The sequence below is a fragment of the Synechococcus sp. KORDI-52 genome, assembly GCF_000737595.1.
Taxonomy (GTDB): Bacteria; Cyanobacteriota; Cyanobacteriia; order PCC-6307; family Cyanobiaceae; genus Parasynechococcus.
Window position 1 is genome coordinate 1 of record NZ_CP006271.1, and the last position, 107706, is coordinate 107706.

The 107706-nt window shown below is 58.7% G+C and carries 141 protein-coding genes and 5 tRNA genes; 106 read left to right on the top strand and 40 right to left on the bottom strand.

Annotation, left to right across the window (positions count from 1 at the left end; genetic code table 11):
- The first annotated feature begins 78 nt into the window (after nucleotides 1–78).
- Nucleotides 79–1536 (top strand): glycoside hydrolase 100 family protein, encoded by a 1458-nt coding sequence (locus tag KR52_RS00005; protein ID WP_038556598.1) that lies wholly within the window; start codon nucleotides 79–81, stop codon nucleotides 1534–1536.
- A 77-nt stretch (nucleotides 1537–1613) separates the two neighbouring features.
- On the opposite strand, the gene petD is transcribed toward KR52_RS00005, so the two are convergent.
- Together petD and petB are read right to left on the bottom strand one after the other, a co-directional pair.
- Nucleotides 1614–2096 carry a cytochrome b6-f complex subunit IV gene (gene petD / locus KR52_RS00010; RefSeq protein ID WP_006851144.1) on the bottom strand — a complete coding sequence of 161 codons (483 nt, stop codon included), beginning with the start codon at nucleotides 2094–2096 and terminating at the stop codon, nucleotides 1614–1616.
- A 39-nt stretch (nucleotides 2097–2135) separates the two neighbouring features.
- Complete coding sequence (petB, locus tag KR52_RS00015) at nucleotides 2136–2792, bottom strand: cytochrome b6 (RefSeq protein WP_011363493.1); 657 nt, start codon at nucleotides 2790–2792, stop codon at nucleotides 2136–2138.
- A gap of 67 nt (nucleotides 2793–2859) precedes the next feature.
- Here petB and ctpZ point away from each other — a divergent pair, with 67 nt between their 5' ends.
- From ctpZ to KR52_RS00050, 7 genes are all read left to right on the top strand, one after another.
- The gene (gene ctpZ, locus KR52_RS00020; RefSeq protein WP_051834231.1) at nucleotides 2860–4137 is read left to right on the top strand and encodes a carboxyl-terminal processing protease CtpZ; all 1278 of its coding nucleotides are present in this window, start codon (nucleotides 2860–2862) and stop codon (nucleotides 4135–4137) included.
- Nucleotides 4134–5399 (top strand): HD domain-containing protein, encoded by a 1266-nt coding sequence (locus KR52_RS00025; protein ID WP_038550977.1) that lies wholly within the window; start codon nucleotides 4134–4136, stop codon nucleotides 5397–5399. Before ctpZ ends, KR52_RS00025 begins: the two co-directional genes overlap by 4 nt.
- Before the next feature lie 7 nt (nucleotides 5400–5406).
- Entirely contained in the window at nucleotides 5407–6045 is a 639-nt protein-coding gene (gene minC / locus KR52_RS00030) for a septum site-determining protein MinC (RefSeq protein ID WP_038556602.1), read from the top strand.
- Nucleotides 6046–6101: 56 nt separating this feature from the next.
- Nucleotides 6102–6914, top strand: a complete 813-nt coding sequence (minD, locus tag KR52_RS00035) for a septum site-determining protein MinD (RefSeq protein WP_038556604.1) — start codon at nucleotides 6102–6104, stop codon at nucleotides 6912–6914.
- A 4-nt stretch (nucleotides 6915–6918) separates the two neighbouring features.
- The gene (gene minE / locus KR52_RS00040) at nucleotides 6919–7206 is read left to right on the top strand and encodes a cell division topological specificity factor MinE (RefSeq protein ID WP_038550980.1); all 288 of its coding nucleotides are present in this window, start codon (nucleotides 6919–6921) and stop codon (nucleotides 7204–7206) included.
- A 69-nt stretch (nucleotides 7207–7275) separates the two neighbouring features.
- On the top strand, nucleotides 7276–7482 hold the full coding sequence (locus KR52_RS13235) for a response regulator transcription factor (RefSeq protein WP_051834380.1): 207 nt from the start codon (nucleotides 7276–7278) through the stop codon (nucleotides 7480–7482).
- Nucleotides 7473–7544 (top strand) — tRNA-Thr (locus KR52_RS00050). The genes KR52_RS13235 and KR52_RS00050 overlap by 10 nt, the downstream gene beginning before the upstream one ends.
- Before the next feature lie 9 nt (nucleotides 7545–7553).
- Here KR52_RS00050 and KR52_RS14875 read toward each other — a convergent pair.
- The 5 genes from KR52_RS14875 to KR52_RS00070 all read right to left on the bottom strand — a co-directional run bounded on the left by KR52_RS14875 (nucleotide 7554) and on the right by KR52_RS00070 (nucleotide 10760).
- The gene (locus tag KR52_RS14875; protein WP_216725529.1) at nucleotides 7554–7727 is read right to left on the bottom strand and encodes a hypothetical protein; all 174 of its coding nucleotides are present in this window, start codon (nucleotides 7725–7727) and stop codon (nucleotides 7554–7556) included.
- Entirely contained in the window at nucleotides 7724–8338 is a 615-nt protein-coding gene (locus tag KR52_RS00055) for an L-threonylcarbamoyladenylate synthase (protein ID WP_051834381.1), read from the bottom strand. The genes KR52_RS14875 and KR52_RS00055 overlap by 4 nt, the downstream gene beginning before the upstream one ends.
- 13 nt (nucleotides 8339–8351) lie before the next feature.
- A complete protein-coding gene (gene prmC / locus KR52_RS00060; RefSeq protein WP_253912420.1) occupies nucleotides 8352–9239 on the bottom strand; it encodes a peptide chain release factor N(5)-glutamine methyltransferase in 888 nt (295 codons plus the stop codon).
- On the bottom strand, nucleotides 9236–10252 hold the full coding sequence (locus tag KR52_RS00065) for a DNA-processing protein DprA (RefSeq protein WP_051834232.1): 1017 nt from the start codon (nucleotides 10250–10252) through the stop codon (nucleotides 9236–9238). Before KR52_RS00065 ends, prmC begins: the two co-directional genes overlap by 4 nt.
- Nucleotides 10253–10355: 103 nt before the next feature.
- Nucleotides 10356–10760 (bottom strand): acyl-CoA thioesterase, encoded by a 405-nt coding sequence (locus KR52_RS00070; protein WP_038550989.1) that lies wholly within the window; start codon nucleotides 10758–10760, stop codon nucleotides 10356–10358.
- Between the two features lie 82 nt (nucleotides 10761–10842).
- Here KR52_RS00070 and KR52_RS00075 point away from each other — a divergent pair, with 82 nt between their 5' ends.
- Nucleotides 10843–11691: a universal stress protein gene (locus tag KR52_RS00075; protein ID WP_038550991.1), complete on the top strand. Its 849-nt coding sequence runs from the start codon at nucleotides 10843–10845 to the stop codon at nucleotides 11689–11691.
- Between the two features lies 1 nt (nucleotide 11692).
- On the opposite strand, the gene psbM is transcribed toward KR52_RS00075, so the two are convergent.
- Both psbM and KR52_RS00085 read right to left on the bottom strand, forming a co-directional pair.
- On the bottom strand, nucleotides 11693–11797 hold the full coding sequence (psbM, locus tag KR52_RS00080) for a photosystem II reaction center protein PsbM (RefSeq protein WP_025362091.1): 105 nt from the start codon (nucleotides 11795–11797) through the stop codon (nucleotides 11693–11695).
- A 59-nt stretch (nucleotides 11798–11856) separates the two neighbouring features.
- A complete protein-coding gene (locus KR52_RS00085) occupies nucleotides 11857–12333 on the bottom strand; it encodes a 2Fe-2S iron-sulfur cluster-binding protein (protein WP_038550994.1) in 477 nt (158 codons plus the stop codon).
- Between the two features lie 182 nt (nucleotides 12334–12515).
- On the opposite strand from KR52_RS00085, the gene psbB reads away from it, so the two are divergent.
- From psbB to KR52_RS00140, 11 genes are all read left to right on the top strand, one after another.
- Nucleotides 12516–14075, top strand: coding sequence for a photosystem II chlorophyll-binding protein CP47 (psbB, locus tag KR52_RS00090; protein ID WP_038550997.1), 1560 nt, complete (start codon nucleotides 12516–12518; stop codon nucleotides 14073–14075).
- Nucleotides 14076–14096: 21 nt separating this feature from the next.
- Nucleotides 14097–14192 carry a photosystem II reaction center protein T gene (locus KR52_RS00095; protein ID WP_011128841.1) on the top strand — a complete coding sequence of 32 codons (96 nt, stop codon included), beginning with the start codon at nucleotides 14097–14099 and terminating at the stop codon, nucleotides 14190–14192.
- 211 nt (nucleotides 14193–14403) lie between these two features.
- Nucleotides 14404–14886, top strand: a complete 483-nt coding sequence (nrdR, locus tag KR52_RS00100) for a transcriptional regulator NrdR (RefSeq protein WP_038551003.1) — start codon at nucleotides 14404–14406, stop codon at nucleotides 14884–14886.
- 131 nt (nucleotides 14887–15017) lie between these two features.
- Nucleotides 15018–16109 carry a 30S ribosomal protein S1 gene (locus tag KR52_RS00105; RefSeq protein ID WP_038551006.1) on the top strand — a complete coding sequence of 364 codons (1092 nt, stop codon included), beginning with the start codon at nucleotides 15018–15020 and terminating at the stop codon, nucleotides 16107–16109.
- Between the two features lie 5 nt (nucleotides 16110–16114).
- Complete coding sequence (locus KR52_RS00110) at nucleotides 16115–16888, top strand: HAD family hydrolase (protein ID WP_038551009.1); 774 nt, start codon at nucleotides 16115–16117, stop codon at nucleotides 16886–16888.
- Nucleotides 16889–16911: 23 nt separating this feature from the next.
- Nucleotides 16912–18171 carry a methionine adenosyltransferase gene (gene metK / locus KR52_RS00115; RefSeq protein ID WP_038551011.1) on the top strand — a complete coding sequence of 420 codons (1260 nt, stop codon included), beginning with the start codon at nucleotides 16912–16914 and terminating at the stop codon, nucleotides 18169–18171.
- Between the two features lie 4 nt (nucleotides 18172–18175).
- Complete coding sequence (locus KR52_RS00120; RefSeq protein ID WP_038551014.1) at nucleotides 18176–19414, top strand: FGGY-family carbohydrate kinase; 1239 nt, start codon at nucleotides 18176–18178, stop codon at nucleotides 19412–19414.
- A 180-nt stretch (nucleotides 19415–19594) separates the two neighbouring features.
- A complete protein-coding gene (locus KR52_RS00125; protein ID WP_038551015.1) occupies nucleotides 19595–19870 on the top strand; it encodes a DUF2470 domain-containing protein in 276 nt (91 codons plus the stop codon).
- A gap of 54 nt (nucleotides 19871–19924) precedes the next feature.
- Nucleotides 19925–20569, top strand: coding sequence for a ComF family protein (locus tag KR52_RS00130; protein ID WP_084221915.1), 645 nt, complete (start codon nucleotides 19925–19927; stop codon nucleotides 20567–20569).
- Between the two features lie 30 nt (nucleotides 20570–20599).
- Nucleotides 20600–20672: transfer RNA gene (locus KR52_RS00135), tRNA-Phe, on the top strand.
- Between the two features lie 21 nt (nucleotides 20673–20693).
- Entirely contained in the window at nucleotides 20694–20933 is a 240-nt protein-coding gene (locus KR52_RS00140) for a hypothetical protein (protein WP_038551018.1), read from the top strand.
- On the opposite strand, the gene KR52_RS00145 is transcribed toward KR52_RS00140, so the two are convergent.
- Nucleotides 20934–21356 carry a hypothetical protein gene (locus tag KR52_RS00145; RefSeq protein WP_253912421.1) on the bottom strand — a complete coding sequence of 141 codons (423 nt, stop codon included), beginning with the start codon at nucleotides 21354–21356 and terminating at the stop codon, nucleotides 20934–20936. It abuts the gene before it with no gap.
- 119 nt (nucleotides 21357–21475) lie between these two features.
- Here KR52_RS00145 and KR52_RS00150 point away from each other — a divergent pair, with 119 nt between their 5' ends.
- From KR52_RS00150 to KR52_RS00185, 8 genes are all read left to right on the top strand, one after another.
- A complete protein-coding gene (locus KR52_RS00150; protein WP_038551023.1) occupies nucleotides 21476–22132 on the top strand; it encodes a TVP38/TMEM64 family protein in 657 nt (218 codons plus the stop codon).
- Nucleotides 22133–22241: 109 nt separating this feature from the next.
- Nucleotides 22242–22667 (top strand): hypothetical protein, encoded by a 426-nt coding sequence (locus tag KR52_RS00155; RefSeq protein WP_038551026.1) that lies wholly within the window; start codon nucleotides 22242–22244, stop codon nucleotides 22665–22667.
- Nucleotides 22664–23239: a phycobilisome polypeptide gene (locus KR52_RS00160; RefSeq protein WP_038551028.1), complete on the top strand. Its 576-nt coding sequence runs from the start codon at nucleotides 22664–22666 to the stop codon at nucleotides 23237–23239. The genes KR52_RS00155 and KR52_RS00160 overlap by 4 nt, the downstream gene beginning before the upstream one ends.
- 71 nt (nucleotides 23240–23310) lie before the next feature.
- The gene (locus KR52_RS00165) at nucleotides 23311–24069 is read left to right on the top strand and encodes a phycobilisome rod-core linker polypeptide (RefSeq protein ID WP_038551031.1); all 759 of its coding nucleotides are present in this window, start codon (nucleotides 23311–23313) and stop codon (nucleotides 24067–24069) included.
- A 1-nt stretch (nucleotide 24070) separates the two neighbouring features.
- On the top strand, nucleotides 24071–24790 hold the full coding sequence (locus KR52_RS00170; RefSeq protein WP_038551032.1) for a pentapeptide repeat-containing protein: 720 nt from the start codon (nucleotides 24071–24073) through the stop codon (nucleotides 24788–24790).
- A 172-nt stretch (nucleotides 24791–24962) separates the two neighbouring features.
- Nucleotides 24963–25847, top strand: coding sequence for a phycobilisome linker polypeptide (locus tag KR52_RS00175; RefSeq protein WP_038551035.1), 885 nt, complete (start codon nucleotides 24963–24965; stop codon nucleotides 25845–25847).
- Between the two features lie 54 nt (nucleotides 25848–25901).
- Nucleotides 25902–27551, top strand: a complete 1650-nt coding sequence (locus KR52_RS00180; protein ID WP_038551037.1) for a phycobilisome rod-core linker polypeptide — start codon at nucleotides 25902–25904, stop codon at nucleotides 27549–27551.
- A 76-nt stretch (nucleotides 27552–27627) separates the two neighbouring features.
- Nucleotides 27628–28371 (top strand): phycobilisome rod-core linker polypeptide, encoded by a 744-nt coding sequence (locus tag KR52_RS00185; RefSeq protein WP_038551040.1) that lies wholly within the window; start codon nucleotides 27628–27630, stop codon nucleotides 28369–28371.
- A gap of 11 nt (nucleotides 28372–28382) precedes the next feature.
- Here the strand turns inward: KR52_RS00185 and KR52_RS13990 are convergent, their stop codons facing one another.
- Nucleotides 28383–28595, bottom strand: coding sequence for a hypothetical protein (locus KR52_RS13990; RefSeq protein WP_038551044.1), 213 nt, complete (start codon nucleotides 28593–28595; stop codon nucleotides 28383–28385).
- A 59-nt stretch (nucleotides 28596–28654) separates the two neighbouring features.
- On the opposite strand from KR52_RS13990, the gene KR52_RS13390 reads away from it, so the two are divergent.
- Genes KR52_RS13390 through KR52_RS14880 form a run of 3 tightly spaced genes read left to right on the top strand, consistent with a single transcriptional unit; the run spans nucleotide 28655 to nucleotide 30128 of the window.
- Nucleotides 28655–29197: a phycobiliprotein lyase gene (locus KR52_RS13390; RefSeq protein ID WP_071840104.1), complete on the top strand. Its 543-nt coding sequence runs from the start codon at nucleotides 28655–28657 to the stop codon at nucleotides 29195–29197.
- A 9-nt stretch (nucleotides 29198–29206) separates the two neighbouring features.
- Nucleotides 29207–29821: a chromophore lyase CpcT/CpeT gene (locus KR52_RS00195; RefSeq protein WP_038551047.1), complete on the top strand. Its 615-nt coding sequence runs from the start codon at nucleotides 29207–29209 to the stop codon at nucleotides 29819–29821.
- A 1-nt stretch (nucleotide 29822) separates the two neighbouring features.
- Complete coding sequence (locus KR52_RS14880) at nucleotides 29823–30128, top strand: CpeR family transcriptional regulator (protein ID WP_071840106.1); 306 nt, start codon at nucleotides 29823–29825, stop codon at nucleotides 30126–30128.
- 9 nt (nucleotides 30129–30137) lie between these two features.
- Here KR52_RS14880 and KR52_RS00200 read toward each other — a convergent pair whose 3' ends face one another.
- From KR52_RS00200 to KR52_RS00205, 3 genes are all read right to left on the bottom strand, one after another.
- Nucleotides 30138–30371 carry a Nif11-like leader peptide family natural product precursor gene (locus tag KR52_RS00200; RefSeq protein WP_038551050.1) on the bottom strand — a complete coding sequence of 78 codons (234 nt, stop codon included), beginning with the start codon at nucleotides 30369–30371 and terminating at the stop codon, nucleotides 30138–30140.
- Between the two features lie 61 nt (nucleotides 30372–30432).
- Entirely contained in the window at nucleotides 30433–30714 is a 282-nt protein-coding gene (locus KR52_RS13400) for a Nif11-like leader peptide family natural product precursor (protein ID WP_084221916.1), read from the bottom strand.
- Between the two features lie 2 nt (nucleotides 30715–30716).
- Nucleotides 30717–31037, bottom strand: a complete 321-nt coding sequence (locus KR52_RS00205) for a hypothetical protein (RefSeq protein ID WP_038551053.1) — start codon at nucleotides 31035–31037, stop codon at nucleotides 30717–30719.
- A gap of 249 nt (nucleotides 31038–31286) precedes the next feature.
- On the opposite strand from KR52_RS00205, the gene KR52_RS00210 reads away from it, so the two are divergent.
- The 7 genes from KR52_RS00210 (at nucleotide 31287) to KR52_RS13410 (ending at nucleotide 38201) form a co-directional block, all read left to right on the top strand.
- Nucleotides 31287–32483 carry a HEAT repeat domain-containing protein gene (locus tag KR52_RS00210; protein ID WP_038551057.1) on the top strand — a complete coding sequence of 399 codons (1197 nt, stop codon included), beginning with the start codon at nucleotides 31287–31289 and terminating at the stop codon, nucleotides 32481–32483.
- Nucleotides 32484–32663: 180 nt separating this feature from the next.
- Complete coding sequence (locus KR52_RS00215; protein ID WP_006850273.1) at nucleotides 32664–33200, top strand: bleomycin hydrolase; 537 nt, start codon at nucleotides 32664–32666, stop codon at nucleotides 33198–33200.
- Nucleotides 33201–33246: 46 nt separating this feature from the next.
- Nucleotides 33247–33744: a class 2 C-phycoerythrin subunit alpha gene (gene mpeA, locus KR52_RS00220; RefSeq protein WP_006850994.1), complete on the top strand. Its 498-nt coding sequence runs from the start codon at nucleotides 33247–33249 to the stop codon at nucleotides 33742–33744.
- A gap of 336 nt (nucleotides 33745–34080) precedes the next feature.
- Nucleotides 34081–34947: a phycobilisome rod-core linker polypeptide gene (locus KR52_RS00225; protein ID WP_038551059.1), complete on the top strand. Its 867-nt coding sequence runs from the start codon at nucleotides 34081–34083 to the stop codon at nucleotides 34945–34947.
- 139 nt (nucleotides 34948–35086) lie between these two features.
- A complete protein-coding gene (locus KR52_RS00230; RefSeq protein ID WP_051834384.1) occupies nucleotides 35087–36004 on the top strand; it encodes a HEAT repeat domain-containing protein in 918 nt (305 codons plus the stop codon).
- A gap of 19 nt (nucleotides 36005–36023) precedes the next feature.
- On the top strand, nucleotides 36024–37232 hold the full coding sequence (locus KR52_RS13405; protein WP_253912422.1) for a helix-turn-helix domain-containing protein: 1209 nt from the start codon (nucleotides 36024–36026) through the stop codon (nucleotides 37230–37232).
- A 3-nt stretch (nucleotides 37233–37235) separates the two neighbouring features.
- Nucleotides 37236–38201 (top strand): helix-turn-helix transcriptional regulator, encoded by a 966-nt coding sequence (locus tag KR52_RS13410; protein WP_071840110.1) that lies wholly within the window; start codon nucleotides 37236–37238, stop codon nucleotides 38199–38201.
- Nucleotides 38202–38226: 25 nt separating this feature from the next.
- Here the strand turns inward: KR52_RS13410 and KR52_RS13995 are convergent, their stop codons facing one another.
- Nucleotides 38227–39378 carry a HEAT repeat domain-containing protein gene (locus KR52_RS13995; RefSeq protein WP_156957543.1) on the bottom strand — a complete coding sequence of 384 codons (1152 nt, stop codon included), beginning with the start codon at nucleotides 39376–39378 and terminating at the stop codon, nucleotides 38227–38229.
- Nucleotides 39379–39774: 396 nt separating this feature from the next.
- On the opposite strand from KR52_RS13995, the gene KR52_RS13420 reads away from it, so the two are divergent.
- Nucleotides 39775–40119 carry a Nif11-like leader peptide family natural product precursor gene (locus KR52_RS13420; protein ID WP_071840114.1) on the top strand — a complete coding sequence of 115 codons (345 nt, stop codon included), beginning with the start codon at nucleotides 39775–39777 and terminating at the stop codon, nucleotides 40117–40119.
- A gap of 9 nt (nucleotides 40120–40128) precedes the next feature.
- Here the strand turns inward: KR52_RS13420 and KR52_RS00240 are convergent, their stop codons facing one another.
- Together KR52_RS00240 and KR52_RS13425 are read right to left on the bottom strand one after the other, a co-directional pair.
- Nucleotides 40129–40767 carry a HEAT repeat domain-containing protein gene (locus tag KR52_RS00240; protein ID WP_051834233.1) on the bottom strand — a complete coding sequence of 213 codons (639 nt, stop codon included), beginning with the start codon at nucleotides 40765–40767 and terminating at the stop codon, nucleotides 40129–40131.
- A gap of 72 nt (nucleotides 40768–40839) precedes the next feature.
- On the bottom strand, nucleotides 40840–42165 hold the full coding sequence (locus KR52_RS13425) for a HEAT repeat domain-containing protein (RefSeq protein ID WP_071840261.1): 1326 nt from the start codon (nucleotides 42163–42165) through the stop codon (nucleotides 40840–40842).
- A 133-nt stretch (nucleotides 42166–42298) separates the two neighbouring features.
- Here KR52_RS13425 and KR52_RS14000 point away from each other — a divergent pair, with 133 nt between their 5' ends.
- Nucleotides 42299–42655 (top strand): hypothetical protein, encoded by a 357-nt coding sequence (locus KR52_RS14000; RefSeq protein ID WP_216725530.1) that lies wholly within the window; start codon nucleotides 42299–42301, stop codon nucleotides 42653–42655.
- 7 nt (nucleotides 42656–42662) lie between these two features.
- On the opposite strand, the gene KR52_RS13430 is transcribed toward KR52_RS14000, so the two are convergent.
- The 3 genes from KR52_RS13430 to cpeB all read right to left on the bottom strand — a co-directional run bounded on the left by KR52_RS13430 (nucleotide 42663) and on the right by cpeB (nucleotide 44341).
- A complete protein-coding gene (locus KR52_RS13430) occupies nucleotides 42663–43097 on the bottom strand; it encodes a DUF2656 family protein (RefSeq protein ID WP_071840116.1) in 435 nt (144 codons plus the stop codon).
- A gap of 133 nt (nucleotides 43098–43230) precedes the next feature.
- Nucleotides 43231–43725 carry a class 1 C-phycoerythrin subunit alpha gene (gene cpeA, locus KR52_RS00250; protein WP_006851808.1) on the bottom strand — a complete coding sequence of 165 codons (495 nt, stop codon included), beginning with the start codon at nucleotides 43723–43725 and terminating at the stop codon, nucleotides 43231–43233.
- 61 nt (nucleotides 43726–43786) lie between these two features.
- Nucleotides 43787–44341, bottom strand: coding sequence for a class 1 C-phycoerythrin subunit beta (gene cpeB / locus KR52_RS00255; protein WP_006850931.1), 555 nt, complete (start codon nucleotides 44339–44341; stop codon nucleotides 43787–43789).
- 309 nt (nucleotides 44342–44650) lie between these two features.
- On the opposite strand from cpeB, the gene KR52_RS00260 reads away from it, so the two are divergent.
- From KR52_RS00260 to KR52_RS00305, 10 genes are all read left to right on the top strand, one after another.
- The gene (locus KR52_RS00260) at nucleotides 44651–44884 is read left to right on the top strand and encodes a hypothetical protein (protein WP_038551065.1); all 234 of its coding nucleotides are present in this window, start codon (nucleotides 44651–44653) and stop codon (nucleotides 44882–44884) included.
- Nucleotides 44885–44947: 63 nt separating this feature from the next.
- Nucleotides 44948–45559, top strand: a complete 612-nt coding sequence (locus tag KR52_RS00265) for a phycobiliprotein lyase (protein WP_038551066.1) — start codon at nucleotides 44948–44950, stop codon at nucleotides 45557–45559.
- A 5-nt stretch (nucleotides 45560–45564) separates the two neighbouring features.
- Nucleotides 45565–46272, top strand: a complete 708-nt coding sequence (locus KR52_RS00270) for a 15,16-dihydrobiliverdin:ferredoxin oxidoreductase (RefSeq protein ID WP_038551067.1) — start codon at nucleotides 45565–45567, stop codon at nucleotides 46270–46272.
- Nucleotides 46269–47084: a phycoerythrobilin:ferredoxin oxidoreductase gene (locus tag KR52_RS00275; RefSeq protein ID WP_038551070.1), complete on the top strand. Its 816-nt coding sequence runs from the start codon at nucleotides 46269–46271 to the stop codon at nucleotides 47082–47084. Before KR52_RS00270 ends, KR52_RS00275 begins: the two co-directional genes overlap by 4 nt.
- Nucleotides 47085–47220: 136 nt before the next feature.
- Nucleotides 47221–47739 (top strand): phycocyanin subunit beta, encoded by a 519-nt coding sequence (locus KR52_RS00280; RefSeq protein WP_038551074.1) that lies wholly within the window; start codon nucleotides 47221–47223, stop codon nucleotides 47737–47739.
- Nucleotides 47740–47776: 37 nt separating this feature from the next.
- Nucleotides 47777–48265 (top strand): phycocyanin subunit alpha, encoded by a 489-nt coding sequence (cpcA, locus tag KR52_RS00285; RefSeq protein ID WP_038551076.1) that lies wholly within the window; start codon nucleotides 47777–47779, stop codon nucleotides 48263–48265.
- A gap of 74 nt (nucleotides 48266–48339) precedes the next feature.
- The gene (locus KR52_RS00290; RefSeq protein ID WP_084221917.1) at nucleotides 48340–48933 is read left to right on the top strand and encodes a chromophore lyase CpcT/CpeT; all 594 of its coding nucleotides are present in this window, start codon (nucleotides 48340–48342) and stop codon (nucleotides 48931–48933) included.
- Nucleotides 48933–49706 carry a HEAT repeat domain-containing protein gene (locus KR52_RS00295; RefSeq protein ID WP_038551079.1) on the top strand — a complete coding sequence of 258 codons (774 nt, stop codon included), beginning with the start codon at nucleotides 48933–48935 and terminating at the stop codon, nucleotides 49704–49706. Before KR52_RS00290 ends, KR52_RS00295 begins: the two co-directional genes overlap by 1 nt.
- Nucleotides 49706–50338, top strand: a complete 633-nt coding sequence (locus KR52_RS00300; protein ID WP_038551081.1) for a HEAT repeat domain-containing protein — start codon at nucleotides 49706–49708, stop codon at nucleotides 50336–50338. Before KR52_RS00295 ends, KR52_RS00300 begins: the two co-directional genes overlap by 1 nt.
- The gene (locus tag KR52_RS00305) at nucleotides 50335–50814 is read left to right on the top strand and encodes a low molecular weight protein-tyrosine-phosphatase (protein WP_038551083.1); all 480 of its coding nucleotides are present in this window, start codon (nucleotides 50335–50337) and stop codon (nucleotides 50812–50814) included. The genes KR52_RS00300 and KR52_RS00305 overlap by 4 nt, the downstream gene beginning before the upstream one ends.
- On the opposite strand, the gene KR52_RS00310 is transcribed toward KR52_RS00305, so the two are convergent.
- Complete coding sequence (locus KR52_RS00310; protein WP_071840118.1) at nucleotides 50798–52315, bottom strand: bifunctional pantoate--beta-alanine ligase/(d)CMP kinase; 1518 nt, start codon at nucleotides 52313–52315, stop codon at nucleotides 50798–50800. The genes KR52_RS00305 and KR52_RS00310 overlap by 17 nt on opposite strands.
- Entirely contained in the window at nucleotides 52312–52851 is a 540-nt protein-coding gene (locus KR52_RS00315; protein WP_038551089.1) for a septal ring lytic transglycosylase RlpA family protein, read from the bottom strand. The genes KR52_RS00310 and KR52_RS00315 overlap by 4 nt, the downstream gene beginning before the upstream one ends.
- A gap of 318 nt (nucleotides 52852–53169) precedes the next feature.
- On the opposite strand from KR52_RS00315, the gene purM reads away from it, so the two are divergent.
- Both purM and KR52_RS00330 read left to right on the top strand, forming a co-directional pair.
- On the top strand, nucleotides 53170–54207 hold the full coding sequence (gene purM, locus KR52_RS00325) for a phosphoribosylformylglycinamidine cyclo-ligase (protein WP_038551091.1): 1038 nt from the start codon (nucleotides 53170–53172) through the stop codon (nucleotides 54205–54207).
- Between the two features lie 115 nt (nucleotides 54208–54322).
- Nucleotides 54323–54964, top strand: a complete 642-nt coding sequence (locus tag KR52_RS00330) for a hypothetical protein (protein ID WP_038551093.1) — start codon at nucleotides 54323–54325, stop codon at nucleotides 54962–54964.
- Between the two features lie 9 nt (nucleotides 54965–54973).
- Here the strand turns inward: KR52_RS00330 and KR52_RS00335 are convergent, their stop codons facing one another.
- Nucleotides 54974–55990, bottom strand: coding sequence for an aldo/keto reductase (locus KR52_RS00335; protein WP_173402176.1), 1017 nt, complete (start codon nucleotides 55988–55990; stop codon nucleotides 54974–54976).
- Between KR52_RS00335 and KR52_RS14695 the strand changes: the two genes are divergently transcribed.
- On the top strand, nucleotides 55989–56147 hold the full coding sequence (locus KR52_RS14695; RefSeq protein ID WP_173402177.1) for a hypothetical protein: 159 nt from the start codon (nucleotides 55989–55991) through the stop codon (nucleotides 56145–56147). The genes KR52_RS00335 and KR52_RS14695 overlap by 2 nt on opposite strands.
- Entirely contained in the window at nucleotides 56147–56620 is a 474-nt protein-coding gene (locus tag KR52_RS00345; protein ID WP_253912423.1) for a hypothetical protein, read from the top strand. Before KR52_RS14695 ends, KR52_RS00345 begins: the two co-directional genes overlap by 1 nt.
- An 11-nt stretch (nucleotides 56621–56631) precedes the next feature.
- On the opposite strand, the gene KR52_RS00350 is transcribed toward KR52_RS00345, so the two are convergent.
- Both KR52_RS00350 and KR52_RS15035 read right to left on the bottom strand, forming a co-directional pair.
- A tRNA-Cys gene (locus KR52_RS00350) sits at nucleotides 56632–56702 on the bottom strand.
- A 21-nt stretch (nucleotides 56703–56723) separates the two neighbouring features.
- Nucleotides 56724–56876 (bottom strand): hypothetical protein, encoded by a 153-nt coding sequence (locus KR52_RS15035; RefSeq protein WP_253912424.1) that lies wholly within the window; start codon nucleotides 56874–56876, stop codon nucleotides 56724–56726.
- Between KR52_RS15035 and KR52_RS00355 the strand changes: the two genes are divergently transcribed.
- Complete coding sequence (locus tag KR52_RS00355; RefSeq protein WP_253912491.1) at nucleotides 56805–57977, top strand: lipid-A-disaccharide synthase-related protein; 1173 nt, start codon at nucleotides 56805–56807, stop codon at nucleotides 57975–57977. The genes KR52_RS15035 and KR52_RS00355 overlap by 72 nt on opposite strands.
- Nucleotides 57978–57996: 19 nt before the next feature.
- Entirely contained in the window at nucleotides 57997–58254 is a 258-nt protein-coding gene (locus tag KR52_RS00360) for a hypothetical protein (RefSeq protein WP_038556620.1), read from the top strand.
- Nucleotides 58255–58263: 9 nt separating this feature from the next.
- Here the strand turns inward: KR52_RS00360 and KR52_RS00365 are convergent, their stop codons facing one another.
- Nucleotides 58264–58908, bottom strand: coding sequence for a ribonuclease D (locus tag KR52_RS00365; RefSeq protein ID WP_038551098.1), 645 nt, complete (start codon nucleotides 58906–58908; stop codon nucleotides 58264–58266).
- Between the two features lie 115 nt (nucleotides 58909–59023).
- Between KR52_RS00365 and KR52_RS00370 the strand changes: the two genes are divergently transcribed.
- From KR52_RS00370 to KR52_RS00380, 3 genes are read left to right on the top strand one after another with little or no spacing between them, the layout of a single operon-like run.
- Nucleotides 59024–59407: a helix-turn-helix transcriptional regulator gene (locus KR52_RS00370; protein WP_038556622.1), complete on the top strand. Its 384-nt coding sequence runs from the start codon at nucleotides 59024–59026 to the stop codon at nucleotides 59405–59407.
- 50 nt (nucleotides 59408–59457) lie between these two features.
- Complete coding sequence (locus KR52_RS00375; protein ID WP_038551100.1) at nucleotides 59458–60012, top strand: cofactor assembly of complex C subunit B; 555 nt, start codon at nucleotides 59458–59460, stop codon at nucleotides 60010–60012.
- 3 nt (nucleotides 60013–60015) lie between these two features.
- Entirely contained in the window at nucleotides 60016–60861 is an 846-nt protein-coding gene (locus KR52_RS00380) for a hypothetical protein (RefSeq protein ID WP_038551103.1), read from the top strand.
- On the opposite strand, the gene hemF is transcribed toward KR52_RS00380, so the two are convergent.
- Nucleotides 60858–61946 (bottom strand): oxygen-dependent coproporphyrinogen oxidase, encoded by a 1089-nt coding sequence (gene hemF / locus KR52_RS00385; protein WP_038551107.1) that lies wholly within the window; start codon nucleotides 61944–61946, stop codon nucleotides 60858–60860. The two genes, KR52_RS00380 and hemF, sit on opposite strands and share 4 nt — an antisense overlap.
- A 115-nt stretch (nucleotides 61947–62061) precedes the next feature.
- On the opposite strand from hemF, the gene KR52_RS00390 reads away from it, so the two are divergent.
- The 8 genes from KR52_RS00390 (at nucleotide 62062) to KR52_RS00425 (ending at nucleotide 72464) form a co-directional block, all read left to right on the top strand.
- A complete protein-coding gene (locus tag KR52_RS00390) occupies nucleotides 62062–63138 on the top strand; it encodes an Mrp/NBP35 family ATP-binding protein (RefSeq protein ID WP_038551110.1) in 1077 nt (358 codons plus the stop codon).
- Between the two features lie 2 nt (nucleotides 63139–63140).
- Complete coding sequence (gene rodA / locus KR52_RS00395; protein WP_038551113.1) at nucleotides 63141–64379, top strand: rod shape-determining protein RodA; 1239 nt, start codon at nucleotides 63141–63143, stop codon at nucleotides 64377–64379.
- Nucleotides 64376–65725, top strand: a complete 1350-nt coding sequence (locus KR52_RS00400; protein ID WP_156957545.1) for a sensor histidine kinase KdpD — start codon at nucleotides 64376–64378, stop codon at nucleotides 65723–65725. The genes rodA and KR52_RS00400 overlap by 4 nt, the downstream gene beginning before the upstream one ends.
- Nucleotides 65726–65827: 102 nt before the next feature.
- On the top strand, nucleotides 65828–66259 hold the full coding sequence (locus tag KR52_RS00405) for a photosystem I reaction center subunit II PsaD (RefSeq protein WP_011363412.1): 432 nt from the start codon (nucleotides 65828–65830) through the stop codon (nucleotides 66257–66259).
- 60 nt (nucleotides 66260–66319) lie between these two features.
- Nucleotides 66320–67837, top strand: a complete 1518-nt coding sequence (locus tag KR52_RS00410) for an anthranilate synthase component I family protein (RefSeq protein WP_038551117.1) — start codon at nucleotides 66320–66322, stop codon at nucleotides 67835–67837.
- Nucleotides 67834–68976, top strand: coding sequence for a glutamate--cysteine ligase (gene gshA, locus KR52_RS00415; RefSeq protein ID WP_038551119.1), 1143 nt, complete (start codon nucleotides 67834–67836; stop codon nucleotides 68974–68976). Before KR52_RS00410 ends, gshA begins: the two co-directional genes overlap by 4 nt.
- A complete protein-coding gene (gene ppc / locus KR52_RS00420) occupies nucleotides 68973–72002 on the top strand; it encodes a phosphoenolpyruvate carboxylase (protein WP_371257689.1) in 3030 nt (1009 codons plus the stop codon). Before gshA ends, ppc begins: the two co-directional genes overlap by 4 nt.
- Before the next feature lie 6 nt (nucleotides 72003–72008).
- The gene (locus KR52_RS00425; protein WP_038551122.1) at nucleotides 72009–72464 is read left to right on the top strand and encodes a hypothetical protein; all 456 of its coding nucleotides are present in this window, start codon (nucleotides 72009–72011) and stop codon (nucleotides 72462–72464) included.
- Between the two features lie 16 nt (nucleotides 72465–72480).
- Here KR52_RS00425 and KR52_RS00430 read toward each other — a convergent pair.
- Nucleotides 72481–72554 (bottom strand) — tRNA-Arg (locus tag KR52_RS00430).
- Between the two features lie 82 nt (nucleotides 72555–72636).
- Here KR52_RS00430 and recF point away from each other — a divergent pair.
- The gene (gene recF / locus KR52_RS00435; protein ID WP_071840120.1) at nucleotides 72637–73752 is read left to right on the top strand and encodes a DNA replication/repair protein RecF; all 1116 of its coding nucleotides are present in this window, start codon (nucleotides 72637–72639) and stop codon (nucleotides 73750–73752) included.
- A 31-nt stretch (nucleotides 73753–73783) separates the two neighbouring features.
- On the top strand, nucleotides 73784–74251 hold the full coding sequence (speD, locus tag KR52_RS00440) for an adenosylmethionine decarboxylase (RefSeq protein ID WP_038556624.1): 468 nt from the start codon (nucleotides 73784–73786) through the stop codon (nucleotides 74249–74251).
- Between the two features lie 16 nt (nucleotides 74252–74267).
- Here the strand turns inward: speD and larE are convergent, their stop codons facing one another.
- Nucleotides 74268–75095: an ATP-dependent sacrificial sulfur transferase LarE gene (gene larE, locus KR52_RS00445; protein WP_038551126.1), complete on the bottom strand. Its 828-nt coding sequence runs from the start codon at nucleotides 75093–75095 to the stop codon at nucleotides 74268–74270.
- 53 nt (nucleotides 75096–75148) lie between these two features.
- Between larE and KR52_RS00450 the strand changes: the two genes are divergently transcribed.
- Entirely contained in the window at nucleotides 75149–76297 is a 1149-nt protein-coding gene (locus KR52_RS00450) for a cob(I)yrinic acid a,c-diamide adenosyltransferase (RefSeq protein WP_038551129.1), read from the top strand.
- Between the two features lie 9 nt (nucleotides 76298–76306).
- On the opposite strand, the gene moeB is transcribed toward KR52_RS00450, so the two are convergent.
- Nucleotides 76307–77443 carry a molybdopterin-synthase adenylyltransferase MoeB gene (moeB, locus tag KR52_RS00455; protein WP_038551131.1) on the bottom strand — a complete coding sequence of 379 codons (1137 nt, stop codon included), beginning with the start codon at nucleotides 77441–77443 and terminating at the stop codon, nucleotides 76307–76309.
- A complete protein-coding gene (locus KR52_RS00460; protein ID WP_253912425.1) occupies nucleotides 77436–77888 on the bottom strand; it encodes a M67 family metallopeptidase in 453 nt (150 codons plus the stop codon). Before KR52_RS00460 ends, moeB begins: the two co-directional genes overlap by 8 nt.
- Before the next feature lie 64 nt (nucleotides 77889–77952).
- Here KR52_RS00460 and KR52_RS00465 point away from each other — a divergent pair, with 64 nt between their 5' ends.
- The gene (locus tag KR52_RS00465) at nucleotides 77953–78339 is read left to right on the top strand and encodes a CAAD domain-containing protein (protein WP_038551133.1); all 387 of its coding nucleotides are present in this window, start codon (nucleotides 77953–77955) and stop codon (nucleotides 78337–78339) included.
- A gap of 3 nt (nucleotides 78340–78342) precedes the next feature.
- Here KR52_RS00465 and KR52_RS00470 read toward each other — a convergent pair whose 3' ends face one another.
- Entirely contained in the window at nucleotides 78343–79230 is an 888-nt protein-coding gene (locus KR52_RS00470; RefSeq protein WP_038551135.1) for a fructosamine kinase family protein, read from the bottom strand.
- 50 nt (nucleotides 79231–79280) lie between these two features.
- Here KR52_RS00470 and crtD point away from each other — a divergent pair, with 50 nt between their 5' ends.
- Nucleotides 79281–80783 (top strand): C-3',4' desaturase CrtD, encoded by a 1503-nt coding sequence (gene crtD, locus KR52_RS00475; protein ID WP_038551138.1) that lies wholly within the window; start codon nucleotides 79281–79283, stop codon nucleotides 80781–80783.
- On the opposite strand, the gene KR52_RS00480 is transcribed toward crtD, so the two are convergent.
- Nucleotides 80767–81648 (bottom strand): prephenate/arogenate dehydrogenase, encoded by an 882-nt coding sequence (locus tag KR52_RS00480; protein ID WP_038551140.1) that lies wholly within the window; start codon nucleotides 81646–81648, stop codon nucleotides 80767–80769. The two genes, crtD and KR52_RS00480, sit on opposite strands and share 17 nt — an antisense overlap.
- A gap of 83 nt (nucleotides 81649–81731) precedes the next feature.
- Between KR52_RS00480 and KR52_RS00485 the strand changes: the two genes are divergently transcribed.
- The 3 genes from KR52_RS00485 (at nucleotide 81732) to KR52_RS00495 (ending at nucleotide 83874) form a co-directional block, all read left to right on the top strand.
- Nucleotides 81732–83177: a helicase gene (locus KR52_RS00485; protein WP_038551144.1), complete on the top strand. Its 1446-nt coding sequence runs from the start codon at nucleotides 81732–81734 to the stop codon at nucleotides 83175–83177.
- Nucleotides 83178–83212: 35 nt separating this feature from the next.
- A complete protein-coding gene (locus KR52_RS00490) occupies nucleotides 83213–83461 on the top strand; it encodes a DUF2839 domain-containing protein (protein ID WP_038551147.1) in 249 nt (82 codons plus the stop codon).
- Between the two features lie 68 nt (nucleotides 83462–83529).
- Nucleotides 83530–83874, top strand: coding sequence for a DUF1815 family protein (locus KR52_RS00495; protein WP_038551151.1), 345 nt, complete (start codon nucleotides 83530–83532; stop codon nucleotides 83872–83874).
- A gap of 2 nt (nucleotides 83875–83876) precedes the next feature.
- Here KR52_RS00495 and recA read toward each other — a convergent pair whose 3' ends face one another.
- From recA to KR52_RS00525, 6 genes are all read right to left on the bottom strand, one after another.
- Nucleotides 83877–85001, bottom strand: a complete 1125-nt coding sequence (gene recA / locus KR52_RS00500; protein ID WP_038551153.1) for a recombinase RecA — start codon at nucleotides 84999–85001, stop codon at nucleotides 83877–83879.
- A gap of 86 nt (nucleotides 85002–85087) precedes the next feature.
- Nucleotides 85088–85837 (bottom strand): HAD family hydrolase, encoded by a 750-nt coding sequence (locus tag KR52_RS00505; protein ID WP_038556628.1) that lies wholly within the window; start codon nucleotides 85835–85837, stop codon nucleotides 85088–85090.
- A gap of 9 nt (nucleotides 85838–85846) precedes the next feature.
- Nucleotides 85847–85918, bottom strand: a tRNA-Gln gene (locus KR52_RS00510).
- Between the two features lie 102 nt (nucleotides 85919–86020).
- Nucleotides 86021–87661, bottom strand: a complete 1641-nt coding sequence (locus tag KR52_RS00515; RefSeq protein WP_038551155.1) for an AAA family ATPase — start codon at nucleotides 87659–87661, stop codon at nucleotides 86021–86023.
- A gap of 22 nt (nucleotides 87662–87683) precedes the next feature.
- A complete protein-coding gene (locus KR52_RS00520) occupies nucleotides 87684–88715 on the bottom strand; it encodes an LdpA C-terminal domain-containing domain (protein WP_038551158.1) in 1032 nt (343 codons plus the stop codon).
- Complete coding sequence (locus KR52_RS00525) at nucleotides 88682–89143, bottom strand: NAD(P)H-quinone oxidoreductase subunit N (protein WP_038551161.1); 462 nt, start codon at nucleotides 89141–89143, stop codon at nucleotides 88682–88684. Before KR52_RS00525 ends, KR52_RS00520 begins: the two co-directional genes overlap by 34 nt.
- Before the next feature lie 381 nt (nucleotides 89144–89524).
- Between KR52_RS00525 and rplC the strand changes: the two genes are divergently transcribed.
- The 30 genes from rplC (at nucleotide 89525) to prfA (ending at nucleotide 105965) form a co-directional block, all read left to right on the top strand.
- Nucleotides 89525–90181: a 50S ribosomal protein L3 gene (gene rplC, locus KR52_RS00530; protein WP_038551164.1), complete on the top strand. Its 657-nt coding sequence runs from the start codon at nucleotides 89525–89527 to the stop codon at nucleotides 90179–90181.
- A complete protein-coding gene (gene rplD, locus KR52_RS00535; protein WP_038551166.1) occupies nucleotides 90181–90816 on the top strand; it encodes a 50S ribosomal protein L4 in 636 nt (211 codons plus the stop codon). The genes rplC and rplD overlap by 1 nt, the downstream gene beginning before the upstream one ends.
- On the top strand, nucleotides 90809–91111 hold the full coding sequence (locus KR52_RS00540) for a 50S ribosomal protein L23 (RefSeq protein ID WP_006850625.1): 303 nt from the start codon (nucleotides 90809–90811) through the stop codon (nucleotides 91109–91111). Before rplD ends, KR52_RS00540 begins: the two co-directional genes overlap by 8 nt.
- Nucleotides 91112–91126: 15 nt before the next feature.
- Nucleotides 91127–91990 (top strand): 50S ribosomal protein L2, encoded by an 864-nt coding sequence (gene rplB, locus KR52_RS00545; RefSeq protein WP_006851794.1) that lies wholly within the window; start codon nucleotides 91127–91129, stop codon nucleotides 91988–91990.
- 35 nt (nucleotides 91991–92025) lie between these two features.
- Entirely contained in the window at nucleotides 92026–92301 is a 276-nt protein-coding gene (gene rpsS / locus KR52_RS00550) for a 30S ribosomal protein S19 (protein WP_006849645.1), read from the top strand.
- Nucleotides 92302–92304: 3 nt separating this feature from the next.
- Complete coding sequence (gene rplV / locus KR52_RS00555; protein ID WP_011363387.1) at nucleotides 92305–92670, top strand: 50S ribosomal protein L22; 366 nt, start codon at nucleotides 92305–92307, stop codon at nucleotides 92668–92670.
- Nucleotides 92671–92690: 20 nt separating this feature from the next.
- Nucleotides 92691–93419 (top strand): 30S ribosomal protein S3, encoded by a 729-nt coding sequence (rpsC, locus tag KR52_RS00560; RefSeq protein WP_038551196.1) that lies wholly within the window; start codon nucleotides 92691–92693, stop codon nucleotides 93417–93419.
- 16 nt (nucleotides 93420–93435) lie between these two features.
- Entirely contained in the window at nucleotides 93436–93912 is a 477-nt protein-coding gene (gene rplP, locus KR52_RS00565; RefSeq protein ID WP_038551198.1) for a 50S ribosomal protein L16, read from the top strand.
- 2 nt (nucleotides 93913–93914) lie between these two features.
- A complete protein-coding gene (rpmC, locus tag KR52_RS00570; protein WP_038551201.1) occupies nucleotides 93915–94124 on the top strand; it encodes a 50S ribosomal protein L29 in 210 nt (69 codons plus the stop codon).
- Nucleotides 94125–94141: 17 nt separating this feature from the next.
- Nucleotides 94142–94438, top strand: a complete 297-nt coding sequence (gene rpsQ / locus KR52_RS00575) for a 30S ribosomal protein S17 (protein ID WP_038551203.1) — start codon at nucleotides 94142–94144, stop codon at nucleotides 94436–94438.
- Nucleotides 94435–94800, top strand: coding sequence for a 50S ribosomal protein L14 (rplN, locus tag KR52_RS00580; protein ID WP_006851211.1), 366 nt, complete (start codon nucleotides 94435–94437; stop codon nucleotides 94798–94800). The genes rpsQ and rplN overlap by 4 nt, the downstream gene beginning before the upstream one ends.
- Before the next feature lie 2 nt (nucleotides 94801–94802).
- Nucleotides 94803–95159, top strand: coding sequence for a 50S ribosomal protein L24 (gene rplX, locus KR52_RS00585; protein WP_038551206.1), 357 nt, complete (start codon nucleotides 94803–94805; stop codon nucleotides 95157–95159).
- Nucleotides 95160–95199: 40 nt separating this feature from the next.
- A complete protein-coding gene (gene rplE, locus KR52_RS00590; protein WP_006851706.1) occupies nucleotides 95200–95739 on the top strand; it encodes a 50S ribosomal protein L5 in 540 nt (179 codons plus the stop codon).
- Nucleotides 95740–95758: 19 nt separating this feature from the next.
- A complete protein-coding gene (gene rpsH / locus KR52_RS00595; protein WP_038551211.1) occupies nucleotides 95759–96160 on the top strand; it encodes a 30S ribosomal protein S8 in 402 nt (133 codons plus the stop codon).
- 14 nt (nucleotides 96161–96174) lie between these two features.
- Complete coding sequence (gene rplF, locus KR52_RS00600; RefSeq protein WP_038551213.1) at nucleotides 96175–96714, top strand: 50S ribosomal protein L6; 540 nt, start codon at nucleotides 96175–96177, stop codon at nucleotides 96712–96714.
- 33 nt (nucleotides 96715–96747) lie between these two features.
- Nucleotides 96748–97116, top strand: coding sequence for a 50S ribosomal protein L18 (rplR, locus tag KR52_RS00605; protein ID WP_038551216.1), 369 nt, complete (start codon nucleotides 96748–96750; stop codon nucleotides 97114–97116).
- A gap of 14 nt (nucleotides 97117–97130) precedes the next feature.
- Nucleotides 97131–97775, top strand: coding sequence for a 30S ribosomal protein S5 (gene rpsE, locus KR52_RS00610; protein ID WP_011363379.1), 645 nt, complete (start codon nucleotides 97131–97133; stop codon nucleotides 97773–97775).
- A 6-nt stretch (nucleotides 97776–97781) separates the two neighbouring features.
- Nucleotides 97782–98237: a 50S ribosomal protein L15 gene (rplO, locus tag KR52_RS00615; protein WP_038551219.1), complete on the top strand. Its 456-nt coding sequence runs from the start codon at nucleotides 97782–97784 to the stop codon at nucleotides 98235–98237.
- Between the two features lie 105 nt (nucleotides 98238–98342).
- Nucleotides 98343–99662: a preprotein translocase subunit SecY gene (gene secY / locus KR52_RS00620; RefSeq protein WP_038556630.1), complete on the top strand. Its 1320-nt coding sequence runs from the start codon at nucleotides 98343–98345 to the stop codon at nucleotides 99660–99662.
- A gap of 52 nt (nucleotides 99663–99714) precedes the next feature.
- Nucleotides 99715–100266 carry an adenylate kinase gene (locus KR52_RS00625; RefSeq protein ID WP_038551222.1) on the top strand — a complete coding sequence of 184 codons (552 nt, stop codon included), beginning with the start codon at nucleotides 99715–99717 and terminating at the stop codon, nucleotides 100264–100266.
- A 46-nt stretch (nucleotides 100267–100312) separates the two neighbouring features.
- Complete coding sequence (gene rpmJ, locus KR52_RS13435; protein ID WP_071840122.1) at nucleotides 100313–100426, top strand: 50S ribosomal protein L36; 114 nt, start codon at nucleotides 100313–100315, stop codon at nucleotides 100424–100426.
- Between the two features lie 70 nt (nucleotides 100427–100496).
- Nucleotides 100497–100862 (top strand): 30S ribosomal protein S13, encoded by a 366-nt coding sequence (gene rpsM / locus KR52_RS00630; protein WP_038551224.1) that lies wholly within the window; start codon nucleotides 100497–100499, stop codon nucleotides 100860–100862.
- Nucleotides 100863–100897: 35 nt separating this feature from the next.
- Nucleotides 100898–101290 (top strand): 30S ribosomal protein S11, encoded by a 393-nt coding sequence (rpsK, locus tag KR52_RS00635; protein ID WP_038551227.1) that lies wholly within the window; start codon nucleotides 100898–100900, stop codon nucleotides 101288–101290.
- Between the two features lie 47 nt (nucleotides 101291–101337).
- Complete coding sequence (locus KR52_RS00640; protein WP_038551230.1) at nucleotides 101338–102276, top strand: DNA-directed RNA polymerase subunit alpha; 939 nt, start codon at nucleotides 101338–101340, stop codon at nucleotides 102274–102276.
- 49 nt (nucleotides 102277–102325) lie between these two features.
- Nucleotides 102326–102676 (top strand): 50S ribosomal protein L17, encoded by a 351-nt coding sequence (rplQ, locus tag KR52_RS00645; RefSeq protein ID WP_038551232.1) that lies wholly within the window; start codon nucleotides 102326–102328, stop codon nucleotides 102674–102676.
- A 25-nt stretch (nucleotides 102677–102701) separates the two neighbouring features.
- On the top strand, nucleotides 102702–103640 hold the full coding sequence (truA, locus tag KR52_RS00650; protein WP_051834235.1) for a tRNA pseudouridine(38-40) synthase TruA: 939 nt from the start codon (nucleotides 102702–102704) through the stop codon (nucleotides 103638–103640).
- Between the two features lie 100 nt (nucleotides 103641–103740).
- Complete coding sequence (gene rplM, locus KR52_RS00655; RefSeq protein WP_038551234.1) at nucleotides 103741–104193, top strand: 50S ribosomal protein L13; 453 nt, start codon at nucleotides 103741–103743, stop codon at nucleotides 104191–104193.
- Nucleotides 104190–104591, top strand: coding sequence for a 30S ribosomal protein S9 (gene rpsI / locus KR52_RS00660; RefSeq protein WP_038551236.1), 402 nt, complete (start codon nucleotides 104190–104192; stop codon nucleotides 104589–104591). The genes rplM and rpsI overlap by 4 nt, the downstream gene beginning before the upstream one ends.
- A 10-nt stretch (nucleotides 104592–104601) precedes the next feature.
- The gene (rpmE, locus tag KR52_RS00665; RefSeq protein WP_038551237.1) at nucleotides 104602–104853 is read left to right on the top strand and encodes a 50S ribosomal protein L31; all 252 of its coding nucleotides are present in this window, start codon (nucleotides 104602–104604) and stop codon (nucleotides 104851–104853) included.
- 14 nt (nucleotides 104854–104867) lie between these two features.
- A complete protein-coding gene (gene prfA, locus KR52_RS00670; RefSeq protein WP_038551238.1) occupies nucleotides 104868–105965 on the top strand; it encodes a peptide chain release factor 1 in 1098 nt (365 codons plus the stop codon).
- 3 nt (nucleotides 105966–105968) lie between these two features.
- Here prfA and KR52_RS00675 read toward each other — a convergent pair whose 3' ends face one another.
- A complete protein-coding gene (locus tag KR52_RS00675; RefSeq protein WP_038556634.1) occupies nucleotides 105969–106469 on the bottom strand; it encodes an HNH endonuclease in 501 nt (166 codons plus the stop codon).
- Between the two features lie 69 nt (nucleotides 106470–106538).
- On the opposite strand from KR52_RS00675, the gene alr reads away from it, so the two are divergent.
- Nucleotides 106539–107669: an alanine racemase gene (gene alr, locus KR52_RS00680; protein ID WP_173402178.1), complete on the top strand. Its 1131-nt coding sequence runs from the start codon at nucleotides 106539–106541 to the stop codon at nucleotides 107667–107669.
- Nucleotides 107670–107706 lie beyond the last annotated feature (37 nt).

A 107706-nucleotide genomic window follows, 5' to 3' on the forward strand; every position in this document is an offset into this window, starting at 1 on the left:
GATGAATGCAGATCTGCAGGGTTGCTTCCACTGGCGAAACCGACTGGCAGAACTACGTTTCAAATGGAGGTCACCGCGATGCCGACGCGTTTCACCGAACAGAGCCAGCGTTTCCGTCCCAACTCGAACGAAGAGCAGGTGCTGCAAAAAGCACGGGAGCACTTCGAAGCAACACTGATTGGCGTGCAAGGAAAACTCGCCGGCAGCATTGCAGCGATGGAACATCGCCGCACTGACGACGCCCTCAACTACGGCGAAATCTTCCTGCGGGACAACGTTCCGGTGATGATTTACCTGATGCTGCAGGGCCGCTTCGCCATTGTGAAGCAGTTTCTAAGCGTCAGCCTTCACCTCCAGAGCACCAACGTTCAAACCCGCGGCGTCTTTCCCACCAGTTTTGTGGAAGAAGAAGGGCAGCTGGTTGCGGACTACGGCCAACGCTCAATTGGTCGCATCACTTCGGTGGACGCCAGTCTCTGGTGGCCGATTCTCTGCTGGGTCTACGTCAAACGCAGTGGGGACACTGACTTCGGTCGCTGCCCTGAGGTGCAGCGGGGGCTACAACTACTACTCGATCTGGTTCTGCACCCCAGTTTTGAAGGCACGCCGGTGCTGTTCGTGCCTGACTGCGCCTTCATGATTGACCGCCCCATGGATGTCTGGGGCGCTCCATTGGAGGTGGAAGTGCTGCTCTTCGCAGCTCTTCGCAGCTGCATTGGGCTGATGGAACTCTGCCAACGCCACGAGAACAGTGCTCTTCTCGGGGAACGGCTTCGTCTGAGCCGGCAGTGGACCCATGATTTACGGCAGTTTCTTTTGAAGCATTACTGGGTCACCAGCAAAACAATGCAAGTGCTTCGGCGACGGCCGACGGAGCAGTATGGCGACAACCAGCACCAAAACGAGTTCAACGTTCAACCCCAGGTCATCCCGGACTGGTTGCAGGACTGGCTGGAGAACCGAGGCGGTTACATGATCGGGAACATGCGAACCGGACGACCGGATTTTCGCTTCTACTCCTTGGGGAATTCCTTGGCATCCCTGTTCGGGTTGCTGACTGCGCCGCAGCAACGGGCCCTGTTCCGACTGGTGCTGCACAACCGGGATCACCTGATGGCCCAGATGCCGATGCGCATCTGTCATCCCCCCATGGAGGGCGTGGAATGGGAGAACAAAACGGGCTCCGATCCCAAAAACTGGCCCTGGAGCTATCACAACGGTGGCCACTGGCCGAGCCTGCTCTGGTTTTTTGGAGCGTCCATCCTTCTGCACGAAAGGCTGAATCCCCAGGCCGACGTGTTGCTGATGGGACAAATGAAAACGCTGTTGGACGAGTGCTACTGGAGCCATCTCAACCAACTGCCCCGTCAGCAATGGGCTGAATATTTCGATGGCCCCACAGGAACCTGGGTCGGACAGCAATCACGCACGTATCAGACCTGGACCATCGTTGGATTTCTGCTGATGCACCACTTTCTCCACGTCAACCCGGACGACGTGCTGATGCTCAACCTCGACGAATCGATGGGTCACTGAAGAACCATCTCAGCCAATGGCATAAAAAAACCCCGACTCGACGAGTCGGGGTCCATGCACTGCACTCAGGCGAATGATCAGAACAGTCCAAGGGTGAGGGACTTGTCGATCGGAAGTGCTGCACCAATACCGAGGTAGATGGTCACCAGAGTTCCAGTCAGAAACACAGTCATCGCCACGGGACGGCGGAAAGGGTTCTGGAACTTGTTGAAGCTTTCGATGAAAGGAACAAGCATCAGGCCCAGGGGAACCAGGGTTTGCAGAGCAATGCCCAGAAGCTTGTTGGGAACAACCCGCAGAATCTGGAACACTGGGTAGAGGTACCACTCAGGAAGAATTTCCAGAGGGGTGGCGAAGGGATCAGCCTTGTCGGCGAGCATCGCTGGATCAAGGACGGCCAGACCAACCACACAGGCAATGGTGCCGAGGATCACCACCGGGAAGATGTAGAGGAGATCGTTGGGCCAGGCAGGCTCGCCGTAATAGTTGTGGCCCATGCCCTTGGCGAGCTTGGCCCGCATCTTGGGATCGGAGAGATCAGGCTTCTTGAGAATGTGCATCGTTTAGTCCAAGTGTTGAGGGAACAGTAGGAACGCAGATCACAAGGGACCAGAAATGCCCTGCTTCCGAATCATCAGGAAGTGCATGAGCATGAACACCGCCAGCAGCCAGGGCATCACGAAGGTGTGAAGGCTGTAGAAGCGCGTGAGAGTGGCCTGGCCAACGCTTTCGCCACCGCGAAGCAGTTCGACCATGAAATCTCCAACAACAGGAATGGCCGCAGGGACACCGGAAACGATCTTCACGGCCCAGTAACCAACCTGGTCCCAGGGCAGGGAGTAACCAGTCACACCGAAGGACACGGTGATCACGGCCATAGTCACACCGGTGACCCAGGTGAGCTCACGGGGACGTTTGAAGCCGCCTGTGAGGTAAACGCGGAACACGTGAAGGATGAGCATCAACACCATCATTGATGCGCTCCAGCGGTGCACCGAGCGGATCAGCCAACCAAAGCTGACGTCGGTCATCAGATATTCGACCGACTTGTAGGCCTCGGCAACTGTGGGCTTGTAATAGAAGGTCATCGCGAACCCAGTCGCGAACTGGATCAGGAAGCACACCAACGTGATGCCCCCCAGGCAATAGAAGATGTTGACGTGGGGGGGCACGTACTTGGACCCGATGTCGTCAGCAATGTCCTGGATTTCCAGACGTTCTTGGAACCAGTCGTAAACCGGTGATGAGTTCGCCATGCACAAGCGGGCTCGAGTTGCGAAAGTCTACTGAGCACGCTTCTGCCACTGAGGCGAACCCACCGCGATGTATCCAACTGTTAACGATCTTTCAGACTGGCTGCGGCGCAAAGGGTTTCGAGCGCTGCGCCAACTGATCGCAGCTGCTCTTTGCTGCTTTCTAGTGCTGGGCAGCGCCTGCACAGCCGTTGCACTTAGCGACACACAACAGCTCGTGGTGGACAGCTGGCGGCTTGTGAACCAGGGCTTTTGGAATCCCGAGCAACTCGATGCGGTGCGTTGGAAGCGTCAACGGCAGAAGGCCATGGAACGCAACATCGAGAGCAGCAACGATGCCTATGCAGCCATCGAATCGATGCTGGCTCAGCTGGGCGACCCCTACACCCGGCTACTCCGTCCAGAGGACTACAAGGCGCTGAAGAACAGCACCAACGGCAGCCTCAGCGGTGTGGGCTTGCAACTCGGTCCGGATGAAAGCAGCAATGGCGTTGTGGTGATTTCTGCCCTCGAGGGTTCTCCCGCCGGCGAAGCGGAGATCACCAGTGGAACACGGTTGCTGTCTGTTGATGGCCGGGCCGTGGTGGATCTAGGTCTCGAAGGAACCGTGGCAGCGCTGCGGGGAGACGTGGGCTCGCAGGTGGTGCTGACGCTGGACAACGGCAGCGGAGAAACAAATGAGCTGACGCTTGAACGCCGCAGTGTGGACCTACGGCCGGTACGCACAAGGCGCTTGCGCAGCGGCACTCACACCCTTGGCTATCTGCGGATCACCCAGTTCAGCGAAGGCGTTCCCGAACAGGTGAAAGAGGCCCTCACGGAACTGCAGAACAAGGACATCGAAGGATTGGTGCTCGACCTCCGCAACAACTCAGGCGGTTTGGTGAGCGCTGGATTAGCGGTCGCCGACGACTTCCTTTCCGGTGGCGCCATCGTTGAGACCCGCAACCGTGAGGGGATCAATGACACCATCCAGGCCAGCCTCCAGACGGTGTACGACGGACCGATGGTCATCCTCGTGAATGGAGGAACGGCCAGCGCGAGTGAAATCCTGGCTGGCGCCCTCCAGGACAACGAACGCGCCACCCTTCTCGGAGGACAGACGTTTGGCAAAGGGCTGATTCAAACGCTGACCAACCTCAGTGACGGCAGCGGCCTCGCCGTGACCGTCGCCGGCTACGTAACACCGAGTGGACGGGACATCCAAGGAGAAGGCATCGCACCCGATCGTGGGTTGTCAGATCCGGAACCCCTGAACCCCGGCGGTGATGGTGATCGCTGGCTCTCGGAAGCCGAGCAATGGATGGAGGCCTTGCTGGAACAGCCCGCTAACGACACCGAGGCATGAACCAGCGGACCTATCACGACCCTCTGCATCGCGGCATTGGTCTTGACCGCCAAGCCCCAGCCGAGGGGATGGTGATGGATCTGGTGGACACGGCGCCGTTCCAGCGCCTGCGACGCATCCGCCAGCTGGGTCCGGCCTACCTCACCTTTCACAGCGCTGAATCCAGTCGATTCACCCACTCGCTGGGGGTCTTTCATCTGGCACGCCGTGCGTTTGAGCGGATGCTGCCATTGGCACCCGAGTTGGAGAAGTACCGGGGTCTGCTCTACGGGGCTGCTTTGCTCCATGACATCGGCCATGGCCCCCTCAGCCACACCGGCGAAGAGATGTTTGGCCTGCGCCATGAAGCGTGGTCAGCGCGGGTGATCCGGCATCACCCAGAGATCCGTGACTGTCTGGAGAGCCATGCATCCGGCACGGCTGAGGCGGTGGCGAACCTGCTGGAGCATGGACGCAGCCCTCACCCCCTGATCAAACACCTGATCAGCAGTCAACTGGATTGCGACCGGCTGGATTACCTCCTGCGCGACAGCTACAGCACCGGAACGCGCTACGGGCAGCTGGATCTCGACCGCATCCTGGGAGCCCTGACCCTGGCCCCCGATGGGGACATGGCCATTCATCCCAAGGGTCTGATGGCTGTGGAGCACTACCTGGTGGTGAGGAACCTCATGTACAGGAGCGTCTACAACCACCGGCTGAATGTGGTGTGCAACTGGCTTCTGGAAAAACTGATCCTGACCGCACGACAACTGGGCCCTGAGCAGGTGTGGGCTGATGAGGTGATGGCCAGCTGGCTCTGGCAACCGGACCAGATCCGCTTGGAGAACTTCCTCGCCAACGACGACCAACGCACCGGCTACCACCTCCAGCGCTGGCAAGCCGAAGCACCAGCAGCCCTGGCTGAACTGAGTGGGCGTTTTCTGGATCGACGCCTGCTTAAAGCAACGGCCGTCGAGCATCTGTCTCCGGCTGAGCAACTGCAGTTGCTCGCAACAGCCAGGCGACTGGCCGATCGTCATGGCCACGACCCTGAACTCTGCTGCGGATTGCGTCATCAACAGCTGCGTGGATACCACCCCTATCGAGGCGGCTTGCGCCTCTGGGACGGGCAGCAGCTCCAGGCCCTGGAGAAAGCCTCTCCCCTGGTCGCCAGTCTCGCGACCCCGGCGGCAACCTCCTGGTTGATTCACCCCCGTGACATCAGTGCCGAGCTCAGGCAGGAAATGGACGTTGAATGGCCCCGAGCAGCAGCAGCGTGAAGCAGCCATGACATTGAGGCTTCCCGACCAGCGCCTTGATCACTGGAGGGATCGTTTGCCTGATCTGCTGAGCAGGTGTTCCCAACCGATGGTTGATCTCGATTGCGGAGACTGGATCCTGAACTGCAGCGACCTCGCTGATTTGTGCGCCGCCGTCACCGAGGCAGGTCATCAACTCGGACGAATCACCGGCCGGGTGCCCGAGACAATTGTGGCTGCTTCAGCCTTGGGACTGGATGCAAGCCGATCCAACACGCCTTCTAACCGTGAACTCCGGCCCAATCCTGTGACGACGGCCGCTTCCGACCTCTTGTTTCACCACGGCACCCTGCGCTCCGGCAACCATCTCCAAAGTGAGCGCACCATCCTTCTCTACGGCGATGTGAACCCCGGAGCACAGATCAGTTCAACCGCTGATGTTTTGGTGTGGGGTCGCCTGCGGGGCGTGGCCCATGCCGGATGCGAGGGGTCAACGACAGCGAAAATCGTTGCCCTGCAGTTGCGGCCACTGCAACTGAGGATTGCTGACGTTGTCGCCCGAGGCCCCGAGGATCTGCCCCAAGCGGGTTTGGCCGAGCAAGCCGAACTCAAGGATGGCGTGATCGCCATTGAACCCGCCGTCATCCAGAACTTTCAAAAACGCTGACGTCGTTGTCAGGCCCAAAAGCCAGATTATTCTTGCCGCACCAAAGCAGAACCCTGGTGTCGACGACCCGAACCATCCTCATCTGTTCTGGCAAGGGCGGTGTCGGAAAAACAACGACAACGGCGAACCTTGGTATCGCCCTTGCCCGTCAAGGCGCCAAGACCGTGGTTCTTGACGCGGACTTCGGTCTGAGGAACCTTGACCTGCTCCTGGGCCTGGAGAACCGCATCGTCTACACCGCCCAGGAGGTGCTGGCGGAGAGCTGCCGGCTTGAGCAAGCCCTGGTGAAACACAAGCAGGAGCCCAATCTGGCCCTGCTCCCTGCGGGCAACCCTCGGATGCTCGAGTGGCTCAAGCCCAAGGACATGCAAGCGATCGTTGCGCTGCTGGAACGCCAGTTCGATTACGTTTTGATCGATTGCCCTGCAGGCATCGAAGACGGATTCAAAAATGCCGCTGCCGCAGCCCGAGAAGCTGTGGTGATCACCACCCCGGAAGTGGCCGCCGTGAGGGACGCTGATCGGGTGATCGGGCTTCTGAACACCAAGGGTGTGCAGCCTGTGCAGCTTGTGCTCAACAGGGTGCGACCGAAGATGATGTCGAACCAGGAAATGCTCTCGGTGGATGACGTCACCGACATCCTGGCGCTGCCTCTTCTGGGGCTTGTTTTTGAAGACGAACAGGTGATTGTGAGCACTAACCGCGGTGAACCCTTGACCCTGAGTGATTCATCGTCCCCAGCAGCCCAGGCCTACGGCAACATCGCGCAACGGCTTCAAGGTGAAGACATACCGCTGATGGATCCCTCACAGGCCCGCCTCGGCCTCCGCGCCAGGATGCGCAAGCTGATGCAAACCCGAATTTTCTGAGGCGATGACACTCAAGGAATTCATCGACAAACTCCTGCGCCGTCAGCCAGCCAGTGCAGAAACAGCCAAAGAGCGGCTCCAGCTGGTTTTAGCCCATGACCGCAGTGACCTCAATCCTGAGCTGCTCGAACAGATGCGGCGAGAAATCCTCGAAGTGGTGGCCCGCTACGTGGAAATCGACCTCGAAGAAGGTGACGTGAGCCTGGAGACGGAAGACCGCGTCACCGCCCTGGTGGCCAACCTTCCCATCCGTCGTCCGGTCGTTAAACCGGCGAATGGTGGAACGCTCTGAGCAGCAACCTGCTCAAGCTTGAAACCTCAGATCCTGACTCTCATCACCCCCGCTGAACAGCGGGTGGTGATGCTCTTGCTTCAAGGCCTCAACAACAGAGCCATTGCCCAGCGGTTGGTGATCAGTCACCGGACGGTCGAATGCCACATCAGCAGAGCACTCCAAAAAAGCGGCTGCTGCAACCGACTCGAGCTGGCGCTCTGGCTCATCGGTGAAGGTGACACTGCTTTGAATTGCCAGGCAAGCGCCGTTACGATGAAACACATGCCGGCTTAGCTCAGCGGTAGAGCAGCGCTTTTGTAAAGCGAAGGCCATCGGTTCAAATCCGTTAGCCGGCTTGAACTGGATCAGGATGATGGCGTGCTGTCGGTTGCGCCCGCAAACAGCCAGACCAGAACAAGTCCTAAAAGCCAGGGAAGAAGATTCAGCTGAAGCGTCCAGGTGAAAAGGCCTTCAAGGGGCTCAAGCACCCAATGAAGGATCGCCATCACCAGTAGGCAGAGCCCAAGAAGTGGGATCACTCGAACACCTCAACCCCTGCAGGAATCACAGCACCCCGTCGCACGATGCGCCACCGTCCATCCCCAACCCAGACCAATACCGTGCTGGCCTGACCAGAGGCTTGACACCAGGGCTGAGGCCCCAGCTGAGCAACATCTGGGAAACTCAGCGCCGCCTCTGCCGCGGTCATACTGGCCGGCTCTCCGGAGAGATTGGCGCTGGTGGTGGCCAATGGTCCGCTGATCTGTAGCAATCCACGGGTCTGCTCACAGGCTGGAATGCGGCAGCCCAGCGTCGTACCGCCTGGGTTGAGATACCGCCCAGCTCCGCCATCACGGGCAGGCAGCACCAGGGTGAGCGCTCCAGGCCAGTAGCGCTCAGCCAAGGCTTCAAGCTCCCGATGGCACGGAACCGCAACTTCGTGAAGCAAGTCGTTCACTGATGCCCCCATCAAGATGAGGGGCTTATCAGCCGGTCGGCATTTCAGACGCCAGAGGGTCTGGGCTTGATCGGGAAGCACCGCCAGTCCCGGCAGGGTGTCGGTGGGAATGATGGCGGCTTCGCCGGCACGAAGCCGCAGCGCCAAATCGGTGGCGGCCAGAACCGGAGCAGGCACGAATCCTTCCTTCATCAGAGGCGTCACATCAAGTGGTCGCAGAACGGTTGCGAGCAAGAGCAAAGCGGCGTGTCCCTTCAAGATCAGCGGCCGCGCTGACCTCCACCAAACCCGCATCCCTCATCAGCTGCATGACCAGGCCGCTCTGATCGTGGTGGTGTTCGAGCAGAAGCCAGCCCCCAGGCGACAGCCCCGTTGGTGCTCCATCCACCACGGTGCGGATGGCATCCAGCCCGTCCTCTCCCCCACTCAAGGCCAAATGGGGCTCATGGTCACGAACCACAGCGTCGAGACCGTGAACCACAGACCGTGGAATGTAGGGAGGATTACTGATCACAAGATCCAGGGTTCCCCACCAGCGCCTGAGCGGCGTCCACCATGAGCCAAGGTGAAGCGAACAGTTGTTGTGCGGAGCGCAACGCTGGAGATTGCGTTCCGCCAAACGCAAAGCATCTGCACTGAGGTCGACGCCATGCCCGAGTGCCGTCGGCCAGGCACGGACCAAACTCACCGCGATGGCCCCTGAGCCAGTGCCTAGATCAGCCCAGCGCCGGGGTGGGGCAGACTGGAAGTGGTTCAGGGCAAGATCCACCAGCAGTTCGGTTTCCTGACGAGGAATCAGCGCAGCGGGGGAGGATTCGAGCAGCAGATCTCGCCATGGACAAAGGCCAGCCAAATGCTGCAGGGGGACGTTCTCCTCAAGATGGCGCTGCCACAGTTCAGAGAGCACCTCGAGTGACTGCTGGAGTGCAACGGTTCGTGCTGGATCCAGCAGCAACCGCTGCAGGCTTGTCCAGCGAACGCCACCGGCCAGATCGATCAACCAATCGAGATCGGCCGCAGCTCCACCGCGGGCGAGTTGTTGGCGTCTCCACGTCAAAAGATCCGTGCCGGCAAGGGTTGTGGAATTTGTCAAGGCCGACGCTTGCGCCAGTGAAGTCCAGACTCACACAGCAGTTCACCCTTGCACTCGAGAGCCAGAAGCTCGGAGGCCAGCTCAGCAGGGGAACACTGCAAACGAAGCACCAGCTGATCAACAGAAGCCCCGGCCCCAATGGCGCCCATCAGCTGCTGGTTCATGCCATGTGAGTCGTCCGGCTTCAAGGGGCCGTCACCAAGACAACGAACCAGATCCTCGGAATGAATCAAGGCTGTCGCACGATCCCGAAGCAGGGCATTGCTGCCCCGACATGACCAACGGCGGGCATCACCAGGAACAACCCACACCGGGCAATGCATGCGGCTCGCCCAGCGGGCCGAAATCAGTGCTCCGCTGCGTTGCGGACACTCCACCACCACGAGTGCTTTCGCAAACGTGACAAGCCAACGATTCCGGGTTGCGAAGTGGCCTGGATAAACGCGAGAGCCCGACCGGGTTGTGCTCACCAGCAACCCTTGCTCTGCGACCTGCTGCTGCAGTGATCGGTGGTGGGCTGGATAAACGCGATCCAAAGGTGTCCCCAAAATCGCAATGGGTGAACCATTGCTGATCAAACAGCCGTGATGGGCTGCAGCGTCAATCCCTTCAGCAAGCCCACTGAGCACAGGCCAACCCGCTTCAGCAAGAGCGCGACCCAGGTCTTCAGCCATCGCAAGGCCATGGTCCGAGGCAGAGCGTGTGCCCACCACCGCAATGGCTTCTCGGGCATTCAAACGGCGAAGCAGCAATCGATCCCCCTCGACGTACAGCCCGGAAGGAGATGAATCCACGCCATCCAAACAGCTCGGCCAGGCGGGGTCACCCGGCAAAAGAGCACAAGCAGGAACATCAAGATTCGGCTCGATTCCTTGCTCACACCTGTAACGATCGACGGCACGCAAACAGCGGGCCGGCCAACCCAGAGCCTTGCCAAGGCGCTCGATTGGCCAGGCCCAGAGCTGATCTGGCCCGATGGCTTGATCGCGGCAGAACCTGCGCAAATCGGCCATGCGTGCGTTGCCCAAGCCCGGGCAACAGGCCCAGCACCACCACCAACCCCGCAAAAGCCCCCTTGCAAGTACATCTGTACTATCACAGTGCTAGGTGTCTGATTCAAAGGCGTTGGTTCACCAGCAGATCCATCACCTCCTGCAGCTCGAGAGGCACGCTCCTGAGCACGCGCCCCTCACGGACCATCACCAGATTCACTGTTGCCTCCGCGACCACGGTGCCTCTGCAAACAAAGCGAGAGAACCATGGCCAACGCACACCCTGCCGACCCGAGCAATGGCTATCAAGACACACCTCATCACCGTGTCGAAGTGGGCTGATGTACTTCAGCCGCAGAGAAACCACCGGCATATCGACGCCCATCGCGGTCATGGCGGCATAACCAAGGCCCGCAGCCTGAAGGGCCTCAACCCTGGCTTCCTCAAGCCACTGCACATAGGCCCCATGCCACATCACACCGGCGTAATCGGTGTGCTGCGGGAGCACACGCTTGGTCAGGGTGTACATGATCCGCGTAACGCTGTGACATCAGCTTCTCTCCACGGAGGCAACCACCCATAGGCTTCCGCAAAGGCTGCTTCATCTCCCTGTGTTCAGGAACCTTCTGATTGCCGACTCGGGCAAGGGTCACGTCGAGGAAATGATCCGGATGCTCCAGGACATTCCCAGCCTGAAGGCCGCAAAAATCAATTTGCTGCATGTGGTCTCGGAGCAAAGCAAGTCGCAATCCGACGGCCATCGCGACGAAGCAGTAAACCTCTTGAACAGTGCAATCACGCGCATGGGCCTCAGCCCATCAAGCGTGAGCACCTTGATTCGCGAGGGCGACACGAAGCAGACCGTGCTCAAGGTTGCTGATGAGGTTCAGGCCGACCTGATCGTGATGGGATCACGCGGCCTGGGACGCCTTCAATCGATCCTGGCCAACAGCACCAGCCAATACGTCTTTCAACTGTCCACTCGGCCGATGCTGCTGGTGCGGGACGACCTCTACGTCAAGCATGTCAATCGCGTGATGGTGACGATCGACGGAACAGGCGTTGGTGACGACGCGCTGCGCACAGCCTGCGAACTGGTGCGTGAAATTCCCGGCGGAACCCTCACCGGAGTTCATGTCGTTCGCCAGGAATCAGCACCCTCCCGGGGAGGCCGCACCAAAGCGGACGAGGTTCTCGATGCCGCTGTTCAGCGGGCCAGGGGCTTCGGTATAGACATGAAAGCCATACACACCGAAGGGAAGGACATCGGTCGGAGCGTTTGCCTCGCTGCATCGGAGTGCAACGCCGACTTGGTGGTCATCGCCTCACAGGACCGACGTCCTCTTGTCGCCAGAGGACTGGTGGATTTGGACAAGCTTCTGGGCGGATCAGTCAGCGACTACATCCGAGTGCACGCACCAGCCCCTGTGCTGCTGGTGCGTGAGCCTGAACGGGGCTGAATCAGGCCTCGTTGTTCTGCGTGCCGATGTAGAGCACGATCAGGAAGATCGCCGGAACCAGGATGAACAGGAGGCTGGCGACGAATCCGAGATCGTTGGTTTCCATGGCCGTTGGAGGGATCCAGGCGAAGGTATCACCGACAAGAGGCCTGGGGAGCGTCTGCCCTAGGCCTCGTCACCGGCGGTAGCAGCCTTGGCATCTCGGCCGTCGACATCAACCCCATCCTGGTCCTCTTCATCGAGCTCACTGGCTGGAGGCGCTGGCCATGCCGTGGGACCCGCCGGCAGCGGGGCCTGCCTGGCCGCAGCCAATCTCGAATCAGCATTGGCGAGCCTCACCTGAGGCCGGGTTAGAACCATGAGGGACTTCTCCACCAAGGCCTGGCATGCCAGGCGCCACTCCTGGGGCCTGCGGCGCAACTTGCTGTCTTCGACGGCAGTGCGCGCCGTCAGCGCATCGGCGTTGTCTTCATCGACCACGGAAACGAAGCAGGTGATGCACTGACCACACCCTCCGCAATTGCCCAGCTGGCCCTTCAAGCCGTAGAGCTCGATGCCCTCGCGCCGGGCCACCTCACGCAGATTCTCGCCGGGGTAACACTCAACATCACGACCTTCACGAATAAACCTAATAACGGGCATGAGCTCACAAGCAACCAACCCCCATCATGGGCTGAAGCATTGCGTTTTGTGAACAGCAGGGTCACGACTTTCATGTCACTGACCGTTGCGGGCAGGTCACTTTTCTCCCGCCCCATGGACTGAAGCCCTTACGATCGCTCATGTCTGACTGCATAAGCAGTCTTGTCCCCCGAACCTGACCCATGGGATTGCCCTGGTATCGGGTGCACACCGTTGTCATTAATGACCCGGGCCGCCTCCTGGCTGTGCACCTCATGCATACAGCGCTTGTAGCCGGCTGGGCCGGCTCCATGGCGCTCTACGAGCTGGCCATTTTCGATCCGTCTGATCCTGTCCTGAACCCGATGTGGCGTCAGGGCATGTTCGTGATGCCCTTCATGTCCCGCCTTGGCGTGACCGGCAGCTGGGGTGGATGGAGCATCACCGGCGAAACGGGTGTTGATCCCGGTTTCTGGAGTTTTGAGGGCGTCGCTGCCGCTCACATCATTTTCTCCGGCCTGATGATGCTGGCCGCCATCTGGCACTGGACCTACTGGGATCTCGAGATCTGGCAGGACCCACGCACCGGCGAACCCGCTCTCGACCTGCCGAAGATCTTCGGAATTCACCTGCTGCTTGCAGGTCTGGGCTGCTTCGGTTTCGGCGCCTTTCACCTCACTGGGGTCTTCGGCCCGGGCATGTGGATCTCAGACCCCTACGGCCTGACGGGACACCTCGAAGCGGTTCAACCGTCATGGGGACCAGAAGGTTTCAACCCTTTCAATCCCGGCGGAATCGTTGCCCACCACATCGCTGCTGGGATTGTCGGCATCATTGCTGGCATCTTCCACATCACAACCCGACCACCCGAGCGCCTTTACAAGGCTCTCCGTATGGGCAACATCGAGACTGTGCTGGCAAGCGCTATCGCAGCAGTTTTCTTTGCCGCTTTCATCGTGGCCGGAACCATGTGGTACGGCTCCGCAGCCACCCCGGTCGAATTGTTCGGGCCGACCCGTTATCAGTGGGACCAGAGCTACTTCAAGACTGAGATCAACCGTCGCGTTCAAACCGCGATGGATGATGGCGCCACCAGGGAGCAAGCCTTTGAGGCCATCCCTGAGAAGCTGGCCTTCTACGACTACGTCGGCAACAGTCCTGCAAAGGGTGGTCTCTTCCGCGTTGGACCGATGGTGAACGGAGATGGCTTACCAACTTCCTGGCTTGGTCATGTTGTCTTCACCGACAAAAACGGTGATGAACTTCAAGTTCGTCGTCTCCCCAACTTCTTTGAGAACTTCCCTGTAGTCCTCGAAGATGAGCAAGGAATTGTTCGCGCTGACATTCCCTTCCGACGGGCAGAAGCCAAATACTCCTTCGAACAGCAAGGCGTAACCGCCCAGGTGTTCGGTGGTGCACTGGATGGTCAAACCTTCACTGACCCTGCCGACGTGAAGCGCCTTGCCCGCAAGGCCCAGCTGGGTGAAGCGTTCGACTTCAACCGCGAGGTCTACAACTCCGACGGTGTGTTCCGAAGTTCACCCCGTGGCTGGTTCACATTTGGCCACGCAACCTTCGCTCTGTTGTTCTTCTTCGGCCACATCTGGCACGGTGCCCGCACCCTGTATCGCGACGTGTTCGCTGGTATTGATCCTGACCTCGGTGATCAGGTGGAGTTTGGTCTCTTCGCCAAGCTTGGTGACAAAACCAGCCGTCGCCTACCCGAGGGCTACGTTCCTCCAGCTGGAACTCCCCTCAACTGATCGCCCCTTAGGAACAACACGATGGAAAGCTTCGCTTACGTCCTCATCCTTACCCTCGCGATTGCCACGCTCTTCTTCGCGATAGCATTCCGCGATCCGCCGAAAATAGGTAAGTGATTTGAATCCTCAAAACCCCGCTTCGGCGGGGTTTTTTATTTTTCTTTCACCGATCGTCGCAAGATGGTCTCGTCCGCCAGAGCCGACCACAGCAGTCTCAAGTCACTGACAGAGCTCGACGGAATCCTCAAATGAGACTGATGTCCTGCAGGCCCTTCTCAAGTCTCAAATCACTGTCTACAGTTGGTGGAACTTATTGATTCCTTCGGGGATGCAGTGCCCCTCCTGCCAAAACACAGATAGTCGCGTTCTTGAATCCAGGGCAGCGGATGGTGGACGTAGCGTGAGACGACGGCGTGAATGCCTCAATTGTGAATTCCGCTTCACGACCTATGAACGCGTGGAAACCGTTCCAATCACGGTGGTCAAACGCAACGGCAACAGGGAAATCTTCAGTCGCAGCAAGTTGCTGCATGGCTTAAACCGAGCTTGCGAGAAAACGGGCCTCGACGCAACACGTCTGGAATCGCTCGTTGAAGAACTCGAACTCAAACTCCAGCAACGCTCCGGCAAGGAAGTCAGCAGCGCTGAGATCGGCGAATTTGTGCTCCGGGATCTCAAGCAGATCAGCGAAGTGGCCTACATCCGTTTCGCATCCGTTTACCGCCAGTTCCGTGGCATTGATGACTTCGTGTCAACCCTTGAAACACTCAACACTGATCAGGAGCAGAACCATCTCGCCACTGTTCGTTGAACCAGTGCATTGAACCGATGGGTTCTAAGTGTCGGTTCGATCTGTAAACTCATTGATTCTCCGTGAAACGTCGGCGGGCGTTTGACGCGATTTTTTCGAACTACCCACCTGAGGTAGACCGCCAGCCCCCCATGTCTGCGACTCCGACAGAAGAACAGATCCAGGATCAGGTTCAGGACGCGAACGCCACAGAAGGCTCTGCAGAAACCCCCGCCGCCGAACAGGCGTTTGAAGATGAGGATCTGAGCATTCCTGAAGACGTCCCCACCGCGGATGATCCAAGCAGCCGAGCCGCCAGCCGCAGCCTGGACGACGCCGGATTCACCCTGGATGAGTTCGCGGCTCTCCTCAGCAAGTACGACTACAACTTCAAGCCTGGCGACATCGTCAACGGTACGGTCTTCGCCCTGGAATCGAAGGGCGCGATGATCGATATCGGCGCCAAGACTGCTGCCTTCATGCCTCTTCAAGAGGTGTCGATCAACCGGGTCGAGGGTCTGAGCGACGTGCTTCAGCCCGGCGAGATCCGTGAGTTCTTCATCATGAGTGAGGAGAACGAAGATGGTCAGCTGGCGCTCTCGATCCGTCGGATCGAATACCAGCGGGCATGGGAGCGGGTCCGCCAGCTCCAGAAGGAAGACGCCACGATCTACTCCGAGGTGTTTGCCACCAACCGTGGTGGTGCCCTGGTGCGCGTGGAGGGTCTGCGGGGCTTCATCCCCGGATCCCACATCAGCACCCGCAAGCCGAAGGAGGAACTGGTTGCCGACTTCCTGCCTCTGAAATTCCTCGAGGTGGACGAAGAGCGCAACCGCCTGGTGCTCAGTCACCGCCGCGCCCTGGTGGAGCGGAAGATGAATCGCCTGGAAGTGGGCGAAGTTGTGGTGGGTACAGTCCGGGGCATCAAGCCCTACGGCGCCTTCATCGACATCGGTGGCGTCAGCGGTCTGCTGCACATTTCCGAGATCAGCCACGAGCACATCGAGACCCCCCACTCGGTGCTGAACGTGAATGATCAGATGAAAGTGATGATCATCGATCTGGATGCCGAGCGCGGCCGGATTTCGTTGTCCACGAAGGCTCTCGAGCCCGAACCCGGCGACATGCTCACCGACCCCCAGAAGGTGTTCGAAAAGGCCGAGGAAATGGCCGCTCGCTACAAGCAGATGCTGATGGAGCAGGCCGAAGAGGGCGAAGATCCGATCAGCTCCATGATGATCTGAGCCTGATGGCCCAACTGCTGCTGAAGGGACATCCCATCGGCAATGTCCAAGGGGTGCTGTTCGATAAGGACGGCACCCTTTCCCATAGCGAGCCACATCTGCTGGCCTTGGCAGACGCACGTATCAACAAAGCCATCAAGGTTGCTCAGGAACAAGCCCCTGGGCTGAAACTTTCTGAGCTGAACCACACCCTGTACAGAGCATTCGGTGTTGATCACGGCATGCTCGATCCCGGCGGAACCCTGGCGGTTGCCTCCAGGCAGGACAACATCGCCTCGACTGCAACGGTGTTCTGCCTGTTGGGCTGCTCATGGCCCCAGGCTCTGGCCATGGCCCATACCTGCTTCAACGCGGTAGACCAAGACGGCCGGATCGACACCACCCCAAGCCCGCTGATCAACGGTGCTGGACAACTGCTTCAGGACCTGCACCAGCAGGGTATAACCGCTGCTGTAATCAGCAACGACACCCAATCCGGGGTTGAAGGCTTCCTGGCTCACCACCAGCTAAGCGCAGGCGTTGCCGGCATCTGGAGTGCTGACGACCATCCGCGTAAACCCGATCCACAGGCCGTCCTGGAACTGTGCGGCAGGCTTGGCCTGCCACCCCAACGATGTGCCTTGGTTGGGGATGCGGAGACCGACCTTCAAATGGCCATTGAGGCCGGCATCGGCGGCGTGATCGGCTTCACCGGTGGCTGGAGTCGAGCTCCGGAACTGCCATCAGCACAGCATCTGCTCCACTGCTGGACCGATCTCACCCTCAGCACAACCGCGTAAAGTCGCGCGATCTGGAGGCCCGAATGAGCCGCTACGTCTTTACGTCCGAATCCGTCACGGAAGGGCATCCCGACAAGATCTGCGACCAGGTGAGCGACGCCGTTCTCGATGCTCTGCTGGCTCAGGATCCCGCCAGCCGCGTCGCCTGCGAGACCGTGGTGAACACCGGCCTCTGCATGATCACCGGTGAAGTGACCTCCAAGGCGCAGGTGGATTTCATCCACCTGGTGCGCAACGTGATCAAGGAGATCGGTTACAGCGGGGCCCGGGCCGGTGGCTTCGATGCCAACAGCTGTGCGGTGCTGGTGGCTCTCGATCAGCAGTCCCCCGACATCGCCCAGGGCGTTAACGAGGCCGACGACCACGCCGGTGATCCCCTGGATCTGGTGGGCGCCGGTGACCAGGGAATCATGTTCGGCTACGCCTGCAACGAGACGCCTGAGCTGATGCCGTTGCCGATCAGCCTGGCCCACCGGCTGTCGCGCCGCCTGGCCGAAGTGCGCCACAACGGAACCCTGGGTTACCTGCTTCCCGATGGCAAAACCCAGGTGAGCGTCGTTTATGAAAACGACAAGCCCGTCTCGATCGACACGATCCTGATCTCCACCCAGCACACCACTGAAGTGGATGGGATCAGTGATGAGCAGGGCATCCGCGAGCGCATCACCGAAGACCTCTGGACCCATGTGGTGGAGCCGGCGACCGCCGATCTGGCGCTCAAGCCCTCCCGCGAGGCCACCAAGTATCTGGTGAACCCAACCGGCAAGTTCGTGGTGGGCGGCCCTCAGGGCGATGCCGGCCTCACCGGCCGCAAGATCATCGTGGACACCTATGGCGGCTATGCCCGCCACGGCGGTGGTGCTTTCTCCGGCAAGGACCCCACCAAAGTGGACCGCTCGGCCGCCTATGCAGCGCGCTACGTGGCCAAGTGCCTTGTGGCAGCAGGGCTCGCCGAACGGGCCGAAGTGCAGCTGAGCTACGCCATCGGCGTGGCCAGACCCGTATCGATTCTGGTGGAATCCTTCGGCACCAGCGCATTGGCCAACGATGCCCTCACCGCCCTGGTGCAGGAGCATTTCGATCTGCGCCCCGGCGCCATCATCGAGACCTTCGGTCTGCGCAACCTGCCCCAGCAACGGGGCGGCCGTTTCTATCAGAACACTGCTGCTTACGGCCATTTCGGACGCAACGACCTCAACGCCCCCTGGGAAGACGTAACCGCGAAAAGCCAGGAGCTTCGCCAGGCAGAAGCCAGACGGGTCGAACAGGTGGCCACGGCCTGACGCTATGACGGATTCGCCGCTGGTGCTCGGAATCGACCTGGGCACCAGCGGAATTCGCACAGCCGTCATAGCAGCTAACGGCGAACTGCTCGACAGCAGATCCCAGGCCTACGGCGGAGACTTCGCCAACCCCCATAGCTGGCGCGAAGGCTGTATTGACCTCATCAGAGCGATCCCGACCCAGCTGCGATCCCAGCTGAAAGCGCTCGCCGTTGATGGCACCTCAGGCACGTTGCTGGCCTGCGATCGCGAAGGTTCCCCACTGGGGAAAGCACTGGCCTACTCCCAGAGCTGCCCTGAGCTGCAGTCAGCGCTGCAGCCTTTGGTGGATTCCAGCAGTCCGGCCGCCAGCTGCAGCGGCAGCCTGGCCCGGGCCTTGCGACTCATCAACTGCCATGGTGAGGCGATCCTGCTGCGGCATCAGGCCGACTGGATCAGCGGATGGCTGCTAAACGATTGGCGCTGGGGAGAAGAAGGCAACAACCTGCGTCTGGGTTGGGATCTGATCACCCACAGCTGGCCAGCCCGTTTTGCCGAACATCCCTGGCGGCAGGCCCTGCCTGAGATCCGACCCAGCGGCAGCATTCTCGGGACGATCGCAGTGGAGCAGGCCAAGGCCTTGGGCCTGGCGAACGATCTGATCATCGTTGCCGGAACAACGGATTCCAATGCCGCTGTACTCGCCGCCGATCCGGGTCCCGGAGATGGGATCACCGTGCTGGGGACCACGCTGGTGATGAAGTGCTTCACCGAAACGCCCCTGCACGCCCCGGGGGTGACCAGCCATCGCGTGGGTGGACGCTGGCTCAGTGGTGGCGCCTCCAATGCAGGGGCCGGTGTACTGCGGCGTTTTTACAGCGACGACCAACTCAGCGAACTGAGCCGCCAGATCAACCCAGACACCGACAGCGGACTGCGCCTGCGGCCACTCCCCGCTCCAGGGGAACGCTTCCCTGTGGATGATCCAGAGCGGCTACCGGTGCTTGAACCACGGCCGGTAAGTGATGCCCTCTATCTGCATGGACTACTCGAAGGGCTCGCCGAGATCGAAGCGCAGGGTTGGCACCGCCTGAACGAGCTGGGTGCTGACGCACCCCGACGGATCATCAGCATCGGCGGTGGAGCGCGCAATCCCCAATGGCGACGGCTGCGGGAACGCCGCCTGGGCTGCGCTGTAACGAGTTGCCATACACCCCCCGCTGCAGGGGTGGCGCGACTGGCCCAACAGGCCCTGGTCGGGTGAGAATTCCCGCATCACGCCCAACCCCCATGCCCACCAAGCTCCGCGATGGTCTGGCCATCGGCCTTTTCGTCGTGCTGGCCGGATATGTGGGCTTCAGTGGCATTCGCCTCGGTCTTTTGTTGATCGAACGCTTCGCTTGAGCCGATCACTGCAAAAATTGCATTCACCTGTTTGATCCCAATGCCTGCAGACCCCCTTACTGATGCCGTCAGCACACGGATCTGCAAACACATGAACGACGACCATTCCGAAGCGGTGCTCGCCTACGCCAAGCACTACGGCGGCGTCAGCAATCCCGCTGCAGCACGCATGGTGTCTGTGAAAGCAGAAACCATGGAACTGGAGGTAGATGGCGCCAGCGTCAGCATTGCCTTCGATCACACCCTCACCGACAGCGAAGACGCCCACCGCACCTTGGTGGCGATGCTGAGGGCAATGCCCAAAGAAAGCGCCTGATCTCGGACCGATTCGGCCCAGCAGTGGAAGGCTCGTTGCAGTGACCGACCTGCTGTGCATCGCGCGCTCCTGACCTTTGCCCAAGCCCTGCTGATCGAGCCCCGCTGCCCGATCTGTTATGGACCCTGGGACAGCCCACTGCCTCCGACGGCTACCTGCACCACGTGCATGGACGCACTTGCTCTCCCTTCACAGGGACTCAAGGGCTTGCTGCCATTGCCTTGGTGCGCCCTGGGGACTTACGCAGGCCCGCTGCGGCAGCTGCTGCTGAAGCTGCGTGAACGGCGCCAAGGCAAAGCTCTTGCGGCCTTGGTGCAGCTGCTGTCGGACCGCTTCACCCTGCCTGCAACAGCAGTGCTGGTGCCGATTCCAAGCTGGAAGCGGCGACGATCCAACCCCCTGCCACAGCGCATTGCCCTGGGATTGGGCCGGCCAACGGAAGAGCTGCTGCACCGCACCCGTGCCGGGTTAAGCCAACACCATCTGAACAAACGCCAACGCCAAACCAACCTGATGGGTGTGTTCCAGACCTGCCCCCTCCCCCATCATCAGGCGCTCAGCTCGGTCTGGCTCGTGGACGACATCCTCACGACCGGGTCCACCGCATTGGCAGCCCGTCAGGCCCTTGAAGCTGCTGGACACCGCGTGGCTGGATTGATCTGCCTGGGACGAACCCCCTCAAAAGAGCGCAGGCGGTGATTTAAGATTCGCGAGTCGCTTCGGCGGCGCGCCGGGATAGCTCAGTTGGTAGAGCAGGCGACTGAAAATCGCCGTGTCCCCAGTTCAAATCTGGGTCCTGGCATCAATAGATGCCAAAACTGCCGTGTCATTCATCTCACCGGATGCAGGCACAGATCGTGTTTTCGACAACGCCGACAGTTTCGCCATGGTGTTTGACCGCACTTGGAAGCAACTGCGAAGCAGCAGCAAGGCTGAACTCAGCCAAGAGGAACATCTCGAAGCGGTGCTCGAGGCGATGGCCGATCACCCCTTCCTGATCAGTTCACCCGAAATGGCACGCCAGGTGGCCGCCTTCCGGATCAGGCTGCTGGAGCTGGCCTGATCAGGCGGAGAGCAGATCGATCTGGGGATCATCCACATATTCCGTGTCATCGCTGAGGGTCTCATCACTGAAGGCCTCGTCCTCGACTCGGTCGTCGTCCATCTCAGATGTTTCTGAGATCTCGTCATCGTGCGCTGCTGAAGCCTCCTCGGCGTGGGAATCAGCATGGAGCGTCACGACCTCGCCTGGGATTAGACGATCACGAAGCATCCGCACCTTCTCTTCGCTGGCCAGGAGCAGTTCGCCGGCGTCATCACTGACCGCTGAGATTTCCGCATCCGCCAGCTGCTGGCCCTCAATGTCGGCCAACCGCGTTTCCAGTTCCATCAAACGATCCGCCAGCGTTTCCACCACTTCACTGAGACTGAGCAGATGGGTGCACAGCTGTTGCTCGAACGCGGTGCGCGGGGGGGTGGTGGTCACCGAGCTGGCCTCGTGTTGAGAAATTTCGCTGATGGTATCGATGCTGAGCTTCGTGTCCACGGCCCTGGGAAAAACCACGACTCGCCTAAATTTCCCAGGGCTTTCGAGCGATTGAAGAGATGTCCAGGCTGAAGACAGGGCTGAAGGTCACCGCCTGGGTTGCCGTCTTCATTGTTGCTGTGATTTATCTGCATCGTTACGGCATCGCACCGCTGCAAAGCGCCGTGAATGACATGGGCATCTGGGCCCCACTCGGCCTGTTCCTGCTGCGGGGGGTGAGCATCATCCTGCCGGCGTTACCGAGTTCGGTGTATTCCCTGCTGGCCGGCTCGCTGCTGGGCTTCAAAGCGGGCTACCTCACGATCGTCTTCTCAGATCTGGTGTTCTGCAGCGCGGCCTTTTTCATCGCCCGCCGGTGGGGACGCGGCCCGGTGAGCCGTCTGGTGGGAGCCAGCGCAATGAAACGCATCGATGGGTTCAGCAAGAACCAGCTGGAAGGCAACTTCTTTTTGATGACAGGCCTGCTGATGACCGGGCTCTTTGATTTCCTGAGCTATGCCATCGGGATCAGCCGCACCCACTGGCGTCTCTTTGCACCAGCCCTGCTGATCAGCGTGCTGATCAGCGATTCCATCATCGTGGCCGTCGGCTCGGGTGTGGCTCAGGGAGCAAGCCTCACCCTGGGTTTGGCTCTGCTTGCGATGTTTGCCCTCGCCACCATCACAGGCCTTGTGAAAAGGAAATCCTCAGCGATCCCCTCGGACAACGCCTCATGAAACGAAGCGCAAGGGATGACTGCAGATGCATGTCGATTCCCACGAACCGCTGACTGGGTCGAGGAAATTCCTGGACACTGGTTACATTCGAGTTGATCGGCGTTTCTCGATGAGCGCACTGGCAGATCCGAGAATTGCCGTCCTGCAGAACCAGGCCGGCAGCAGCGGTGAGCTGGATCTACCAGTGGGAGACGGTTGTTTTCGGATCAACCTCCGTGATGAAAACATCGCGCTCTGGCAGGAGACATTTGATCAACACACCACGGCAGCCAACCTTCTGCTGGCTTGCGAAGAGAGCAATGGGGATCTCAAGGACACGCGCCTGACCTGGGTGGTGGGATCTGCCATCCGTACAGCGACAGCCTCAAGCCCAGACGCCGTCGGCTGGCTGTTGGCGCAGTTGGGGGTACCAACTGAACTCACGGAAGCAGCCATCAGCCGTTGCCCTGGGTTGGGGGATGACCTGGTCTGGGCCTTTTACCTGGAACGCCACGGCTGGCTGATCGCCACGCCGGTGGCCAGCGTCAACCCTTGAACCTTCAAAACACCGACTTCAAGACCCTGGTGCAAACCGCACAGGTTCAAGGGCTGAGCCTCAACCAAGATTTGCCGCAGACCACGCTCCGCATTCTTGAGCGTGCTGATCAAGCCCAACGCCAACTCACGAACGATGAGCTCGCAACGATCTGCCAGGCCTCCGGCATGGATGTCTCGCTCCCTGACAGCCTGATCCAACGATCAGATCAGCTGGTGAACCAGGCGCGGGGTCATCTGCTTGCAACCCAGCCGCATCTGGTGCAACCGGGCGGGGCTCTCTACCCGCAGGACAGAGCAGATGCCTGCTGGCGCGACTGCTGGAACTTTCTACGAGTGATCACCTACGCGGTGGCCTGCAACCAGAGCTGCTTTACCAACCCGAGCGGCATGGCCGCCATTAGGGAGCTGTACAGACGAATGAACGTGCCCATCGAGGGGATGAACATCGCCCTCGGTCAGCTCAGAGAGAAGACCCTGGAAGGGGTCTCGCGATCGAACAACCGTCAGTTGATCCGCGACTGCTTCCAGCACCTACACGCCGAGCTCAACAAATCTGCAGTTAAGAGCTGATAAGCGCCACCACCAAAATTTTTTGTTCAAGAGAGGATTACACCCAAGTATTTCTACTCACGGAGCACCCCATGGCCATCCCGCTTCTTGGGTACCCGCTCAACACCCAAAACGGTCGCGTTAGCAACCTGGCCGGCGACAACAGCACCATCAAGCCCCAAACGTATGCCTCCTCTGCAGCGGGCGATGACAGCGCCAGAACAGAGATGGACAGCTTGATTGAACAGGCCTATCGCCAAGTCTTCTTTCATGCGATGCGCAGTGATCGCGAACCGTTCCTGGAATCACAGCTCCGGAGCGGCAACATCACGGTTCGGGATTTCATCCGAGGTCTGCTGCTGTCGGAACGCTTCCAGCAGGGCTACTACCAGTGCAACTCGAACTACCGGATGGTGGATCAGGTGGTGGGACGTGTGCTCGGGCGCCCGACCCATGGCGACGCCGAACGCCGGGCCTGGTCGATCGTGATCGGAGAGAAGGGCTTTACCGCCTTCATCGACGCCCTACTCGACAGCCCGGAATATATGAACTGCTTCGGGTACGACTTGGTACCGCAGCAGCGCTCGCGCGTGCTGCCCGGGCGGCCCCTTGGGGAAATCCCGATCTACCAACAATTCCCGCGCTACGGAACCGACTGGCGCGACGCCCTTCAAGATCGGGCGCCTATCCATCAAGGTGCGCTGTCAGAGCGACTGGAGGTTGCTGCCACTTGGGTCAACGAGGAACCCCCTGCTTTCGCTCTCAAGCTCTGGCTCGGCCTGTTTGCCGTCGGTGGATTCGAAATCGCGCGGGTGCTCCTTACCATCGTTGTCGCGATGCTGCGCAACTGAGATGTCGATGCCCAAATCAGGGGCTCTGAATCTGCGTGAGTGGACGGCACCCGAAACGTGCGGAGCAACAAGCTCAGTCACAAATCCAGTCGATGCTCGAGGGGCTGACTGGAGCGGTCAGGACTTGGGAGAACTCGACCTAAGAGACGCCAAGCTCTGTCGCTGTGATCTGCGCGGAACAAACCTCAGCCAGTGCCAACTCGAAGGCGCTGATTTACGCCTGGCGCGTTACGACCAAACCACCCTGGTGCCTGAGGGCTTTGCACTGAACACAAGCGGTGCCGTTGGCCCCGGGGCCAAGCTGAATGGGGCTTTTCTCAACAGCACAGATCTGCGCGGGATGGACCTCAGGGGAAGCGTGTTGATGGGTGCCTATCTGAGTGGTTCAGATCTGAGTGGAGCTTTGCTCGATGGCGTTTCCTTAGCAGGCGCTGACCTGCGATCAGCCACGTTTCGCGGAGCCATGTGCCGGGGAACCCGTTTCGGAACCTGCGAGATGGACATGGCCGATCTTCGCGGCGCCAACCTTGAGGGGGCAGCCCTCGAAACCGTTACATCAATTCGCGGGGCGGACTTTTCTCTCTGCACCGGGCTGGAGGATCAAATTGGTGCTCTGCTCAGTCGATCCGTCCAGGAACTCGACTGCTGGAATCCGATGACCCGCTCCACGACAAGGGCAAGCCTTGAGTCCCTGATCAAGGGGCAAGGGACAGACGCCTAAAGCGAGTCATTGGTATCCGAACTTCTCCGACAGAACCCGCCGAGATCGCGGTCACGGCGGAGGAATCAGTGCGTGACGCAACAGTCGGACACAATTGATTGAGGTTTATAAAGAATGCTCTTCGGGCATGACCTTGTGAAGGACTATTAGTCGAACCACTGCGTGTGAATTCATGCCTTTCGGTCCAGCCTCGCTTCTGGGGGTCGAACGCTTCTCTGAGGAGAGTGAAGCCCCTCTCGAGCTGATCCCAGGCGATGAGGACGCCAGGAAAGAACAGATCATCCGTGCTGTGTACAAGCAAGTGCTTGGCAACGCTTACGTGATGGACAGCGAACGGCAGATCGTCGAAGAGTCGCAGTTCAAGCTCGGTGAAATCAGCGTCCGTGAGCTGGTTGGCCGCATTGCCAAAAGCGATCTGTATCGCAGCCGCTTCTTTGATAACTGTGCGCGGTACCGCTACATCGAGCTGGCCTTCCGCCATCTTCTCGGTCGCGCACCTGCTGACTACGCGGAAATGCGTGAACACGCCGATCGCCTGGACAGCCAAGGGTATGAGGCTGATATCGACAGCTTCTTGAACAGCGCGGAATACCAAAACACCTTTGGCGAATGGACGGTCCCTTATCAGCGGGGCTGGAAGACCGAAAGCTGTGCCACCTTGCAGGAATTCACCTGGAGCTTCCAGTTGCTGCGCGGCAACAGCAGCAGCAGCCTCAAAGGTGATCTTGCAGGCAACAGGAGCAAGCTGGGTGGTTCGGCTTATTTGAACCGAGCCATCGCAGTGGTTCCCCCCTCCTCCAAAGAGACCGCTGGCTGGAGTTTCCGTCCCTCGACCAACCTTCAGGACGCACCCACACGTCTCGGGGTTGGCGCAGGCGATCAAGGCATCACGTATCGGGTCGAAGTCACGGCTTACAAAGCCAACAATCTCCGGCGGATTTCCCGCTACACCCGCAGCAACCGCATCTTCTACGTGCCGTTCGACAAGCTCTCAGAGCAGTTCAAACGCATCCATAACGAAGGCGGCAAAATCGCCAGCATTACGCCGGTGACTTAAGCCACATCCGAATTCCTCTCGACGCTCACGACCACCTATCCCCTCACCAAAACAATGGCCAGCACCCAATCTTCCCTTGGTTTCGGCGCAACCAGCAAGTGGAATGATCCCGTCCGCTTCCAGCGCAAGGGAGGAGCAGAACAAAGCGCTGCCCTCACCAATGGTGAGTTTCTGAAGCAGTCATGTGACCAAATGGCGATTGGGGTAGGTCCCCGCAGTCACGCTGACTGCCCCCATCGCGTCACAAGCGAGTGCTATTCGCCAGAGGATGACGCGTCTCTGGAAACCGTGGTCAATGCGTCGTATCGACAGGTCTTTGGCAACGCCCACGTGATGGATTTCGAGCGTTGCTCGGAATTGGAAGCTCAGCTGCGGGACGGTCGTTTGACCGTGCGTGAATTCGTTCGTGGCCTGGCCAAGTCCAGTTTTTACAAGGACCGTTTCTTTAGAAGCGTTGCCCCACAGCGGGGTGTCGAGCTGACCTTCAAGCACCTGTTGGGCCGAGCGCCTGAAACACAGGCCGAGATCTCAGCGAAAATTGCCCTTCTGGCAGAACACGGTCACGACGGCTTGGTCGACAGCATCGTCGACTCTGCGGAGTACCTCGAAGTCTTCGGCAGTGACGTGGTGCCCTATGCGCGTTCATGGAGTTCGCCCGCTGACCTGTCAACAGCAGCCTTCCCCATGCTGGCCGCTCTTCAAAGGAGTTTTGCCGGCAGTGATAGTGCCCGCGGCGCAGGTCCGGCGCTAACCCGCAGCCTCGCCAATGGTGTGGCTCCTCGCATCAGCCTGCCAAGTCAGCCCATTGGTCTGCGTCCCTCCTCTGGAAGTTTCACGGGCAAGCAGTTCAGCAGCAAAGCACCTGGGATCACCTCAGGAAAAGATTCCGGACCCATGCGCGGCGACGTGTATGTCACCTTCGGTCTTGGCCAGCGGGAGCAAGAGACTTACCAACGTTGCCCAGGTGACGGCCCCGATCAACTCGCTGCACTGATTCGTTCCACCTACAAACAGGTGATGGGCAATCCCCATCTGATGGAATTCGAACGGGTTGTCTCCGCGGAAAGTAAATTCATCGATGGCTACCTGAGCACACGTGAATTCGTTCGTGCCGTTGGCCTCTCAGCTGAATACAAGCGCCGTTTCTTCGAAACCAGTGCCCCGTATCGCTTCATCGAGCTGAACTTCAAGCATTTCCTGGGAAGAGCTCCGCAGTCCCAGGCCGAAATCAGCGAGCACACCAAGATCCTCGCCGAAGGTGGCTATGAGGCTGAAATCTCCAGCTATGTCGATAGCGCTGAATACCAGAACACCTTTGGTGAAGACACAGTTCCGTTCGCTCGAATCCTCACCGAAAGCGGCCGCTCTCAAGTTGACTTCAACCGTCAACTGAGCCTGGCAGAAGGGTATGCCGCAAGCGATACGGTGCTCGGAAGTTCCGCCTTGGTGAGTTCGGTTGCGACAGGCCTAGCGCCCAGTGGCTGGAGCAAAACCACCAGCCGGGCAAACCGCACTGGTACTCAATCTGGCGCACCTGATCCCACCAAGAAGCGTTTCCGCATTGTTGTTGCTTCTCAGGCTGCTCGTTCGCGTCAACGCACGGCTGGTAACAGTTACGTCGTGTCTGGGAAAGACATGAGCAGCCAAATGAAGTACATCCATGCACGCGGGGGCAAGATCGTTTCCATCACTGAGGTGATGTAAGAGCATTCGATTGCTGCACTAGGGAGCCACTTTATGAAGGGGTGGCTCACTCACATCACCTTCTAATCAGAACAAAATGACTGAGCCTACAACTCTTTCCTCAGAAGCCAACGTCGATACGTCACATGCTGCAGATGTGATTCGCCAAGCGTACCGCCAGGTGTTTGGTAATCGACATCTGATGGAACTCGATGTGAACCCCTCCATTGAGGCATTGTTCATCAATGGTGATCTGACAGTTCAAGGATTGGTAACAGCTCTCGCCCAGTCGGAAACCTATAAAAAGCTTTTTCTTGAAAGCAACAGCCCATACCGCTTTGTTGAGCTCAACTTCAAACATCTACTAGGCCGTCCTCCGCGTGACCAAGCTGAGTTGATGAGCCATGTTCGACTGCTGCAGGAAGAGGGATACGAAACAGAAATCGCGAGTTACACCTATAGCGATGAATACCTTTCGGCTTTTGGCATCGACCAAGTTCCATACAATCGTGCAACCCAGTCCGTGGTGGGAGGAAGCACGCTCTACTTCACACGGGCGAAAGCCTTGGATGCCGGATATGCCGGATACGACAACGCAGAAACAAATTCGAAACTCTTGAATAGTCTCTGCACTGATAGTTCACCAGAAGCACATGATCGCAGAAGCGTTGGCAACGCCAAGGCATTGACCATCAACTGGACATCTCGTCGTCAGGTGGGTGCCAACCGCCGAGCAGTTCAAAAGTCGGTGGTGACTCAAACCAGCATGTCAGCCACCATCAAATCAATTCTGTCGCAGGGCGGCCAGATCCTTTCTATTGCGAAGGCTAACTCCTTTTGATCATTCTGAAATTATCGATGGCTCATCAGTGATGATGGGGAGACAATCGAAATCTCAGTCTTGGTGGCCATTCGGCCACCAAGGGCACGTCGAACAAACTCTCTAAACATGCCTATCTTGCGCCCACCCTCCAGCGAGCACCCAAACAGGAACACCACATTCCTCCAGTCAGTTGCATCAACGCCCATGGCAATGTCCATGATGGTCGACTCGATGGTTAACATGATGCAGATCAACCGTCCTTCACTGGATGAGCTCAACGCAGGAAACAGCACAAGTTCGCATGACGATTGAGCAATTTGTTGCTCAAAGTTCAGGCAAGTGGCGCTCAATGCGATCGGGGCATTCTCTAGCCTTCCAACAGTTTGAAGAAGTTCTTAGCGAAGTTGTCATTAAAGAACTCAGCAAAGAGGATCCAGGAGTTAAAAAATTGCTAGAATCATCCTTAGCAAAAGAACAGGATAAATGCACAATTTCATCACCTTTCAAAATGGAATGGTGCGCCGAAAGTGACTGGGAACCCGACGATCCTTCAGAAGTATCATCAGGATCTTGCATTATTGTTCCACTAACCAAAGATAAATCTTCGGGAACATTGATCAGAAGCGTCGGTTATGCAGAATCTGAGGCCGCAATCTCTGAATACCATTTTCTAGATGATGGCACGTTTACCCTCACAACGCAGTACGAACAATCAATTGCGGAAGAAAGAATTTGGTTTGTCTCAGAGAATGTGCGCTGCAGATCATCAGTCTTGAGAACGTCAGCAGGATCAGGAATACTCCAAACTTCATTTGCCTCAGAAGTCCGGCGCATTAATGCATAGATCCAAGAGATGAGCAAGAAATCAGCCTTTGCCGAGTTCGCCAATACTCTCGCTGGCGTCTACGACAACATCGAACAGTCGCAAAAAAATCCCAAGGATTTTGCACGCATCAATATCTTCTTCCGACCATTACCTTGGCATATTTTCAAAGGGCCTGGATTTTATTCTGAACAATGCTACGACTATGCCCCCTGGGATCCTTATCGACAGGGAATTCATCGTTTAACTGCAAATGGAGATACATTTATAGTAGAGAACTATGGTTTCACAAACCCCAGAAGATTAGCGGGAGCTGGTCGGGATCCCGAAATCATGAATGCAATCAATGCAGCAACCCTAAAAGAGCGATGTGGATGTGCGATGCACTTTCACAGCAAAGGAGAAGGAAAGTACATAGGCAAAGTGGAACCTGGGAAAAAATGCCTGGTTCCACGGGATGGAAAACTCACATATCTTGTCAGCGAAGTTGAAGTCGATCAAAACAATTGGATTAGTCGGGATCGAGGGTATGATCCCAAGACAGACGAACAGGTTTGGGGCTCTGAGCATGGGCTCCTAAAATTCAAAAGAATTAAAAGCTTCTCCGAAGAAATCAATGATAAGTGGCTAGATTCGAAAGCCTGAAATGGAAAATATTAAAAAACAAATGAAGGCCTGGATACGTTCACAGCATCTTATATGCGTTGGTACAGACTTTATCTTCGAAACAGTTGATCAAACTCAACTCGATAAATTTGAGGCTTCTATACAAGCAATTGGGGGGAGGATAAGAACAGTCAAAGCAATTGGGAATTGGCCGATGGGACCAAGACGATCGTTCAAAATATTGCAAGCCACAGCAAGCGTACCCAGACCTGGCGGAGAAGATCTAGTTACCTATTGGGCTAAAAAAGGAAGCAAATCAACAAGATATTCGGAAATCAATTCCTGAGAAGAATCCCTACTCTTCAAACCAGCCCATCCAGGTGTCTTGGCTGAAATCGGTATGCTTGCTCCATTTTCTCAAAATAGCGGCGGAATCGATATCGAAACCATTGGCAGCTGCGATCTCAATGACTTGATCCTGATTGAGAGCAGCCTTAATTTGGGCTTTTAGATCTGGCTTTTCACGAACTAAAGTAATAAAAGCCTCTAAGACTTGATCTTGATTTGCGCTAAGAGCAGAACCGGTCATCAAAAGCCATCGAGATCACAGGATCAATTCTAAACGAAACTTCCATCAGCAGACCGTCAAACTAGGCACCATCCATCAACATGGCTCTCCATGGGGCGATCTTACGGAATGCCCATGACCAATGATCATTTGCGATGGCCTGAATCGCCAAAGCTTCAGATTCAGTTAAACAAGCTGAATCTGATTCAACATACTGAAGCCAAGCTGTGATTGAAAAAAAATAATTACGGGAAGCTGCAAAATCAACTATATCTTGATCTGTCTTGCAAGATTTCAATCCAGTTGCAATAGAGTGATCATAAATGACCATCTGCACGAAATGATCAATAACAGAATCAGACATCGTCAGCAGCTTTCAATCCAAAGCGCAAAATTCACCTTCTCACATATCATCTGCAGCACCAAAGGCCCACCGGGGCAACGTAACAACCGCCATGGAATATTTTTTTCTAGAATGCCTGAATCGATGGTAATTTTTGGAGGGCTCGTCGCCTGTTCATAGGGAATCAATGCCGAGCCAGTCAATGAAGGTTCAACATCGTTAACGATTGCTTTTAAATGCTCCAAATCAGCAACCAGGTTCAATTGATCTTGGACATCTGCTGACTTCTGGACAGCTTCAACAAACCTAGGAAGAGCCTGTTCGAGCTCGGGAGAGACTGGCATGATACAAACAACCTTCTTCTTATGATAACAGATGGCGAGAACGTATTCATAAAAAGACAGCGCAAATTAAAGAAGACAATCAGCCAGTCGTAAATCATCACTAATATTCAGACGTGGATGCTATGGTCAAAGACATAAAGGAATTTCAACGTCACTGCAGGTTCAACAGAATCAGGTCAGCTGCTCTAAAACTGCAGCTCAACACCAGCTGACAGAAAATCCTAGTTTTTCATTGATGACTCTTGAAACATGGCCGAGCGATTCGACAACTTGGTTGAAGGCTTGACAGAAGAGCAGGCCATGGCAGTGATTTTGGCTGATCCAGACTCACTCGAGAGGCCCGTTGATAAATACATGGCAGCCACAAGGCTTGGAGCGAGTAACAGCGAAGAGTCACTTGATGTGCTGATTCAGGCTGCAGAGCTGGATCCAGAGCAACTTTTTAATCGAATCACGCGACGCAAGGCGATTGACGCCCTTGGCAGACGAAAAAGTCCAAAGGCCCTACCCTCTCTGTTTCGAGCTTTAAAGTGCAGCGATGAAGCTGCGGTGATTAATTCTGTTGAAGCGATCACAAAAATTGGAGCACCGTTATCAGAAGCAGATCATGAAAAATTATTGGGAGCGCTTGAGGGCGAGGATATTCAAAAGCGAGCTGTCATACAAGCATTTTGTCGTTTAGGGGTCCCCTCTGTCATCAACAGCATCAGCCCCCTCCAGGGTGATTCAAATCCCTTGGTGGCTGGTGCGGCAAGGGCATACATGTCGAAAGTTGCTCAACGGCCAGAGGGCCTTGATGTCCTCATACCGCAACTTGTTGATCCAATCGCAGGACGGAGGCGCTCTGCCGTGATTGATTTGGGCGATGCAGGTGACGTTTCAAGGCTGGAAGCTCTTGTCACAGCTCCTGTGTCGATGTCGTTGCGTGCTAGAAGTGCATTTCAGTTGGTCGATCCTGATAAGAAATGCCAGATACCGGAAGAATATGCTGAGCCAATAACACGACTCTTACAAGATAACCCTCAACAACTCAAACTTAGGAAAGAGTGGATTTGTGAAATTGAACCTACAGAGATCGAAAACAACCTTCAACATCGCGACGAAGCACGCCAATACGGTGGTGCTTCAAGCTTGATGTCCATGCCTAAAGCAGAGAGAATTATTTTGATTAACGAAATTAAAGAAAAATTATGGAGTGATTACGTTACGCACTATTACCTAACAGCTGTCGTCAGCCTTCAGGGTTTGGAAGAACGAAGCGATCTAATCAGGCTTGCCTTAGCCGAAACAATCCCTCAGTACACCAAGTCACGCATTGCTGCAGCTTGGGGGTGCCTCCGATTGGGCCTTGTGGACCAAAAGCCGCTCCTGGAGGAGCTTTCAGCCAGTGCCTTCTGGATACCACTGAAATGGAGCTGCCAACGCGTCCTTAAACAGTTGTCATAAAAAGACGAGCGGTAAATAAGTTGAACTATCGGACATTGGTTGACGACATGGCCTTACTGATTTCGCCTTTGTCAACTTGTGTGTCCTGACGTCGTCCTTCAGGAAGTCGACCCAGGAAGCAGGGGTAGTGTCATTCGTGATGCGGAATGCATCTCCCCAAACAACGTATTCCACAACCCCATGCTCGACGCATTCTCCCGGGCTGCTGTCTCGGCCGATTCCAGCGGCTCCTTCATTGGTGGCGGCGAACTGGCTTCTCTGAAGTCCTTCATTGCTGATGGCAACAAGCGCCTGGACGCTGTGAACGCCATCACCTCCAACGCCAGCTGCATCGTGTCTGACGCCGTCGCCGGCATCTGCTGCGAGAACACCGGCCTGACCGCCCCCAACGGTGGTGTTTACACCAACCGCAAGATGGCTGCTTGCCTGCGTGATGGCGAGATCGTTCTGCGTTACGTCTCCTACGCGCTGCTCGCCGGTGACGCTTCCGTGCTGCAGGACCGCTGCCTGAACGGTCTCCGCGAGACCTATGCAGCTCTGGGCGTTCCCACCGGTTCCGCCGCACGTGCTGTTGCCATCATGAAGGCCGCTGCTAGCGCCCTGATCACCAACACCAACAGCCAGCCCAAGAAGATGGCTCTGACCTCTGGTGATTGCGCCAGCCTGTCTGGTGAAGCTGCTAGCTACTTCGACATGGTGATCAGCGCCATCAGCTGAGCCAGGTATCGATTTTCTGCACACCTGAACACCCTTCTTCTCAATCATGAAGTCCGTTATCACCACCGTCGTCGGCGCAGCCGACAGCGCATCCCGTTTCCCCACCGCCTCCGACATGGAGTCCGTCCAGGGCTCCATCCAACGCGCCTCTGCTCGTTTGGAAGCTGCTGAAAAGCTGGCCAGCAACTACGACCAAGTTGCACAGGAAGCTGTTGATGCCGTCTACGCCCAGTACCCCAACGGTGCCACCGGCCGTCAGCCCCGTAAGTGCGCCACCGAAGGCAAAGAGAAGTGCAAGCGTGACTTCGTTCACTACCTGCGTCTGATCAACTACTGCCTGGTCACCGGCGGCACCGGCCCTCTGGATGAGCTGGCCATCAACGGTCAGAAAGAGGTCTACAAGGCCCTCAGCATCGACGCTGGCACCTACGTGGCCGGTTTCTCCCACCTGCGTTCCCGCGGTTGCGCCCCTCGCGACATGAGCGCTCAGGCTCTGACCGCTTACAACCAGCTGCTCGACTACGTGATCAACTCCCTGGGCTGATCATCAGTCAAGCTGAGTGATTGTTTGATCTAACCAAGGGGTGGGCCAAAAGCCCACCCCTTTTTGTTTTCAAAGTCAAAAACGCAAATTGTTGACCATCAAGGGTGAACAGTTCTGGAACAACCCCGAATACCTGCGGCGTACTAACAAGCAATATGGACACACTTATCGACGCAATGCTTACTCTCGGTGACAATTGGCGGATTACGAGTATCGATTAGCATCAATACTCAATTTCACCAGATTAATCTCGACAAAGCTTAATGACACTAAAAAAACATTTGTGTCAAAGCATGTTTGGAGTAGTCACCACAAATCACCTCCCCTCACTTACCAATGCTAAGTACACAAACCAGCCCGGCAGGGATGGCTGCGGCCAGCCGCACCAAACCGGCATCGTATTCCATGCCAAGCAAAGCTGGCAAAAATACAGTCCATCGGACTGTTGCTGGAGCCATCGCTGAATTCAAGCGCAACACCTGTTCCAAGATGGGACTTGGTATTGGCCCAAGGCTTCACAGCGAATGTCCTTTTGCAGTGACGTTCGATGAGTATCACCCAAGCAGCAACGAAGCCCTGGAACGCACAATCATTGCCGCATACAAGCAGGTCTACGGCAACCTACCTCCCACTGAAAACGAGCGTTGCACCTCCCTTGAGGCACGTTTGATGAATGGAGAAATTACAGTCCGCGACTTTGTAAACGGCCTGGCTAAATCTCCGTTCTACAAGGAAAATTATTTCCACAGTGTTGCCCCCCAGCGTGGAATCGAACTCAATTACAAACACCTACTAGGACGGGCACCCCTCAATCAAGAGGAAGTTCAAAACAGCATCAAACTTCAGGCAGAAGAGGGTTTTGATGCTCTGATCGACAGCCTCACGGATTGCGCAGAATATGCAGAGGTTTTTGGATCAGACATCGTTCCTTACATGCGGGCGGGCGATTCCTACGCAGGAATGATGACCAGCTCCTTCAATATGATGAGAGAGCTTGCTGGTACAAAGGTTGCCGTCAGCGACAACGCACAAGGAAAACGCAGTCGCACCAACACACAGCTGGCTGCGGCATCGATCAGCATGATGAAGCCAATCTTTAAGGGCGCACCAACTCTGCCCCAACAAAAGTACGGCGGACATCAGCCTCCCAAGAGGACAGGTCCTGCTCCGTTCCGTCCATTCGGCGTTAAGCCTTTTGGCTGAAGTGGGTTAGGCCCTTCATGCCATCATGCTGGCCCCCTTTTCAGGAAGGGGGCATTTTTTTTCAATGCAGCACAACACTGAACATTAGGCTGCTGATCAGAGTCGCCTAGATTGCACTCAACGAAGATTGAAGCGCACTGTGCTCCAAGATTTCACCGATGTCTCATCCATCAGCGAAAGCCAGCTCACGGAAGAAGAAGCACTCCAGCTCGCTGATGAGCTCAGTGCAAAATTAAGCGAAGGTGAGATCCCAAGATCTGATGCCGAGTCACTCAAGCGTATGGTCGCCGGACTTGGGGATGCGAGAGGCGCTTTACGACTCACCTTTGCAAAAAGTCTTGGGGCGGTTGGGGACGAAGCTCTACCCATTCTTTGTAAAGCACTTCGCCAACACCAAAATGTGATCGTAAGACGAGCATCAGCCAAAACACTAAATTTGATTGGCAACAAGGAAGCGCTGCCTTATCTGCTTGAAGCCTTTTTAGAAGATGATGACCCAGTTGTTCTCGGTTCATCAGCTGGAGCGATGGCCACCATTGGACCGGATGCCATGGATTCACTGCTTGGAATCCTAAAAAATCCATACTGCACACCATTTCAGGTTGGATTAATCAATCTCGCACTAAGCTTCATCGGGTCTAAGGCACCAGAAGCTTTGCTGGAAGCTGCAGATTCAGACGTGGCTGAAGTTCGCGTAGCCGCAATTTCAGCATTGGGAGATCAAATACAAAAGAGTGATGATTTAAGAGCACAAAATAGAGTATTTCAGGCACTCGACGACATCTCAGCAGACGTCAGGGCAGAAGCGGTAACCCTTATCGGAAAATCATGTGATGCCGAAGATGTTGAAAATTTGCTGAGCAGAAAGCTGGTCGATCAAGACACTCAAGTACGTAAAAATACAGCAATGGCGCTAATGAAACTCGAAGCATATAATGCCATAGAAAAAATAGAAGCTGCAAAGTTAACAGAAAAAGATGAGTCGGTTCAAGCAGTATTCAATGCTGCCATTAACATACTAAGTAGAGATTTGCAGGAGAAACAGGAAAGCGAATAGAGCATTCAGGAAAATAGCATTGGAAGAATGCTCAGACGAGCAAATCACACCTCCGCATAACACAAAGACAAGAAAGACCAGGCAATTTGATAGGAAGTGGACACTAAAAAGACAAAAGGCAATCATTCAGAAAAACATTAAGCTTCTTGCGCGCAACCAAGGAAAACCAATAGAGTATGAAAAATGCTCAAGAAGTTTGCGAAAAAAACGATCGCGCAATTATATTTTTTCCGACACGCTCGAGATGGAAGAGTTTTGCAAGGCACATTTTGAAGAATATCACTCAACATCCAGCTTCGGATGCAATGTAACTCAGTTAAGCACCGGCCTTCTCGAAACGAAGACCACTTGCTCACCAATTCAAGATGTGCATCTTGAAATATTTAAATCAAACCAAACTCTGCTCTACGAGGAAGAAGCCAACACAAAATCAGTATCATTCTGCTGGCTAGACACATTACCGTCAAACGATGCGGAGGCACAGACCATCATTAGCGGCCACCAAATGACAAGAAATAGTATTGCTGGCTTCAATCGCATCAACAAAACAGGAGGAAATATCTGGGACATTGTGGGAGCAAACGAAGAGCTTTGCTGCATGAGCCTGAAATGGAATAAATTACAAGAAAGAATCAACAAATTGAATGCATTTAATGCCTATGCGAGGCTTGAGGAATGCATTGGAATTGACTCGCATGATCATGCAAGTACTCAGCTCAAAAAAATAGTTAACCGACATTTTAATGGCCATCCATCAACGAAACCAAATTCATTTTACGATCTAGCAATCATATTCCTAGACAACGAAAACAATGAATCAAGCTACGATGCACATCGATGCGAATCAACGGATCTAATAGAAGATATGGTTAAACTGATTCACGAAGATAGGGCTGGCATGCCACCAATAACGCTTGACGAAATTACTGAATACTTGAATTCAAAAACAGAGTCTCTCAATACTATATGCCGAAAAATCTTTAATATGGATGTAATTGAGCTTGTAAGAAGAGTTCGCCTAGAACAGACCCGCAAGGCTTTTTTAACTCCACATTCCTCAATAGGTCTCAAAGAGTTTACAAAAAAGAGAATAGCACTTTACTACGGTTTTAAGAACTGGAAAAAATTTGAAGCCTCCTACTCCACATATTTTGGGGAATCACCCAGTCAAACAATAGATCGATCCAATAAGAATTTATATTCATTTAGTGCATGGCAGGGAGAGTAACACATGAAAACATCTATTGAATATCGTGATCCACTGGAGCTCTCTGAAGAGCTTGCGAAACTCGGTCAGCTTACAAAAATAACGCAACTGGAAGGTGGCAGTGGTTTCTATACTATGCAAGCAGAAAGTACTAATAAAGTCGCACTTGCAGAAATATCTGCCAACAAAACATTATTGTACGAGGGGTGGGGCAATGGTGTAACTATAGATTTTAATTGGATTACGCCAAAAGCGAATACTCAAGGAGCCTTTGGCTATTGTGATGGATTTAAGATGACAAAAAATAGCCTGGCTGGATTTGGCACGATTAATTCATTACCAGGAAATGCATGGGGAAAATATAACAACGAATGCTCTAGTACTGGTTGCATGCTTGAAAAGCAGCTCCTATTTGAATTACTCGAAAATTGCAAAGCATATGATGGACTTGAACGACTCACGGGTGAGCAGGGGATTTGTTGCAATAATAAAGCTCTAAACCAACTTAAGAGATTAGCTGCCAGAGAAGTATCTACTGGAATTCAGAACCCAGAAAAATATTTCGATCTTGTAATCGCATGTCTAGAAGAGCCAATGACTGAGCAGAGCAGTGAAGATCCAAAACATATCGATCAATTAAGAGAAATCATTAATCTTGCACATAGTGAGAAGAGCATGGAATCCCCTCTGTCATTGCTTGAAGTATGCAAGTATATAAATACAAGCCAAGCATCATTATATCGCATATGTCAGGAGTACTTTGGAATGGGAATCATTGAATTGATGACACAAATTAGACTTGAGGAATCCAGAAGAATTTTGCTTAACCAAGATGCTCGTCGGAAATTAAATCTATATTCCATACGAGATATTGCAATTAAATATGGGTTTAAACATCAAGGGAGATATGCACGGCGCTATTACACTGCATTCGGAGAACTTCCAAGTCAGACCATAGAACAGTCGAGAAGATATAGATTGCCAATATAGGTGCATTGCATCTAGAAATAATTTTCTATAGTTCACGCAAGACTTCCGCGCATGTCCATCGAAGTGGCTCCCAAGTGGATTTTAAAAGTAGAATTTCAATATCACTACGACATTCCATTAAACCTAAAGTTAAACATCCCCAAGTCGCGGCTATTTTTGATTTTGCATACTGCGGAGCTGACTCCAATAATGATTCCTTTATTATATAAGATAATTCTGTTAGGCCGAGTTGAGACACCAAGCAATTTACTTGATAGTGAACACCATAATCAGAGCCATGATTGTCCCAAATGGACTTAATTGCGTCAGTTACAGTTGAAGCTGGCCAACTCAATAAGGTCTTTGCACCAAAGTACTGGCGCTCTTCGTCTCTATGCCTAAGGAAATCGCAAACTTTTTCTAGATCATTTGGTGCATCAAATTTCTGCGTAAAATACAGATTTCGAGAATCATCCTTCAACATTTGATTGATTAATGCTCTTTGCGATTTAGTTTTAATTTTAGGAGTCATCTTGAACGCACTTTTAGCTCTCAACGGCATTGACACCGCTGCTTTCGAAATACTTGACAAAAGAGAAGGGTCTCCAGCGTCACCAATATCAATGACGGATGAACGTCTATGTATGACATTCAAATCATTGAGATGATTTTCAAGAATATGCAACTTACGCTTGTCATCTTCAACCCTTATTGAATAAGCGATTGATGCGCCATTAACCAATATATTTGGATTACTCTCTTGCTCGTGAATAATGCCATTACACTCATGCATCTCCAAACGAGTGAAGCATTGAATGGCAACACGCTTGAGTACATCGGAGCCATTTTGAATAATCTTCAAAAGAGATGATTTAAACTGAGCGTCAAGAGGTATACCAAAATTAATTAGCGTATCTACTGAATTCACAATCGTCTGCTCATCACTACTATGCATAGCTTCATAAATGGTTGGCAGAGTACTAAGGTCGCGACGACGCCCTAGCGCTTCAATGGACTTACGACGCGTAATGGAATCGAAGATATTATCTCTATCCCCGGTAGCCGCTACGACTAATGCATCCAGAGAATCTCGTGAAGAACAAGCTCCCAACCGTGTTGCAGCTATATATTTGATGCCAGGATTATCAAGAGTACAAACATTTTGCGAAAGCAACTCAATTGCTTGCTGTTCACCCATCCATGAAAAGAGATTATCAAATCGCTGTGAACTTGGCACCATGCAACATGCGTATATTCAATTTTTACAGAAAAAATGATCGGTAAATCCGATTTGGTAAGAAGTGACCCGAGCGGCAGAGGGATTGATAATTAGTGGACATGTACTTTAAGAAGAATGAACCAACAAATTCAACGGTAGTACCAAGAACAATTTACTTCTAAATTCGAATCAATGAGTAACTCTAATTGCCTTATAGGATCCAACCAAAACTTTCTATTGAGCCAGGGACCTTTTAGAAAAAAGATTCACTGGCATCAATGCTGTGTAACAGGACGCCGAGCCGTCAATAAGCAAAACAACCCTGATAAGAACCGGACACTTGCTGATAAGATCTGGACATTCCACTAATGCATCATGTCTCGTGCTGAGTTTATCCGCTTTCTTCAGGTTCTAGAAGAAGACTCGTCGTTCAGATCCCTTTTCAAAGAAGCTGAGCCCGAGGAGATCCTCAAGCTCGCTGATCAACATGGATTTATCTTTTCTGATGAAATAAAAGGGCGTTTTCTTAATCGATGGGCAGGTGTATACTTCTGCCCTTTTGCCAATGATGTTGGGAGGTTGTGCCCCAAGATGGTGCCAGAAGGATTCAGTACTCTCCTTCACTATTCGCAGACAACATGCGCAAAAGATGACAAAGTAGAACGTTTTAATTTTCGCGCTGGAGGCTATTACAAAGGAGTCGAAACTGTACCTCGATAAAAATATAATCTAACGCTTTGAATTGAGCAGATTCTGAAGTCGTGCCAATGCGGACTGTGCAGCCTCCTGAATCAAGGGATCAGCATTGTTGTTCTGCAGTGACCTTAATGCATCCTCTGCCATAGGATTTGGAATATCGGCAAGAGCCTGAGATGCACTGAAAATCAGAGCAACATTTTGGCTGCAGAGAGACTTGGCCAAAATCTTGATTGCCTCTTCAGACTTGAATTGTTGCTTACCGATCTGACCAAGACACATCAACGCACCCTGCACGACAACCATATCGGAATCATCAATCCCTTGTTCCAGCATTTGTATGACGGAATCAGGAAATGGCTGATCAGGAAAATTTTTGAACACTTGCACGAACGCTTTGGGGCAACAACGCCTTGCAGTTTGATTGGCTGTTGTTGCATAAAGTTCGATCAAAGGATCGAATGCATCACTTCCAAAGAAACCAATGCCTTTAACAGCAGCTCTGTAAACTTTAGGATCATGATGACAAAACAGATCTAACAATCTTGGCAATGCTTCTTCCCGGTAATTCTCAGAAAGAACCAAACATGCTTCTTCTTGAATCCTAGGATTAGGATGCATTAGGTCTTCAAACAGTGCATCAACTGAAGGAATGCTGGAATCGCCGCTCACTTAAAACTAAATCGTTTATTCATCAATATTAGCATTGCATGCCTAGGCTCATGAGAGCATCCTACTTGATTCTCAACCATGATCTAGAAGGCTCTGTGCTTTTAGTTGCAGCAAACTATCAACATCAGATTCGACAAGCTGTTGCAGCTGCAGTTGATATCGAAGTTGCAGATCATCGCTGTGATCAGATTGGATCAACAGAAGGCCTGCATAACGCATATCCCAACTAAGGCTATTTTCTAGAGACAAGCAATTTTCCAGAAAACAATTACATTGACTAGGGAATAGCTTTGCGAATGACAACAATGCAGCTGAAGGTGATTTTCTAAATTGTGGTCGCTTATCTACAATTGCATCAGAGAGAATTTTATGAATCTGAAGCAGAGCTTCTTCAGTCCAACCTTCCACAAGTCCAAACAACCGCATTAAAAAATAATGTGCGCCGTAGTCATTGTGAGCTTTTTCTTGCCAGCAACTCTCAACAGAACTCCAAATTTCTCGATTATCACGCTTTAACAGCTCCTGCATTGCAAGATAGCAACGACTAAAATCTGGATGAAATAGTCCCTCTATCAAAAGCTGTGTGGGCATAGATTCACCGTAATGATGAAGCACCGTTATCAACCGAGGGTCATCATACAAAAGTTGATCAACTGCTGATATTGCTTCATCATCTGAGAGTTTGTTTGATGGATGATCAAACAGAGCTCTCACAGCCCGCATCCGAAATGCAGGGGAAATTGGCGCTTGGAGCAATTCAGATAAAAGCTGAACAGCATTCGCATCGATCACATCCTGTACAGCTGACTGTCGATCCATTTGATTGGAATCGTACAAATGATCTGAAAGATCAGTCAGATGGGATTGATCTCCAGATAGATGAATCATGGCAGCGATGGCGGCACCGCGGACTGAAGTCTTCTCATGGGCTGTATAAACAGAAATAGGCGCAATTGCTGATTTAACAGAAAGCTTTGAAAGACTTTGAATTAAGACTCTTTGATTCTGGCTAGAGTCATACAACAAATCAATCATACGTTGATGCACTTCAGGGTCTTGACAATTCAGACAAGACAAAGCCCAAGCAGCATTCTCAACCATATAAACATCAGAGCTGCCTAAAAAGGTAGCAATTTTGGACGTAGCCTCTACAACCCCTAATCGTGCAAGAACTTCTACAGCTTTTCGTTGTGCAAGACCTACCGGTACATCCACAGAACACTTGTCTAAAAACGCCAATAATGCTTGGCTTGTTATGGGGCCAGGAAAATTAATCAGATGAGAAACAGCCATATAATAATCACTCTCACTCTCAAGAACTCCAACATCTTTAGACAAGATATCAACTGCCCCTTGTTGATCCAAGCCATCATGAATATTATCGAAAAGACCAGGCATTAGCAATGGTTAACATATGACAATTATACTTGAGGCGCATCAATCAATGGGGCCCATCGGAATAAGAAAGTAATAGCAAGCTTGCCATCAGACGACACCGGAGGCAAAATTCTTCTGAGCCACTACAAAAAATATGGGACCTTTCCCAGGGCGATTGATCCACGTTTCCACTGGTGTGATGGACGGCTGCAGACCCTCAACTGCCCACACAGTTTGCATTGACACCCGGTTCATGGCGCAATGGATGAAATCTTTTAAAAGTTGCAATACACCGATAACATCTGTTGGCTGGAGCGCAGCGGATCAACCTTTGATACCAGCACCTAAAAAGCAACCGTCTGAATCTAAGGTGCTGAAGCTAGTCGAGAAATTAACTCCTCAAAAAGAATCTTCTTCCAACAAGAAAGAAAACGCAGATTCAGGCAAAGCAGAGGCCAAGAAAGGTAAAAGTACCTCTAGCCGCCGTAGGAATCGCCGGAAACAAGCCTGATTGAAATTTATAAAGCTTTTGAAGAGACTTCAAAGATCGCGTCTTCAGATCGGCCAGCTTTAAGAGCCTCCCAGTTGATCGCTTGAAGAAAAGCGATTTCATCAGGCGTTTCAACCAAATCAACACCCCAATACCCCTCCTGGAGTGGAGCTCCAGGAGAAGCTTGGGAGTCTTTTCTTCCACCAAGTGCCAGAACAACGTGGTTCGTTTCATGCCCGAGTTGACGACGGTATTGCAACCAAGTCTGCACTAGATCAGCAGCCATATCTTGCGGCAATAAATCAGATGATATTGAGAGTTTCCAATGAGGGTGATTAAGAACTGCTGTTGAAGAAATATTTTTCGAAAGAGATTTGAGCTCTTGAGCAAGCAGTTCAAAATCCAATGCAGGCACTTGATCTGATTGAACCTGTAAGTTATGGGATAGAACAAATGTCGTCATCGAAAAATTGCACCTCTAAGGAATCTAATGGAATTTCAGCGTGTCCGTGATGGGTGGATCAGTGGTCTTCCATCTGGTTTACACAAAAAAAGGGGGAGCAACTGCTCCCCCTTTCCCTAAAATCTTGAAAAGATCAAGACAGAGCGTTGATCGCATAATCAAGATAGCTCTTGAACTCGTTAAGAGCCTGAGGGCTCATATCGCGAGGTGCACAAGCACGATCGCGAGTGTAAGTCAGAGCTTCGATGTATGCGTTGGTGGGAAGACCCAAGGTGCGATAAACCTCACGTGCTCCTGCAATACCCCACTCATCGAGAGGACCAGTACCACCCACGATGAGGCAGTAGTTGATCAAGCGCAGGTAGTGACCGAGGTCGCGGTAGCACTTGTCGACCTTCACTTGGCTATCACCGGCTTCACCGGGTTGCCGCAGATAGGCGTACTTGTTGAAGCAAGCATCGCCAGCTTCGCGGGTGACGTTGTCCAGACCGGCGGCCAGCTTTTCGGCAGCTTCCAGACGAGCAGCTGCTCGCTGGATGTTGCCCTGAACAGCCTCGAGATCGTTCTGGGAAGGGAAGCGACCGGCTGCATCAGCTGCGGTCACGACAGTGGTGACGACGGATTTCATTTGAGATCCTTAGGTAAAAGGTGCTGAAAAGGTAAGGAGAGAAGACTTGATCGTCCGCAGATCAGCTGATTGCGCCAATCACACGATCGAAGTAAGAACCTGCTTCAGCCACCAGTGCAGAGCAGTCGCCCTGAGTGGTTTCCATTTTGCGGTACTTAGCACCACCGCTGGCAGGGGAGTTGGTCTGACCAATCAGAGCCGTAGCAGCGGATTTCATGATCGCGACCGCACGGGCAGCAGACTGAGTAGGAACACCTAAAGCGATGTAGGTTTCCTTGAGGCCATTCAAGCAACGGTCATCCAGCACGGAAGCGTCACCAGCAAGCAGGGCATAGCTGATGTAGCGAAGCACAATCTCACCATCGCGAAGGCACGCAGCCATCCGACGGGTGGGATAGCAATTGCCGCCAGCCTGGATCAGACCTGTGTTTTCGCAGATCATGCCGGTCACTGCGTCGGAGACGATGCAGTAGGCGTTGGAAGTAATGGCATTCACAGCGTCCAAACGCTTGTTGCCATCTTGCACGTAGGAGCGGAGGCTAGCGAGATCGCTACCACCAACAGGTGCAGTTTTGGCGTCAGCGCTGACGACTGTGCGGGAGAATGCGTCGAGCATTGGGGGCCAGACAGTTTTGGGGATGCAGTGCTTCGGAAACCGCCGGGTGAACAGGCCTTAGAAGCCCGGAGACCCAAGGGTGGTGGAAGCGCTGACCCAAGCTAAACTCAGTTGTCAGCAGGGTTCGTCAAACAGCCCCCTTTACGCAAAAGTTTGTCACCTTGGGCCAAATACCCCGGTTGACACCACCGGAATTAGGCCGATCCGAGGGCAATCCCCCCTTTATTGACGCAAACCTGAGCAAAGGTTCACAAAAGCCTTGGGCAGGCATCGATCAGGCTTAGGATCTTCTGGCTTAATCAGAAGTTCATGGACAACGCAGCGTCCGATTTACCAAGCCTCGAAGAGTTGCAAGAGTCCATCGATGAATTAGCAGCATACAGGGAAAGACTGTTTCAAGATGTAGTTGGTTTGGGCAAAAAACTGCGCTTATCACAGAAGAAGATTGACGCCACTGTTGCAGCACATCCAGAGCTCCAAAGACTCGATGAGGTGATGTCACAGCTGGTTGCACAAAGAAATGCACAACAGAGTCAGCCTTGAAGCGCCGAAACATTACTTTACCGGTTCGCCTGTATTAATTAACTTTCTTCAAAGCGCAAACCAATGGTGCAGACACTTTCCCCGCCGATGACAATGGCGGATTTCTTTGAAGCCAGCCGCGGGACTTGGTTAAACAGGCGCGCTGTTCATCACCACGACTATCAAGACGATGAAGCTGCGGATTCCAACCTAGTCATTGAACCATTCAATGCTGATGACCCAGTCGTCACCAAAATCTGTAACTCTTTAAACATTAAAACCGAAGACAGCTCTGGTGGGGCCCGTTTTTGGTGGGAAAGCAATATCAAGAAAGGCGTCCGCAATGATGACTACGCTGCAGTGGTCATCGACGTTCCTGACCATGAAGACCCTCGAAAGGGATTTTTACTTCGTGATGTTGGATACGTTGAAAAGCAATCTGTTTTAAGCACTTACAGCTTTGCAGACGACGGAGTAGTAACGATCACAACGCGTTACGACACAAATATTGGTATTGAACGCTGTTGGTTTGTGACCGATCAGATCAGAATGAGAGTGAGTTCTGTTCAGTGCTTGGATGGTGTTGCAATGACTACATACTGCACCGAGTTTCGGTGCCCTACTGATGCCGAAATTTCAGATATCACCCAGCGGGCACAACAACTGGCCATGGCGTCTTCAATAGGTAGCAACTGATCACCATGTTTGATCCATTTCTTGAGGAATTGCTTTCAGGAATCAAAGCCCGGGGCGCAGTGCCCGTTGAGGTTCCTCATGGGCTTGAGCACAATCAATCATCCAAACGCTCCAGCACCATCAAGAGCTGGCTTTGGGACGTGCCTGGCTTTCGGAGGTGGCGCGTTACACGGTTGGATGCTGGTGATAGCTTGCAGGTCCTGAATTCCGTTGCCTATCCCGAATACAACTACGACCATCCATTAATGGGGGTTGATCTGCTCTGGTTCGGTGCCAAGCAGAAGTTGGTTGCTGTTCTTGATTTCCAACCACTTGTTCAAGACAAGGATTATTTGGAGCGCTACTTCGATGGACTGAAGTCACTCAACGCTCAATTTCCGGATCTCAATGGTGAAGAGACCATGCGTTCCTTTGATCCAAATCAATACTTTTCCTCATGGCTGCTGTTCTGCCGGGGCGGAGCAGAACAGGCGACATCATCGCTACCCCCAGCTTTCAGCGCTTTTCTAAAAGCCTACTGGGATTTACATGACCAGGCCGTTAAAACCCCCTCTTCCATTAACCACATCGAAGTGGAACAACTTCAAAAAAATTATGATATTTACAGTGCAGAGAGAGATCCTGCACATGGTCTATTTACCAGCCATTTCGGAAGTGAATGGTCTGATCGTTTCCTGCACGAATTTCTCTTCCCCGCCAGCCAGTCCCAATGACCCTCCCTCTCCGCACGACGAGTCTTGATCCTGTCCAGATCCCCGGATGGCGCTGGCAGCCTTTTCTCGACACCGCCGTTGCGGCGCTGAGCTCTCTGCAGCCGAATCCTTATCCGGTTGCAGAACGGTTCCTGCAGAAAGAGGGCAGCACAGGATCCAAAGCGAAACCAGTGCCGGTCAGCACTGCAACCTGGGCCTGTTCGACAGAAAAGCTTCGCCAAGTGCGCTGTGCCTGCGTTGAGGCTGGTGCGGCTGCATCGGTGCTCAACTTCGTGATCAACCCCAGCAGTCGCTTTGATCTTCCGTTCTTCGGAGCCGATCTCGTAACGCTGCCCAACGGGCACCTGCTCGCTCTGGATTTGCAGCCTGTCGACAAGACAGATCCCGATCACACGGGCCCGGTTTGGCAGCGGCTGATGCCGCTGTTCGAGCGCTGGCGCGCCGAACTGCCCGATGGGGGGCCCATTCCTGAAGAAGCTCAGCCCTATTTCTCACCTGCTTTTCTCTGGACCAGGATCCCTCTTGGGGAGAAAGGCGATGCGCTGATTGACCGCGTGATCCGTCCGGCTTTTGCGGACTACCTCCAGCTCTACCTGAAGTTGGTGGAGGAAGCGCAGCCCGTTGACGATGAGCGTGCTGCACACCTGCTCTCTGGCCAGAAGCGCTACACGGCCTACCGCGCCGAGAAAGATCCAGCCCGCGGCATGTTGACGCGCTTTTACGGCAGTGAATGGACGGAGGCGTACATCCACGGCGTGCTGTTTGACCTCGAAGAAGCCACCGCCACTTCCTTGTCGCCGCAAGGGAGTTAAGCATTATGAACAGCTTTCGGGAGGCTCCGGAGCTGTTGGCCAGAATCGCATGCGACGGGATGGAGGCAATAGCCTTCAACCATCCCTTTCAAGTCTGAGATTCCCGCTCCAGACGTAGTTCACAGGAACAACAACCATGTTCGACGCCTTCACCAAGGTTGTCGCCCAGGCCGATGCCCGGGGACAATTCATCAGCACCAGCGAGATCGACGCCCTCGCTGCCATGGTTTCCGACAGCAACAAGCGTCTGGATGCCGTTAACCGCATCTCCAGCAACGCCTCCAGCATCGTTGCTTCGGCCGCTCGTCAGCTGTTTGCACAACAGCCTTCTCTGATTTCCCCTGGCGGTAACGCTTACACCTCCCGTCGTATGGCTGCTTGCCTGCGCGACATGGAGATCATCCTGCGTTACGTCACCTACTCCGCTTTCACAGGTGATTCTTCCGTGATGGAGGACCGCTGCCTGAATGGCCTGCGCGAGACCTACCTGGCCCTCGGCACTCCCGGTGCTTCAGTTGCAGCTGGAGTCAACCTGATGAAGGAAGCCGCTCTGGCACTCGTCAACGACAAAGCTGGCATCTCAGCTGGTGACTGCGCCTCCCTGAGCAGCGAAATCGGCACCTACTTCGACAAAGCCGCAGCTTCCGTCGCCTGATCGACGCGTTGATTCGACGTCTTACTTCTCCTAACCAATGAAAACCCCTCTCACCGAAGCTGTTGCAGCCGCTGATTCTCAGGGACGTTTCCTGAGCAACACCGAAGTGCAAGCTGCCTCCGGTCGTTTCAATCGCGCCAAGGCCAGCCTCGAAGCTGCCAAGGCTCTCACCAGCAAGGCTGATTCCCTGGTGAACGGCGCTGCCCAGGCCGTGTACACCAAGTTCCCCTACACGACCCAGATGGCTGGGCCGAACTACTCAGCCAGCCCCGAGGGCAAAGCCAAGTGCTCCCGTGACGTGGGCTACTACCTGCGCATGATTACCTACTGCCTGGTCGCTGGCGGTACCGGCCCCATGGACGACTACCTGATCGCCGGTCTGGACGAAATCAACCGCACTTTCGAGCTCTCCCCCTCCTGGTACGTGGAAGCTCTGAAGCACATCAAGGCCAACCACGGCCTCAGCGGCGACGCTGCTACCGAAGCCAACAGCTACATCGACTACGCCATCAACGCCCTGATCTGATCAGTTGACGTTGTGTTCCAAGCCCCCCTCGGGGGGCTTTTTTTATTGTTCTTTTTCGGCCCCATCAGAGCGCTGTGATCACCCCCAACGTTCGGCGTTTTCTCAACCTGCTCTGTGGCGAATACAGCAACCAGCAGCAAGCCTTCGACAACCCTCCCCTGTATGCCCACATCTTTTTGAGGTATCGCCCACTCATACAGCTCCATCCAGGGTCGATCCTGCTCGAACAGACCTATGCCGTTGATCCCAAGCATCCCTACCGGTTGCGCATGATCCGCGCTGAAGAGCAGGCCTCCGGCGCCATCAAGCTTTGGAATCACATCTTCCGTGACCCGGAACGCTTCGCCAGAGCCATGTTTGATCCGCAACTACGCCTCGCCATTCAGGACAGTGACCTGATCAGCCTGGATCAGTGCCACTACCAAGTGCTGGAACAGCCAGACGGCTACCACGGCGCCATGGAACCAGGCTGCAAATGCATCGTGCAACGGAATGGCAAAGACACCGTTCTGGTGAGCAGCTTTCACTTGCAGGGGGACTCACTAGCGACCCTCGATCGCGGTCATGACCCGGACACAAATGAGCGTTGCTGGGGCTCGGTGGCAGGCCCGTTCCGGTTCAAACGAACTGAAAGCTGGACGACCGACATGGCATCGGCCTGGGTGTGATGGAACCGCTGAGTGAAACGCAGGTGATCAAAAACCTCCGCCAGAGGGAGGACTCTTCGGCGCAGTACTACGCCGCCTGGTGGCTCGGAAAAATGCGCAGCCAGCATCCTGATGCCATCCCTCTGCTGCTCAGAGCTCTTGAAGCACTGGATGCCACGCCGATTGATCCAGAGCAGCGCGGTGTCGCTCTCAACGCGATCCGTGCTCTAGGTCAGCTCAGGGATGTGAGAGCGGAACAACCTCTTCTGGCGCTGCTGCACTCCAACGATTACACCGTCCGGGAGGAAGTGGTCCGCACGCTTGGTGCCATGGGCAGCTGTGGGGCTGTTGAGGGCATCCGCACCTTGCTGGCCAGTGGATTGGAGGGAGCAGGAGCTGAGCAACCCTCATCCCCCTTGCTCAGGGAACCCTGCGAAGCGTTGCTGGAAGCCCTCGGTGACATTGGTGATGGCAGCAGCAGCACTCTCGACGTGATTCAGCCGTTCACGGAGCACCCGCGGCCATTGATCCGTTCAGCGGCCTGCCGAGCATTGCTGCAGCTGACCGGTCTTGATCAGTGGGGTATGGAACTGAAAAAGCTGCTGAACCATCCAGAACCCCTGGTGCGCCGTGGCGCGCTGCTCGACCTCGGCGCCACCGGCTGGCTCGCCGCCGTGCCCTCGATCCGCTCGGCTGCGGTGGAACCCAGCCTCAAGCTGGTTGCACTCCGAGAGGTGGCGGAACGCAACGACGACCCCGATCACGTCCTCGACGCCATGGACGGACTGCTCTGATGACCAGCAAAGCATTGGACCAGGCGCTTCAGACGCTCGAGCGGGCCACCAGCACTCCTGAGCTGGTCAAAGCCACGCAAGCCCTTTGTGCACTGAACGACCTTGAGGCCGCCAAACCGCTCGTGAGGGTGCTGGGGTTCAACAATCCAGCGGTGGCAGCCGTCGCAACACAGGGGCTGATTCAACTGGGTCGGGACATCGTTCCCATCCTTCTGGTGAGCCTGGATGCCCGCAATTACGGCGCACGAGCCTGGGTGGTGAAGGTGATTGCCGCCTTGCGGGATCCACGGGGGCTTGACCTGCTGGAGCATGCCCTTCAGGCCGATATCGCTCCGAGCGTGCGGCGCTCCGCAACCCGCGGCCTGGCGGACTTGGAGCTCAGTGAAGACGCAGCGCACGATCAGCTTGAGCGCTGTTTCGAGGGACTGCTCAAAGCCATGCGAGACGACGAGTGGGTGGTGCGTTACGCAGCGGCCTACGGCCTCGAGCAACGCTTGAACAGCGCAGCTTTGTCCGCGCAACTTGCCGAACAGGGCCGGACCGCACTGAACCAGCTCGCATCCGATACGGAGGGTGTCAGGGTGGTGCAGCTGCGGGCCCAGAAAGCCCTCCAACGCCTCAACGCCGGATGACCCAGAAACTGTTGTTCGTCTGCCTTGGCAACATCTGCCGCTCACCAGCAGCCGAAGGCGTCTTCCTGCATCTGCTCGAAGAGCGCGGCCTCATTGACCAGTTCGTGGTGGATTCCGCCGGAACGGGCGGATGGCATGTGGGCAATCCGGCAGACCGACGCATGCAGGCTGCCGCCAACCGCCGCGGCATCAACCTCCCCAGCCGCGCACGACAGATCAGCCTCGACGATTTCTCGAGTTTCGATCTGGTGCTGACCATGGACGACGACAATCTCGCGGCCGTCCAGGGACTGGCTCGCGAAGCCGGGCCAAGAGCAACGGCCAACATCAAGCCCATGCTTAGCTACACCCGGGGGTTCTCGGAAACGGAGGTGCCGGATCCCTATTACGGGGGCGAGGCGGGCTTCGAGCATGTGCTCGACCTGCTCGAGGATGCCTGCGCCAACCTGCTCGACGAGCTCAGCCCGCAGGCGTAGACCAGGCTTCTTCGGCCACCCGAGAACGAAACTGCCCCACCAGGGCATCGATCACAGCCTCAATGCTCATGCCATCGGTCACGAGCTCCACGGCATCGTCCGCCTGCACCAGAGGAGCCTCCTCACGGGTGCTGTCGAGGTGATCCCGTTCGGCGATCTGCGCTTCGAGCTCAGATCGCTCAGGCACCGGGAAGCCCCGCTGCTCCAGATCCAGAGCCCGGCGCCGGGCCCGTTCGCCCACCGTGGCCGTGAGGAACACCTTCAGATCAGCATCCGGGAAAACAGCGGTGCCGATGTCGCGGCCTTCTGCCACCAAGCCACCCTTGGCACCCATCGCTTTCTGTTGAGCGGTCAGCGCTTGCCTGACGCAACGGTGGGCGGCCACAGCCGAAACCGACGCTGTGACATCCGGCGAGCGAATCGCGTCGCTCACGTCCTGCCCATTCACCAACACCTGCTGGCCGCCACCAGGCAACGACCGCAGCTGAAGGTCGAGGTCGTTCAATAGCGGTGCAATCGACACCGCATCCTGGGGGTCCACACCGTTCTGTTGCACCAACCAGGTCACCGACCGGTACATCGCGCCGGTATCGAGGTAAACCAGCCCCATCCGCTCAGCAAAGGCCCGGGTGACGGTGCTTTTGCCAGCACCGGCAGGGCCATCGATGGCAACGAGAGGCTGGCGGGTCATCAGAAACACATGATCAATCAAACGGGTCGTCCCGCAACGAGCCGCCGCGGCCAACAGTGAGATGGCCGTTTCAGAGCCACAGGGCTGAAGCGTGAAGGGGTCGACCCTCTCTACATAGTCCACCGCCAGCCCTGCTTCACCGAGACTCCTGCGCACCGAGGCCTCGGGATCGTTTGAATCGACATGGCGCAGTGCCGCCGGCAGAGCAGCGGCTCGAGCCCGATCAGCAGAAGAGAGGTATTGGTTGCGGGAACTCAGGGCCAGACCGTCGGGTTCACGAACGGTGGCAACGCCCCGCACCGCCACGTCCAGATCAAGGTCGGCCACCAAGCGGCGCAGGATCACCAGCTGCTGCCAGTCCTTTTCACCCAGCCAGAGGCAGGACGGTTCCACCAGCTGCAGCAGTCGGGCCACGACCGTGACCACACCATCAAAGTGACCGGGACGGGAAGCTCCGCAAAGGTGCGCCTGCAGCTCTGCCGATGCTGAGTGCGACACAGCTGACAGGAGTCCACTTGGATAGATGGCGTCGACACTTGGGGCCCAAAGGGCATGGGCGCCAGAGCGTTTGGCTAAATCCCGATCTGCTTCGAGCGTTCGCGGGTAGCGATCAAAGTCTTCAGCTGGCCCGAATTGGAGTGGGTTCACGAACACACTCACCAACACAGGCCCCTGTTCTGAGGCCCGGCGAATCAATTCACCGTGGCCCCGATGCAGCCCACCCATGGTGGGCACGAATTGCAGCGGCCCAAGGAGGTTGGCCCGGAAGCTGTCCAGCTCGGCCTGGGTGGAGAGAACGACGCAGCTCAGCGCAGCACCTCAAGCTTCACTTGGGCGATGCCAGAGGCAGTCAAACCAAGGTCAGCGGCGGCGCCATGGCCGAGGTCGATGACCCGATGATCAATGAACGGCCCGCGATCGTTGATGCGGATCACGGCCGTACGCCCGTTCCAGAGATTGGTGACGCGAACCTTTGTTCCAAACGGAAGTGTGCGGTGGGCCGCCGTCATGGTGCCGCGTCTGTAAACCTCACCATTGGCTGTGCGGTTGCCATAGAAACCGGGGCCGTACCAACTGGCCTCTCCGGTGATGACCTTCACCACCTCAGGCACGACCTTGAGCTTCGGCTTGGGGAGTTCAGCAGCAGGAGGAGCAACAACGGGCTTGACCTGAGCAGGAGAAAGGGTTGCTTGAAGCTCGGAAACTTGGGGCTCAAGGACCAGATCGAGGGGATCAAGCGCTTCGGCACCATCAACAGACAGAAAATCGCTGGCCACGACAGGCAGGAGAGCCGCTGCCCCTGAAATCGCTGCTGAGAGCGTGGCCAGCCCAAGAAGAACTCGCATGCAGAGCGGCTTGCCAAGGGAGAGAGCTGCTGTCGCAGACTCCGATCAGTGGCAGACCTACATAGAAAATTTCCTCAAGAACCTAAAAAAAGAGCCAACGAAAGAAAACAGGGCCTTTTCGCCATACGCCATACACGGCCACAAGCCCTCCAGCGCCGCCAATCCCCTGACGCACTGGCAGATCAACGACAGAAAACAAGTACCAATCCATAAGCCACACGCCTTAATCCGATAAGCGCAGCCAATCAGTTGCCGTGCCGGTCGATCAATCTGCACAGGCTCCTCGGCATTGCAGGATCAATGCATCGGAGCCGATCCATGGATTACAAAAGCGCTGGAGTGGATGTTGCCGCCGGACGCGCGTTCGTGCAGCGCATTAAGGCGTCGGTAGAAGCCACCCACCGAGCGGAGGTGATCGGTGGCCTTGGTGGTTTTGGAGGGCTGATGCGTCTTCCAGCAGGCCTACGCAAGCCCCTGCTGGTGTCTGGCACCGATGGGGTCGGAACCAAACTGGAGCTGGCCCAGGAACATGGCAGCCACCACAGCGTGGGCATCGACCTGGTGGCGATGTGTGTGAACGACGTGATCACCTCAGGAGCCGCGCCGCTGTTTTTTCTGGATTACATGGCCACCGGGGCACTGGCGCCATCGGCAATGGCCGAAGTTGTTGAAGGAATCGCCGATGGCTGCAGGCAGAGCGGCTGCGCCCTGCTGGGCGGCGAAACGGCCGAGATGCCTGGGTTCTACCCCCAGGGGCGCTACGACCTCGCCGGCTTTTGCGTGGCCGTTGTCGAAGAAGACGAACTCATTGACGGCCAGCGCATTCAGCCTGGCGACAGCGTGATTGGTGTGGCCAGCAGTGGCGTGCACAGCAATGGCTTCAGCCTTGTGCGCAAGGTGCTCGAACGAGCCAAGGCTGATGCGAACACCATGTATGGCAACGACCAGCGCCCCCTGATCAACGACCTGTTGGCACCAACGACCCTGTACGCCGATCTCGTACAGCACCTGTTGCAGAGCGGACTTGAGCTTCACGGCATGGCCCACATCACAGGTGGGGGGCTGCCAGAGAACCTGCCGCGCTGCCTGCCAAACGGCTGCTCTGCTCACATCGACGCCACCAGCTGGGCAAGGCCGCCCCTGTTCAGCTGGCTGCAGGAGGCAGGCGAGATTCCCGAGCGGGATCTTTGGCACACGTTCAACCTCGGCATCGGTTTTTGCCTGGTGGTGCCGCCGGGGAGCGAAGACGCCATCATTGAGCTCTGCCGTGGAAAGCACCACCAGGCCTGGGTGATTGGCAACGTGACATCCAATGCCCCGGACAACGTCCCGGCTCTTGAAGGAGTGCCTGTCTGATTGCGTCAGTTTCAGACGGCTTCGAGACTGCTGACCACTGACCCAAGAGACATCGAATAAACTCTGTTCAACCACGTCGGTTTTTCCGATAGCGGCGTCTATACATCCCCTTTCAATGCCTTTTGATAAGCCAACGCGCGTGACGCGTCGTCGATCGTCTGCAGGTCCGGTCCCCCCGAAGCGTCCGGTCTCGTCGGTACAAGACAGGCAGCAGGGGTACCGACAAGGACCGAGGCCAACTTTTCTCACCCTCCGGGATCACGGCAAGGTTTTTGTTGCCGATATGCCGTACCTCTCGGATGGGCAACTGGCTCACATCGGCAAAGAAGCCCATGAAGTGCTGGACAGCCTTGAGCGGCGGATTCAGGTGATGGAGCAGGAGCTCAGTCATGGGCCCCAAGAACGCGACACCCTGATCAAGGCGTCCACCAAACGAGACGTCACCCGGAGATTCATCCGAGCCATTCAGGACGAGCAGGAGCACCGCCGGAACAACCCGGCCCTGAGGAGCGCAGCCAGCGAATCACTGCCGCGCACTTTCTTGGAGGTTGCACGGCATCGACTGCCTGGGGCGACGTTCGACTCATTGCTTCAAGAAGCGCTGACCGCCTGCGCACAACAGCAGGATGCTCAGGCTGCCCCTTCCCCCGCTCCTCGGGACACATCCCAAGAGGACAAAGTCATTCCCATTCGAAACGATGGCGACAGTCTCCCCGTCGTGGTGAGTCCGGCACCTGAGTCCGCCACTGAGGCCTGACAACGTCTCTCAGCGACTCTGGAAAGGATTCGTGGGCATGCGTTCGCTGCAGTTGCGGCGGACTGCATCCAGACGCTGGCGCTCCGTCATCGACATCGACCACTGCAGGGCAGCAGCAACATCTCTGGCCTGGGCGGGAGTTCGCAGCCCTGGGATCGGCGTCGCTCCAAGCGCCCTGCACCAGTTCAACGCGACTTGCACCATCGATGCCCCGCGCTCGCTGGCGATGGCCTGCATCTCACGGCGCAACTCAAGGCTTGCCGGAAGCAGGCGCCGAAACAGGCGACGCCGCAACCAGGTCGCAGGGAGCGCCTGCTCGCCCCCTGGCGGACAAGCAAGGACGCCGAAGGCAAGAGGGCTGTAGGCCAACACCTCCACATTCATGTCCCTGCTGACGGAAATCAACTCGAGCAGCTGATCATCCGCAGGCGCCAGAAGCGAACACTGCACCTGGACACTGCGCAGGGGAACGCCGCGCTCCAGCAGGCGGCGATGGATCAACGCCAAGCGTTGAGGGCCCAGGTTGGACAGCCCCAGCTCGTCCACCCGGGAAGACAGCACGAGATCAGCCAAGCCATCGAGAAGCCCTGTCTCCTGCCAGGGCGCATAACGCGCCGTGCTCCAGTGCAACTGCACACGCTGGAGCTGCCCCTTGAGGCGCTTTCGACTGGCCTCAAAGGCGGCATCAAATCCTCGACGGCCCCATCGCCAAGGGAATGGGGCCAACTTCGTCGCCACCGTCAAGCGGGATCGACGCAGGGCGGGCAACTCGGCGATGAAGTCGCCGAGCAGCGTTTCACTGCGTCCATTCAGCCGTCCTGTTCCATAGGAGTCCGCTGTATCCACCAGGTTGAGCCCAGAACTGAGGGCTTGTCGAAACGTGGCACGCAGTTGAAAATCATCCCTGTGGGCGTCGTATCCCCATACCGCCTTGTTGCCCCAAGCCCAGGTGCCAAAACCGATGCCGTTCAACGGGGCAATGCTGCTGGAAGCCATGATCGCCTCCACACCGTCCCGCTGCGTCATGACTGCACCTCTCGCACAGAAACCGGCGACATCGCCCGATCAGGCCCTGGAGGATTCGACGGCAAAGGACGAGCGCATCCTCTGCAACCACTGCCGAAGAACTGCCAGCAATGGCATTCGCTGCCTGGGCATGTGCGTCGCCGACAGCGATTACTGATGATTCGCCTCTGGATGGCAACCCTGCTGCTCGCCGTCCCGGCAGCGGGTGCTCCAACGCTGGCCTTTGGTCGCTTGGAGCACACACCTTCGCGCTGCCAGATCGTTGCCAATGGGCGTCCCTTGGATTGCCAACGCCTCCAGATCACTGCAAACGGGAGCAGTGGACTGCGACTTCGGTTCATCGGAGACGATGAGGAAACCGGCGGCAGCTATCAGCTGAGCTTCATCAGCCTTGAAGGAGATCAGGGCAGCCCTCTGAGCTGCGATCGTTCCGGCTGCCGCTTGGAGCAAAGCCGGTGGAGCGCAAGCCTGCTCAGCACAGCATGGGTTCGTTTTGACGCCAGAGGACTTCCCACGGGCCTGCCAATAGCGCGCACAGCCTCAGGACGTTGTTGGATTGATGCCGAAACCGTCAGCTGCGAGAGTCACTCACGTAACGCTCACGCCATGAGCGCGGAGGCTCAGCTGTGACGATGATTCAAAGGCGGCACCCAGATTCGAACTGGGGATAAAGGATTTGCAATCCTCTGCCTTACCACTTGGCCATGCCGCCGCAGGGGAACAGCCGCTCCCATCAGGCGATCGTATCAGCCATGCCCCTGGCTCCCTGCTGTTTCTCTGCAACGGCCACGGCGAAGACCTGATCACCCTGCGGATCATCCAGGCCGTCCATCGGCGCGCACCGAGACGCCCCCTCAACGTGCTTCCTCTGGTGGGCGCTGGCCATGTGTTTGATGCTGCGGTTCAGCAGGGATGGTTGACACGCCTGGGGCCGAAAGCGGCCCTGCCAAGCGGTGGCTTCAGCAATCAAAGTCTGAGGGGTCTGCTGGCAGACATCAGGGCTGGACTCCCGAGCCTGAGTTGGAGTCAATGGCAGTTGGTGCACCGCCTCGGTCATCAACAGCGACCCATCGTTGCCGTCGGCGATCTGCTGCCACTGCTGATGGCCTGGGGCAGTGGTGCCCCCTTCGGCTTCATCGGCACTCCCAAAAGCGACTACACCTGGCGCAGTGGCCCCGGAAGGGCCAGAAGCGACTGCTACCACAGGCTCAAAGGCAGTGAGTGGGATCCCTGGGAATGGCGCTTGCTGCGCTCAAGGCGCTGTCGACTGGTGGCCATGCGTGATCGCCTCACAGCCCGTGGTCTGCGGCGCAAAGGAGTGGACGCTCTGGCGCCGGGAAATCCGATGATGGATGGCCTGAGCATCCAACCGCTGCCATCGGCCCTGGAACGCTGCCGCCGGGTGCTTCTGCTCTGCGGCAGTCGCATGCCGGAGGCCCAACGCAACATGAAGCGATTGGTGCGCAGTGCCATGGCCCTGCCCGGCCGTGTGCCCATGGCCCTGCTTGTGGCCGTGGGCGCCCAGCCCGATGCCTCAGCGCTGAGCAACAGCCTTGACCAACTGGGCTTTCGGCAAAGCCTTCCCCCTTCGGACCACCTGGGTGCCGAGGCATGCTGGGTGAAAGGAGCCTGTCTGGTGCTGATCGGGCGAGGTTGCTTCGACCAATGGGCCGGCTGGGCAGAAGCCGGCATCGCCACCGCCGGAACGGCGACGGAACAACTTGTGGGGCTGGGCATTCCAGCCCTGTCCCTCCCTGGTCTAGGACCGCAGTTCAAGCCAGGCTTCGCCCGACGTCAGAGCCGCCTGTTGGGGGGTGCGGTTCGCCCCTGCTCTGACGAATCCGAGCTCACCACACGGCTCGAAATCCTTCTGGCTGACCCGGCACTCCGCTCCCACCTCGGACGGATCGGGTCGCAGCGAATGGGGCCAGCAGGGGGAAGCGATCAACTGGCACGCCTGATCCTGGATCGCTTCAACGGATACTGAAGATCCACGGTTGGTTGCCATGGCCGCGATTCAGGACCCCACCCTCGTCAAACTTTGTGCTCAATTGGCGAGTCGACTAAGCATCAGCCTGGCCAGCGCCCGGCGCCAGGTGGAACAGGCCGCGGCCCGCGAAGGGCACCGCGATGTAACAGGACGGAGAGCCATGGCTGAAGCCATGCTGGCCGCCCTCGACAACGACAACGGTGACCATGCCCGTCAGCTGGACGCGTTGCTCGAGAACAGCGAAGGGGATGGCAACTTCATGCTGGAGGACTGAGCCTCTGCCTCAGTGCTCAAAGATCTGGTGAAAACGCATCCGATCCAGCTCGGCAACCACCGGAACACATTGAAAGCAGCGCTGTGCCAGATCCCAGCGCCCTTCGCGACGCAGCATCTGTTCCAAGCGCTCCCGGGCGGGCAAGAGATAGCGAACGTCATTCGCGGCATAGGCCAGCTGAGCATCTGTGAGTTCGTCCACCCGGCCCCAATCACTGCTCTGGGCGCCCTTATCCAGCTCAACGCCGACCAACTCCATAACTAGATCCTTGAGGCCATGGCGGGGGGTGTACGTCCGGCCGAGCCGACTGCCGACTTTGGTGCAGAACACAGGATTCACTGCAATCCCTAGACCGGCGGCAAGTGCAGCCAGATCGAACCGGGCGAAGTGGAACACCTTCTCCACTGAAGCGGCCTCAAACAGGCGCTTGAGGTTGGGAGCCTCGGTCTGGCCCAAGCCAATGCGGACGCAGGAAACACGATCTTCTGCATCCGCTATCTGAACCAGACAAAGGCGATCACGCCCATGAATCAACCCCATCGCTTCGGTGTCAACCGCAAGCCGCGCAGACAGCAGATAGCGGTCTGTCCACGCGTCATCGAGATCGCGATCAAAGACAGCGAATTCCGCTGGGGACGACGACTGCTCAGCCATGGCTTGTGAAATGGATGAAGCCAGTGTGGCCAACCACCTTCGCGGCGCGTCTCAAAACCCTCCTCTTGAATCTCGAAATAAGATCGTTTTTGATTGGGGGAGTTGTCCCGCGCCTGTGTTCTCTCGCAGAAAGCCTTCGCGCACCTGTCTGGCAGACATCGAGCAGTACTTCCATCAGCCGCCGCCGCAATTCCTCGATCTCGAGCTGGCTGTCTGCTGGATCCTCGAGTGCTTGCTTAAAGACGACAACTACCCCTCCGGACTCCTGCAGAAACTGATCCGGGAGGAGCCACAACTGCGGCTTTCTGAAACCGTGCTGCAACAGGCCCTGGAGTTCCTTGAGCAACAGGGCTCGATCAGCAGTTACACCCAACGCTGTCCGAGTCGCGGACGGCCACGGCGCATGCTGCACCTTGAATCCAATGCACGTGGCGAAGCCGAGCGACTGATGCAGCCCTGGCGCAGCTGGCTGGACTCCCACCGGTTCGCCTTGAACTAAGCGATTCAGCCGGCGCAAGGCTTAAAAAGGTTGAACACCACCGGGATGCCATGCCTGCAGGATTCCAATCCACCCTCCTGCTGACTGTTCTGCTGGCGATTGGTCTGGTCTTCTTTCTGCGTGCAGCCAGCAAAGACCGAACCACAGTGGTGGACGTGATGTCCCCCCAACCCCCCATCACCGTTCTTGACGGGATCAGCACTTGGCTGGAAGACCGCGGCTGGAGCCGAGATGGCGGAGATGCTGAGCGCCAGGTGCTCCGCTTCAAGGGGAAAGTGGCCTCCAGCCAACCCCTTGCCGTGTTGCTGTCCGTGCTGGCGGCCATTGGCTCCGCCTGCTTCGGTCTGGTCCTGCGTCAGCTGGCACCCCAACTGCACTGGTGGCCTCTGCTGCTGATCGGCCTCGGTCCTCTGGCGGGAGCTGTTTACACCCGGCGGGCCGCTCGCACAGAAGCCCTTGAACTGCAACTCCTTCCTGCTCCCGAGGGAGAGGGCAGCGCCATTCGCCTGCGGGCTCATCGGGACGAATTGATCGCCATCGAACTGGAACTGGCTGAGACCCTGCAACTCGCCAGTGATGGATCCCTGCTCTCCTCCCCCATCTGAACCATGCGTCTGCCGGCCTGGATGCGACGGCGTCGCGTTGCCTCAGGGCTTGCCATCACAGGCCTGTCACTGGCAACCCTGGCGATGACCAAAGCTGCGGAACAGCACAACTGGCTTGGTACAGCCAAGCCCAGCAACGAACCGGCAGAGCAACCTGCACCGGAACCGCCGGAGCCCTGTCCTGAGCCAGCCACACCAGATCCCCTGCTAGGCCCACGCACAAAGAAACCCGGGAGCTGGGTCGGGCGAAGCCCTGTGCAGAGCAACCTGCCAATCGTCGTCATGGCAGGACATGCCGACTCCCAGGGCACCGCCAGTCCAGGAACCCCTGGATATGCCGTGGATCAGCAGAAGCGAGCGCCGATGCAACCGGGCATTCGCGATGAGCTGTTCTGGAACCGCCAGGTTCAGGCCGCAGTGGTGAGCCAAGGTCAAGCCCGTGGCTTGAACATCCGCGCCTACACCCCGCCGTCAATCAGCATCTCGAACGACGACGACCCTGCCACCAACTGGTCGAAGGCCAAGGTCTTTTCGGAGCGTGGTGAATATGTGCTGGAGATCCATTTCGATGCCTACCGGCCCCATGGCTTCGGCTCCGGCCTGATTCCGGTGCTCGCCAATGTGCGTGAACTGAATGTCGTCGATGAAAGCCTGGCCCAGGCATTTGGGCGATACCCACGCCTGTTCCGCGGAGGCCTTGGCGGTCCGCGTCGCGGCATCGGAATTCTCGAAATCGCCATGCTTGAACCCCCTCTCGAAACGAAACTGAGGGATCCGAGCTCAAGGGAGCACACGGTGAACTGCCTGGCCGAGCGCGTGGTGAACGCGCTCGTTCAAGGCGTCAGTTAGTTGATCGCTCCATGGGGGCGGCAGCGCTCATCCAGCGAGGCATCACCCAGCCAGTCCTGAGGCTTGGTGAACAGTTCGGTCAGCAGGGCCTCCCGTGATCCGGCCTCTGCGGTGTAGCCGTACTCCCAACGCACCAGGGGAGGCAGAGACATCAGGATCGATTCCGTGCGTCCATTGGTCTGCAACCCGAAGATCGTGCCGCGGTCCCAAACCAGGTTGAATTCCACATAACGGCCCCGGCGATAGAGCTGAAAATCCCTCTCGCGATCGCCGTAGGCCATCGGATGACGCTTCTCCACGATGGGCTCATAGGCGGGAAGGAAGGCTCTGCCGTTGGCCTGCCCGAGAGAGAACAGCTGCTCCCAACTCAACGGCCGAGCTCCCAAACGGGCTGACACCTGAGCCGCAGGACCGGAAGGGTCTTGCCCCTTGTACAACGTGCCGTTGGCATCCTGGTAGTCGTAAAAGATGCCTCCGACGCCGCGGGTCTCGCTGCGGTGCTTCAAAAAGAAGTACTCATCGCACCAGGGCTTGAAGACCTTGTGGAGATCCGGATGCACCGAATCACAGGCTGCCTGATGGGTGCGATGAAAGTGACGTGCATCATCTAGGAATGGGTAGTAAGGGGTCAGATCGGCACCCCCTCCGAACCACCACACCGGCCCCGCCTCGAAATAGCGGTAATTGAGATGCACCGTGGGGATGTAGGGGTTGCGGGGATGCAGCACCATCGAGGTTCCCGTGGCGAACCACGGGTGCCCCTTCGCTTCAGGACGCTGCTTGAGAATCGAAGGGGGCAACTCTTCCCCTTGAACCTCGGAGAAGTTCACTCCGCCTTGCTCAAAGACACGGCCCTCACGCATCACCCGGGAGCGCCCCCCGCCCCCTTCAGGCCTCACCCAACTTTCTTCCTCAAAACGACCCTCACCATCGAGCGCTTCCAGCCCCGCACAGATTTCATCCTGAAGCCCCATCACCATCGTCCGGGCCCGCTCTCTGGAATCGCTGGGGGGCAGCTCAAGGGGAGCGTTGCTGACGCCCACGTCCTGGCGTCCGAGGACGCGGCGAATCAGGGAGCGGACCATGGGCCAGAGACTGAAGACATCGAAACCTAACCAGGTGACCCCAGGCCTAGACAAGCATCCGTCAGGGACTGTCACGGGCGGCGCCCCTAGGATCCGGCTTGCCTTGATGAAACGGATGACCCCGGTCGAGCAGGCCAACAAAGCCCTCCAGCAAGTCAAAGATGCCGGCAGTGGCAAAACGGCCCTGGAGCTCGGCTGGATCGAACAGATCCGCATCACCCCGCCGCGGGCTGTGTTTCGCCTCAGCCTTCCTGGCTTCGCCCAAGGCCAGAGAGATCGCATCGTGGCTGAGGCCCGTGGAGCGCTGATGGCCCTCGATGGCATTGACGACGTGCAGATCGAGATCGGCCAACCGCCAAGCCAGGGGGGGATTGGCCAAGCCGGCCATGGTCAGCCGGCCGAACGCCAGTCGATCCCCGGCGTCCGCCAGGTGATAGCGGTAAGCAGCGGCAAGGGCGGCGTCGGCAAAAGCACCGTCGCCGTCAATCTGGCCTGCGCCCTCGCCCAGACTGGCCTGCGGGTGGGGCTCCTGGACGCCGATATCTACGGGCCGAACGCACCCACCATGCTGGGGGTCGCTGACCAAACACCAGAGGTGCAGGGCAGCGGAGATCAGCAGCGGATCGTGCCGATCGAAACCTGCGGGATCGCCATGGTGTCGATGGGTCTGCTGATCGACGATCACCAACCTGTGATCTGGCGCGGCCCGATGCTCAACGGCATCATTCGTCAGTTCCTGTATCAGGCCGAATGGGGTGAGCGGGACGTTCTCATCGTTGACCTGCCGCCAGGCACCGGTGATGCGCAACTCTCCCTGGCCCAGGCGGTGCCGATGGCCGGCGTTGTGATCGTGACCACCCCCCAACAGGTGTCGCTGCAGGATGCGCGACGGGGTCTCGCCATGTTCCGGCAGATGGGCATTCCCGTGCTCGGCGTCGTGGAGAACATGAGCGCCTTCATCCCTCCGGACCGTCCCGACTGCCGCTACGCCCTCTTCGGCAGTGGCGGGGGCGCTCAACTCGCCGCGGACTACGACGTTCCCCTGCTGGCTCAAATCCCTATGGAAATGCCTGTTCAGGAAGGAGGTGACACGGGACGACCGATCGTGATCAACCGCAGCGACTCCGCCAGCGCCACCGAGTTCAAGGGCCTCGCTGACGCCGTGCTTAAGGCCGTCAGCCAGCCCGTCTGACGATGTTCAGCCGACGTGACCACCGCAGATTGCACCGGGAGTGGGTGCTCTGGGGTGTTCCGATCGGGATGATCGCCGTGGCTGGGGTGCTGATCGCCAGCACCCAACGCCAGGCGGACTATGCCGACTGGTATCACCACTGGATCACCGCAGCCTTCGGAGTGCTGCTGGCGCTGGGGTTGGAACGGTTGCCGCTGCAGCGGCTCCGACCGCTGCTCGTTCCCGTCTACGCCCTCACCGTGATCAGCCTGGTGGCGGTGCGCGTCGTTGGAACCACAGCCCTGGGAGCCCAACGCTGGATCAGCATCGGCGGGGTTCATGTCCAACCCTCGGAATTCGCCAAGATCGCCGCGATCCTGCTTGTGGCAGCAGTGTTGTCGCGGCACCCGGTGGAACGACCGATTGATCTGATGCGCCCGCTCGGGGTGATTGCGGTGCCTTGGTTCCTGGTGTTCATCCAGCCTGATCTGGGCACCTCACTCGTGTTCGGCGCCCTGATGCTCACGATGCTCTATTGGTCGGGAATGCCGATCGAGTGGGTGATTCTGTTGCTGTCACCGCTGGTGACAGCCCTGCTCTCAGGCCTTCTCCCCTGGGCCATGGCGGTCTGGATTCCTCTGATGGTGGTTCTCGCCTATCGCTCCCTCCCTTGGAAACGGCTGGCGGCGACAGCCACCCTGGCCATCCACGGCACCATGGCTGCCGTCACGCCCTGGCTCTGGTTGCATGGACTGAAGGATTATCAACGGGACCGCCTGGTGCTGTTCCTCGATCCCAGTCAGGATCCATTGGGTGGGGGTTATCACCTGCTTCAGAGCACCGTGGGCATCGGCTCAGGTGGCGTCTTGGGCACAGGCCTCCTTCAAGGTCAGCTCACGAAACTGCGTTTCATTCCTGAACAGCACACCGATTTCATCTTCAGCGCCCTGGGCGAGGAAACCGGGTTTGTGGGCTGTCTTCTGGTGGTTCTTGGCTTTGCGGCCTTGATGGCACGGTTGCTTCAGATCGCGCGCAATGCCCGTTCCGACTTCGAATCGCTCGTGGTGATCGGGATCGGCACGATGCTGATGTTCCAGGTGGTCGTCAACATCTTCATGACCATCGGCCTGGGCCCCGTGACGGGAATACCGCTGCCTTTCCTGAGCTACGGGCGATCGGCAATGGTGGTGAATTTCATTGCGCTCGGGCTCTGCCTGTCGGTGGTTCGGCAGACCCGTCGCTCCTTGGTGCAGCTCCGTTGATGGCGCCATCCTTCAGCGACCTGCGGCAACGCCTGGCCCAGGATGTGCCCGAAGGTCGCTGCGATGAGATTGGTGTCCGACGGCTTTGGTGGGCTGCTCTGGAGACGTTGCAACAAGACCTGGTCGAGCGCGGCATTGAACGCGGAATCTGGCTGGCGGCGCCGCTGCCGGCTCTTTACATGCCGGAGCTGCTGCAACATCTGCAGGGATGGGTCTGGGCCCCGGACCAACTGGATCAACTGGGTCCACATCCAACGGCACTGCCTGGACGGTCCAGCAGCAAGGAGCCAGCCAACCTGCGGGGATTCCAACGCTTGTCCCTGCGTCCCATCGATGGCGACGATCCCCTGCTCCTGGTGATCACACCTGAGGTCCAGGTCGCCCTCGCCCTGCATGGACCAGCCCAGAAACGCCAATTGCTGATGCGTTGTGACCCGGAGACGCTCAGCGATGTCTTGGTGCAGCTGGGGCGTCGGCTAGAGCAACAGTCACCGGCACAGGCCGATCGACTGCGCAACGCGCTCGAATCGATCGGCTCCCTGCAGAGCAATGCAGCCTGGTCAGAACAGTTCTGGCCCCGGCTCACGGAGCGACTCACCGGGACTGCCCCCGGTCTGATGCTGCAACCCATCAAGGCCGAGTCTCCCCAAGCATCCCCTAGCCATGGGGATCTGAATTTGCTGGAAGCGATCACCCATGAGGTGAGAACCCCTCTGGCCACGATCAGAACCTTGATCCGCTCTCTGTTGCGGCGAAAGGATCTTGCGGATGTCGTTGTGAATCGCTTGCGGCAGATCGATGTCGAATGCAGTGAGCAGATCGACCGATTTGGCCTGATCTTCCATGCCGCTGAACTGCAACGGGAGCCCAACGAAGCCAACCTCGCCCGTACGGATCTACCAGCCATGCTCACCACCCTTGCCCCCAGCTGGACGGAGCAGCTTGACCGTCGCGGGATCGCCCTGGAGCTGGATCTCAGCGCTGACCTGCCCGCGATCCTCAGTGACTCCCGGCGACTGGAACCGATGCTGGGGGGTCTGATCGACCGCAGCACCAGAGGGCTCCCCTCCGGCAGTCAGCTCACGCTTCACCTCCAGGCAGCGGGTCCGCGGGTGAAGCTTCAGCTGCGTGTGGAGCATCCCGACAGAAGCCAGGCCGCGGAGGCCAGCCCGTCTCCCCAGCGCGAGGACGTGGGCACCGTCCTGAGCTGGGATCCCAGCACCGGGAGCCTGCAGTTAAGCCAGGATGCGACCCGCCAGATGATGGCCAGCCTGGGAGGCCGCTATCAGCCCAGGCGCGACCGCGACATCACCGTTTTTTTCCCGGTGCATACGCCCGGAGAGTGATGGGTTTGTTGACGGGTGTGAAGCTTGCTTTCGGAGCTCAAAACAGGCCCCGATGACGGTGCTACTTTCCAGCCATAACGGCTCTTGTGGATTCTTTCAGCCATGGCAGCAACGGCGTTGAACGGTCAACTTCCCCAGCACATCGCCAGCACTGGCGGCCTTCTGAATTCAGCGGAGACTGAAGAGAAATACGCCATCACCTGGACCAGCAAGACAGAGCAGGCTTTTGAGCTGCCCACCGGTGGCGCCGCTCTGATGAACTCAGGTGAAAACCTGATGTATTTCGCTCGCAAGGAACAGTGCCTCGCGCTCGGCACCCAGCTGCGCACGAAATTCAAGCCCCGGATCGAGGACTACAAGATCTACCGGATCTACCCCGGTGGTGACACCGAGTTCCTGCATCCCAAGGATGGTGTGTTCTCCGAAAAGGTGAACGAAGGACGTCCGATGGTGGGCCACAACCCCCGTCGCATCGGCCAGAACGTCAACCCGGCCAACATCAAGTTCAGCGGCCGCAACACCTTCGACGCCTGATCTCTCAAAACCGACGCCCGGAGGTCATGATCTCCGGGTCCCGGCTGCGATGATCAGGTCATGTTCAGTCCCGATCGCGACGCCTTTCATCAGGCTGTTTGCAGTGGTGCCAACCTGATTCCTCTGGCTCAGAGTTGGCCTGCAGATCTTGAAACACCCCTCACCACCTGGATCAAGGTGGGTGACGGAAGGCCTCCGGGCGTGCTGCTTGAGTCCGTCGAGGGTGGTGAAACCTTGGGGCGTTGGAGCGTGATCGCCTGCGATCCGCTTTGGACGGCGTCGGCGCGCAACGATCGTCTGAGGCGCACCTGGCGAGACGGTCGCGAAGAGACCTTCAACGGCAATCCATTCGAATCTCTGCGCGAGTGCCTCGCGCCTTACTCTTGCGTCAACCTGCCGGGCCTCCCTCCGCTTGGGCAGCTCTATGGCGTTTGGGGTTACGAGCTGATCCAGTGGATCGAACCCACCGTCGCCGTTCATCCCCGCGCTGCTGCCGATCCCCCGGATGGGATCTGGATGTTGATGGACGCGATCCTGATCTTTGATCAGGTGAAACGACAGATCACCGCTGTCGCCTTTGGCGACCTCTCCAACGGAGCGGATGAGGAGCAGGCCTGGCAAACCGCTATTGGACGGATTGAGGCCCTGCGCCAGCGGATGGACGCACCTCTGCCCGCCGTCAAACCACTGACCTGGGACGCGAGAAGCAAAGAGCTTCCCGCGGTGCGCTCCAACCGCAGCCGCGATGAATTCGAAGCCGCCGTCGATACCGCCAAGGAACACATCGCAGCCGGCGATGTGTTCCAACTCGTGATCAGTCAGCAGCTTGAAACCGAGGTGCCTCAATCGCCCCTGGAGCTGTATCGGAGTCTGCGGATGGTGAATCCATCCCCCTACATGGCGTTTTTCGACTTTGGGGAGTGGCAACTGATCGGTTCCAGTCCGGAGGTGATGGTTCAAGCCGAGCCCGCCGCCGATGGCGTCCACGCCAGCCTCAGACCCATTGCCGGCACACGGCCAAGGGGCGCCACACCCCTGGAGGATCGTGAGCTGGAGGCTGATCTGCTGGCCGATCCCAAGGAACGCGCTGAACACGTGATGCTGGTGGATCTGGGTCGCAATGACCTCGGCAGGGTCTGTCAGCCCGGAACCGTATCGGTGCAGGACCTGATGGTGATCGAGCGCTACTCCCACGTCATGCACATCGTCAGCCAAGTCGAAGGGCGCCTGGGCCCGACATACGACGTGTGGGATCTGCTGATGGCGGCTTTCCCCGCAGGCACCGTCAGCGGTGCACCGAAGATTCGTGCGATGCAGCTCATCCATGAGCTGGAACCCGATGCGCGTGGCCCCTATTCCGGGGTCTATGGATCCGTCGATCTGGCTGGGGCCCTCAACACGGCCATCACGATCCGAACCATGGTGGTGCAACCCCGTGATGGCGGGGGATGCCGGGTCAAAGTGCAGGCCGGAGCAGGCGTGGTAGCCGATTCACAGCCGACGGCGGAGTTTGAGGAGACCCTCAACAAAGCCAAGGGAATGCTGACAGCACTGGCGTGCCTGAATCCGCCGGAATGACAGCGCAACCCCTTCTGCTGAAAGGCTTCGAGGTTGAACTGTTCACCGGTCGAACCAACGGAGCCAACGTGGGCGTCGCCTCCGACGTGGCCAGGGACCTGCCTGGCTTCGTGACAGAGCCGGACTGCCGCAACCTGGAATACGTCACGGACCCGATCCGGGATTACACCGACCTCCCCGAGGCGCTGCTCGCTCCCCGGCGGACGCTGCGGCAGTGGCTGCAGAAGCGTGAGCTGACAATTCTGCCCGGCAGCACCATGAGCCTGGGTAACAGCAGCCGTTTTGAACGCTCCGACCCCAGCAACTCCTATCACGCGCTGATTGAACGGCTGTACGGCACCAGGGTCGTCACGGCGAGCATTCATATCAACCTCGGGATCACAGATCTGGACTGGTTGTTTGCAGCTTTACGGCTCGTGCGCTGCGAAGCAGCCCTGTTCCTCGCCCTGAGCGCCAGTTCTCCCTTTTTGGATGGGCGCAGCACCCGCCACCATTCTCAGCGATGGCATCAATTCCCCCTCACGCCGCCGGCCGTTCCCCTCTTTAGGGATCACAAGCACTACATCCACTGGGTGGAGGAACAACTGGCCACAGGGGCCATGCGCAACGAACGTCACCTGTGGACGTCCGTTCGTCCCAATGGTCCACGCCGCCCCTACGACCTCAACCGGCTGGAGTTACGGATCTGTGATCTGGTCACCAATCCCCATGAGCTGCTGGCGATCACCTGCCTGCTGGAGCTGCGGCTGCTGGCCCTCAAAGACCACATGAAGACCCTCGATCCCCTCCGCAGCAGCTCCCTGTCTGCCGATGAACTGGCCCAGCTGGCCGACAGCAATGATGCGGCCGCAGCCCAATCCAGCTTGAATGCTGAACTGAGGCATTGGCGGGATGGCCGGTCGATCAGCTGCAGGGATTGGGTTCTGGAACTGCTTGATGAGCTCTCCCATCGGGCCGAGTCACTCCAGCTCAGCGCTTGCTTGAGGCCGTTGGAGGCACTGGTCACCCACGGCAATCAAGCCATGCGCTGGGAAAAGGCCCATGGCCAGGGCCAATCCATCAGTGACCTGCTTCAGGACGGAATCCAGCGGATGCAGAAAGAGGAACAGATCGCCGCCCGGGATGACTGTTTGGGATGATCATGTCGAGTCCGTCGCAGCGTGGAGACTTCATGCCCGAGTCCACCACCCCTGTCTCCGACCATGAGACTGCACGCCTGAGTGGTGGTGGATCCGGCGCGGGGCAGCTTCTTCAGCACCGCTTGGATCTGATTGAGGACCTCTGGAAGTCGGTGCTGCGCAGTGAGTGCCCACCGGAGCAGAGCGAACGTTTGCTGCGGCTCAAACAACTGAGTGACCCAGTGTCCCTGGAGGGGCGGGACGGCGATAGCACCAGCGAGGCGATCGTTGAGCTGATCAAAGCTATGGACCTCTCAGAGGCCATTTCAGCCGCCCGCGCCTTCTCGCTCTACTTCCAGCTCATCAACATCCTTGAGCAGCGGATCGAGGAAGACAGCTACCTCGACAGCCTCAGGCCCAATCACAGTGCTGATGCTGCCCAACGGGATGCCTTTGATCCCTTTGCTCCCCCGCTCGCCAACCAGACTGATCCAGCCACTTTCGGGGAGGTTTTCGAGCGGCTGCGGCGCATGAACGTCCCCCCCGCGCAGGTGGAACACCTGCTTCGGGAGCTGGACATCCGTCTGGTTTTCACCGCGCACCCCACGGAAATCGTGCGGCACACAGTGCGCCACAAGCAACGGCGTGTGGCCAACCTGCTTCAGCAACTTCAATCCGACACGCCTCTTGCCCACCAGGTGCGTGAGGACTGTCGGGACCAATTGGAGGAGGAAATCCGCCTGTGGTGGAGAACTGATGAACTTCATCAGTTCAAGCCCACCGTGATCGACGAGGTGGATTCGACCCTGCACTACTTCCAGCAGGTTCTATTTGATGCAATGCCTCAGCTGCGAAGAAGGCTGATCGCAGCCCTGCATCGCCATTACCCCGATGTCCAGGTCCCCCAGGCGTCGTTCTGCACCTTCGGCTCCTGGGTGGGTTCCGATCGGGACGGGAATCCCTCGGTCACCCCAGAGATCACCTGGAGAACCGCCTGCTATCAGCGTCAGCTGATGCTGGAGCTGTACATCAGTTCTGTGCAAACGCTTCGCCAGCAACTGAGCATCTCCATGCAGTGGAGTCAGGTCGCACCTGCACTGCTGGAGTCTCTGGAAATGGATCGGCTCCGGTTCCCGGAGATCTACGAACGCAGAGCTGCTCGATACCGGCTGGAGCCCTACCGACTGAAGCTCTGCTACGTGCTCGAAAAACTGGAGCGCACCCTCGCTCGCAACAACCAGCTGTCGGAGGCGGGATGGCAGATGCCCTGTGAAGCACTGGCCGATTCCCAGGTCGGGTTGAGCGGCGCTGAGGTTCTCCACTACACCTCGGTGGACCAGTTCCGCAGTGATCTGGAGTTGGTGCGTAACAGCCTGGTCAGCACCGATTTGAGCTGCGAACAGCTCGATACGCTGCTGCACCAGGTGCACATCTTCGGGTTCTCGCTGGCCAGCCTGGATATTCGTCAGGAGAGCACCCGCCACAGTGACGCCATCGATGAACTCACCCGCAGCCTGGACCTTCCCCAGGCCTATGGGGACATGGATGAAACCCAGCGGATGGCTTGGCTCCTGCAGGAACTGCAGACCCGTCGCCCCCTGATCCCTCCAGCCGCCAACTGGTCAGCGCCGACAGCCGAGACGCTGGCTGTGTTCCGGATGCTGCAGCGCCTGCAGGAGGAATTCGGCCCGCGGATCTGCAATTCCTATGTGATTTCGATGAGCCACACGGCATCGGATCTCTTGGAGGTTTTGCTGCTGGCGAAGGAAACAGGCCTGGTGGATCCGCCCAACAAACGGGCCTCGCTGTTGGTGGTGCCTCTGTTTGAAACCGTGGAGGACCTCCAACGGGCCCCTGAGGTGATGGAGGGGCTGTTCAAGACGCCGCTCTACCGCGCACTACTCCCTGTTGTGGGGCAGCAGAAGCAGCCGCTGCAGGAGCTGATGCTGGGCTATTCCGACAGCAACAAGGATTCCGGCTTCCTCTCCAGCAACTGGGAGATTCATCAGGCTCAGATCGCACTTCAGGAACTCGCCAGTCGCCAGGACGTGGCGCTTCGCCTCTTCCATGGCCGCGGTGGATCCGTCAGTCGAGGTGGTGGGCCGGCCTATCAAGCGATCCTGGCCCAACCCAGTGGCACGCTGCAGGGCCGGATCAAAATCACCGAACAGGGTGAAGTGCTGGCCTCGAAGTACAGCCTGCCCGAGTTGGCGCTCTATAACTTGGAGACCGTCACCACGGCCGTGGTTCAGAACAGCCTGGTGACCAATCAGCTCGATGCGACACCCAGCTGGAACCAGCTGATGAGTCGCCTTGCCACCCGCTCACGGGAGCATTACAGGGCTTTGGTTCACGACAATCCCGATCTGGTGGCGTTCTTCCAGCAGGTCACACCGATCGAAGAAATCAGCAAACTGCAGATCTCCAGCCGACCGGCTCGACGCAAAACCGGCGCCAAGGACCTCTCCAGCCTGCGGGCCATTCCCTGGGTCTTCGGTTGGACCCAGAGCCGATTCCTCCTTCCGAGCTGGTTTGGTTTCGGCACAGCCCTGTCTGAAGAGGTGGGGAGCGACACCGAACAGCTCGACCTGCTGCGCCGCCTGCATCAACGTTGGCCGTTTTTCCGGATGCTCATTTCCAAAGTGGAAATGACCCTCTCCAAGGTCGATCTCGACCTGGCCCATCACTACATGAACAGCCTGGGGCACCCCGAGCAGCGGGAGGCCTTTGAAGCGATCTTCCAGGTGATCGCCAAGGAATATGAACTCACCCGCAAACTGGTGCTGGAAATCACAGGCCAGAACCGACTGCTAGGGGCGGATCAAGGTCTTCAGTTGTCCGTTGACCTGCGCAATCGGACCATCGTTCCCCTGGGCTTTCTCCAGGTTGCGCTGCTGAAGCGTTTGCGGGATCAGAACCGGCAACCCCCCATGAGTGAGACACCGGGCGCCCCCGAGGACACCCGCACCTACAGCCGAAGCGAGCTGCTGCGGGGTGCCTTGCTCACCCTCAACGGCATTGCCGCCGGCATGCGCAACACCGGTTGATCCACTGTGCTGTCGTTCCTTCAACAACCCTCGATTCCACCCTTACCCGAGGGAACGCGACTCGAAACATCGACGCCTCCAACGTCCGCGCAGCTCAACGCCCTGCTGATGTCATGCGGGGAATCAACCCATCCAGAGGAACGCTGGGAGCTTGCCCTTCAGCGCAGCCTTTGGCAGATCAGCATCCTCGATGAATCGACTGGAGAACTGATCGGATTTGTACGGGCCACCAGTGATCTGGCCCTCAACGCCAATCTTTGGAACCTGGCCGCCAAACCAGGGCCGAACCAAGGGGACCTTTTCGCCGTTCTGGTGCACCGTGCCCTGCAAATCCTTCGCCGTGATCTACCGGGTTGCAGCCTGTCGATCTCGGCACCAGCAGATGCGTTGCAGGCCCTCAAACAGCAAGGTTTTTTGATTGATCCCAATGGCATTCGCGCCATGGGACTAAGTCTGAGCTGAGACGTAAGGATCAACACGAGCATGGAGGGACTCGAACCCCCGACCCTCAGAACCGGAATCTGATGCTCTATCCAACTGAGCTACATGCCCACTGATCGGCGTTAAGCCGCAGTGAAATCGAGCGGCAACCGTCCCGATACAAGTACCTTACTCACTGGTCGCCCCAGCACCCATCCGGCTCCACAGGCTCCAACTGCAGGGCTTCCGGAACCACACCGTTCTGCAACTGGAACTGACGCAGCCACGCCTGTTGGTGATCGGCCCAAATGGCATTGGCAAGTCCAACCTGCTCGAGGCGGTTGAGCTGCTGGGCAGCCTGCGCTCGCATCGCTGCAGCAGTGATCGGGACCTGATTCAGTGGGATACCCCCCAGGCCCTGATCAGGGCCGTCGTGGGGGATGGGGATCGCCTGGAACTGGAACTGCGGCGCCAGGGAGGCCGTCAAGCCAGACGAAACGGAAAACTGCTGGATCGGCAACTCGACCTGATTGGACCCCTGCGCTGCATCGGCTTCAGCGCCCTGGATCTTGATCTGGTGCGAGGCGAACCCGCCCTACGCCGCCAATGGCTGGACCGTGTCGTGCTGCAGCTTGAACCGGTGTACGCCGATCTGATGGCACGGTTGAACCGGTTGTTGCGACAGCGCAGCCAGCTCTGGCGCCAGAGGCAGATCTCCAGTGGCGAACGCCACGCACTGCTCGACGCGTTCGACGTTCAGATGGCGCTGGTGAGCACCAGGATTCACCGGCGGCGGCAACGGGCCCTGCATCGGCTGGAACCGATCGCCCAGCGCTGGCAAACCCATCTCAGCGGGGGCACAGAAGCCTTGGAACTGCACTACAAACCCGGCAGCCGGCTCGATGGGGAGGATGCCGAAGAACCCTGGCGACTCGCCATCGAAGAACAGCTGCGCCAGCAGCGGGAGGAGGAAGAACGGCTCGGCAGCTGCCGTGTGGGCCCGCACCGGGATGAGATCGCCCTGCTGCTGGGGGGGAGTCCGGCACGACGGTTTGGTTCAGCCGGCCAGCAGCGGTCGCTGGTGCTGGGCCTGAAGCTCGCTGAACTGGAGCTGGTGACCCAGCTGTCTGGGGAGCCACCACTGCTGCTTCTCGATGACGTGCTTGCCGAACTGGATCCCACCCGCCAGCAGCTCCTGCTCGAAGCTGTGGGCGAATCGCATCAATGCCTGGTGAGCGCCACGCACCTTGAAGGCTTTGGCGGCGGGTGGCAGCAGCAGGCCCAGATTCTCGGAGCAAGAGAGCTGAGACCCGACCTGAAGATCGGATAGGGTGGCGGACCTGTTTTTCTCTCATCGCCTGATGGAGCAGACCCTCTCTGAACTGCATCCCAACCCGGGATGGGGGGCACCTGAGATTCATGCCACCGACATGGTCGGCAAACACTGCATTCTCGAGCTTTACGACTGCGACCCGAGCCGGCTCGACGACGAAGCATTCATCCGCACAACGATCACCTCAGCAGCCAAAGGCGCTGGTGCGACGCTGCTGAACCTGATCACCCATCAATTTCAACCCCAGGGCGTCACGGGCCTGGCCCTGCTGGCGGAATCCCACATTTCCATCCACACCTGGCCGGAATCCGGCTACGCCGCTGTTGATGTGTTCACCTGTGGTGACCACACCATGCCGGAACAGGCCTGCGCCATTCTCTGCAGTGAGCTTCAAGCGAAACGGCACGCGCTGAAAAGTTTTCTGCGAGAAACGCCTGCGGCCATTGCCACGGGAGTGAGAGAGCCTTTGGAAACGCCAAGCCAGCTCCCCAGCTGAACAGGCCCACGCGCGATCAGCGGCGGTTCAACTTGCCGCTGACCAGACCTTCAAGATCCAGGTTGACGGAGGTGAAGCCAAGGGAACGAAAGTCCTCGACCAGAGGTTCGCTCTCCGCAAGCGCGAGCACAGCGCGAATCTGCTCACGGGGCACCTCAATCCGTGCAGCAAAACCATGGGATCGCACACGGACGGTGCTGAACCCCCTGGCGATCAACCAAGCTTCCGCCTGGCCCACCCGCTTCAACCGCTCGGCGCTGATGCTTTCGCCGTAGGGGAAGCGAGAGGCCAAGCAAGGCTGTGCCGGCTTGTCCCACCAGGGGAAACCGAGGGCCCGGGACAAGGCACGGATCGCTGCTTTGTCGATCGACAATTCAGCCAGGGGAGAGCGAACCCCTGCCTCTCGTGCCGCGTCAATGCCGGGCCGGTGATCACCGAGGTCATCGAGATTGACCCCATCAATCACCAGGGCATCACCCGCAGCCGCGGCAATGGGCTGAAGGTGGTCGTGCAGTTCACGCTTGCAGGCAAAACAGCGATCCACCGGGTTGCTGCTGTAATCAGGGTCGTTCAACTCAGCCGTTGCACACTCCCGATGCGCAATGCCGATCCACGAAGCCTGATCACGGGCTTCCCGCAACAGATGCGGCGCCAGGGCCGGAGAGACCCCCGTGACCGCCAGGGCGGCATCGCCTTTGGCTTCGTAGGCCATCGCCGCCACCAGGGTGCTGTCGACCCCACCGGAGTACGCCACACACAAGGCTGACTGCGCCGCCATCCAGTGCCGAAGGTCTGCCAGCAGCTGCCGCTCTCGATCCGCCAAAGGCTCCTGCAACCGAAACATCAGCGGGTAAAACCAGTTGAGCTAGGTAGGCTCCAACGGTAAGAGCCGTCCTCATGCCTCGAAGCATCGGCATTGTCACCGCAGCGGACAGCCGCGAGCGCAGCCACGGACAGCTGCACATCTATGACGGCGAGGGCAAGGGCAAGAGCCAGGCAGCCCTTGGGGTTGTGCTGCGCACGATTGGGCTCGGCATCTGTGAGCAGCGGCAGACCCGGGTGCTGCTGTTGCGCTTCCTCAAAGGCCCAGGCAGGGCCTACGACGAGGATGCGGCCATCGAGGCCTTGCAACAGGGTTTCCCCCATCTGATCGACCACCTGCGCACAGGGAGGGCCGATCACTTCACCGCCGACGAAGCCACCCGATTCGACCGGGATGAAGCCCAGCGGGGCTGGGTGATTGCCAAAGGCGCCATCGCCAGTGCCCTCTACTCGGTGGTGGTTCTGGACGAGCTGAATCCGGTTCTGGACCTCGGCCTGCTGGATCTGGACGACGTGGTCCGCACCCTCAGCAACCGGCCGGAAGGGATGGAAATCATCGTCACCGGACGGGCTGCACCGGCCCCTTTGGTGCGTGGGGCCGACCTCCACTCCGAAATGCGGGCCCATCGCCGTCCGGGCATGAACGACAACCGGGTTGTGCCTCTCAATGTGAGCAGCGGTATCGAGATCTACACCGGTGAAGGCAAAGGCAAATCAACCAGTGCTCTCGGGAAAGCGCTGCAGGCCATCGGGCGGGGCATCAGCCAGGACAAGAGCCATCGGGTCTTGATCCTGCAATGGCTCAAAGGCGGCAGCGGCTACACCGAAGATGCAGCCATCGCCGCCCTGCGCGAGAGCTATCCCCACCTGGTGGACCACCTCCGCTCCGGCCGCGATGCCATCGTCTGGCGGGGCCAGCAGGAACCGATTGATTACGTGGAAGCCGAGCGGGCCTGGGAGATCGCACGGGCCGCCATCTCAAGCGGCCTCTACAAGACCGTGATCCTCGATGAGTTGAACCCCACGGTCGACCTGGAGCTGCTGCCCGTCGAACCGATCTTGCAGACCCTGCTGCGCAAACCGGTGGAAACTGAGGTGATCATCACGGGGCGCTGCAAAAACCCTCCGGCCTATTTCGATCTGGCCAGCATCCATTCAGAGATGGTGTGCCACAAGCACTACGCCGAACAGGGCGTCGACCTGAAGCGAGGGGTGGATTACTAACCCCCGGATTCAGTAGCGAGGGATTGCAGGATCCACCTGCTGCGACCAGGCATCAATTCCACCGGTCACATTTGTGGCCGCGATTCCCTGCTGAGCCAACAGCTCAACGGCACGCGCTGAGCGCCCCCCGAGCTTGCAGTGCACCAAAAGGCGTCGTCCCGCCGCCAAACCACGAACACGATCGATCGCCTCTCCACTCTCCAGCGAGGCCAACGGCACCAAGTGGCTTCCTTCAATCGAAGCCACCTCTGCTTCAGCAGGATTGCGCACATCAACCAGCGCAATCTCGCCTGGAGCAGAGTCGAGCAAGGCCTTCAGCTCTGTGACAGTGATGGCTTCCATCTCCGATGACGCCGGACGGCAGAACTGGCGGTAGTCAATCAGGCTCTCGACCTTCGCTCGGTCGGGATCAACGCGGAGCGTGAGTTCGCGAAATCGCATCGCCAGGGCGTCAACCACGAGCAGCCGACCGTCCAGGCACTCGCCAATGCCGGTGATCAGTTTGATCGCTTCGGTGGCCTGAAGCAGACCGATCAGTCCCGGCATCACACCCATCACCCCAGCCTCCGAACAGGACGGAACGGCGTCCGGCGGAGGTGGTTCCGGCAGCAGATCGCGGTAATTGGGGCTCGTCGGCGTGCGGTTGAAGACGCTGACCTGGCCGTCAAAGCGCTGCACGGAGCCATAGACGAGGGGCTTGCCCAGCAACACACAGGCGTCGTTGATGAGATACCGGCTGGGAAAGTTGTCGGTGCCGTCACAGACCAGGTCGTAATCAGCGATGAGGTCCAGGGCATTGCCCACATCCAGCATGTGTTCATGCACCTCCACCTGGCAGTGGGGGTTGAGGTCGTGGATCCGTGCTTCAGCTGAGCGGGCCTTCGAGCGGCCAACCCCACTGGAGCTATGGATCACCTGGCGCTGGAGGTTGGAGAGCTCCACCACATCACCGTCCACGATTCCGATGCGGCCGACGCCGGCCGCCGCCAGGTACAGCAGCAGGGGAGATCCCAGCCCGCCGCTGCCAACACAGAGCACAGACGCGGATTTCAACCGGAGCTGACCGACTGGACCAACCTCGGGAAGGATCAGATGGCGGGCGTAGCGCCCCCGCTCATCAGCACTCAGCATCGGTTGGTCATGCATCGTTGTGAGTGTCCCAGAGCTGAATCGGGATTTCATCCACCCTGCGGTCGCCATGAAGCCACCAGGCCCTGAAGCCGAGCGAGGCCGAGAGAATCAGCATCACACTCTCCGCCTCCCCCCAGCGCCGATCGTGGGGCGAGGGCACGGGCTCGGATGCCGGATGGGAGTGGGCCACGCCAAGACAACGTTGATGGCGATCCCGGGCCCATCGCTGGGCGGCTAACTGCTCCCTCGGATCCACCAGAAACCGTCTGCAACGGTCATGAACGGGCCGCTGCCCGGATGCCCCCCGTCCCCAGACATTGCAACAGGGCCAGGTCGTGGTCAGCCTCAAACACCCTGAATTCGTCCGCTGTCCCAGCAGCAAGGCACAGCCTTCTTCGGGATGGGGCGCCAACAAAATGCGGCGCAGATCCGTGTGGCATCGGTAATCAATTTGCAGCACGGATGGCGTAGACCGCGTCGCACCGATACGCTCAGCTGAAATTGTGAAGGATTTAGTCGTTCTCATGAGTGACGCCACCACTGAAGTAAAGGATGCCGCCACAACCGTGACGACACCCGTCGACGCTCCTGCTCAGGACGACACCACCTCCTTTGCTGAGCGCTACAGCGACGTTCTCGGAAAGGTGAACGACACCCTCGACCAGGTTGATTGGAGTCAGATGGGACGGATCGGCAAGATCGTCGGCATCTTTGCGGCCGTGATCATTGCTCAGATCCTGATCAAGGGAATCCTCGACACGATCAATCTGCTGCCGATCGTTCCAGGGCTGCTTGAACTGCTCGGCGTGGTTGTGGTTGGTCAGTGGAGCTGGAAGAACCTCACCACCAGCGACAAGCGCAATGCCCTGGTGCAGCGTGTTCAAACCCTCCGCGAAGAGTACCTGGGCTGATGCTCAAAGCCGCCGAGCCAGTTCTCTGAGACTGGCTCGGCATTGGCTTAGATAACTCCCCCCAAACAAATTGGCATGGTTGAGCAGGTGGTAGAGGTTGTAGATCTCCACCCGACCGTCAGCGTCAGGAGGATCTGGCAGCACGTCCCGATAGCCCGACCTGAAGGCTTCGCCAAAGCCGCCAAAAAGCCGGGTCATGGCCAGATCAACTTCCCGATCAGCCCACCAGCTGGCAGGATCAAAAATACTTCCCCGTCCATCGCTCAGGCTGGCGGCATTCCCACCCCAGAGATCACCGTGCACCAAGGCCGGGTGTGGTTGATGCTCGTTCAGATGCTCGGCGAGGCGCAGCAACAACGGTATGAGGTCCGTTGAATCCTGCTGCAAACCATCCAGAGCTTCCAGTTGCGGGCGCAGCCTGAGCTCCACGAAGGCCGAGCCCCAGTCATCGCGCCACCCCCCCGGTTGAGGTCCAGCGCCAATGAAGCCGTCACGGTGCCAGCCAAAACGAGCTGGGCTGGAGGCCATCGACGACTGATGCAGCAGTGCCAAACCCCGGCCGAGAGCTGTTTGGTCGTTGCCACCGCAATCCAACCAGGGCAACAGCAGCACCGCACCATGGGGCAGTACCGCCAGGGCGATGGGCTGCGGCACAACCAGGAACGAGGCATCGGCTTGGGCATGCAGGGCCTCAAGGGCCTCCGCCTCCACCTCAAATAGAGGCAGCGCGCTGGCGCCACCGCTTTTGGCAAACAACACCTGGCCATCACCGAGGCAAAGCTTCCAGGCCTGATGAATGCAGCCCCCACCCACGGGGGAGACCTCCGTGATCACAGCCCCCGCCAACGGCCCGTCCTCCGCGGTGAGATCCCGGCGCAGTTCGCTGTTCATCCTCAGCAAGCTCCCTGTCTTGCCAGCATGGCCCGATTCTTCAGGGCGTCGTGAGCGATTCCAGCGTGATCGTGGTGGGCGGCGGGATCGCTGGCTTAACAGCAGCGGCACTGCTGGCCCGCGACGGCGTCGACGTCACACTGCTGGAAGCGCATCAACAACCGGGGGGGTGTGCCGGAACATTCCGGCGTGGTCCATGGGTGTTCGATGTTGGGGCGACCCAGGTCGCTGGGTTGGAGCCCGGAGGCAGCCATGCGCGACTGCTGAAGCATCTGAACATGCCTCTGCCCAACGCAGAGCTCCTGGACCCAGGTTGTGTGGTCGACCTGGGCGATGGCTCCCCTCCCATTTCGCTCTGGCATGACCCGGAAGCCTGGGCCGCTGAACGTGAGCGTCAATTTCCAGGCAGCCAGCGCTTCTGGAGCCTTTGCCATCAGTTGCATTCCAGCAACTGGCAGTTCGCCAGAGAAGACCCCGTGGTAACACCGCGTTCCCTCTGGGATCTCGGCACATTGCTGCGGGCCCTGCGGCCCGTAACGCTGGCATCGGGACTGTTCACAGGTCTGACCATTGCCAATCTGCTGCAGCTGTGTGGGTGCGGTGACGATCAACGGCTGCGGCGCTTTCTCGACCTCCAGCTGAAGCTGTACTCCCAAGAACCGGCCGATCGAACGGCGGCGCTGTACGGCGCAACCGTCCTGCACATGGCCCAAGCACCGCTCGGGCTCTGGCATCTGGAGGGATCGATGCAGGTGTTGAGCAATCAACTGGTGGCCGCTATTGAGCGCGACGGCGGGACGGTGCTGATCAAGCACCGGGTCACCAAGCTGGAGCCGAGCTCATCCGGTTGGAAGGTGACGATCAGCACCGGCAAAAGCACGGAACAGCAACGCAGCAGCCGGGATGTGGTCTGCAGCCTTCCCCCCCAGTGCCTGCTGGAACTGATCGAGCCGGATCAGCTGCCCAAGGGGTACCGAAAGCGACTGCAGACCCTGCACGAACCGAGTGGTGCGCTGGTGCTTTACGGAGCGGTGAGGCGTGATGCACTTCCACATCCCTGCCCAGGCCATCTCCAGCGGGGCTGCGCATCCCCGGGGCCTCTGTTCGTCTCCATCAGCCGCGAAGGAGATGGGCGTGCGCCCCAGGGGCAGGCCACCTTGATTGCCAGCGTGTTCACACCAACGGGCGACTGGTGCCGCTTGCCGGAACCGGAGTACCAACAGCGCAAAACAGAGATGCTGAAGCTGATCCAAGCCGAGCTGAACCGCTGGCTGTCGCTAGGAGACGACGCCTGGTTGCACGCTGAGCTGGCAACACCAAGGGGCTTCGCCGGCTGGACGGGCCGTCCCAACGGCATGGTCGGGGGCCTTGGGCAGCATCCAAGCCGGTTCGGCCCCTTCGGCCTGGCAGGACGAACGCCCATGCCGGGGCTTTGGCTCTGCGGCGACAGCCTCCATCCGGGCGAGGGCACAGCAGGGGTGAGCCTGTCAGCACTCAACGCCTGCCGGCAGCTCAGGGCCGAGCGGGGACAACCCCTCAGCTTTCGGAGCTGACCTCCCCCGGTGCCCTCAAAAAATCCGGGCGCAGGGTCTGCGTTCGGCGCAGTTCCAACTCAAGCTGAGACCAGTTCTGCTGGAGCACGGCATCTTCGAGCTGCTCCAGGCTCCAGCGGTAGGCCGCCAAGCCGCGCAACACCGCATCCCTGTTTGTGGAGGCCATCGCCACCCCCAGCTCGGGATTCCCTCCACCCACACGACTGGTGTCGGCAAAGCCGCTGGAGGCCAGCACCATGGCCAGCTGGCGGATGTCCGGATCCCGCTCATCTCCCACGGCCCGCAGCAGCGCAGCACTCACCAGCACCGGCATGTGGGAAATCAGAGCCACAGCCTGGTCGTGCTGGGAGGCGGTGGCCGTCAGCCAATGGCCACCCACGCTGAGGGCCAGATCACGCACCTGGACCAGGGCAGCGGGGTCTGTTGCCGCATCGGGAGTTGCGATCCAAGGGCGGCCTCGGAACAGATCCGCCACCCCAGCCTCAACGCCCGCCAGGGCTGTACCTGCCATGGGATGACTGGCCACAAAGCGGGGATGCCGCTGGCGCCAAGCCTCCAACACAGGCTGTTTCACCGAACCAACATCGGTGATTACAGCTGATTCGGGCAGAGCAGCGACGAGCTCATCAGGAGGGTTCAGCAGCAAGGGGATGGGCAAGGCCAGGATCACCAGATCGCAATCCGAGAGGCAGCTGGGATCGGTTGACACCGCTCCCACCAGCCCCCGGTCCATGGCGCGATCCGCCGTGGCCTGGCGATGCACGAGGCCCTGCACCGTCCAGCCCCTGGCCTGGAGATCCAGGCCAAGGGATCCCCCGATCAATCCAAGGCCGACGATCCCCACACGTCCCGGTTGCACCGCCATCCCTCCCGCAGGGTCGTGAAGCCATGTTGATGGATGGATTGCCATGAACCAATCGCTGGGGGAACCCTGCTTAGGGTTTGGCGATGTTGGAAGCCCAGGCCCACCATCAGATCAAAACCCTGCTCCGCCAGGAGGAATCGGACTGGCCCCACCACCTGACCCTGAGCCGGCTGGTGGCCAGAAGCCTGAGGCGCCGCGACACGACGCTCGTCCAGCTCCCTCCCAGCAGCAGCGAACGCTGGTGGCTCGGTCTGCTGGTGCCGCTGTGCCTGGCTCCCGAAGCGGGGGCACTGGTGCTGACGGACCCCCAACGCCGGCGCCTGCTCCAGTTGGAATTGCCCCGTCTCCGTAACCAGGGGCTACGGCTTCCCTGCTGGCAGGGAGTGACCCCTCCCGAGGGTCCACAGCTTTGGCTGATGGATGTTGCCGAGCTGATTCAGGCCCATCGCGACGGGCACTTGGGCGCTCGCCAACTGCTGGTCCCGGAGATGGATCAGTTGAGCCGGCGAATGCGCAATGCTCTCACCTTGGAGATCGAGCATCAGCACTGGGACGAGCTGCGCCAGGCCTGCCCCCAGGCTGAATCCGGCTTGCTGGAGCTGCATGACCGCATGAGCCGGCAGCTGTTCGCTGATGCCACGAGGCCCGATGGCGCCGTGCGTCTCAAAGGCTCAGCGGAGCAGGCCCTGCGGGACCTGCTGCAGCTGATGCCAGCTAGCCCCGAGCCGTGGAACACCCTCCGCAGCATCAATCCGGCGGAGTGGAGCCAATGGGCTGAACTGGATCACCGCCTGCTCCAGTGGCGCTGGAAGCTGACCCCCCTCGAACCACTCCAATTGCTGCGGGGGGTGCTGCTGGATCACCCCTGCCTGATGTTCAGCAGCAATGGAGACAACGCCAGGCTGGATCTGGAATTTGAACAGGCCGGTGTTGTCCCCGATGTGCGGGCAATACTGCGGGAACGGGAGCTGAATGAACCGCTCCCCCTCTATGCCCCACGTCGCCAGCCGCTGCCGAACACCCGGATCTACGCCCAACATCTCCTGGAGGAGAGCAGACGGCTCATCCTTGGCCAGGCGGGGCTCACCGTCGTTCTGATCAATGACAAGCAGCTGCGTCGGCAGCTGACCAGCTCCCTGGCAGCGGAGTTCGGACGCCGTGTGATGCAGGAGTCGACGGCACCCGAAAGCAATGGCGTGGTGACCTGCACATGGGACTGGTGGCTGGAGCATCAGGAGCAGCTGCCGGCCCCGGCACAGCTGATTGTCGGCATGCTCCCCATCGCCAGCCTGGACAATCCGCTCACCTCCGCTCGGGTGGAGCGGTTGAAACAGCAGGGAGAGGACTGGTTCCGCGCCCTGTTACTGCCGGAAGCCCTGAGCCTGATCCCTACCGCCATTGCACCGCTGCGACGGAGTGGTGGTCGCCTGGCCATCCTCGACGGCCGTCTCCGAGGGCGCAGCTGGGGTGATCAGGTCCTGCACCGGCTGGAACCTTGGATTCCATTGCAGCGACTGCTGCCGGAGTGAACAGCGCCTAACCTCCCTCCATCGCTCAGAACTGCATGGGAGAAGCACGCCGCCGGGCCGCCCAGGGCCTGCCGCCCCGTCAGCCCAAGGCCAGCGCCAAGGCAACGGATACCTCACCACGGGTGGTGCCCTGGCTTCCGCTGACCCGCAACCAAACGCAGCAGTTCATGGCGGTGACCACCCGCGGTGCCTGGATCGGCATTGGCGCGATGGTGGTGCTCTGGATCACGGTGCGCTTCATCGGCCCTGCAGTCGGTTGGTGGACGCTCGCAGATACCCCCTAAGCAGGGCTCAGCCGAACAAACGAAAACCAAAGAAAACCTTTAGACTGGGTCTCAATGGAGACTCAGCCATGTTTCCGCGTTTAGCCGAGCACTACAGATCTGTCGTTGAAGATCTGGTGATGAGCCTGCAGGCCCTTGCCAGCAACCTTCAAAGCGCGGGCTTCACAGCCACTTGCTATTCCTGTGGCGACGGCCGCGATGGCCAGGGCGCTTCGTTTGTGGCTGACATCGGCGATGGCCATATGGTGCGCTTTCTTGTCTCCGACTTCGGCATCAGCTGGGTTGAATCCCGCAACGGCCGGGAGCTTGTGAAATTGGATGGGGCCGAAGCCATCCAGGAATTGCAGAGAATGGCAGATCTGGCCCAGGAGGGCCAGGCCCGCGCCATGCAGCCCCTGGCCCAGACCGCCTGAACTCAGGCCGCCGCCTCTGAGTCCTTGGCCGGAGCTGACTTATCGGCAGCAGCCGTCTTCGCAGCAGCAGCAAGGGGCCTCACGGAATTCGCCTTCACCTCAGAGCCCTCTGTCAGTTTCTGACGTACCAGCGTTTCGATGGTGGCCGTTGGTTCCGGGTTCTCCTCCATCCAAGCGATGGTGTTGTCGCGACCCTGACCGATGTTGTCGCCCTCGTAGCTGTACCAAGCGCCCTTACGGACGACGACACCCGTCTCTTCAGCCAGGTCAAGCAGGCATCCCAGGGTGCTGATGCCGCGGCCGAAGAGAATGTCGAATTCGGCAATGCGGAAGGGTGGCGCCACCTTATTTTTCGCCACTTTCACCTTGGCCCTGATGCCGAATTCCTCGGTCCCCTTTTTGAGCGTCTGAATCCGGCGGATGTCGAGGCGAACCGAGGCATAGAACTTGAGCGCGTTGCCTCCAGTGGTGGTCTCTGGGTTGCCGTAGGTCACACCAATCTTGAGACGCAACTGGTTGAGGAAGATGACGGTGCAACCCGACTTGCCGATGTTGCCGGTGATCTTCCGCATCGCCTGACTCATCAGACGCGCTTGGGCGCCAACCGCCAGGTCTCCCATCTCACCTTCGATCTCAGCACGGGGGGTGAGGGCCGCCACCGAGTCGACGACGACGAGGTCCACAGCCGCGGATCGCACCAACTGATCAACGATCTCCAGCGCCATCTCACCGGTGTCGGGCTGGGAGACCAGCAGGTTCTCGACATCGACGCCCAGAGAAGCGGCATAGACGGGATCCAGGGCATGCTCCGCATCCACGAAGGCCGCCACACCACCACGCTTCTGCACTTCAGCAATCGCGTGCAGAGTGAGCGTGGTTTTACCAGAACTTTCCGGGCCGTAGATCTCCACCACGCGACCCTTCGGGTAACCACCACCCAAAGCGAGGTCAAGGGTCAGAGCACCGGTGGAAATCGTCTCCACCCGCATGCGGGAGGCATCGCCCAACCGCATGATCGATCCTTTGCCGAAGTTGCGCTCGATCTGACCCAACACCAGATTCAGCGCCTTGTCCCTCTCGCCGGAGGAACGGGGATCGGAAGCGCCGGATTTCATATCTGCAGGCATGAGAAGGACCTGAAACTAAGGAACGAGAGATCCAATGCCACAGAAGCGCCGAATCGTCTCAGGTAGTACAAGCGTACCGTAACGAATCAGGGCCATTGCGCCAGGGGGGTCCGAAAACGATCCGGATGGAGCAACGCAATCCCGGACGGAAGATCGCTCTGATCCTGCGGGCGAAGATAGCCCCAACTCACCAGAAAACAGGGCAGCTGTTCCAAGCCTGGTGTTGAGCGCACTGCCTCCAGCGTCGCGCGGCGGTCTTCCACAAAGCCACACAGCCTTCGCTGCTGCTGAAGCTGGAGCAGAACCTGAGGTTTGGCGCCAGCCTCACGACCATCCAGGCGCCAGGGATTCAGGCCAAGGCCGTTCAGCAGCTCGGCAGTGAAGGCCTGGGTTTTGGTGGTCAGAACAGACCAGTCCACCCCCTCAGCCTCCAACTGCTGCAGCCGCTCCACCAGGCCGGGGAAAGGTCGATGCAGGGCCAACCAGGCGGAACGGTTCTGCCGAACGGCTTGATCTCTGGAGGCATCGAGTGCTGCCTGCAGCTGCTCTGGCTGCCATCCACGCCGTTGCAGTGCCGAGGCCTGTGCCTCCCCATAGGACTGCAGCCAAACCTGAAGGTTCAGCACTGGCAGCTCTGCGGCCAGCAGCACCATCTCCCAACCGTGATGCACCCACGGCCGCAGCTGACGGAAGGCGTCTGGCATCTGATCAGGCGTCAAGCCCTCGGGGGCAGCCTCAAGACGACAACTGGCATGCCAAGCACTCCACCAGTACTCCGCCATGCCATCGACGATGACCCCGTCGAAATCGAAGACCAGCAGGGGTCGATCATTCATGGACAAAAACTGGGCCGCTAGGATTCGAACCTAGGAATGGCGGGACCAAAACCCGCTGCCTTACCACTTGGCGACGGCCCATTGATCCGTTTGAACCGCGACCAGCGGATCACCGGAGTACACATAGTTACCCACAGCAGCCAACCCTTCGTCAATCCACCGGGCGAATCAACCGACGGCCGATCAGCGGGGGAAAACCCTCAGCCTTGACATTTCAGCCTCACCGAAGACATCGCTGCGCAGTCGGTAACGGCGCACGAGGTCAGCCTGCATCCGGAGAACACGCTCACTGCGAGGCAGCAACTCCACCGGCCTGCCTTGCGGCACCACCACCTGTTCCACCGCAAGACGGCATTCCTCGAGAGCCGCCAATTCATCGTCCTGCGATGCCCGATCCGGCGGGGTGACCTCTGCTGCTGTTTCGGTGGCCTGACGGCGCAGAAGACGGGCCATGGCACGGGTCACCTGGGGCAGGGTGTCGGACTTGATCACCAGGATCGGGATCCCCAGATCCCTGGCCTGACGGCGCAGTGATGGTTGACGACTGAGGCCCAGCCGAACGCTCAACACCACATCGGCCTCACTCAAGTCCTCCACGACCCGAGCCTTCCAGCCGTGGGAACGGATGGCCTCCTCCACAACACGGGGAGGAACCCCGCAACAGAGAACCTGCAGATGCTCGGCGCTGGTCTCTGGCGGAGGTGATGCTTCTGCTGCACTGGCCTCTCGGTCACTGGCCGCAGGCATGGGCACGGGAACAGAAACAGGCTGCTCCGCGAACGACCGTTGGGACGGAGGGCGCAGCAGACCCGAAGATTGCGGCGGGTCCACCAGCTGAACGCCCCCCTCAGGCGTCAGCTCACGCTCCTGAACCCTTGGCTTCAGGCCCCGCAGTAGTTGGTCCACGGTGGCGGCAACGTCGGTGTGCACGGCCCAGCGCTGACGGCTGTGCATTTCAACCGCTACCGGAAACGTCGGTTCGGAGGCGCGCTCCAACACCGTTTTCTGACTGCGCCGACGCCGGGCCTCCTCATCCCCAAGGGTGACCGCCTGAATCCCTCCCACCAGATCGCTGAGGGTGGGGTTCTTGATCAGGTTGGCCAAAGCATTGCCATGGGCTGTGGCGACCAGCACCACGCCACGTTCAGCGATGGTGCGCGCGGCCTGCGCCTCCAGCTCCGTTCCGATCTCATCGATCACGATGACTTCGGGCATGTGGTTTTCCACCGCCTCGATCATGGTTTGGTGCTGCAGCTCAGGCCTGGCCACCTGCATGCGGCGGGCCCGACCGATGGCGGGGTGAGGGATATCGCCATCACCGGCGATCTCATTGCTCGTGTCGATCACAACAACGCGCCGTTCCAGCTCATCCGCAAGCACCCGGGCGATCTCGCGCAACGCCGTTGTCTTGCCCACACCCGGGCGCCCCATCAACAGCAGGGACTGCCCTCCATCCAGGAGGTCCCGCACCATGGCAACGGTGCCGAACACGGCTCGGCCCACCCGGCAGGTCAGACCGACCACCTCGCCCTGACGGTTGCGGATCGCGCTGATCCGGTGAAGCGTTCGTTCGATTCCCGCACGGTTGTCGCCACCGAACTGACCGAGCCTAGCCACCACGGCCGCCAGATCCTCGCGGGACAAGGGCGTGGAACCCAGCGCCAGGGCACGGCCTGGATAACGCGCTTCCGGAACCCGACCGAGATCGAGCACCACCTCAAGCAACTGCTGTCGCGCTCCCTCCGGCTGCAACTGCTCCCGCACGGCCTCCGGCAGGAGCTCGAGAAGGCGATCCAGATCGTCGGTGACCCGTTGCGTGCCCATGGGATCTGCGCGTTTCAGCCTTCTAGCAAGAGCGCTGCAGCCATGGCGCAACCAATGGTCGCGCCAGAGAGAGGGCACGCGTCCAACCCTCGGGCCATTGCCACAGGGCGAGCCCACGGGTTTGCGCCTCATCCAGCACAGGCATCAGCAAGCGACGGGCCACACCACCAAAGGCGATGCCAGCCGGCCGCTCCGTGGAATGCAAGAACTCAAGCGTTGCGGCGTTGGTGCCACCGGCCAGCTGCAGCGGGCCGGGCGGGGCCAGAGCCCGCATGGCACGCCAGAGCTGAACTGCAGCCCGCGCGGTGCCAGCACCCACATCGCCGCTCATCGGACGCCCATCCAACTGCCAGAGGGGTCTGTAACCGGCTTGCCGCAGGCAGGAGTAACGACGCCAGAGCAAACCAGCCAACTGATCGGCCTTCACGCCGTGGCCCTCCAATCCGGAGCTCACGGCCAAGCGCCGCAAGGGAACCCTGTGCTGCTGAAGGCTTTGGATCAGCGTCGCGAAGCCCTCGCCATGCCCAGGTGCGGTGTGAATCTCCACAGCATCGGGCCGAATCGATTGCAGCAGGGAGATCACCTGCTCGGGCGCCAAGCGGTGGTCGCGCTCCTCGATCAAGCCATGGGGGCACGCCGGCACGCAGCGGCCACAGCCGTAGCAACGCTGCTGGTCGATGCCAGCACCGGGGGGTATCGCAGCCGCCGGACAGATCCTTTCGCAGGGCCGGAGGCAGTCAGCAGGGCAGCGGCCAGGATCGAACCAGGCCTTGCGGAAGTGAGCATCGATGCCATCGCTGAGGCTCACCATCAGCCAGGGGCGACGCCCCGTTTGCGTCTCAGACCAGTCCAGGCCGCGACGCGCTGCAAAGGCGACCGCTGGATCGGCAGCCACATCAACACAATGAACACCGGCCGCCGCAAAAACAGCAGCGAGATCGGCGATGGCAGGCAAATCCTGGTTGCTTGCGCCACAAATGAGCTTGACCCAGCGGCCCTGAACGAGGGCGTCGTCAGGCGTCAGGCCTTCAGATATGTGGTCATCGGTTCCCACTTCAAGTTGCGAGCACCACCCATCTCCACGATGATGCGTAAACGCGGTTCGCGCTTGCACAGATCGCAGAGTGAAAGAAGTTCGGAGCGCGAGAGCACCTGGCCTTCCAGCAGCCAGAGGGCCACAGGAGCATCACCTTCAAAAAGGTCGCCGAGCTGGGGAGCCACCTCCTGCACCTCTCCCACAGCAGCACCACGACCAACGCTTTGATGACCGAGATGGGGCGGACGGATGCCGTGCTTCTGGGTGAGAAACACCTCCGGATCACCAAGGCCACGGGCTGATGTCATGCGGGTGTTGTAACCGGCACCACGCAGACGTCTCAATAGACGGGTTTCTGCACCACCTTCGAGCGGAGCCTGAACCGCCAGGCAGCCATTGGCTTCGAGATCACGGCGAAATGCCTGACCGGTGAGAAGCAGAGGCATGGCAGCTACAGGGGTTGAAGTGGATTCTGGCAGCAGGCAGAGGGAGCAGGGGAGCGAGGAGGTCCGTGTTGTAAGTTCTTTGTTTGTTCTGTGTTTCTGTGCCCGTCCGCTAGCCGGGCCTCCAGTCGGCAGAACAGATTCGGCGATTGCGTCGAATCCCCAGGCCAGTACGGAAGCTTTCTTCTTAGATCTCCGTCGGGAAACTGCAACAGCACATCGTGCAGATGCAAGTCCCAGCCTCGCTGCATCGTTCGCTAGCCCATTCGAATCCACTCCTTCGCGAGTTCCGCTTCGAACCACGTCTGCGTCCAATCGATCAGCACCTGACCCCATGCGGTTCTCCGCCTGGTGGTTGTCCACGCTGGCGCTTCCTCCCCATCCATGTCCATCGGCATCCTCGGGAAGAAGCTGGGTATGTCCCAGTTCTTCGACGAGCAGGGCAGAGCTGTTCCGGTCACCTTGATCGAAGCCGGCCCCTGCCGCATCACCCAACTCAAAAACGACGACACTGACGGTTATTCCGCAGTGCAGATCGGCTTTGGCGAAACCCGCGAGAAGCTGATCAACAAGCCCGCCCAGGGTCACCTGAACAAATCCGGTGAGGGCCTTCTGCGTCATCTGCGCGAATACCGCGTCGACAGCGTTGAAGGTCTCGAACTCGGTGGCGCCATCACCGTCGGCGATTTCGAAGCCGGTCAGAAAGTGGACGTCAGCGGTGACACCGTCGGCCGCGGCTTCTCTGGCTACCAGAAGCGCCACGGCTTCAGCCGGGGTCCGATGACCCACGGTTCGAAGAACCACCGCGAGCCCGGTTCGACCGGTGCCGGTACGACCCCGGGCCGCATCTATCCCGGAAAGCGGATGGCCGGTCGCTATGGCGGCAAGAAAATCACCACCCGCGGCCTGACCATCCTCAAGGTGGACAGCGAGCACAACCTGCTGGTGGTGAAGGGATCCGTGCCCGGCAAGCCTGGTGCGCTGCTCAACATCCGCCCGGCCTTGCGCGTGGGCGCCAAGCCCGCCAAAGGAGGTAAGTGATGGCCAGTTGTGTCGTTCGTGATTGGCAGGGCAAGGAAGCCGGCAAGGCAACCCTGGACCTGAAGGTGGCCAAAGAGACCACCGCCGTTGATCTCATGCATCGGGCTGTTCTGCGTCAGCAGGCCCATGCACGCCAAGGAACCGCCAGCACCCTCACCCGCTCGGAAGTGCGCGGTGGTGGTCGCAAGCCCTACAAGCAGAAAGGAACGGGTCGGGCCCGTCAGGGATCCATCCGGACTCCTCTGAAACCCGGCGGCGGCATCATCTTTGGACCCAAGCCCCGCACGTACAACCTTGCGATGAACCGCAAGGAACGTCGTCTGGCCCTGCGCACTGCGTTGATGGCCCGCATCGACGATGTCACTGTCGTGAAGGACTTCGGTGCTGCGCTGGAGGCCCCCAAGACCCGTGAGATCACGGATGCTCTGGAACGCCTCGGTGTTGCTGCCGGCTCAAAGGTGCTCATCGTCCTGACGAACCCCTCCGATGTTGTTCGTCGTTCCGTGCGCAACCTGGAGAAAGTCAAGTTGATCTCCGCAGATCAGCTGAACGTCTTCGACCTGCTCCACGCCAATGCCCTGGTGCTGGGCGTGGAAGCTCTCGCAACCATCCAGGAGGTCTACGGCGATGACTGAACGTTTCCAAGGACGCCTGGCGGATGTGATCCGCCGTCCCCTGATCACCGAGAAGGCCACCCGCGCCCTCGAAATCAACCAGTACACCTTCGAGGTGGACCACCGCGCCGCAAAGCCCGACATCAAGGCCGCCATTGAGCAGCTCTTCGATGTGAAGGTCACCGGCATCAGCACCATGAATCCCCCGCGACGCTCCCGTCGCATGGGTCGCTTCGCCGGCAAACGTGCCCAGGTGAAGAAAGCCGTGGTGCGCCTGGCGGAGGGCAACTCGATCCAACTCTTCCCTGAGTCCTGAGGGGTCTGAATCGTCATGGCAATCCGTAATTTCCGCCCCTACACCCCCGGTACCCGCACCCGGGTGGTCACTGATTTCAGTGAGATCACCAGCCGCAAGCCGGAGCGGACCCTGGTGGTGGCCAAACACCGCCGCAAGGGCCGTAACAACCGTGGTGTGATCACCTGCCGCCACCGCGGTGGTGGCCACAAGCGCCTCTATCGCGTGGTGGATTTCCGTCGCAACAAGCACGGTGTCCCCGCCAAGGTGGCCGCGATCCACTACGACCCGCACCGCAACGCACGTCTGGCACTCCTCTTCTACGCCGATGGCGAGAAGCGCTACATCCTGGCTCCCGCAGGAGTTCAGGTGGGTCAGACCGTGGTCTCCGGCCCTGATGCCCCGATCGAGAACGGCAATGCCATGCCGTTGTCCTCGGTGCCCCTCGGTTCGGCTGTGCACTGCGTAGAGCTCTACGCCGGTCGTGGCGGCCAGATGGTCCGTACCGCCGGTGCCAGCGCCCAGGTGATGGCAAAAGAAGGCGACTACGTCGCTCTGAAGCTGCCCTCCACCGAGGTTCGCCTGGTTCGCCGCGAGTGCTATGCCACCCTCGGCGAGGTCGGCAACTCCGAGATGCGCAACACCAGCCTGGGCAAGGCCGGTCGTCGCCGCTGGCTCGGACGTCGTCCTCAGGTTCGAGGCAGTGTGATGAACCCCTGCGATCACCCCCACGGTGGTGGTGAGGGTCGTGCACCGATCGGCCGTTCCGGCCCGGTGACCCCCTGGGGCAAACCCGCCCTCGGTCTCAAGACCCGCAAGCGGAACAAACCCAGCAACCAATACGTGCTCCGGAAGCGTCGCAAGACCTCCAAGCGGAGCCGTGGCGGACGCGATTCCTGATGCAAACCATCACTTATCCGCTTGCTTAAACCGTTATGGGACGTTCACTCAAAAAAGGTCCGTTCATTGCCGACAGCCTGCTTCGCAAGGTTGAAAAGCAGAACGACAACGACGACAAGTCTGTGATCAAGACCTGGTCACGGGCCTCCACGATCCTGCCGATGATGATCGGCCACACGATCGCGGTTCACAACGGCCGCACCCATGTGCCGGTGTTCATCACCGAGCAGATGGTGGGCCACAAGCTGGGAGAGTTCGCTCCCACCCGCACCTTCAAGGGCCACATCAGAGACAAGAAAGGAGGCCGCTAATCCATGACATCGTCAACCCCAACGGCACCCACTGCCCAGGCTCACGGTCGCTTCATCCGAGGCTCCGTCTCGAAGGTGCGCCGTGTGCTCGACCAGATCCGAGGCCGCACTTACCGCGACGCGCTGATCATGCTCGAGTTCATGCCCTACCGCTCCACCGGCCCCATCACCAAGGTCCTCCGGTCTGCGGTAGCTAACGCTGAGCACAACCTCGGTCTCGACCCCTCATCTCTGGTGATCTCGAGCGCGACAGCTGACATGGGTCCCTCCATGAAGCGCTATCGCCCCCGCGCCCAGGGCCGGGCTTACCAGATCAAGAAACAGACCTGCCACATCAGCATTGCTGTGGCGGCTCAGACCGATTCCTGACCCCCGAGGACTCTGACCCAATGGGACACAAAATCAACCCAACCGGTCTGCGCCTGGGGATCACCCAGGAACACCGGTCACGCTGGTACGCCTCCAGCAAGAACTACCCGGCCCTCCTCCAAGAGGACGACCGGATTCGCAAGTTCATCCACAAGAAGTACGGCTCAGCCGGCATCAGCGATGTGCTGATCGCCCGCAAGGCCGACCAACTGGAAGTTGAACTCAAGACCGCACGCCCCGGTGTGCTGGTCGGCCGCCAAGGCAGCGGCATTGAAGAACTTCGCTCCGGCATTCAGAAGACCGTCGGCGACTCCAGTCGCCAGGTGCGGATCAATGTTGTCGAGGTCGAACGCGTCGACGGTGATGCGTTCCTCCTTGCCGAGTACATCGCCCAGCAGCTGGAGAAGCGTGTGGCCTTCCGCCGCACCATCCGCATGGCTGTGCAGCGCGCTCAGCGCGCCGGCGTTCTGGGTCTGAAGATCCAGGTGTCCGGTCGCCTGAACGGTGCTGAGATCGCTCGGACGGAGTGGACCCGCGAGGGTCGTGTGCCCCTGCACACCCTGCGTGCCGACATCGACTACGCCACCAAGGTGGCCAGCACGACCTACGGCGTGCTCGGCATCAAGGTTTGGGTGTTCAAGGGCGAGGTGCTGAGCGAACAGGCTCAGCCCATGCCGGTGGGTGCTGCCCCCCGCAGAAGGGCCAGCCGTCGGCCCCAACAGTTCGAAGACCGCTCCAACGAGGGTTGAACAGGAGGCCTGAACCATGCTGAGTCCAAAACGCGTCAAATTCCGTAAGCAGCAGCGAGGTCGCATGCGCGGCGTCGCCACCCGAGGCAACACCATTGCCTTCGGACAGTTCGCGCTGCAGGCACAGGAATGCGGCTGGATCACCTCGCGCCAGATCGAGGCCAGCCGTCGTGCCATGACCCGCTACGTCAAACGTGGCGGAAAAATCTGGATCCGGATCTTCCCCGACAAGCCGGTCACCATGCGCGCTGCCGAAACCCGGATGGGTTCCGGTAAGGGCAACCCGGAATTCTGGGTGGCCGTGATCAAGCCCGGCCGGATCCTGTTCGAAATGGGCGGTGATGAAATCACCCCCGAAATCGCTCGGGAAGCCATGCGCCTGGCGCAGTACAAGTTGCCCGTGAAGACCAAGTTCATCCAGCTGGATGAACAGGAGAAGTCAGCTGGTGCCAAGGCCCCGGCCGCTTCTGAAGCCGTCACCGTGGAGTCCTGACCATGGCCCGTCCCAACGCCGCCGATGTGCGCAGCCTGTCCGATTCGGACATCACCGAACAGATCGATGGCCTGCGCCGCGAACTGTTCCAGCTCCGTTTCCAGCAGGCCACACGTCAGCTTGCCAACACGCACCGTTTCAAGGAGGTCCGCATCAAGCTGGCCCAGCTGCTGACGGTGCAGTCGGAGCGCCAGCGCTCCACCGCCTCCTGATTCCCCCCTCCGTAACCATGGCAGTCAAGGAAAGGGTCGGCACCGTCGTCAGCGACAAGATGGAGAAAACGGTGGTGGTCGCGGTGGAAAGCCGCTTCCCTCACCCCATCTATCAAAAGACGGTCAGCCGTACCACTCGCTACAAAGCTCACGACGAAGACAACACCTGTCGCGTCGGTGACCGCGTTCGCATCACTGAAACCCGTCCGATGAGCCGCCAGAAGCGGTGGGCCATCGCCGAGGTTCTCAGCCACAGCCCCAAGGCTGCAGCTGAGGAAGCCAGCAAGGCTGAAGCTCAGGAGGAGAAGCAGTGATCCAGCAGGAGTCCTATCTCACCGTTGCCGATAACAGCGGCGCCAAGCGCATCCAGTGCATCCGCGTCCTCGGCACCAACCGTCGCTACGCCCATGTCGGCGATGTGATCGTGGCCGCCGTCAAAGATGCCGCCCCCAACATGGGCGTCAAAAAGTCCGACGTGGTGAAAGCCGTTGTGGTGCGTACCAAAGCCACCATGCGTCGTGAAACCGGAAACTCCATCCGGTTTGATGACAACGCCGCCGTGATCATCAACGACGACAAGAACCCGAAAGGCACCCGCGTCTTCGGACCGGTGGCCCGTGAGCTGCGCGAGCGCAGCTTCACCAAAATCGTGTCCCTTGCTCCGGAGGTGATCTGACCATGGCGACTGCAACCACCAAGGCCAAGGCCTCCGAGCGCATCAAGATGCGCATCCGCAAGGGCGACACCGTGCAGGTGATCGCCGGCAAAGACAAGGGCAAGACCGGTGCCGTTCTGCGCACCATGCCCAACGAGAACCGTGTCGTCGTGGAAGGCGTGAACATGCGCACCCGCCACGAGAAGCCCACCCAGGAGGGCGAGACCGGCCGCATCGTGACGGAGGAAGCATCCCTGCATGCCTCCAACGTGATGCTGTATTCCACCGCCAAGAAGGTGGCAAGCCGCGTTGAGATCGTCGTCGAAAAAGACGGCACCAAGAAGCGCCGGCTGAAGAAAACCGGTGAAGTCCTCGACTGATCCCGACTTCTGACCACGCCCAGAAGCACCCCAACCCGTTATGTCACTCAAGAAGCGCTATCGGGAGACCATCCAGCCCAAGCTGCAGAAGGATCTCTCCCTCACCAACATCCATGAAGTCCCCAAGGTGGTGAAAGTCACCGTCAACCGGGGACTCGGCGAAGCCGCCGCCAATGCCAAGTCCCTCGAGGCTTCGGTGAATGAGCTGGCGCAGATCACCGGCCAGAAGGTCGTTGTGACCCGTGCCAAGAAAGCCATCGCCGGCTTCAAGATTCGGCAGGGCATGCCGATCGGTTGTGCCGTCACCCTCCGTGGTGATCGGATGTATGCCTTCCTCGAGCGCCTGATCAACCTGGCGCTGCCCCGGATCCGCGACTTCCGCGGGGTCAGCCCCAAGAGTTTCGATGGCCGCGGCAACTACACCCTTGGGGTGCGCGAACAGATCATTTTCCCTGAGATCTCCTTCGACAAGATCGATGCGATCCGGGGCATGGACATCACCATCGTGACCACTGCCCGTTCGGACGAAGAGGGCCGGGCCCTCCTCCGCGAGATGGGAATGCCGTTCCAGAGCAACTGAGCCCTCCCCGTCGACACCTATGGCCAACCACGACCCCATTTCCGACATGCTCACCCGCATTCGCAATGCGAGTGAGAAACGTCACGAAACCACCAAGATCCCCGCTTCGCGGATGACCCGCAGCATCGCCAAGGTGCTGCAACAGGAGGGCTTCATCTCCGAGATCAGCGAGCAGGGCGAGGGCTTTCGCACCGAACTGGTGCTCGCCCTCAAATACAGCGGTAAGCACAGGCTGCCCACCATTCGCTCCATGCAGCGGGTCAGCAAGCCAGGTCTCCGCATCTACAAGAACACCCGCGGCCTGCCCAAAGTCCTCGGCGGACTGGGCGTGGCGATCATTTCCACCTCCAAGGGTGTGATGAGCGACCGCGATGCCCGTCGTGAGGGCGTCGGTGGCGAAGTGCTCTGTTACGTCTACTGATCCGGAGCTGAACCATGTCACGAATCGGCAAAAACCCCGTTCCCGTCCCTGAGAAAGTCACGGTGGCCCTCGACGGTCTCACCGTCAAGGTGAAAGGCCCCAAAGGCGAACTGGAGCGCACCCTTCCTGAAGGCGTCAGCGTCAGCCAGGACAACAACACCGTCGTGGTCTCCCCCACGAGCACCAAGCGCATCTCCCGTGAGCGCCACGGCCTGAGCCGCACCCTCGTCGCCAACATGATTGAGGGTGTCAACAACGGCTACAGCAAGGCTCTCGAGATCGTCGGTGTGGGCTCCCGTGCTCAGGTCAAAGGCAAAACTCTCGTGGTGAGTGCTGGCTACAGCCACCCCGTGGAGTTGGAGGCGCCAGAGGGCATCACCTTCAAGGTGGAAAACAACACCAAAGTGATCGTCTCCGGCATTGACAAGGAGCTGGTGGGCAACGAAGCCGCCAAGGTCCGCGCCATCCGCCCCCCCGAGCCCTACAAGGGCAAAGGCATCAAGTACGAGGGCGAGCGCATCCTGCGCAAGGCAGGCAAGTCCGGCAAGAAATAAGCCTTGTCCTGACGTTCCTCCCCTTCAACCACCATGTCCAAACTGTCCCGCAAACAGCAGACGCAGAAACGCCACCGGCGTCTGCGTCGTCACATCTCCGGCACATCAGACCGTCCCAGGCTGGCCGTGTTCCGCTCCAACAACCACATCTACGCCCAGGTCATCGACGACGCGGACCAGAGCACACTTTGTTCCGCCTCCACCGTTGACAAGGAGCTGCGTACCAGCCTCAAGACGACGGGTGGCAGCTGCGACGCCTCTGTCGCCGTCGGCGAACTGGTCGCCAAGCGCGCCATCGCTAAAGGCATCCAGCAGGTGGTGTTCGACCGCGGCGGAAATCTGTACCACGGCCGGGTCAAAGCCCTTGCCGATGCCGCCCGGGAAGCGGGCCTTCAGTTCTGATTCCTGCTTAACCCATGACAGATTCCTCCCCCCAATCCAATCCCAACGCCGTGCCAGGTGCGGCCGACGTTCCAGCTGCAGCTGAAGGGCAGCAGCAACAGGAGCAACGCCGTGGCCGTGGCGACCGTGACGGTCGTCGTGGCGACCGGCGTGGCGGTCGTCGCGGCCAGGAGCGTGACTCCGAATGGCAGGAGCGCGTGGTTCAGATCCGCCGCGTCTCCAAGACCGTTAAAGGCGGCAAGAAGATGAGCTTCCGCGCCATCGTTGTCGTCGGCAACGAAAAGGGCCAGGTCGGCGTTGGCGTCGGCAAGGCCGGTGATGTGATCGGTGCCGTCCGCAAGGGTGTTGCCGATGGCAAGAAGCACTTGGTCAAAGTGCCGTTGACCCGCCACAACTCCATCCCGACCCTCTCCAACGGTCGTGATGGTGCTGCCAGTGTGCTCATCCGCCCTGCAGCCCCTGGCACCGGTGTGATCGCTGGCGGTTCCATCCGCACAGTGCTCGAACTCGCCGGCATCAAGAATGTCCTGGCCAAGCGCCTGGGCAGCAAGACCCCCCTGAACAATGCACGGGCTGCCATGGTGGCTCTGTCGCTTCTCCGCACCCACAAGGAGACGGCCAAAGAACGGGGAATCTCCCTCGAACAGATCTACTCCTGATTCGCGATGACCCTCCGACTCGATTCCCTCAAATCCAATAAGGGCGCTCGTCGCCGCAAACTGCGCAAGGGCCGCGGCATCGCCGCTGGCCAAGGTGCCAGCTGCGGCTTCGGAATGCGCGGCCAGAAATCCCGCTCGGGTCGCCCAACCCGCCCCGGCTTCGAGGGAGGTCAGATGCCCTTGTACCGCCGGGTGCCGAAGCTGAAGCACTTCCCCCTGGTGAATCCCAAGTTCTTCACCGTGCTCAACGTTTCGGCGTTGAACGGACTGGACGACGGAAGCACCGTCAACCTGGATTCCCTGGTCAAGGGTGGCATTGTGACCAGCCCCAAGCATCCATTGAAGATGCTCGGAAACGGTGATCTGACAGCCAAAAAGCTGACCGTTCAAGCGGCGGCATTCACGGCCTCCGCCCGCACCAAGATCGAAGCCGCAGGCGGTACCTGCGAAATCCTCGACTAAACCAAGGGCTCGTCCCCAAGTCAGCCCTAGGGTCTGAGCCGTCCGCTGGATTTCGATCCACGGGCGGCTTCTTGGCTTTTGCCCAACTTCCACTTTCTTCCGGACATGCTCGTCAGTCGGGGTCGCAACCCCAACGCCTCCGAAGTGATCGGCCAGCTGATCACCAACCCTGGGCTTCGCAGTCGCGTGCTCACCACGCTCGGATTGCTGTTGTTGGTGCGGCTCGGGATCTACATCCCGATGCCTGGGATCGATCGAGAAGCGTTCAAGCAGTTCATCGATCAGGGCGGCCAGCTGATCGGCTTCCTCGACATCTTCACCGGAGGTGGCATTTCCACCTTGGGCATCTTTGCCCTGGGGATCCTGCCCTTCATCAATGCCTCGATCATCCTCCAGCTGCTGACTGCAGCTTTGCCTCAGCTCGAGGATTTACAGAAAAATGAAGGCGAGGCAGGCCGGCGCAAGATTGCCCAGATCACCCGCTACGTGGCGCTGGGATGGGGTCTCGTTCAAAGCGTTGTCTTCGCGATGATCCTCCGCCAATACGCGGTGGAGGGCCTGAGCGAAGTGGTTTTTGTGGTTCAGACGGCACTGGCCCTGGTCACCGGCTCCATGGTGGTGATGTGGCTGAGTGAGGTGATCACGGAACGGGGTATCGGCCAGGGAGCCTCCCTGGTGATTTTTCTGAACATCGTGGCCACCCTGCCGCGGACCCTTGGCGCAACGATCGAAGCCGCTCAGACAGGTGACCGAGACACCGTGCTCGGCATCGTTGTGCTGGTGCTGGTGTTCCTCGCCACGATTGTTGGGATCATTTTCGTGCAGGAAGGGGCACGCCGGATCCCCATCGTGAGTGCCAAGCGCCAGGTGGGTGGAGCAGGCGTTCTCCCCACCCGACAGAGCTACCTACCTCTCAAGCTGAATGCCGGCGGTGTGATGCCGATCATCTTCGCCTCAGCCCTGATCTTCCTGCCGGTCACCATCGCCAACCTCACCAAGAGCGAGTGGTTGATCCGTGCAGCCAGTGCCCTGAACCCTGGAGCAGCGAACCCCTGGCCGTACGCACTCACGTTTTTCGCATTGATCCTGGGCTTCTCCTACTTCTATGCATCACTGACGGTGAATCCGGCGGACATCGCCACCAACCTGAAACGGGGTGGGGTGGCCATCCCCGGCGTCCGCCCTGGAAGTGCCACGGCCACCTATCTCTCGGGGGTCCAAAACCGCCTCACTCTGCTGGGTGGTCTGTTCCTTGGAGCCGTCGCCATCATTCCCGCGGCCGTCGAACGCGCCACCAATGTGCAGACCTTCCAGGGTCTTGGCGCCACGTCACTGCTGATCCTGGTCGGTGTGGCCATCGACACGGCCAAACAGGTGCAGACCTACGTGATCTCACAACGCTACGAAGGCCTCGTTCGCCAGTGAGCGCTGCTGGGCAGCGCACCTTCCGTTCACTTCACCTCACGCTTACGCAACCATGAAAAATCGTTTGCTTTTTCTCGGCCCTCCTGGAGCCGGCAAAGGCACCCAGGCCACCAGGCTGTGCGATGCCAACAGCATGAAGCATCTGTCCACCGGTGATCTGCTGCGCTCTGAAGTGGCAGCCGGCAGCGATCTGGGCAAAGAAGCTGAAGCGGTGATGAACCGCGGCGAACTGGTGAGCGACGCCCTGGTGCTGGCCATTGTGGAAAGCCAGATGAAGTCACTCACCGCAGATGGCTGGTTGCTGGACGGGTTTCCGCGCACGGTGCCCCAGGCTGAAGCGCTCGAACCTCTGCTGGCCGAACTGCAGCAACCCATCCAGGCCGTGGTTCTGCTGGAGCTGGATGATGCCGTCTTGATTGAACGGTTGCTGTCGCGAGGACGCGCCGACGACAATGAAGCGGTGATCCGCAATCGCCTGGGGGTCTATCGCGAGAAAACGGCTCCTTTGATTCGCTTCTACAGCGATAAGGATCTCCTGGTTTCCGTCCCTGCCCAGGGCGCTGTCGAGGAGATCACCAAGCGAATCGAGTCAGTCCTCAGTTGACCGGCATGGTAATGTTGCCGTTTGGAAATTTGGAGAGCCACGCCTCATGAAGGTGCGCAGCTCAGTCAAGAAAATGTGTGACAAGTGCCGGGTGATCCGTCGCCACGGCAAGGTCATGGTCATTTGCACCAACCCCAAGCACAAACAGCGGCAGGGCTGAATCCCCCGCTGTTCTGAACATCCTCGCCTCCAGGAACCCGGAGGTACCTGTCCTTTTCGATTGAACAAACGTGGCACGGATCGCCGGCGTTGACATTCCCCGCGACAAGCGGATTGAAGTGTCCCTCACCTACATCTACGGAGTTGGTCTCACCCGCTCCCAGGCCATCCTGGCCAAAACCGGTGTGAACCCCGACATCCGGGTGAAAGATCTGGAGGATGGAGATCTTCAGAAGCTGCGTAATGCCATGGAGGAGTACACCCTCGAGGGTGATCTGCGTCGGCAGGAAGGCATGGCCCTGAAACGGCTTCAGGACATCGGCTGCCTCCGTGGCCGTCGCCACCGCATGAGCCTTCCCGTTCGCGGCCAACGCACCCGCACCAACGCCCGAACCCGGCGCGGCGCGCGGAAAACTGTGGCTGGCAAGAAGAAGTAAGTCTTCAACATCCTTATCCCTGACTGCATTCGGTCATGCCTAAAACCGTCAAAAAATCCGGTCCCAAGAAGGCCAAGCGCAACGTCCCCAACGGCGTTGCTCACATTCAAAGCACCTTCAACAACACCATTGTGTCCATCACCGACACAGCCGGTGAGGTGATTTCCTGGTCGTCCGCAGGCGCCAGTGGTTTCAAAGGTGCTCGCAAAGGCACTCCTTTCGCCGCTCAGACCGCTGCAGAAGCAGCTGCGCGTCGTGCCCTCGATCAGGGCATGCGTCAGATCGAAGTGCTGGTTCGAGGTCCTGGCTCAGGCCGTGAGACCGCCATCCGTGCCCTCCAGGTCGCTGGCCTCGAAATCACCCTGATTCGCGACGTCACCCCCCTGCCCCATAACGGTTGCCGCCGGCCCAAGCGCCGCCGCGTCTGAACCGAGCTGATTTCCGTCCGGTTTCTCCATTTACCCCGATTCAGACCGTGTTGCAGTACCAGATTGATCGTATTGAGCATCAGGTGGCCGAGGATCGCGCCCAATCCGGAGTGTTCCTGATTGGACCCCTCGAGCGTGGCCAGGCCACAACCCTGGGCAACGCGCTGCGTCGCGTGCTGATGGGTGGGCTGGAAGGCAGTGCTGTCACCGCCATCCGCATCGCCGGTGTCAATCATGAGTACGCAACGGTGCCTGGGGTCCGTGAAGACGTTCTCGATATCCTGCTGAACTGCAAGGAGCTCACCGTCAACAGCCGTTCGGCAGAACTGGAGATCGGCCGTCTCGTGGTGGCGGGTCCCGCCGAAGTGAAGGCCGGAGATCTGCAGTTCTCCTCTCAGGTGCAGGTTGTGGACGCCGATCGGCCGATCGCCACCGTGGCCGACGGCCACAGCCTGGAGCTGGAAGTTCACGTTGAGCGCGGCGTCGGCTATCGCCCGGTGGATCGTCACAACGAAGAAACAAGTGCCATCGATCTCCTTCAGATCGATGCGGTGTTCATGCCTGTAACGCGGGTCAACTTCACCATCGACGAAACCGCCGTTGCCGAAGGCGGTTCGGCCCGTGAGCGCCTGCGGATGGAGATCGTCACGGACGGCTCCATCACCCCCGACGACGCCCTGGCTCAATCAGCCAATCAATTGATCGAGCTGTTCCAGCCCCTGGCCACGGTCACCCTCGTGGAGGAGGTGCCTGCAGAGCCCGAACCATCCGCAGAGGCACAGATTCCTCTTGAGGAATTGAACCTTTCGGTTCGTGCTTACAACTGCCTGAAGCGGGCCCAGGTCAACTCCGTGTCCGATCTGATGGGCTTCAGCTACGAGGATCTGCTCGAGATCAAGAACTTCGGTTCCAAATCCGCTGATGAAGTGATCGAAGCCCTCGAGCGCATCGTCATTTCCATCCCCCAGAGCCGCACTTCTGCATAACTGCAGAACGGCCTGAACGTCCTTTTTCGTCTTCGTCACCGACAGAACCATGCGTCATCAATGCCGAGTTCCTCAGCTGGGACGTCCAGCTGACCAGCGCAAGGCAATGCTGCGCGCCCTGACCACCCAGCTGATTCGCGAGGGTCGGGTCACCACCACCAAGGCACGGGCCAAGGCGTTGCGCGACGAAGCCGAGCGCATGATCACTCTGGCCAAGGATGGCAGCCTTGCCTCCCGCCGCCGGGCCATGGGCTACATCTTCGACAAGCAACTGGTGCATGCCTTGTTCGACAAGGCCCCCAACCGCTACAGCGATCGCAAGGGCGGCTACACCCGGATCACCCGCACCGTTCCCCGGCGTGGCGACAACGCCGAGATGGCCATCATCGAACTGGTCTGATCAGACCTCACGTCAGCCCTGACGGTTGAACACTGAACCCTCGTCTGCAGGTCCTGAGCCACCCTCCCTTCAGAGGATTGCGCTCAGCCTTCAGTACGAGGGTTCTTCGTTTTGCGGGTGGCAGCGGCAACGTAACGGTCGCAGTGTTCAGGCCGTGCTGGAGGACGCCATCACCCAGCTCGATCCGCACCGACCGGTGCAGACCTTTGCCGCCGGTCGCACCGATGCCGGCGTTCATGCCGCCGGTCAGGTCGTGCACTTCGACTGCAGTGGGCCAATCCCGGCTCGCAAATGGGCCCCGGCCTTGAACGGACGCCTGCCGAGCACCATTCGTGTGCGCGAATCCGTCGCCCGTCCCCTGGATTGGCATGCCTGTTACTCGGCCACGTACCGGCGCTACCGATACACGATTCACAACGGCCGACGTCCCAACTTGTTTCTCAGCCCCTGGAGCTGGCACCGCTACCAGCACAAACTGGATGCGTCCCGCATGCGGGACGCTTTGAACACCATGCTTGGCCTGCACGACTTCAGCGCCTTCATGAAGGCAGGCAGCCGTCGTGCCCATGCGCGAACCACGGTGCAGGAGGTCCTCGTGGAGCGGCAGGGCGACCTTTTGCGGGTCGAAATTCAGGCCAGCGGTTTTTTGTACGGCATGGTTCGCCTGCTGATGGCCCAGTTGGTGGCGGTTGGCGAACACCGTCTCAGCGTTGGCGCTTTTGAGCAGCGCTGGCGCGAACGACGACGCCACGAAGTGAAGGAGGCCGCACCAGCAACGGGCCTCTGCCTGCTTCGGGCTGGCTATGCCGAACCCGTCTTCACCAAAGCCGGCTGGTACGATTGTCAGCCGTGGTTTTTTCTGGCCGAGAGCGATCCCCCTCCGGATCCAGCTTCAACGCCGGAATCAACGGGCCTCTACTCGGAGCGCTGCCCAACTCGTAGGAGCTGGAGGGCTGAAGAGTAAGCTCGATCTTTGAGCCTCGTCAGGTCCAGTTCTGGACCGACCCCCTTTGCCCCGTTCCGCTGAATCAGGCGGGACATACCCGAACCGGCATGCCGGCGCGATGAACAAGACCTCTCTCCCCCCGATTGATTCGATCGACCGCCAGTGGTACGTGGTGGACGCTGAGAATCAGACCCTCGGCCGTCTGGCCACTGAGGTGGCTGCCGTGCTGCGCGGCAAGAACAACCCCAGCTTCACCCCCCATCTGGACACCGGTGATTTTGTCGTCGTTGTGAACGCCGAAAAAATCAAGGTCAGCGGCCGCAAGCCCCAGCAGAAGCTCTACCGCCGTCACTCCGGCCGTCCGGGCGGCATGAAAGTGGAAACCTTTGAAGCTCTCCAGGAACGGATTCCCGAACGGATCGTGGAGAAGGCCATCAAAGGCATGCTTCCCCACAACGCCTTGGGCCGCCAGATGTTCCGCAAGCTCAAGGTCTACAAGGGCACCGAGCATCCCCATGCCGCTCAGAAGCCCCAACCCCTTCAGCTCAACCCCTCTGCATCCGCCAAATGAGCAGCAATTCCGTCGTTTACTGGGGCACTGGTCGTCGCAAGACCTCCGTCGCCCGTGTTCGTCTTGTTCCCGGCAATGGAACGATCACCATCAACGGTCGTCCCGGTGACAACTACCTGAACTACAACCCGGCATACCTCGCGGCGGTCAAGGCACCGTTGGAGACCCTCGGCCTCAGCAGCGAGTACGACATTCTCGTCAACGTTCACGGGGGCGGACTCACCGGTCAGTCCGGCGCCATCAAGCAAGGTGCTGCCCGAGCCTTGTGTGAGCTGTCCGCCGACAACCGCAAGCCCTTGAAGACCGAAGGTCACCTAAGCCGCGATCCCCGTGCCAAGGAACGCCGTAAGTACGGTCTCAAGAAAGCCCGTAAGGCTCCTCAGTTCTCCAAGCGCTGATTTTTTACCGATGCCCAAGCCCGACATTCATCCAACCTGGTATCCCGAAGCCAAGGTGATCTGCAACGGCGAAGTGGTCATGACCACTGGCGCCACCCAGCCCGAGATTCACGTCGACGTCTGGAGCGGCAATCATCCCTTCTTCACTGGCACCCAGAAGATCCTCGACACCGAAGGTCGCGTGGACCGCTTCATGAAGAAGTACGGCATGGGCACCAAGAAAAAAGGTGCCGACCAAGCCAAGGCCGAGTCCAAAGCCTGAGGTGAGACCGGGGCATGGACGCCTCGACCTTATTCACACGGCTGGAAGCAGCCACAGCCAGCTTCCGCAACCTCGAGCGGCAGCTGGCTGACCCCGATGTTGCCGCTGACCCCAAGCGGCTTGAAGCGATCGCGCGGGAGCGATCCAGGCTTGAGCCTCTCGTGCTCGATTTCGAGGAACTTAAGAAGCTCGAATCGGAGCGGGATTCCGCGCGTCAATTGCTTAAAGACAGTCGCGGTGACGCCGCGATGGAGCAATTAGCGCAGGATGAGTTGATCAGCCTTCAGGAGCAGCACGCAACGCTGACGGAGCGACTCACCCTGGCTCTTCTACCTCGGGATCCCCGCGATGAACGCAGCGTGATGCTTGAGATTCGTGCCGGCGCAGGGGGTGATGAGGCCTGTCTCTGGGCCGGTGATCTGGCCCGGATGTATGAGCGCTACAGCCAGAAAGTGGGCTGGGCCGTGCAACCCATGAGCTGCACCGAGGCCGACCTGGGAGGGTTTCGCGAGCTGATCCTTTCGGTGCGTGGCGACAGTGTCTACAGCCAACTGAAATTCGAAGCAGGAGTCCATCGGGTGCAGCGCGTCCCGGCCACGGAATCTCAGGGTCGGGTTCACACCTCGACAGCCACAGTGGCGGTGATGCCGGAAGCCGATGCCGTGGAAATTCAGCTCGATCCGAAGGATCTGGAGATCAGCACCGCCCGCTCAGGCGGAGCGGGGGGCCAGAACGTCAACAAGGTGGAAACAGCCGTTGACCTCCTGCACAAACCCACAGGCATCCGCGTGTTCTGCACCCAAGAACGCTCCCAATTGCAGAACCGGGAGCGAGCCCTCGACATCCTGCGCGCCAAATTGCTGGAGCGGGAGCAGGCTGCTGCTGCCGAACGGGAAAGCAGCAACCGACGCGCCCAAGTGGGCAGTGGGGACCGCTCCGAAAAAATTCGCACCTACAACTACAAAGACAACCGAACCACCGATCACCGGTTGGGCAGGAACTTCACGTTGGAGCCTGTACTGGAGGGACAATTGGAGGACCTGATCGGTGCCTGCATCGCCGAAGAACAACGTCAAAAACTCGAAGCCCTAAGCGATCAGGCCGAGGCCTGACGATCACGAACCGATCACGTATTTCGCCCAATCCTGGTGATGCCCTGATCGGATCTGACGCCGAGCCTCAAAACTGAGGCTGCTGGGAGGCCGTCGCGGGAGATGCCTCAGGGGCATGGCGGCTTCCTTGGGGGTTCGGTTGCCCTTACGTACGTTGCAGCTGAGGCAGGCCGTGGTCACGTTCTCCCAGGTGTCACCGCCGCCGCGACTGCGGGGCATCACATGGTCGATCGACAACTGATCCTCGCGACTGCCGCAGTACTGGCAGGTGTGGTTGTCACGCTGAAGAACATTGCGACGCGTCAGGGGCAGCTGACGAAAAGGAACGCGAACGTACTGACGCAAGCGGATCACCGTCGGCAGGTGGGTGCCCTGGCGAAGTTGACGACTGGGGTCATGTTCCAGGCCCTCTGCCTTTCCCTTCAGCAACATCACCACCGCCCGTCTCCAGGTGGTGATGTTGAGCGGCTCATAGGACGCATTGAGAACGAGAACCTGGCCCATGCCAGCTCCCTCAATAAGCTTCATGCTATCGATCACTTCAAGCCGTCTCGGTAGCGCCGAGCACCCCCTGTGATTCCGGAGCTGAATCCACGCCAGCGCGCCTGGGTGGAAGTCTCATCTGCAGCGATTCGGGCCAACGCCAGGGCCCTCTGCCAGCACCTTGGCCCTCGCACCCAACTGATGGCGGTGGTGAAGGCCGATGGCTACGGCCATGGCGCCGAAACCGTGGCACGAGCGGCACTCGAGGGAGGTGCCACCAGTCTTGGTGTGGCCACACTGCAGGAGGGCCTTGAACTGCGCCGGGCCGGTCTGGAGGCACCGGTGCTCTTGCTGAGCAACCTCCATGAACCGGACGCCCTGCGCACCTGCCTGCACTGGCGATTGATGCCCACCCTGAGCAGTATCAGGGAAGCCCAGCTCTGCAACGCCCTCGCCGCCGACAGCGGTCGACGCTTCGACGTGCAGTTGAAGATCGACACCGGCATGGCACGGCTGGGCTGCCCCCTCAGCGAGGGGCATCAGACCACGGCGGCGCTGCAGAGCCTGGAACACCTCAATCTGGAAGGCATCTACAGCCATCTGGCCTGTGCCGATGAGCCGGACGATGCCTTGACCAGCCTCCAGCAGGAGCGCTTCATGAGCATGCTCTCGGCCCTGCCCCAAGACGGCGCCAGCATCACCCGACATCTGGCCAACTCCGCGGGAACCCTGCTGAACCGAGAGCTGCATCACGACCTCGTGCGTGTTGGCCTGGCTCTGTACGGCCATGCCCCCGCGCGTCATCTGAGCAACGTCATTCCCCTTCAACCCGCCCTTGCAGTTCGTGCCCGGGTCAGCCTGATCCGCAAGGTGCCCGCTGGCACCGGAGTCAGCTACGGCCACCGCTTCATCACCCAGCGTCCCACTCGGCTTGCGGTGGTGGGCATCGGCTATGCCGATGGTGTTCTGCGATCCCTCAGCGGACAGATTCACACCCTGCATCGGAACCGTCGGCTCCCGCAGGTGGGAGCGATCACCATGGACCAGCTCCTCCTGGATGCCACCGATGCGCCCGAGCTGGAGGAAGGTGACATCGTCACCCTGCTTGGCCAGGACGGTGACCTGGCGTTAAGCCCTCAAAGCTGGAGCGATCACTGCGGATCGATTCCCTGGGAGATCCTCTGCGGTTTCAAACAACGCCTGCCCCGTATTGAAGTCTGACCAACTGCCCAACGCTTGGTAGTCTGGATGCGCCGCT

Coding starts and splice junctions, on each gene's coding strand:
- KR52_RS00485 (WP_038551144.1), top strand. CDS start 81,732: ATGTTGGAAGCCCAGGCCCACCATCAGATCAAAACCCTGCTCCGCCAG.
- KR52_RS00295 (WP_038551079.1), top strand. CDS start 48,933: ATGGAACCGCTGAGTGAAACGCAGGTGATCAAAAACCTCCGCCAGAGG.
- rplX (WP_038551206.1), top strand. CDS start 94,803: ATGGCGACTGCAACCACCAAGGCCAAGGCCTCCGAGCGCATCAAGATG.
- KR52_RS00515 (WP_038551155.1), bottom strand. CDS start 87,661: ATGGGCACGCAACGGGTCACCGACGATCTGGATCGCCTTCTCGAGCTC.
- KR52_RS00345 (WP_253912423.1), top strand. CDS start 56,147: ATGATTCGCCTCTGGATGGCAACCCTGCTGCTCGCCGTCCCGGCAGCG.
- KR52_RS13995 (WP_156957543.1), bottom strand. CDS start 39,378: ATGGGTGAACAGCAAGCAATTGAGTTGCTTTCGCAAAATGTTTGTACT.
- ppc (WP_371257689.1), top strand. CDS start 68,973: ATGATCATGTCGAGTCCGTCGCAGCGTGGAGACTTCATGCCCGAGTCC.
- rpsK (WP_038551227.1), top strand. CDS start 100,898: ATGCCTAAAACCGTCAAAAAATCCGGTCCCAAGAAGGCCAAGCGCAAC.
- KR52_RS00260 (WP_038551065.1), top strand. CDS start 44,651: ATGGACAACGCAGCGTCCGATTTACCAAGCCTCGAAGAGTTGCAAGAG.
- KR52_RS00410 (WP_038551117.1), top strand. CDS start 66,320: ATGTTCAGTCCCGATCGCGACGCCTTTCATCAGGCTGTTTGCAGTGGT.
- rplD (WP_038551166.1), top strand. CDS start 90,181: ATGGCCAGTTGTGTCGTTCGTGATTGGCAGGGCAAGGAAGCCGGCAAG.
- minC (WP_038556602.1), top strand. CDS start 5,407: ATGACATTGAGGCTTCCCGACCAGCGCCTTGATCACTGGAGGGATCGT.
- KR52_RS00210 (WP_038551057.1), top strand. CDS start 31,287: ATGGCCGAGCGATTCGACAACTTGGTTGAAGGCTTGACAGAAGAGCAG.
- KR52_RS00225 (WP_038551059.1), top strand. CDS start 34,081: ATGCTAAGTACACAAACCAGCCCGGCAGGGATGGCTGCGGCCAGCCGC.
- KR52_RS13425 (WP_071840261.1), bottom strand. CDS start 42,165: ATGCCTGGTCTTTTCGATAATATTCATGATGGCTTGGATCAACAAGGG.
- KR52_RS00405 (WP_011363412.1), top strand. CDS start 65,828: ATGGCAGCAACGGCGTTGAACGGTCAACTTCCCCAGCACATCGCCAGC.
- secY (WP_038556630.1), top strand. CDS start 98,343: ATGCTCGTCAGTCGGGGTCGCAACCCCAACGCCTCCGAAGTGATCGGC.
- KR52_RS00095 (WP_011128841.1), top strand. CDS start 14,097: ATGGAAAGCTTCGCTTACGTCCTCATCCTTACCCTCGCGATTGCCACG.
- KR52_RS00170 (WP_038551032.1), top strand. CDS start 24,071: ATGTCGATGCCCAAATCAGGGGCTCTGAATCTGCGTGAGTGGACGGCA.
- KR52_RS00365 (WP_038551098.1), bottom strand. CDS start 58,908: ATGGCTGAGCAGTCGTCGTCCCCAGCGGAATTCGCTGTCTTTGATCGC.
- petD (WP_006851144.1), bottom strand. CDS start 2,096: ATGCACATTCTCAAGAAGCCTGATCTCTCCGATCCCAAGATGCGGGCC.
- KR52_RS00165 (WP_038551031.1), top strand. CDS start 23,311: ATGGCCATCCCGCTTCTTGGGTACCCGCTCAACACCCAAAACGGTCGC.
- KR52_RS00300 (WP_038551081.1), top strand. CDS start 49,706: ATGACCAGCAAAGCATTGGACCAGGCGCTTCAGACGCTCGAGCGGGCC.
- KR52_RS00490 (WP_038551147.1), top strand. CDS start 83,213: ATGGGAGAAGCACGCCGCCGGGCCGCCCAGGGCCTGCCGCCCCGTCAG.
- KR52_RS00450 (WP_038551129.1), top strand. CDS start 75,149: ATGCCTCGAAGCATCGGCATTGTCACCGCAGCGGACAGCCGCGAGCGC.
- KR52_RS00125 (WP_038551015.1), top strand. CDS start 19,595: ATGCCTGCAGACCCCCTTACTGATGCCGTCAGCACACGGATCTGCAAA.
- KR52_RS00055 (WP_051834381.1), bottom strand. CDS start 8,338: ATGAAGGAAGGATTCGTGCCTGCTCCGGTTCTGGCCGCCACCGATTTG.
- gshA (WP_038551119.1), top strand. CDS start 67,834: ATGACAGCGCAACCCCTTCTGCTGAAAGGCTTCGAGGTTGAACTGTTC.
- KR52_RS00390 (WP_038551110.1), top strand. CDS start 62,062: ATGACCCCGGTCGAGCAGGCCAACAAAGCCCTCCAGCAAGTCAAAGAT.
- KR52_RS00375 (WP_038551100.1), top strand. CDS start 59,458: ATGCCTGCAGGATTCCAATCCACCCTCCTGCTGACTGTTCTGCTGGCG.
- cpeA (WP_006851808.1), bottom strand. CDS start 43,725: ATGAAATCCGTCGTCACCACTGTCGTGACCGCAGCTGATGCAGCCGGT.
- KR52_RS00175 (WP_038551035.1), top strand. CDS start 24,963: ATGCCTTTCGGTCCAGCCTCGCTTCTGGGGGTCGAACGCTTCTCTGAG.
- rpmC (WP_038551201.1), top strand. CDS start 93,915: ATGGCCCGTCCCAACGCCGCCGATGTGCGCAGCCTGTCCGATTCGGAC.
- KR52_RS00270 (WP_038551067.1), top strand. CDS start 45,565: ATGTTTGATCCATTTCTTGAGGAATTGCTTTCAGGAATCAAAGCCCGG.
- KR52_RS00465 (WP_038551133.1), top strand. CDS start 77,953: ATGAGTGACGCCACCACTGAAGTAAAGGATGCCGCCACAACCGTGACG.
- moeB (WP_038551131.1), bottom strand. CDS start 77,443: ATGCATGACCAACCGATGCTGAGTGCTGATGAGCGGGGGCGCTACGCC.
- mpeA (WP_006850994.1), top strand. CDS start 33,247: ATGAAGTCCGTTATCACCACCGTCGTCGGCGCAGCCGACAGCGCATCC.
- KR52_RS00195 (WP_038551047.1), top strand. CDS start 29,207: ATGAGCAAGAAATCAGCCTTTGCCGAGTTCGCCAATACTCTCGCTGGC.
- KR52_RS00185 (WP_038551040.1), top strand. CDS start 27,628: ATGACTGAGCCTACAACTCTTTCCTCAGAAGCCAACGTCGATACGTCA.
- rplB (WP_006851794.1), top strand. CDS start 91,127: ATGGCAATCCGTAATTTCCGCCCCTACACCCCCGGTACCCGCACCCGG.
- KR52_RS00275 (WP_038551070.1), top strand. CDS start 46,269: ATGACCCTCCCTCTCCGCACGACGAGTCTTGATCCTGTCCAGATCCCC.
- KR52_RS00065 (WP_051834232.1), bottom strand. CDS start 10,252: ATGGCCGATTTGCGCAGGTTCTGCCGCGATCAAGCCATCGGGCCAGAT.
- rplF (WP_038551213.1), top strand. CDS start 96,175: ATGTCACGAATCGGCAAAAACCCCGTTCCCGTCCCTGAGAAAGTCACG.
- KR52_RS00525 (WP_038551161.1), bottom strand. CDS start 89,143: ATGCCTCTGCTTCTCACCGGTCAGGCATTTCGCCGTGATCTCGAAGCC.
- KR52_RS13430 (WP_071840116.1), bottom strand. CDS start 43,097: ATGACGACATTTGTTCTATCCCATAACTTACAGGTTCAATCAGATCAA.
- KR52_RS00200 (WP_038551050.1), bottom strand. CDS start 30,371: ATGACCGGTTCTGCTCTTAGCGCAAATCAAGATCAAGTCTTAGAGGCT.
- KR52_RS13420 (WP_071840114.1), top strand. CDS start 39,775: ATGTCTCGTGCTGAGTTTATCCGCTTTCTTCAGGTTCTAGAAGAAGAC.
- purM (WP_038551091.1), top strand. CDS start 53,170: ATGGATTACAAAAGCGCTGGAGTGGATGTTGCCGCCGGACGCGCGTTC.
- psbM (WP_025362091.1), bottom strand. CDS start 11,797: ATGGAAACCAACGATCTCGGATTCGTCGCCAGCCTCCTGTTCATCCTG.
- rodA (WP_038551113.1), top strand. CDS start 63,141: ATGTTCAGCCGACGTGACCACCGCAGATTGCACCGGGAGTGGGTGCTC.
- ctpZ (WP_051834231.1), top strand. CDS start 2,860: ATGTATCCAACTGTTAACGATCTTTCAGACTGGCTGCGGCGCAAAGGG.
- KR52_RS00380 (WP_038551103.1), top strand. CDS start 60,016: ATGCGTCTGCCGGCCTGGATGCGACGGCGTCGCGTTGCCTCAGGGCTT.
- KR52_RS00105 (WP_038551006.1), top strand. CDS start 15,018: ATGTCTGCGACTCCGACAGAAGAACAGATCCAGGATCAGGTTCAGGAC.
- KR52_RS00360 (WP_038556620.1), top strand. CDS start 57,997: ATGGCCGCGATTCAGGACCCCACCCTCGTCAAACTTTGTGCTCAATTG.
- KR52_RS00675 (WP_038556634.1), bottom strand. CDS start 106,469: ATGGGCCAGGTTCTCGTTCTCAATGCGTCCTATGAGCCGCTCAACATC.
- cpcA (WP_038551076.1), top strand. CDS start 47,777: ATGAAAACCCCTCTCACCGAAGCTGTTGCAGCCGCTGATTCTCAGGGA.
- KR52_RS00335 (WP_173402176.1), bottom strand. CDS start 55,990: ATGACGCAGCGGGACGGTGTGGAGGCGATCATGGCTTCCAGCAGCATT.
- KR52_RS00505 (WP_038556628.1), bottom strand. CDS start 85,837: ATGAATGATCGACCCCTGCTGGTCTTCGATTTCGACGGGGTCATCGTC.
- rpsS (WP_006849645.1), top strand. CDS start 92,026: ATGGGACGTTCACTCAAAAAAGGTCCGTTCATTGCCGACAGCCTGCTT.
- KR52_RS00480 (WP_038551140.1), bottom strand. CDS start 81,648: ATGGCGGTGCAACCGGGACGTGTGGGGATCGTCGGCCTTGGATTGATC.
- KR52_RS00470 (WP_038551135.1), bottom strand. CDS start 79,230: ATGAACAGCGAACTGCGCCGGGATCTCACCGCGGAGGACGGGCCGTTG.
- KR52_RS00070 (WP_038550989.1), bottom strand. CDS start 10,760: ATGTACACCCTGACCAAGCGTGTGCTCCCGCAGCACACCGATTACGCC.
- larE (WP_038551126.1), bottom strand. CDS start 75,095: ATGTTTCGGTTGCAGGAGCCTTTGGCGGATCGAGAGCGGCAGCTGCTG.
- KR52_RS14880 (WP_071840106.1), top strand. CDS start 29,823: ATGGAAAATATTAAAAAACAAATGAAGGCCTGGATACGTTCACAGCAT.
- KR52_RS00495 (WP_038551151.1), top strand. CDS start 83,530: ATGTTTCCGCGTTTAGCCGAGCACTACAGATCTGTCGTTGAAGATCTG.
- rplQ (WP_038551232.1), top strand. CDS start 102,326: ATGCGTCATCAATGCCGAGTTCCTCAGCTGGGACGTCCAGCTGACCAG.
- recA (WP_038551153.1), bottom strand. CDS start 85,001: ATGCCTGCAGATATGAAATCCGGCGCTTCCGATCCCCGTTCCTCCGGC.
- KR52_RS00025 (WP_038550977.1), top strand. CDS start 4,134: ATGAACCAGCGGACCTATCACGACCCTCTGCATCGCGGCATTGGTCTT.
- cpeB (WP_006850931.1), bottom strand. CDS start 44,341: ATGCTCGACGCATTCTCCCGCACAGTCGTCAGCGCTGACGCCAAAACT.
- rpsE (WP_011363379.1), top strand. CDS start 97,131: ATGACAGATTCCTCCCCCCAATCCAATCCCAACGCCGTGCCAGGTGCG.
- petB (WP_011363493.1), bottom strand. CDS start 2,792: ATGGCGAACTCATCACCGGTTTACGACTGGTTCCAAGAACGTCTGGAA.
- minE (WP_038550980.1), top strand. CDS start 6,919: ATGACACTCAAGGAATTCATCGACAAACTCCTGCGCCGTCAGCCAGCC.
- KR52_RS00305 (WP_038551083.1), top strand. CDS start 50,335: ATGACCCAGAAACTGTTGTTCGTCTGCCTTGGCAACATCTGCCGCTCA.
- KR52_RS13410 (WP_071840110.1), top strand. CDS start 37,236: ATGAAAACATCTATTGAATATCGTGATCCACTGGAGCTCTCTGAAGAG.
- KR52_RS14695 (WP_173402177.1), top strand. CDS start 55,989: ATGACTGCACCTCTCGCACAGAAACCGGCGACATCGCCCGATCAGGCC.
- KR52_RS00540 (WP_006850625.1), top strand. CDS start 90,809: ATGACTGAACGTTTCCAAGGACGCCTGGCGGATGTGATCCGCCGTCCC.
- KR52_RS13390 (WP_071840104.1), top strand. CDS start 28,655: ATGACGATTGAGCAATTTGTTGCTCAAAGTTCAGGCAAGTGGCGCTCA.
- rplR (WP_038551216.1), top strand. CDS start 96,748: ATGTCCAAACTGTCCCGCAAACAGCAGACGCAGAAACGCCACCGGCGT.
- KR52_RS00005 (WP_038556598.1), top strand. CDS start 79: ATGCCGACGCGTTTCACCGAACAGAGCCAGCGTTTCCGTCCCAACTCG.
- KR52_RS13400 (WP_084221916.1), bottom strand. CDS start 30,714: ATGTCTGATTCTGTTATTGATCATTTCGTGCAGATGGTCATTTATGAT.
- rplO (WP_038551219.1), top strand. CDS start 97,782: ATGACCCTCCGACTCGATTCCCTCAAATCCAATAAGGGCGCTCGTCGC.
- KR52_RS13235 (WP_051834380.1), top strand. CDS start 7,276: ATGCTCTTGCTTCAAGGCCTCAACAACAGAGCCATTGCCCAGCGGTTG.
- rplM (WP_038551234.1), top strand. CDS start 103,741: ATGAACAAGACCTCTCTCCCCCCGATTGATTCGATCGACCGCCAGTGG.
- rplP (WP_038551198.1), top strand. CDS start 93,436: ATGCTGAGTCCAAAACGCGTCAAATTCCGTAAGCAGCAGCGAGGTCGC.
- KR52_RS00265 (WP_038551066.1), top strand. CDS start 44,948: ATGGTGCAGACACTTTCCCCGCCGATGACAATGGCGGATTTCTTTGAA.
- prfA (WP_038551238.1), top strand. CDS start 104,868: ATGGACGCCTCGACCTTATTCACACGGCTGGAAGCAGCCACAGCCAGC.
- KR52_RS00625 (WP_038551222.1), top strand. CDS start 99,715: ATGAAAAATCGTTTGCTTTTTCTCGGCCCTCCTGGAGCCGGCAAAGGC.
- rplC (WP_038551164.1), top strand. CDS start 89,525: ATGTCCATCGGCATCCTCGGGAAGAAGCTGGGTATGTCCCAGTTCTTC.
- rpmJ (WP_071840122.1), top strand. CDS start 100,313: ATGAAGGTGCGCAGCTCAGTCAAGAAAATGTGTGACAAGTGCCGGGTG.
- rpsC (WP_038551196.1), top strand. CDS start 92,691: ATGGGACACAAAATCAACCCAACCGGTCTGCGCCTGGGGATCACCCAG.
- rpsI (WP_038551236.1), top strand. CDS start 104,190: ATGAGCAGCAATTCCGTCGTTTACTGGGGCACTGGTCGTCGCAAGACC.
- rplE (WP_006851706.1), top strand. CDS start 95,200: ATGTCACTCAAGAAGCGCTATCGGGAGACCATCCAGCCCAAGCTGCAG.
- nrdR (WP_038551003.1), top strand. CDS start 14,404: ATGCAGTGCCCCTCCTGCCAAAACACAGATAGTCGCGTTCTTGAATCC.
- hemF (WP_038551107.1), bottom strand. CDS start 61,946: ATGGTCCGCTCCCTGATTCGCCGCGTCCTCGGACGCCAGGACGTGGGC.
- rplV (WP_011363387.1), top strand. CDS start 92,305: ATGACATCGTCAACCCCAACGGCACCCACTGCCCAGGCTCACGGTCGC.
- speD (WP_038556624.1), top strand. CDS start 73,784: ATGGAGCAGACCCTCTCTGAACTGCATCCCAACCCGGGATGGGGGGCA.
- KR52_RS00330 (WP_038551093.1), top strand. CDS start 54,323: ATGCCTTTTGATAAGCCAACGCGCGTGACGCGTCGTCGATCGTCTGCA.
- KR52_RS00280 (WP_038551074.1), top strand. CDS start 47,221: ATGTTCGACGCCTTCACCAAGGTTGTCGCCCAGGCCGATGCCCGGGGA.
- KR52_RS00110 (WP_038551009.1), top strand. CDS start 16,115: ATGGCCCAACTGCTGCTGAAGGGACATCCCATCGGCAATGTCCAAGGG.
- KR52_RS00120 (WP_038551014.1), top strand. CDS start 18,176: ATGACGGATTCGCCGCTGGTGCTCGGAATCGACCTGGGCACCAGCGGA.
- psbB (WP_038550997.1), top strand. CDS start 12,516: ATGGGATTGCCCTGGTATCGGGTGCACACCGTTGTCATTAATGACCCG.
- KR52_RS13990 (WP_038551044.1), bottom strand. CDS start 28,595: ATGTTAACCATCGAGTCGACCATCATGGACATTGCCATGGGCGTTGAT.
- rpsQ (WP_038551203.1), top strand. CDS start 94,142: ATGGCAGTCAAGGAAAGGGTCGGCACCGTCGTCAGCGACAAGATGGAG.
- metK (WP_038551011.1), top strand. CDS start 16,912: ATGAGCCGCTACGTCTTTACGTCCGAATCCGTCACGGAAGGGCATCCC.
- KR52_RS00205 (WP_038551053.1), bottom strand. CDS start 31,037: ATGCCAGTCTCTCCCGAGCTCGAACAGGCTCTTCCTAGGTTTGTTGAA.
- KR52_RS00180 (WP_038551037.1), top strand. CDS start 25,902: ATGGCCAGCACCCAATCTTCCCTTGGTTTCGGCGCAACCAGCAAGTGG.
- KR52_RS15035 (WP_253912424.1), bottom strand. CDS start 56,876: ATGGCCAGCGCCCACCAGAGGAAGCACGTTGAGGGGGCGTCTCGGTGC.
- rpmE (WP_038551237.1), top strand. CDS start 104,602: ATGCCCAAGCCCGACATTCATCCAACCTGGTATCCCGAAGCCAAGGTG.
- KR52_RS00150 (WP_038551023.1), top strand. CDS start 21,476: ATGTCCAGGCTGAAGACAGGGCTGAAGGTCACCGCCTGGGTTGCCGTC.
- KR52_RS00085 (WP_038550994.1), bottom strand. CDS start 12,333: ATGCCCGTTATTAGGTTTATTCGTGAAGGTCGTGATGTTGAGTGTTAC.
- rpsH (WP_038551211.1), top strand. CDS start 95,759: ATGGCCAACCACGACCCCATTTCCGACATGCTCACCCGCATTCGCAAT.
- KR52_RS00215 (WP_006850273.1), top strand. CDS start 32,664: ATGCTCGACGCATTCTCCCGGGCTGCTGTCTCGGCCGATTCCAGCGGC.
- KR52_RS00155 (WP_038551026.1), top strand. CDS start 22,242: ATGAGCGCACTGGCAGATCCGAGAATTGCCGTCCTGCAGAACCAGGCC.
- KR52_RS00315 (WP_038551089.1), bottom strand. CDS start 52,851: ATGCGAGTTCTTCTTGGGCTGGCCACGCTCTCAGCAGCGATTTCAGGG.
- KR52_RS14000 (WP_216725530.1), top strand. CDS start 42,299: ATGGGACCTTTCCCAGGGCGATTGATCCACGTTTCCACTGGTGTGATG.